The organism is Streptomyces sp. NPDC058051 (genome assembly GCF_042885475.1).
Classification (GTDB): Bacteria; Actinomycetota; Actinomycetes; order Streptomycetales; family Streptomycetaceae; genus Streptomyces.
Genome location: NZ_JBHVRW010000028.1, coordinates 1 through 107,645, shown reverse-complemented (window position 1 = coordinate 107,645; position 107,645 = coordinate 1). Strand labels below are relative to the sequence as shown.

Annotated in this window: 76 protein-coding genes and 8 pseudogenes; 47 read left to right on the top strand and 37 right to left on the bottom strand. The window is 71.0% G+C overall.

Translation table 11 applies throughout. From position 1 onward, the window contains the following. Positions 1 to 438 precede the first annotated feature (438 nt). The 10 genes from ACFVUT_RS31845 to ACFVUT_RS31800 form a co-directional block, all read right to left on the bottom strand. The gene (locus tag ACFVUT_RS31845; protein ID WP_389655500.1) at positions 439 to 651 is read right to left on the bottom strand and encodes a hypothetical protein; all 213 of its coding nucleotides are present in this window, start codon (positions 649 to 651) and stop codon (positions 439 to 441) included. A gap of 482 nt (positions 652 to 1,133) precedes the next feature. Next, positions 1,134 to 2,174 (bottom strand): ketopantoate reductase family protein, encoded by a 1,041-nt coding sequence (locus ACFVUT_RS31840; RefSeq protein WP_389655502.1) that lies wholly within the window; start codon positions 2,172 to 2,174, stop codon positions 1,134 to 1,136. Continuing rightward, a complete protein-coding gene (locus ACFVUT_RS31835; protein WP_389655504.1) occupies positions 2,175 to 2,999 on the bottom strand; it encodes an SDR family NAD(P)-dependent oxidoreductase in 825 nt (274 codons plus the stop codon). Continuing rightward, the gene (locus ACFVUT_RS31830; protein WP_389655506.1) at positions 2,996 to 3,925 is read right to left on the bottom strand and encodes a polysaccharide deacetylase; all 930 of its coding nucleotides are present in this window, start codon (positions 3,923 to 3,925) and stop codon (positions 2,996 to 2,998) included. The genes ACFVUT_RS31835 and ACFVUT_RS31830 overlap by 4 nt, the downstream gene beginning before the upstream one ends. Further along, complete coding sequence (locus ACFVUT_RS31825; protein ID WP_389655508.1) at positions 3,925 to 4,257, bottom strand: carboxymuconolactone decarboxylase family protein; 333 nt, start codon at positions 4,255 to 4,257, stop codon at positions 3,925 to 3,927. The genes ACFVUT_RS31830 and ACFVUT_RS31825 overlap by 1 nt, the downstream gene beginning before the upstream one ends. Before the next feature lie 47 nt (positions 4,258 to 4,304). Further along, a complete protein-coding gene (locus ACFVUT_RS31820; RefSeq protein ID WP_389655510.1) occupies positions 4,305 to 5,675 on the bottom strand; it encodes a M20/M25/M40 family metallo-hydrolase in 1,371 nt (456 codons plus the stop codon). Then, the gene (locus tag ACFVUT_RS31815) at positions 5,672 to 7,327 is read right to left on the bottom strand and encodes a dipeptide ABC transporter ATP-binding protein (RefSeq protein WP_389655512.1); all 1,656 of its coding nucleotides are present in this window, start codon (positions 7,325 to 7,327) and stop codon (positions 5,672 to 5,674) included. The genes ACFVUT_RS31820 and ACFVUT_RS31815 overlap by 4 nt, the downstream gene beginning before the upstream one ends. Further along, positions 7,324 to 8,229 carry an ABC transporter permease gene (locus ACFVUT_RS31810; protein ID WP_389655514.1) on the bottom strand — a complete coding sequence of 302 codons (906 nt, stop codon included), beginning with the start codon at positions 8,227 to 8,229 and terminating at the stop codon, positions 7,324 to 7,326. Before ACFVUT_RS31810 ends, ACFVUT_RS31815 begins: the two co-directional genes overlap by 4 nt. Beyond that, complete coding sequence (locus ACFVUT_RS31805) at positions 8,226 to 9,173, bottom strand: ABC transporter permease (protein ID WP_389655516.1); 948 nt, start codon at positions 9,171 to 9,173, stop codon at positions 8,226 to 8,228. The genes ACFVUT_RS31810 and ACFVUT_RS31805 overlap by 4 nt, the downstream gene beginning before the upstream one ends. 31 nt (positions 9,174 to 9,204) lie before the next feature. Further along, a complete protein-coding gene (locus ACFVUT_RS31800) occupies positions 9,205 to 10,863 on the bottom strand; it encodes an ABC transporter substrate-binding protein (protein WP_389655518.1) in 1,659 nt (552 codons plus the stop codon). A gap of 416 nt (positions 10,864 to 11,279) precedes the next feature. Between ACFVUT_RS31800 and ACFVUT_RS31795 the strand changes: the two genes are divergently transcribed. From ACFVUT_RS31795 to ACFVUT_RS31785, 3 genes are read left to right on the top strand one after another with little or no spacing between them, the layout of a single operon-like run. Continuing rightward, positions 11,280 to 12,080, top strand: coding sequence for a transcriptional regulator (locus ACFVUT_RS31795; protein WP_389655520.1), 801 nt, complete (start codon positions 11,280 to 11,282; stop codon positions 12,078 to 12,080). Further along, positions 12,077 to 13,237: a MalY/PatB family protein gene (locus tag ACFVUT_RS31790; protein WP_389655522.1), complete on the top strand. Its 1,161-nt coding sequence runs from the start codon at positions 12,077 to 12,079 to the stop codon at positions 13,235 to 13,237. The genes ACFVUT_RS31795 and ACFVUT_RS31790 overlap by 4 nt, the downstream gene beginning before the upstream one ends. After that, positions 13,234 to 15,462: a zinc-dependent metalloprotease gene (locus tag ACFVUT_RS31785; protein ID WP_389655524.1), complete on the top strand. Its 2,229-nt coding sequence runs from the start codon at positions 13,234 to 13,236 to the stop codon at positions 15,460 to 15,462. Before ACFVUT_RS31790 ends, ACFVUT_RS31785 begins: the two co-directional genes overlap by 4 nt. Before the next feature lie 691 nt (positions 15,463 to 16,153). Here ACFVUT_RS31785 and ACFVUT_RS31780 read toward each other — a convergent pair. Next, on the bottom strand, positions 16,154 to 16,447 hold the full coding sequence (locus ACFVUT_RS31780; protein WP_389655526.1) for a hypothetical protein: 294 nt from the start codon (positions 16,445 to 16,447) through the stop codon (positions 16,154 to 16,156). Positions 16,448 to 17,118: 671 nt separating this feature from the next. Beyond that, positions 17,119 to 17,439 (bottom strand): hypothetical protein, encoded by a 321-nt coding sequence (locus ACFVUT_RS31775; protein ID WP_389655528.1) that lies wholly within the window; start codon positions 17,437 to 17,439, stop codon positions 17,119 to 17,121. Between the two features lie 448 nt (positions 17,440 to 17,887). Between ACFVUT_RS31775 and ACFVUT_RS31770 the strand changes: the two genes are divergently transcribed. From ACFVUT_RS31770 to ACFVUT_RS31750, 5 genes and pseudogenes are all read left to right on the top strand, one after another. Further along, positions 17,888 to 18,187, top strand: coding sequence for a hypothetical protein (locus tag ACFVUT_RS31770; protein ID WP_389655530.1), 300 nt, complete (start codon positions 17,888 to 17,890; stop codon positions 18,185 to 18,187). Between the two features lie 146 nt (positions 18,188 to 18,333). After that, positions 18,334 to 18,636: pseudogene (locus ACFVUT_RS31765) on the top strand (recombinase family protein); the annotation flags it as partial. Next, complete coding sequence (locus tag ACFVUT_RS31760; RefSeq protein WP_389671089.1) at positions 18,635 to 18,988, top strand: helix-turn-helix domain-containing protein; 354 nt, start codon at positions 18,635 to 18,637, stop codon at positions 18,986 to 18,988. The pseudogene ACFVUT_RS31765 and the gene ACFVUT_RS31760, both read left to right, overlap by 2 nt. Before the next feature lie 117 nt (positions 18,989 to 19,105). Further along, a pseudogene (locus tag ACFVUT_RS31755) lies at positions 19,106 to 19,411 on the top strand (transposase); the annotation flags it as partial. Between the two features lie 169 nt (positions 19,412 to 19,580). Further along, the gene (locus ACFVUT_RS31750) at positions 19,581 to 20,834 is read left to right on the top strand and encodes a transposase (RefSeq protein ID WP_389655532.1); all 1,254 of its coding nucleotides are present in this window, start codon (positions 19,581 to 19,583) and stop codon (positions 20,832 to 20,834) included. A gap of 383 nt (positions 20,835 to 21,217) precedes the next feature. On the opposite strand, the gene ACFVUT_RS31745 is transcribed toward ACFVUT_RS31750, so the two are convergent. Both ACFVUT_RS31745 and ACFVUT_RS31740 read right to left on the bottom strand, forming a co-directional pair. Then, positions 21,218 to 22,210, bottom strand: a complete 993-nt coding sequence (locus ACFVUT_RS31745) for a GNAT family N-acetyltransferase (protein WP_389655534.1) — start codon at positions 22,208 to 22,210, stop codon at positions 21,218 to 21,220. A gap of 260 nt (positions 22,211 to 22,470) precedes the next feature. Beyond that, entirely contained in the window at positions 22,471 to 23,046 is a 576-nt protein-coding gene (locus ACFVUT_RS31740; protein ID WP_389655535.1) for a hypothetical protein, read from the bottom strand. A gap of 557 nt (positions 23,047 to 23,603) precedes the next feature. On the opposite strand from ACFVUT_RS31740, the gene ACFVUT_RS31735 reads away from it, so the two are divergent. The 3 genes from ACFVUT_RS31735 (at position 23,604) to ACFVUT_RS31725 (ending at position 24,885) form a co-directional block, all read left to right on the top strand. Continuing rightward, positions 23,604 to 23,879, top strand: a complete 276-nt coding sequence (locus ACFVUT_RS31735) for a hypothetical protein (protein WP_389655537.1) — start codon at positions 23,604 to 23,606, stop codon at positions 23,877 to 23,879. Then, positions 23,876 to 24,148 (top strand): hypothetical protein, encoded by a 273-nt coding sequence (locus ACFVUT_RS31730; RefSeq protein WP_389655539.1) that lies wholly within the window; start codon positions 23,876 to 23,878, stop codon positions 24,146 to 24,148. The genes ACFVUT_RS31735 and ACFVUT_RS31730 overlap by 4 nt, the downstream gene beginning before the upstream one ends. 119 nt (positions 24,149 to 24,267) lie before the next feature. Continuing rightward, a complete protein-coding gene (locus ACFVUT_RS31725) occupies positions 24,268 to 24,885 on the top strand; it encodes a hypothetical protein (RefSeq protein ID WP_389655541.1) in 618 nt (205 codons plus the stop codon). Between the two features lie 58 nt (positions 24,886 to 24,943). Here the strand turns inward: ACFVUT_RS31725 and ACFVUT_RS31720 are convergent, their stop codons facing one another. Both ACFVUT_RS31720 and ACFVUT_RS31715 read right to left on the bottom strand, forming a co-directional pair. Further along, positions 24,944 to 25,663, bottom strand: coding sequence for a hypothetical protein (locus ACFVUT_RS31720; protein WP_389655543.1), 720 nt, complete (start codon positions 25,661 to 25,663; stop codon positions 24,944 to 24,946). Between the two features lie 82 nt (positions 25,664 to 25,745). Continuing rightward, positions 25,746 to 26,063 carry an Imm51 family immunity protein gene (locus ACFVUT_RS31715; RefSeq protein WP_389655545.1) on the bottom strand — a complete coding sequence of 106 codons (318 nt, stop codon included), beginning with the start codon at positions 26,061 to 26,063 and terminating at the stop codon, positions 25,746 to 25,748. Between the two features lie 242 nt (positions 26,064 to 26,305). Here ACFVUT_RS31715 and ACFVUT_RS31710 point away from each other — a divergent pair, with 242 nt between their 5' ends. Further along, on the top strand, positions 26,306 to 26,773 hold the full coding sequence (locus ACFVUT_RS31710; protein ID WP_389655547.1) for a hypothetical protein: 468 nt from the start codon (positions 26,306 to 26,308) through the stop codon (positions 26,771 to 26,773). Positions 26,774 to 27,069: 296 nt separating this feature from the next. Here ACFVUT_RS31710 and ACFVUT_RS31705 read toward each other — a convergent pair whose 3' ends face one another. Both ACFVUT_RS31705 and ACFVUT_RS31700 read right to left on the bottom strand, forming a co-directional pair. After that, positions 27,070 to 27,360, bottom strand: a complete 291-nt coding sequence (locus ACFVUT_RS31705; RefSeq protein ID WP_389655549.1) for a hypothetical protein — start codon at positions 27,358 to 27,360, stop codon at positions 27,070 to 27,072. Positions 27,361 to 27,486: 126 nt separating this feature from the next. Further along, positions 27,487 to 27,807, bottom strand: coding sequence for a DUF6355 family natural product biosynthesis protein (locus ACFVUT_RS31700; RefSeq protein WP_389671092.1), 321 nt, complete (start codon positions 27,805 to 27,807; stop codon positions 27,487 to 27,489). A 486-nt stretch (positions 27,808 to 28,293) separates the two neighbouring features. Here ACFVUT_RS31700 and ACFVUT_RS31695 point away from each other — a divergent pair, with 486 nt between their 5' ends. Beyond that, positions 28,294 to 28,554, top strand: coding sequence for a hypothetical protein (locus ACFVUT_RS31695; protein WP_389655553.1), 261 nt, complete (start codon positions 28,294 to 28,296; stop codon positions 28,552 to 28,554). Between the two features lie 253 nt (positions 28,555 to 28,807). Here the strand turns inward: ACFVUT_RS31695 and ACFVUT_RS31690 are convergent, their stop codons facing one another. The 8 genes and pseudogenes from ACFVUT_RS31690 to ACFVUT_RS31655 form a co-directional block, all read right to left on the bottom strand. After that, positions 28,808 to 29,107, bottom strand: a complete 300-nt coding sequence (locus ACFVUT_RS31690; protein ID WP_389655555.1) for an integrase core domain-containing protein — start codon at positions 29,105 to 29,107, stop codon at positions 28,808 to 28,810. Positions 29,108 to 29,136: 29 nt separating this feature from the next. Further along, positions 29,137 to 29,658 (bottom strand): annotated as a pseudogene (locus tag ACFVUT_RS31685) (IS3 family transposase); the annotation flags it as partial. Positions 29,659 to 29,691: 33 nt separating this feature from the next. Beyond that, positions 29,692 to 29,907 (bottom strand): hypothetical protein, encoded by a 216-nt coding sequence (locus tag ACFVUT_RS31680; RefSeq protein WP_389671087.1) that lies wholly within the window; start codon positions 29,905 to 29,907, stop codon positions 29,692 to 29,694. 306 nt (positions 29,908 to 30,213) lie between these two features. Beyond that, positions 30,214 to 30,399, bottom strand: a complete 186-nt coding sequence (locus ACFVUT_RS31675; RefSeq protein WP_389655559.1) for an ATP-binding cassette domain-containing protein — start codon at positions 30,397 to 30,399, stop codon at positions 30,214 to 30,216. 169 nt (positions 30,400 to 30,568) lie between these two features. After that, positions 30,569 to 31,447 carry a hypothetical protein gene (locus ACFVUT_RS31670; protein WP_389655561.1) on the bottom strand — a complete coding sequence of 293 codons (879 nt, stop codon included), beginning with the start codon at positions 31,445 to 31,447 and terminating at the stop codon, positions 30,569 to 30,571. A 365-nt stretch (positions 31,448 to 31,812) separates the two neighbouring features. After that, positions 31,813 to 33,017, bottom strand: a pseudogene (locus ACFVUT_RS31665) (IS701 family transposase). Between the two features lie 177 nt (positions 33,018 to 33,194). Continuing rightward, positions 33,195 to 33,578 (bottom strand): DUF1707 domain-containing protein, encoded by a 384-nt coding sequence (locus ACFVUT_RS31660; RefSeq protein WP_389655563.1) that lies wholly within the window; start codon positions 33,576 to 33,578, stop codon positions 33,195 to 33,197. Then, on the bottom strand, positions 33,575 to 34,159 hold the full coding sequence (locus tag ACFVUT_RS31655) for an ArsR/SmtB family transcription factor (RefSeq protein ID WP_389655565.1): 585 nt from the start codon (positions 34,157 to 34,159) through the stop codon (positions 33,575 to 33,577). Before ACFVUT_RS31655 ends, ACFVUT_RS31660 begins: the two co-directional genes overlap by 4 nt. Positions 34,160 to 34,282: 123 nt before the next feature. Between ACFVUT_RS31655 and ACFVUT_RS31650 the strand changes: the two genes are divergently transcribed. Further along, a protein-coding gene (locus tag ACFVUT_RS31650) for an IS5 family transposase (protein ID WP_389655567.1) occupies positions 34,283 to 35,214 on the top strand; the annotation gives its coding sequence in 2 pieces (ribosomal slippage) (positions 34,283 to 34,630 and positions 34,633 to 35,214; 930 coding nt in all). 15 nt (positions 35,215 to 35,229) lie between these two features. Here the strand turns inward: ACFVUT_RS31650 and ACFVUT_RS31645 are convergent. Further along, positions 35,230 to 35,697: an NUDIX hydrolase gene (locus ACFVUT_RS31645; RefSeq protein ID WP_389655569.1), complete on the bottom strand. Its 468-nt coding sequence runs from the start codon at positions 35,695 to 35,697 to the stop codon at positions 35,230 to 35,232. A 122-nt stretch (positions 35,698 to 35,819) separates the two neighbouring features. Between ACFVUT_RS31645 and ACFVUT_RS31640 the strand changes: the two genes are divergently transcribed. Beyond that, on the top strand, positions 35,820 to 36,182 hold the full coding sequence (locus ACFVUT_RS31640) for a hypothetical protein (RefSeq protein ID WP_389655571.1): 363 nt from the start codon (positions 35,820 to 35,822) through the stop codon (positions 36,180 to 36,182). A 372-nt stretch (positions 36,183 to 36,554) separates the two neighbouring features. Here the strand turns inward: ACFVUT_RS31640 and ACFVUT_RS31635 are convergent, their stop codons facing one another. Next, positions 36,555 to 37,133: a TetR/AcrR family transcriptional regulator gene (locus tag ACFVUT_RS31635; protein ID WP_389655575.1), complete on the bottom strand. Its 579-nt coding sequence runs from the start codon at positions 37,131 to 37,133 to the stop codon at positions 36,555 to 36,557. A 43-nt stretch (positions 37,134 to 37,176) separates the two neighbouring features. On the opposite strand from ACFVUT_RS31635, the gene ACFVUT_RS31630 reads away from it, so the two are divergent. Then, a complete protein-coding gene (locus ACFVUT_RS31630; protein WP_389655577.1) occupies positions 37,177 to 37,671 on the top strand; it encodes a GNAT family N-acetyltransferase in 495 nt (164 codons plus the stop codon). Positions 37,672 to 38,193: 522 nt separating this feature from the next. Here the strand turns inward: ACFVUT_RS31630 and ACFVUT_RS31625 are convergent. After that, complete coding sequence (locus tag ACFVUT_RS31625) at positions 38,194 to 38,583, bottom strand: VOC family protein (protein WP_389655579.1); 390 nt, start codon at positions 38,581 to 38,583, stop codon at positions 38,194 to 38,196. Positions 38,584 to 38,671: 88 nt separating this feature from the next. On the opposite strand from ACFVUT_RS31625, the gene ACFVUT_RS31620 reads away from it, so the two are divergent. The 8 genes and pseudogenes from ACFVUT_RS31620 (at position 38,672) to ACFVUT_RS31585 (ending at position 45,465) form a co-directional block, all read left to right on the top strand. Beyond that, a complete protein-coding gene (locus tag ACFVUT_RS31620; protein WP_389655581.1) occupies positions 38,672 to 39,469 on the top strand; it encodes a TetR/AcrR family transcriptional regulator in 798 nt (265 codons plus the stop codon). Positions 39,470 to 39,846: 377 nt separating this feature from the next. Beyond that, the gene (locus ACFVUT_RS31615) at positions 39,847 to 40,251 is read left to right on the top strand and encodes a GntR family transcriptional regulator (RefSeq protein WP_389655583.1); all 405 of its coding nucleotides are present in this window, start codon (positions 39,847 to 39,849) and stop codon (positions 40,249 to 40,251) included. 24 nt (positions 40,252 to 40,275) lie between these two features. Continuing rightward, a pseudogene (locus ACFVUT_RS31610) lies at positions 40,276 to 40,989 on the top strand (ABC transporter ATP-binding protein); the annotation flags it as partial. Between the two features lie 470 nt (positions 40,990 to 41,459). Continuing rightward, entirely contained in the window at positions 41,460 to 41,816 is a 357-nt protein-coding gene (locus tag ACFVUT_RS31605) for a hypothetical protein (protein WP_389655585.1), read from the top strand. 330 nt (positions 41,817 to 42,146) lie between these two features. Beyond that, complete coding sequence (locus ACFVUT_RS31600; protein WP_389655587.1) at positions 42,147 to 42,314, top strand: hypothetical protein; 168 nt, start codon at positions 42,147 to 42,149, stop codon at positions 42,312 to 42,314. After that, positions 42,311 to 42,805, top strand: coding sequence for a hypothetical protein (locus tag ACFVUT_RS31595; protein ID WP_389655589.1), 495 nt, complete (start codon positions 42,311 to 42,313; stop codon positions 42,803 to 42,805). The genes ACFVUT_RS31600 and ACFVUT_RS31595 overlap by 4 nt, the downstream gene beginning before the upstream one ends. 4 nt (positions 42,806 to 42,809) lie before the next feature. Continuing rightward, a complete protein-coding gene (locus ACFVUT_RS31590; protein ID WP_389655591.1) occupies positions 42,810 to 43,115 on the top strand; it encodes a hypothetical protein in 306 nt (101 codons plus the stop codon). Between the two features lie 1,006 nt (positions 43,116 to 44,121). Next, the gene (locus ACFVUT_RS31585) at positions 44,122 to 45,465 is read left to right on the top strand and encodes a hypothetical protein (protein ID WP_389655593.1); all 1,344 of its coding nucleotides are present in this window, start codon (positions 44,122 to 44,124) and stop codon (positions 45,463 to 45,465) included. Positions 45,466 to 45,496: 31 nt separating this feature from the next. On the opposite strand, the pseudogene ACFVUT_RS31580 reads toward ACFVUT_RS31585, so the two are convergent. Further along, positions 45,497 to 45,779 (bottom strand): annotated as a pseudogene (locus ACFVUT_RS31580) (NAD(P)/FAD-dependent oxidoreductase); the annotation flags it as partial. Between the two features lie 345 nt (positions 45,780 to 46,124). Here ACFVUT_RS31580 and ACFVUT_RS31575 point away from each other — a divergent pair. Further along, a complete protein-coding gene (locus tag ACFVUT_RS31575) occupies positions 46,125 to 46,409 on the top strand; it encodes a hypothetical protein (RefSeq protein ID WP_389655595.1) in 285 nt (94 codons plus the stop codon). Between the two features lie 212 nt (positions 46,410 to 46,621). Here the strand turns inward: ACFVUT_RS31575 and ACFVUT_RS31570 are convergent, their stop codons facing one another. Both ACFVUT_RS31570 and ACFVUT_RS31565 read right to left on the bottom strand, forming a co-directional pair. Then, positions 46,622 to 46,966, bottom strand: a complete 345-nt coding sequence (locus ACFVUT_RS31570; protein WP_389655597.1) for a hypothetical protein — start codon at positions 46,964 to 46,966, stop codon at positions 46,622 to 46,624. Between the two features lie 87 nt (positions 46,967 to 47,053). Continuing rightward, positions 47,054 to 47,332, bottom strand: a complete 279-nt coding sequence (locus ACFVUT_RS31565) for a DUF6959 family protein (RefSeq protein ID WP_389655599.1) — start codon at positions 47,330 to 47,332, stop codon at positions 47,054 to 47,056. Positions 47,333 to 47,631: 299 nt separating this feature from the next. Between ACFVUT_RS31565 and ACFVUT_RS31560 the strand changes: the two genes are divergently transcribed. The 5 genes and pseudogenes from ACFVUT_RS31560 (at position 47,632) to ACFVUT_RS31540 (ending at position 55,400) form a co-directional block, all read left to right on the top strand. Next, positions 47,632 to 47,943: a CU044_2847 family protein gene (locus ACFVUT_RS31560; RefSeq protein ID WP_389655601.1), complete on the top strand. Its 312-nt coding sequence runs from the start codon at positions 47,632 to 47,634 to the stop codon at positions 47,941 to 47,943. Continuing rightward, positions 47,940 to 48,764, top strand: a complete 825-nt coding sequence (locus tag ACFVUT_RS31555) for a serine protease (RefSeq protein ID WP_389655603.1) — start codon at positions 47,940 to 47,942, stop codon at positions 48,762 to 48,764. Before ACFVUT_RS31560 ends, ACFVUT_RS31555 begins: the two co-directional genes overlap by 4 nt. Before the next feature lie 977 nt (positions 48,765 to 49,741). Next, entirely contained in the window at positions 49,742 to 52,762 is a 3,021-nt protein-coding gene (locus ACFVUT_RS31550) for a BTAD domain-containing putative transcriptional regulator (RefSeq protein WP_389655645.1), read from the top strand. 509 nt (positions 52,763 to 53,271) lie between these two features. Next, a pseudogene (locus ACFVUT_RS31545) lies at positions 53,272 to 54,102 on the top strand (IS701 family transposase); the annotation flags it as partial. A gap of 122 nt (positions 54,103 to 54,224) precedes the next feature. Further along, a complete protein-coding gene (locus ACFVUT_RS31540) occupies positions 54,225 to 55,400 on the top strand; it encodes a hypothetical protein (protein WP_389655605.1) in 1,176 nt (391 codons plus the stop codon). Positions 55,401 to 55,470: 70 nt separating this feature from the next. Here the strand turns inward: ACFVUT_RS31540 and ACFVUT_RS31535 are convergent, their stop codons facing one another. Both ACFVUT_RS31535 and ACFVUT_RS31530 read right to left on the bottom strand, forming a co-directional pair. Further along, positions 55,471 to 55,791, bottom strand: coding sequence for an SDR family NAD(P)-dependent oxidoreductase (locus ACFVUT_RS31535; RefSeq protein WP_389655607.1), 321 nt, complete (start codon positions 55,789 to 55,791; stop codon positions 55,471 to 55,473). Positions 55,792 to 55,803: 12 nt separating this feature from the next. Next, positions 55,804 to 56,103, bottom strand: coding sequence for an SDR family NAD(P)-dependent oxidoreductase (locus ACFVUT_RS31530; protein WP_389655609.1), 300 nt, complete (start codon positions 56,101 to 56,103; stop codon positions 55,804 to 55,806). Positions 56,104 to 56,119: 16 nt separating this feature from the next. Here ACFVUT_RS31530 and ACFVUT_RS31525 point away from each other — a divergent pair, with 16 nt between their 5' ends. Beyond that, positions 56,120 to 56,704 (top strand): DinB family protein, encoded by a 585-nt coding sequence (locus ACFVUT_RS31525; RefSeq protein ID WP_389655611.1) that lies wholly within the window; start codon positions 56,120 to 56,122, stop codon positions 56,702 to 56,704. A gap of 145 nt (positions 56,705 to 56,849) precedes the next feature. Continuing rightward, positions 56,850 to 57,165, top strand: a pseudogene (locus tag ACFVUT_RS31520) (ISAzo13 family transposase); the annotation flags it as partial. A 394-nt stretch (positions 57,166 to 57,559) separates the two neighbouring features. Here the strand turns inward: ACFVUT_RS31520 and ACFVUT_RS31515 are convergent. Further along, complete coding sequence (locus ACFVUT_RS31515; protein WP_266588930.1) at positions 57,560 to 57,748, bottom strand: hypothetical protein; 189 nt, start codon at positions 57,746 to 57,748, stop codon at positions 57,560 to 57,562. A gap of 188 nt (positions 57,749 to 57,936) precedes the next feature. Beyond that, on the bottom strand, positions 57,937 to 58,437 hold the full coding sequence (locus tag ACFVUT_RS31510) for a peptidylprolyl isomerase (RefSeq protein WP_389655613.1): 501 nt from the start codon (positions 58,435 to 58,437) through the stop codon (positions 57,937 to 57,939). A gap of 153 nt (positions 58,438 to 58,590) precedes the next feature. On the opposite strand from ACFVUT_RS31510, the gene ACFVUT_RS31505 reads away from it, so the two are divergent. The 5 genes from ACFVUT_RS31505 (at position 58,591) to ACFVUT_RS31485 (ending at position 66,240) form a co-directional block, all read left to right on the top strand. Further along, positions 58,591 to 58,965: a hypothetical protein gene (locus ACFVUT_RS31505; protein WP_389655615.1), complete on the top strand. Its 375-nt coding sequence runs from the start codon at positions 58,591 to 58,593 to the stop codon at positions 58,963 to 58,965. Positions 58,966 to 59,400: 435 nt separating this feature from the next. Beyond that, positions 59,401 to 60,216 carry a type VII secretion system-associated protein gene (locus ACFVUT_RS31500; protein WP_389655647.1) on the top strand — a complete coding sequence of 272 codons (816 nt, stop codon included), beginning with the start codon at positions 59,401 to 59,403 and terminating at the stop codon, positions 60,214 to 60,216. Further along, positions 60,213 to 61,535, top strand: coding sequence for a ricin-type beta-trefoil lectin domain protein (locus ACFVUT_RS31495; RefSeq protein ID WP_389655617.1), 1,323 nt, complete (start codon positions 60,213 to 60,215; stop codon positions 61,533 to 61,535). The genes ACFVUT_RS31500 and ACFVUT_RS31495 overlap by 4 nt, the downstream gene beginning before the upstream one ends. A 146-nt stretch (positions 61,536 to 61,681) precedes the next feature. Further along, the gene (locus tag ACFVUT_RS31490) at positions 61,682 to 64,999 is read left to right on the top strand and encodes a right-handed parallel beta-helix repeat-containing protein (RefSeq protein WP_389655619.1); all 3,318 of its coding nucleotides are present in this window, start codon (positions 61,682 to 61,684) and stop codon (positions 64,997 to 64,999) included. Next, a complete protein-coding gene (locus ACFVUT_RS31485; protein WP_389655621.1) occupies positions 64,996 to 66,240 on the top strand; it encodes a S8 family serine peptidase in 1,245 nt (414 codons plus the stop codon). Before ACFVUT_RS31490 ends, ACFVUT_RS31485 begins: the two co-directional genes overlap by 4 nt. 108 nt (positions 66,241 to 66,348) lie before the next feature. Here the strand turns inward: ACFVUT_RS31485 and eccCa are convergent, their stop codons facing one another. Continuing rightward, positions 66,349 to 70,353, bottom strand: a complete 4,005-nt coding sequence (gene eccCa, locus ACFVUT_RS31480) for a type VII secretion protein EccCa (RefSeq protein WP_389655623.1) — start codon at positions 70,351 to 70,353, stop codon at positions 66,349 to 66,351. Between the two features lie 452 nt (positions 70,354 to 70,805). Here eccCa and eccD point away from each other — a divergent pair, with 452 nt between their 5' ends. The 10 genes from eccD to ACFVUT_RS31430 all read left to right on the top strand — a co-directional run bounded on the left by eccD (position 70,806) and on the right by ACFVUT_RS31430 (position 107,302). Then, positions 70,806 to 72,212 (top strand): type VII secretion integral membrane protein EccD, encoded by a 1,407-nt coding sequence (gene eccD, locus ACFVUT_RS31475; protein ID WP_389655625.1) that lies wholly within the window; start codon positions 70,806 to 70,808, stop codon positions 72,210 to 72,212. A gap of 48 nt (positions 72,213 to 72,260) precedes the next feature. Beyond that, positions 72,261 to 73,877 carry a type VII secretion protein EccB gene (gene eccB, locus ACFVUT_RS31470; RefSeq protein ID WP_389655627.1) on the top strand — a complete coding sequence of 539 codons (1,617 nt, stop codon included), beginning with the start codon at positions 72,261 to 72,263 and terminating at the stop codon, positions 73,875 to 73,877. 450 nt (positions 73,878 to 74,327) lie between these two features. Beyond that, positions 74,328 to 74,663 (top strand): hypothetical protein, encoded by a 336-nt coding sequence (locus ACFVUT_RS31465; RefSeq protein WP_389655629.1) that lies wholly within the window; start codon positions 74,328 to 74,330, stop codon positions 74,661 to 74,663. 94 nt (positions 74,664 to 74,757) lie between these two features. Further along, positions 74,758 to 75,066 carry a WXG100 family type VII secretion target gene (locus ACFVUT_RS31460; RefSeq protein ID WP_389655631.1) on the top strand — a complete coding sequence of 103 codons (309 nt, stop codon included), beginning with the start codon at positions 74,758 to 74,760 and terminating at the stop codon, positions 75,064 to 75,066. A 160-nt stretch (positions 75,067 to 75,226) separates the two neighbouring features. Continuing rightward, complete coding sequence (locus ACFVUT_RS31455; protein ID WP_389655633.1) at positions 75,227 to 75,709, top strand: type VII secretion system-associated protein; 483 nt, start codon at positions 75,227 to 75,229, stop codon at positions 75,707 to 75,709. Between the two features lie 124 nt (positions 75,710 to 75,833). Next, positions 75,834 to 79,310: an AAWKG family protein gene (locus ACFVUT_RS31450; RefSeq protein ID WP_389655635.1), complete on the top strand. Its 3,477-nt coding sequence runs from the start codon at positions 75,834 to 75,836 to the stop codon at positions 79,308 to 79,310. 180 nt (positions 79,311 to 79,490) lie between these two features. After that, the gene (locus ACFVUT_RS31445) at positions 79,491 to 79,946 is read left to right on the top strand and encodes a YbaB/EbfC family nucleoid-associated protein (protein ID WP_389655649.1); all 456 of its coding nucleotides are present in this window, start codon (positions 79,491 to 79,493) and stop codon (positions 79,944 to 79,946) included. Positions 79,947 to 79,950: 4 nt separating this feature from the next. Beyond that, a complete protein-coding gene (locus ACFVUT_RS31440; protein ID WP_389655637.1) occupies positions 79,951 to 80,322 on the top strand; it encodes a hypothetical protein in 372 nt (123 codons plus the stop codon). Between the two features lie 102 nt (positions 80,323 to 80,424). Continuing rightward, entirely contained in the window at positions 80,425 to 106,719 is a 26,295-nt protein-coding gene (locus ACFVUT_RS31435) for a lonely Cys domain-containing protein (protein WP_389655639.1), read from the top strand. Then, complete coding sequence (locus tag ACFVUT_RS31430; protein ID WP_389655641.1) at positions 106,712 to 107,302, top strand: type VII secretion system-associated protein; 591 nt, start codon at positions 106,712 to 106,714, stop codon at positions 107,300 to 107,302. Before ACFVUT_RS31435 ends, ACFVUT_RS31430 begins: the two co-directional genes overlap by 8 nt. Positions 107,303 to 107,645 lie beyond the last annotated feature (343 nt).

Below are 107,645 nucleotides of genomic sequence, written 5' to 3'. Positions count from 1 at the left end.
ACGCCCCCGAACGAGACCCACACCGTGAGCCTGAAGTGGCCCGCGGGCGCGGGGGAGATCAAGGGCGCCTACACCGACGTTGAGGTCTACCCCACCCACACAACCAATTAGGGGCGGCGCCCGCGGCCAGTCCTGTCAAGACCTGTGGATCGATGGCTATGCGGGGGGTCTGGCTTTGGTGTCGTTGTGACCGCGCACAGAGCGCGCTGCCGAGGCAGCAGCGGGCGCTGTCGTATGGGCCTTCGTGAGTGAAGGCCGCGGAATTTCTCCAGGGTGCGTGGGGAACGTGACGAGGCCCTTCCCCCACAGGGTGGGAAGGGCCTCGTGAGTGAGCGCTGGGCAGGCCTTGCACCTGCATTTCCCCGCAGGAAGCGGGGTGTCTTTCCTTGGACCACCAACGCAACGTCAGTCGCCGTGAGTTGCGGAGAACTTCCAAGATCAACTATAGCGCATGCGACCGTCGGCCAGGTTCGAGAACGCCGACACGGCCTCCCAGCCCTCTTCGGGTTCCGGGTGGAACAGGTACGCGGCGAGCGGAGTGAGGCAGGCTTCCAGGACGGCGTCGAACAGTGCCTGCGGCAGGGGGGCCGGTGCGTCCTCTGCGGCGCGGGCGTAGGGGTCGGGATCCCAGCCTCGGACGACCCGCTCCACTTCGTGGGCGTCCGGCTGTGACGGAGCGCTTCAGTTGGCGAGTGAGCGCGCGAGTCGGCGACTGGAGTGCCGGCAGTCCGCGCATGCCACGCACGGATTCCGTGAACCCGCAGCAGCGGTCGGCGCACACATCACCGTCCGGACGGCACGGCACAGGACGCACGGGCTGTCCTTGGCCCGGAAAGGCACCGAAACAGCTGGGCGGAGGTGGGGCAGGGGTGGGGGACAGCGGGTGTTGCCTCGAATTTTGCTCCGTGGCCCGGATGCGTGCCACGAAGGGCGCCTGGAAGGTGGAATACCTGTCCGGGCGCCCTTTTGCTGTGGTCGGAGAAACCCCGGCTTCTTCTGCGAGTGCGACACCACAAGGTTCGAAGCGTGCAGTTCCGCCAGTGGTTCTCTCCGGGCACCCCCACGCAGCACACTCGTCCTCACGGCCTTCGCGCTGGACGTGTGTGTTCCCGCGCACCCTTCGACGTCGGCCGTTAAAGATCGGGCCGGGCGAGGAGTTCGCGTAGCTCCTGCAGGTTCTTCGCGGAGAACGAGCGCTTGCCGGCGGAGATTTCGCCCAGCATCGCCCCGACGCCGCGGCTCATGCGTGTGTCGACGCCGTGCGCAGTCGCCAGGCCGGCATAGCCGTCGTCGACGAGGCCGTGTTCGAGTGGGCGCTGTCGCACCGCGATGTCGCGAAAGCCACCGCTGCGGTCCTTCGGCTGCCCGGCGAGGTAGTGCACGAGCCGGTCCAGCGCCGCCTCCCGGACGGCCTCGGATGCTTCGGCCCGGAACGCGTAGGGCTCATAGGCGTCGAAGCTCTCCAGGACGATGCCGGCCCGCACCGCGACTTCCGTGCTCTCCCGCGCGACGGCGGCGGCAAGGTCGCGGTTGGTGTCCACGACCTCGGCCATCGGGAGGTCAACGACCGAGGTCAGGCCGAGGATGCCACCGAAGCCACGCTTCGCGAACCGGTAGCCGGTAACGTTCGACGACGCGGTGACGGGGCCGTAGGCGCGGAAGTCCGCCGCGACGTCCAGGGCATGCCGGTCCGGGGCCGATCCGTCGGGCATGCCGACGGCGAGCGCGCCGGAGCCGCCGAACGACACCACACCCGGCTCAAGGTAGTCGCTGAAGATGTTGACGAACGCGCTGATGACCCGGTCGGCACCGACCACCTCGGCGATGACCGGCTCGTTGACGCCGTTCTGGAGAGACACGACGCGGCCGTCGCCCGCCAGGCGCGGCGCGATCCACTCGGCAGCGTCGCGCGTGTGCTGCGACTTGGTGGCGATCACAGCGATGTCGATCGGGTCGGCGTCGGCTGGGTAGTCAGTCGTCGTGTACGCCGGCATCCGCACGGCGTCGTCGGTGCCGTCGACCGCGCGGATGCGCAGGCCGTCGGCGCGGATCGCCTCGATATGGACGGCGTCGGCGTCGACGAGGGTGACCTTGATGCCCTCGCGCGCCATGGCGTGGGCGACGGTGCCCCCGATCGCTCCGGCGCCGACGATCGTGTAGCTGCGGTCGGTCATTCAGATCTCCTCAAGGGCGTCGGTGGACTGGACCTGCCACGGGCTCGTGTCCGGGAAGTGCTGGGGCAGGCTCGCCGAGCCGACAGAGGTGCCGCCGTCGACCGGGAGCGTGGCACCGGTGATCCACCGGGCCTCCTCCCCGAGCAGGTAGAGCACCGCGTTGGCCACGTCCCCGGGCCGGGCGCCGCCCGGGAGGATGTCGGCCGAGGCCATGATGGTGGCGTACTCCGTGCTGATCGGGTTGACCTCGCTGTCGACGGAGAAGAACCCCGGTGCCACGGCGTTCACGCGGATCCCCGCGTGACCCAGTTCGATCGCGCAGGCCATCGTGACCATCGTCAGCGCCGCCTTGGACGTCGAGTAGTGCGCCGTGCCGGGACGTGCCCGCTTCGCGGCCCCCGAGGTGATGTTGACGACGGCGGGCGTGCGCCCGGCCGCGATGGCGTGCCGGGCGAGCTGCTGCGTCGCAAGCAGGGGCGCGACGACATTGACCGCCTGGACGTGGTTCCACCGCTCGACGTCGAGGGCGAGGAAGGGGATGGCCGGGTAGATGCCTGCGGCGTTGACGAGGCCGTCCACGGGGGCGAGCGCCCAGGCCTCGTCGACGAGGCCCGTGGCGAAGGCCGGATCGGCCAGGTCGCCGACGAGGGTGTGGGTGCGGACGCCGTGCTCCTCGGCGATGGTGCCGAGGACCTCTTCGACGGCGGTCGCCCGTACGTCGATGCCCGTCACGTCCCAGCCGGCGGCGCCGAGCCGCCGGGCGATGGCCGCTCCGAGGCCGTTGCCGGCGCCCGTGACAACGGCGTGCCGGGATTCCTGACTCATCGGATGTCGCCTTTCGTCGTGCCGAGGTCGGCGGCGGCGATCGCCGCGACCTGTTCGTGGGTCGCCCACCAGACCCCGCTGGTGCCGCGGATGTGTGCGAGGAGCTCCCGCAGGATCGAGAAGCGCGAACGGTGGCCGATGACCGAGGGATGCATGGTCAGTTGGAACAGCCCGCCCTCTTCGACAGCGCCGTCGAACTCGCGCTTCCAGATGTCCAGCACGCCGGCCGGTGGCGTGTACGGGCGCAGGCCCGCGTAGCGGGCCATTGCGAAGTACGGGGCGTCGTCGCGGATCCATTCGACGGGGATCTCGACCAGGCCCGTCGGGCTTCCGTCGGCCAGCAGCTCGTACGGTCCGTCGTCAGCCATGAGGGAGGAGTCATAGCGGAATCCGAGCTCGCGGAGCACGTGGAGGGTGCTCGGCGAGAAGTCCCAGGACGGCGTCCGGATTCCCACCGGCCGTCGGCCCGACAGCCGTTCGAGCGTGTCGAGGCTGCGTGCGGTCAGTTCCAGCTCGTTGTCGTGGGACAGCAGCGTGTTGCGTTCGTGGATCCAGCCGTGGACGCCCAGCTCGTGGCCCGCCGCCATGTACGCATCGACCTCGTCCGGGTGCAGCAGCGCCGACACCGCCGGCATGAAGAACGTCGCGGGGACCTCGTACTCGGCCAGCAGGCGCAGCAGGCGGGGAACGGCGACGCGGGCGCCGTACTCGCCGGCCGCCAGCGTGCCGGGCGTCTGGGCATTGTCCCGCAGGTACGGGGTCTCGTGGTCGCTGTCGAAGGAGATCGCCACGGCCACGCGGGCTCCGTCCGGCCAGCCGCCCCGCGCCAGCGGCCGCCCGGCCCGGACCTGTTCGACGATCGGGCGCCACACCGCTTCGGGCCACTGCCAGGGTTCGAGCGCGGACTCGCTGTCGGTGGCGGCCATCAGCGGTCCTGCGCCGTGGCGGCGGGCATCACGTGGCGCATCCCGTGGACCATCGCCCCTCCGGCTCGCAGGGCGGCGGCGACGTGCACGGTCTCCGCGAGCTGCTCGGGCGTGGCACCGGCCGCGACGGCCGCGGCGCTGTGCGCCTCCAGGCAGGCGTCGCACTGGGTCGTCAGCGCGACGCCGATGGCGATCAGTTCCTTGGTCAGCTTGTCGATGGCGGTGTCACCGTCGAGCACAGCCGCGTTGAACGCTCCGAAGCGGCGCCACATGGCGCCGGCGTGGGTGGCCAGCTGCGTGAAGTCGGGGGCGTGGGCGTGGGAGGTGGACATGGGACTCCTTCGGTCGGGGGAGGGGGCGTGGAGGTCGGTCGTGCTGGTCATACGGCGCCGAGCAGGCGCACGATGCGAACGTAGGTGGCCGCGCACAGCACGACCGATGCCGCGTCGACGCGCTCGTCGTCGCCGTGGAAGCGGCGGCGGAACTCGGCGTAGTCGAGCTCGCTGCTGAAGAGGCCGAAGCCGTAACAGGGCAGCCCGCGTGCCAAGTAGTGCCGGGCGTCATTGCCCCCGGGGGTCAGCAACGGCAGCGGCCGGGCTCCCGGGTAGGCCTCGGCGCTCGCGGCGGCGATGGCCCGGTAGAGCGGGTCGTCGGTCGCCGCGACGAGAGCGGGAGCCTCCGGTCCCGGCTCGACGGTGACGCCGGGCAGGCCCGCCAGCGCGAGGCCGATCTCCGCGTCCGCGTCGGCGCCCGTCTGGCCGGGCAGGAGACGGACGTCGACGTCGATCGCTCCGTCGCCAGGGATGACGTTCGACTTCGACCCCGAGATGACGACATTGGGCGAGATGGTCAGGTGGGTGAGGGCGTGCAGCACCCGGGCGTAGGCACCCGTCTCGGGCAGGGCGGCGTCCAGCGTGCCGGGATCGCTGAGCCGCGCCACCAGGTCAGGGGCCAGCCCGAGCGCCCCGAGCAGGTCGGGCCACCAGTCGTCCGTGGGAACGGCCGGCGGCACCTCGTGCGCGGCCAGCCGGCTGACGGCGTCGGCCGCGAGCACGGCGCCGCTGCGCACGCCGTACGGCATGGAGCCGTGCCCGGACTCGCCCCGGAGGCGAAGGCGCCGGCCCGCGGCGCCCTTCTGACCGATGGTGACGGTCACCCGGCGGGCGTCCGGTCCGCCGACAACGAGACCGCCGCCGGACTCGGTGATCGCGAGGTCGGCGAGGACGAGTTCGGGGCGGTGCCGCATCAGCCAGCCCATCCCGTACCGGCTGCCGGCCTCCTCGTCGGCCGTGGCCAGGAACAACAGGTCTCCCGCAGGCCGCTCGCCGGACTCCGCGACGATGCGGAACGCGACGGCCATCGACGCGGTGAGGCTGAGCATGTCGACCGCACCGCGTCCCCAGACGACACCGTCGATGAGTTCGCCGCCGAACGGGTCGCGGGTCCAGGCGGCGGAGTCGGCCGGCACCACGTCCAGGTGCCCGAGCAGGGCCAGAGAGGGCGCCGACGGGTCGGTGCCGGGCAGACGCAGCAGCAGGTTGCCCCGGCCGGGTGCCGGTTCGACGAGGTGGACATCGGCTCCGAGCGCTTTCAGGGCGCGCTCGCCGCCCAGATAGTCGAGCAGGATCTCGACGTTGCGGATCTCCTGGCCCGAGCCCTCGGTGCCGTCGTTGACGCAGGCTGCGCGGATCATCCGCTGGAGGAGGCCGACGGCGTCCTGGGCGGCCGCCGACGCGCGGCCCGCGGTCATGCGGCACCGCCCGGTACCGCGTCGAGCAGAGTCCGGGTGTAGTCGTGCTGTGGCCGCTCGAAGACGTCCTCGACCGTGCCGACCTCGACGACGTGCCCCTTGCGCATCACCGCGACCCGGTCCGAGATCGCGCGTACGACGGTGAGGTCGTGGCTGATGAACAGGTAGGACAGCCCGAGGGAGTCCTGCAACTCGGCCAGCAGGTCGAGCACCTGGGCCTGGACGGTGACGTCGAGTGCGGAGACCGGCTCGTCGCAGACGACGAGGTCGGGCCGCAGCGCGAGGGCGCGCGCGATGGCGACGCGCTGGCGCTGGCCGCCGGACAGCTCCGCGGCGCGCCGGCTCCCGTACGACGCCGGGAGCCCGACACGTTCGAGGAGTTCGCTCGAACGGGTCCGGCGCTCCTGGCGGTCCCCGATCCCGAAGGCCTTCATCGGCTCCTCGACGATCTGCGCGAGCGACAGGCGCGGGCTCAGTGACGCGTAGGGGTTCTGGTGCACGATCTGGAACCGGCGCCGCAGCTGGCGCAGTTCGGCAGGCTTGAGGCTGCCGGTGTCGACGCCGTCGAACTCGACGGTGCCGCCGGTCGGCTTCTCCAGGCACATGACCATGCGCGCGGTCGTCGTCTTCCCGGAGCCCGACTCACCGACGACGGAGAGGGTCTCGCCACGGTTGATCTCCAGGTCGACGCCACCGACAGCGGTGAAGAGCCGGCTGCGACCGGCGTCGTCGCGGGTCTGGAACTCCTTCACCAGCCCGCGTGCGACGACCAGGGGCGTCCCGCCGGCCTCCGCCGCGGGGCGCTGCCGTGCGGCTGCCCGGTGGGCACGCCGTGCGGGCAGCGAGTTCAGGAGCCGGCGGGTGTACTCCTCCCGGGGGTTTTCCAGCACCTGTGCGCCGGGGCCGCTCTCGACGACCCGTCCTTGGGACATCACCACCACCCGCTGGGCCCGTTCTGCCGCCACCCCGAGGTCGTGCGTGACGAGGACGACCGCCGTCCCCGCGTCGGCGATCAGCTCGTCGAGGCGGTCGAGAACCTGCTTCTGTACGGTGACGTCGAGGGCGCTGGTCGGCTCGTCGGCGATGATGAGGCGGGGCCGGCACGCCCACGCGATGCCGATCAGGACACGTTGGCGCATGCCGCCCGAGAACTCGTGCGGATACTGCCGGGCGCGCCGGGCGGGGTCGTCGACCCCGGCTTCGCCGAGGATCTCCACCGCGCGCTCCCAGGCCGTGCGACGGGTCCGCCGACCGTGGATGACGAGCGCCTCGGCGATCTGCTTGCCCACCCGTTGGGTCGGGTCGAGCGAGACCGTCGGGTCCTGTGGGACGAGCCCGATCAGTCCGCCGCGCAGCGACCGCATCGCGGTCTCGGGCAGCCGGTCGATGCGGCGGCCGTCGAACTCGATGCTGCCCCGGTCGATGCGGGCCCCGCCGGGGAGCAGCCCCATCACGGACAGCGCCGTCGTCGACTTGCCCGAGCCGGATTCCCCGACGATGGCGACCACCTCGCCGGCACCGACGTCGAAGCTGACATCGCGTACGGCACTGATCGCACCGTTGCGGTAGGAGACCGCCAGGTCGCGGACGGCGAGCAGGGGGCCGGCCGGCCCCGTCGCCCGGTCCTCGGCCGCGGTCGTGACCTTGCTCATCGGTTCCTCCTCGACGAGCCGGCCTCACGGGCGACCCGGTTGACGGACAGCACGATCACCACCACCAGGAGTCCGGGGATCGTCGTGAGCCACCATGCGGTGGCCAGGTAGTCGCGTCCCTCGGCGATCATCGATCCCCATTCGGGCGCGGGCGGCTGTGCGCCGTAGCCGAGGAAGCTGAGGGCCGCGATCGCCAGCAGGGCGGTGCCGAACTCGACGGTGGTGAGCGCGATGACGGGGCCGAGCGAGTTCGGCAGGACGTGCCGGCCGAGGATCCCCCACCAGCGCACCCCGCTGGCGCGGGCGGCGTCGACGTAGCCTGCGTTGCGGATGCGCAGCACCTCGCTGCGCATGGTCCGGGCGACCGAGGCCACGCCGGCGATGCCGACCGCGATCGCGACCTTGACCGTTCCCCCGCCGAGAGCGGTGATGACCGCCATCGACAGCAGGATTGCCGGGATCGCGAGCATGATGTCGCACACCCGCATCACGACATCGTCGACCCAGCCGCCGACAAAGCCGGCGAGGAGGCCCAGCAGCGTCCCGGCCACGAGTGCGAGTGCGACGGCGACGACGACACCGCTCACCGAGAGCCAGGCTCCGTCGACCATCCGGGCATAGATGTCGCGGCCGAACTGGTCGGTGCCGAAGAGGTGCTCGGCGGAGGGGGCGAGGAACCGGTCGGCGCCGTTGCCGACCAGGGGGTCGGCGTCGGTGAACCAGCCGGGGAAGACCGCCCAGAGGAGGACGAGGCCGAGCACCAGGCCGGAGAGGACGAGCCCTGCCTGCCGCACGGCGGCACGCAGGCGCCGCTTCGGGGCACGCCGGTCCTGCGGTGGTGACTGGCCGTCGGTCAGGGGGACGACCACGGCCGGGTCGGGAGCGGAGGTGTGGGTGGTCATGAGGCCGCCGTCGTCAGTCGGATCCGCGGATCGATGAGTGGGTAGAGCAGGTCCACCACGAGGCTGGAGAGGACGAACACCAGCGCCGTCACGAGCACGACGCCCTGCACCACCGGGATGTCCTTGTTGGAGACGGCGGTCGCCGCCGTGAGGCCGAGCCCGTTGCGGGCGAAGACCGTCTCCACGAGCACCGAGCCGCCGAAGAGACCTCCGACGAGGACGCCGGTCGCGGTGAGCGCCGGGATCGCGGCGTTGCGCAGCGCGTGGCCGAAGTGGATGCGCAGCCGTCCGGCGCCTTTGGCCCGCAGTACCTCGACGTAGGGCTCGGCCAGCGTGGTCTGCAGGCTTCTGGAGAGGACCTGGGCTATCACGGCGCCGATCGGGATGGCGAGGGTCACCGCCGGCAGGACAAGGCCCTCGACCCCCTCACCGCCGACCGCGGGGAGCAGGCCCATGCGGAACGAGACGAACTGCAGGAGCATCAGCCCGACCCAGAACGTCGGCATCGACACCGCGATCGGCGGCAGCATCAGCAGGAGTCCGCGCAACCGGTCCGACCGGGTGAAGTTGGCCGCGACCGCCAGCCCGACCCCGCCGATCAGGGCGAGGGCCAGGGCACTGGAGGCGAGTGTCAGGGTGGAGGGGAAGGCTGCGGACAGCATGTGCGAGATCGGCTGACCGTTGTTGAAGGAGTGGCCCAGGTCGCCCTGGACCAGGTGCAGCAGCTGGAGCCCGTACTGGGCGAGGACCGGCTTGTCGGTGCCGTACTCGGCCCGGAGAGCGTCCAGTTGCTCCGGAGTGGAGGAAGCGAGCGCCTCCGGGCCGAGCATCGCGGCGATCGGGTCACCGGGCACGATGTACAGGATGAAGAACGAGACCGTGAACGCGGCCCACATGACCAGCAACGCATGGAGCACGCGCCTGCCGAGATATCGGATCAACATCGGATTCCTCTTGCTGTGAGGACGAGACCGGTCAGCCCTTGAAGGCGGCGTCGTAGAGGACGAAGCGCGAGGCCGCGTCGTAGCGGACACCCGTCACGTCGTCGGAGACGGCTACAACCTGCGTGAGCTGACTGAGCGGGAAGATCCAGCCGTTGTCGAGGAGGATCTTCTGTGCCGCGCCGGCGGCTTCTGCGCGTGCCGCGGTGTCGGTGGTCGAGCGGATCTTGTCGAAGAGCGGTGCGAGCTGCTTCTGCACCGGGTCGTTCTTGTCGGTGAAGGTGAAGTTCGTGGCGTCGGCGGCGAACATCGCGCGCAGGATGTCGGGGTCGGGGCGCGACACCGAGGTGGAGATGAAGTCGTACTTGCCGGTGAGGTACTCCGAGGCGTACTGCGCGGCGTTCATCTCCTTGAGCACCAGGTCGATGCCGACCTTGCGCAGCTGCTGCTGGAGGTACTCGACGACGTTGGTCTGGTAGAAGTACGCGACCGTCAGGCGCAGCTTCTTGCCGCCCTTGGTCCGGATTCCGTCGGAGCCCTTGGTCCAGCCGGCGCCGTCGAGGATCTTCCCCGCCTGATCGGGGTCGTAGGCCAGCACGGACGAATCGTCCTTCCAGCCGGGGGTCGTCTCACCGAGCGGGCTGGACGCGACACCGTAGGACGGTGTGAGAACGGTCTTGGCGATGTCCTCACGGTCGATGGACATCTGCAGGGCCTTGCGGACCTGGGCGTCGTCGAGGATCGGCGAGGATCCGCTGAGGTTCGGCGAGATGCCGACGACGATGCCAGGATTGACACGTGTCATCAGATGGAAGCCGTTGCCGTCGAACGCTGCCTCGTCCTGGGACTGGATCGTGGTGGCCATGTCGACCTGGTGCGAGCGCAGGGTGCCCGCGCGGACACTCGGCTCGGTCGAGACCTGGTAGGTGACACTGGCGAGCTTGGCGGCCCCGGTGTGCTCGGCGAGCCCGGAGGGCCAGGCGTAGTCGTCGCGGCGCTCGATCTTCACCGACTGGTTCGCCCGGTAGGAGGCCAGCGTGAAAGGTCCGGAGCCGACGAGGCCGGTGCCGACGCAGCGGTCCTTGGCCGACGTTGCGAGCGCCTTGGCCGAGAGGATGCCGAGCGTCGGCGTGGAGGCGGCCATCAGGAACTGTGCATTGGACGCATCGAAGTCGACCACCACCGTGGCAGCGTCGGGCGTCTTGATGTCCTTGAGGCCGCCCAGGTAGGAGCTGCCGTACACGGACTTCGCGCCCAGGTCGACGACTCCTTGAAGGGACGCCTTGACGGCGGCCGCGTCGAGCTTGGTGCCGTCCGAGAACGTCGCGCCGTCACGCAGGCGGAAGGTGAAGCTCGTCGCGTCGTCATTGACCTCCCAGCTCTTGGCGAGCCACGGCTTGAACTCGCCCGATTCGGGGTCCTGGTCGATGAGCGAGTCCACGAGCTGGCGCCCGATGACGTTGGAGGCGATGAGGGTGGCCTGGACGGGGTCCAGGCAGACCGGGTCGGCGTCGATCGCGACCTTGAGCTCTCCGTTGCTGCCGGCGGCGGTGGAGCCGCCGCCACCGTCGCAGGCGGCGAGCAGGGCCACCATGCTCACGGTGGCGGCGCCGGTGACGAGTGCGCGGACGGGGCGGTGGTGCCAGGAGGCCGCCGGGCGGCGGCCGGACGCTGGACGAGGGATGAGGTTCACCGCGGAGTTCCTCTCGAAAGGCTCGGACTCGAGCAGGAGTTGGACGGCGACCGCAGCGGCGCCGATACGCAACAGGGCGTTGAAGGAACAAGCCTCAACGGCTCGTTGACATCGAGAACGTAAGCTCCACGATTCTTGGGGTCAAGGTCCCGCCCTGGAAGGTTTACGCCGCTGTAACTCAACTGAATGTTGATTTCAATGGTGTTAAATAGCCCCGCATCTCTTTCAATTCAACATCCCATTGAATAATGTGAGGCTCGCCGCAAGGCCGTGACCGATGTGCTTCGAGCCGTCGGCGCGAGGGATGCGACTACGCCGCTTCAGCGGTGCGCCGGTGTGCCAGTCTGACGTTCGATCGCCTGGCTGGACCCACCGGTCCTGGCGAGCCCCCGCCCTCACACCACGAAAGCATTCCGATGACTGAGGACCCATCACTTCCGCAGCAGCAGCAGCAGCACCGCCGGCGCCGTACCGTGCCCCCGCGGGCAACGGTGGACGGCGAGCGTCTGATTGCCGTCTTCGCCGGGCTCGTCGAGCCCCTCGGACGAGCTCTCCCCGCCTCCAGCGAGGTCGTGCTGCACGACCTCAGCAAGCTGCCCGACTCCATCGTTGCCGTGCAGGGCGACGTCACCGGCCGCAGGCTCGGGGATCCCGCCACGGACCTGCTGCTCGAGCGGGTCGCCGACGGCGACCTCGACCATCAGCTCGGTTACGAGACGCGCCTGCCGGACGGCCGCCGGATGCAGTCGTCAACCATGATCATCCGCGATGTGTCGGGCCACCCGGTGGCGGCGCTGTGCATCAACACCGACATCTCCGCCTGGCTCGAGGTGCGCCGGATCGCCGACGCGATGATCTCCAGTCCCGTCGAGGAACCCAGCGTCCGGGTGCCGGTGCGGAGCACTCGGACCGACGGACCGCCGAGCGCCGAGTCCTTCCCCCACGACGTCGACGAACTGGCCGCCCACCTGGTCCGCGCCGCCCTGTCGGATGCCGGCATCGAGGTCGACCGGATGAAGAAGGAGCACAAGCTCCGCTTCGTCGAGACGCTCCAGTCCAAGGGCTTCTTCATGCTGCGCGACGCCATCGAGATGACCGCCTCGGCGCTCAACGTCAGCCGGTTCACCATCTACAACTACCTCAACGAGATCGACGCCCGCGCCAACGCTGTTGCGGACCCGCCCACAACCGAGAAGGCGAGCGACAAGCACCGATGATCGACATAGCCTCCCTGGACACCCTGACCCCCGACCACCTGCACGGCATGGGCGGACTGAAGTGGTCCACCCACCCCGAGGCCCTGCCCGCATGGGTGGCCGAGATGGACTTCGGCTGCGCACCCCCGATCGTCCAGGCCCTGCACGAGGCGGTGGACTCCCTCAACTTCGGCTACCTGCCACCGGCGGTGAGCTCCTCCCTGTCGTCCTCGTGCGCGACCTGGCTGCAACGATGTTTCGGCTGGGACGTCCCCGCCGACCAGGTACGTCCGGTCGCCGACGTCCTGACGGCGTTCCAGCTGACCATCAAGCACTTCACCGCGCCCGGCAGCGCGGTGGTGGTGCCGACTCCCTCCTACACACCGTTCCTCACCCTTCCGCCCGAGCTCGGGCGCCGTGTCATCGAGGTGCCGCTGCGTCCGGTCGACGGCCGATGGATCCTCGACCCCGACGATCTCGACAAGGCGCTGGCCGACGGCGCCGGGCTCGTGGTGGTCTGCGATCCCCACAACCCCACCGGCACGGTCTGCACCGCGCAGGAACACCTCGCCGTCGCCGAGGTCGTGGAGCGCCACGGCGCCCGCGTGTTCAGCGACGCCATCCACGCTCCGATCATCTACCCGGGCCACAGTCATGTGCCGTACGCGTCGGTGAGCGAGGTGGCGGCAGCCCACACGGTGTCGGCCGTCTCGGCGGCCAAGGGATGGAATCTGGCCGGACTCAAGGCCGCCCAGGTCGTGTTCAGCAATCCCGCCGACGCCGAGAGCTGGCACGAGTTCGGCCTGCATGCGGAGGTCGGCGCCAGCACCTTCGGCATGATCGCCAGCACGGCGGCGTACTCGGCGGGCGGACGCTGGCTGGAGTCCGTCGTGGACTACCTCGACACAACCAGGCACCACATCGTCTCCCGTCTCGGCGAGGAGCTGCCGCAGGCACGTGTCACCGCGCCGGAGGGCACCTACTTCACCTGGCTCGACCTGCGGGCCGCCGGGCTCGGCGCCGAGGCCGCCGCCGTCCTGCGGGACCGTGCGGGCGTCACGGTCACCGACGGCAACCTCGCCGGTGACGGCAACGCGGGCTTCGTGCGCTTCAACTTCGCGACGCCACGCCCCATCGTCGACACGATGCTCGACAGGATCGTGGCGGTGCTCGCGTGAGCGGCGCCGCCCTGGGCCTCGACATCGTCGACGGCCGGGCCTGGCTCACGCTTCCAGCGGGCGGGTGCTCGGTCCTTGCCCTCACGATGCTCACCGCCGGACTGGGGTCCAGCCGGATCAACCTCGACCGCGGCCAGCCGGGTTCCGTCCGGCGCTGGGATTTCGAACGGGTCGGCGCCGATGTCTGGGTCCTGGAGCACAACGATCACCACGGCTCTGCCGACGGCCGCGCCGACGGCTCGGCCTCCTTCGCCCGTTCGTCCCTGGGCGTGTTCTCCGCCGAGGACGGTCCGGGCGAACTGACCCGGATCGACCTCACCGACCTCGCCCGCACGGACCTGGTGGGGGTGGCGTACTGGGCTCGCTTCGCGGGAGCCGGCGAGCCGACGGTCGATCCGCGCCGGTCCCGGGTCGACCCCGCGGGCTGCGCGGTCCACCCGCGCGGGATCGAGGTCGACGCGCTGCTGACCTTCACGGGCCTTGCCGGTGACGAGGTGGACCGGATCGCGCCCGACCCGCGGGCGGTGACACTGCGGCAGCGCCTGTCGCTGATGCCACTGCCGGATCCGGCAGCGCCTCAACTCGACTTCGACCCCCGCTCCGGCGGCTACGGCAAGGTACGCCTCGACACCGACCGCGACCCCGCCCGCTCTCCGGTACACGCGGTGCACCCCCGGTTCGCGCTGACGCCCGTCGCCGGGGCGGAGGGGGCGGCCACGGCAGGGGAGAAGACGACGGCGGCCGACCCGATCGTCTTCTCCGTCGACCCCGACATCCCGGAGCCGTACCTGTCGGCGATCCTCGAAGGCGGCGGCTGGTGGGCCGACGGCTTCGCCGCGGCGGGCTGGCGCGACGCGTACCGCGTCGAGACCCGGTCCCGCGACACCGACCCGGGAGCGATCGGCACGAACGCCGTCTGGTGGGTGCACCGCGCGGGCCGGGGCTGGTCGATGGGCGCCGCGCTGTGCGACCCGCGCACCGGCGAGATCGTCAAAGGCAACGTCCGGCTCGGGTCGCAGCGCGTCCAGCAACTGACCGCCCTGGGTGAGGCATTGCTCTCGCCCCATGGCCGCCCGGACGAACGCGAACGGCTGGCGTCGATCCAGCGGATGGTGCTGGCCCGGATGCGGCTGCTGGCGGCGCACGAGATCGGCCACGCGCTGGGGTTCATGCACAACTACGCTTCGCACCTGCACGAGCAGCCCTCTGTCATGGACTACCCCTTTCCCCGCCTCGACATCGCCGAGGACGGCACCATCAGCCTTGACAACGCGTATCCCGCCGGCCTGGGGCCCTGGGACGTGTTCACGGTGCGCTACGCCTACAGCCGGCTCAACGACGAGGAGCGCCGGGAGTTGATCGCGGCCGAGCGGACCGCAGGCCGGCGCTATCTGACCGACGAGGACGGCCACGCGCCTCAGAGCTGTGCGCCGCACGCGGTGCCGTGGACCGAGGGCTCGTCGCCCCTGGCCGACCTCGACCGCATCCTCCAGGTGCGTGAGGCGGCCCTCGACGCCTTCGGGCCCGGCTGCCTGCCCCCCGAGCGCCCGGTGGGCGAGCGCGAGAGCCGGTTCGCGATGCTGCACCTCCTGCACCGCTACCACGCGGAGACAGTGGGCAGGCTGGTGGGCGGTGTCAGCTACGAGTACGGCCGCTCCGGCGACGACAATCCGCCTGCCGTGACACCTCCCGGCACCGACCAGTGGGCGGCTCTCGAAGCGGTCGCGGCCCTCGCGGCGCCGTCGGTCGTCGTTCCCCACCCGGGCGCCGCGCAGGTGCTGCTGCCGCCCCCGATCCGCACGACGCGCGGCAGTGACGCGTTCACGGGGGCGACCGGTCCGCCGTTCGACGCGTTCGCCGCGGTCGCGGCCGCCGTGGCCGTGCCCACGCGGATACTCCTCGAACCCGCGCGCCTGAACCGTCTCACCCAGCAAGGTCTGCACGACACCACGGCGCCGACGGTCGGTGACGTGGTCGGCGCGCTGCTGCGGCACGTCACGAAAGACGGTTCCGGGACGGTGACGACGGTCGCGGTCGACGCCCTCGCCCGCACAGCGCTTGAGACGCTGCACGGCGGGGGACTGCACGCACCGGCACGCACGGCGCTCGGAGAGGCACTCATCACCGGAGACGACTGGCCGTCCTGGATCGAACCCGCGATCACCGATCCGGCACAGATCCCCTCAGGGCCCAAGCCGGTACTGCCCCCTGGCACGCCCTTGTAACAGCGGCCGGACGACCTCCGGCTTTCCGGACGACGCTCTCGGCCGACCGGTCGTCCGACGGTCGGGCGCATCCTGAGCCCTCGGGACCTGGTGGGAGCACAACTGGCCCTGCTACTGACGCCTTTCGAGGGGAGCGTGACACCAGTCTCACGCCGGCGGAGTGTGAGCGTGACGCTGGTTCCGGACGGTTGCGGCCAGGGTCAGTGGTTCCTCGGGGTGGGCGCGGTGAGGAACGCGGCCCGCGTCGGCGGCTTCGGGCTCGGTGGTGGCGAGGCGGGCCGCGAACGCCAGGAGCCGTGTCGGCGAGCAGCTGCTCGATGCGCTCCCACTCCGCGAGCTCCGCGCGGCCGCGGTCGTGGTCGGCCAGGTGTTCGTGCCGCGAGTCCTGGCGCATGTCGAACCGGGCGTCCTTGAGGGCCGCCGCGACGGCGTCCGTGCCCTTGGCGCGGCGGCGCACCACGCGCCTGCCAATGGAACTGTGCCGAGGCACGGTAGCTGACACTGCCGGTTGCGCCGACCTGCGATCTTCCATGAATGAGGCACCGCAGTTGTCACGGGCGAAGCAAGGCACTTGGCACCACTCCTCCGGAAGCATGGCAGTTGTCATCCCTTCACCGAGGTGGAGCGCTGCGCTCTCTGGTGACAACGCGCCCGTCCTTGTGACCTTCGGACGGACCGCCGCAGCCGGAGGTCAGCCCGCGTACACGAACATCAGACACAGAGCCGCGAAGGGCACGACGGACCCGCCGAGCAGCGCCAGCACCGCCGGGACCGCCGCCGTCAGTCGCTTCTCACCCTTGCGCCGGCCCGAGCGGAACACCACGCGGGCCAGGATGAGCGGCAGCGCCACGAGGGCGAGGAAGATCACCGGCACCAAGAACCGACTGAACGCGGTGGTGCCGGCGTCGGTGACCAGATGCCAGGCAGTCGTACCGAAGACCACTGCCGGGCCGACCAGCAGGCAGAACGAGAGGCCCAATGCCACGGCGACGGTCACTCCTTCCGTCAGCCGCTCGGCCCACGCATGCTCCCGGCGCACTTCCGCTGTCCCTCTGTCCCCCATGCCCATTGCCCCCAGTTGCCGCAGTCCGGTGTCGCCAGCCCTTCGGCCGGACTGCTCAGTCCGTGGCCGGCAGAAAACGATAGCGTCAGGACCCAGGGCTGCGGCCACGATGATCTGTGGGCCTACCGGCCCGTCAGGTCCTCCGCTCCTCTGTACGACTGGGTACCGCTCGGTCAGCGACCCCTTCAGCCTCCGCGGCCGGTCTCGCACCCGCTGGACAACGCGGGCTGTCCCGCCAAGCGCCACACCGCCACGCGATTCATGCAACGTCACTGGCTACACAGTCCGGGCTCTTGCCGCAGCACAGGCCGACGCCTCGCTCGAAGTCGCCGTCTCAGTGACAACAAGCGTGCCTTTGTGTCAACTATCGCGCTTCGGCTCACGAACATGTGTGACTGGGCCGAAGCACGGTAGGTGTCACCTGCGGCGTCAACTGACCTGCGGCTTCTACCAGGCGAAGCACGATGGTCGTCACCGGGAAGGCACGCCGTCTGTCACCAGCAGCGCGCAAGCACAGACGCCCAACAGCCCCGACGGATGGCAGCTGTGTCAGAACCCGTGTGTCGGGCCGTGGCGGGCGTCGCTTCAACCGGTCACAGACCGGCGACGTCCCGGGCCCCTTCCAGCACGGAGCCGAGCGCGTCCACTGCGGCGCCGTGCCGCCTCGCGCGCGCCGCCCGGTCCGCCGGTACCAGCCGCGCGGCAGCCTGCACGGCATAGGCGTCCGGGTCGCCGAAAGCAGTCCGCGGGTGCTCTCCCGTATCCGCGCAGTGTGTCGTGACTTCCTTGACCGCCTGGAGCACCACTGCCCGGTCCACGCCCGGCTGCATGGCCAGCCGTACCTGGAAACGAGCCATCCACTTCTCGCGGTCCTTCTCCCTCGCCGCGTCCGTTGTCCGGTCCTTCTTCGCCACGTGCCCTCCCCGGTGATCGGCAGTCGTCCGTCAAGGAGTCGGACGCCTGGGTATCGAAATGGGTTGCACAAGCAAGAAGCCGATGAGTCCCAGGTGACCACGTGAGTCACGCTGGTCCTACCGTCCCGGTTGTCACAGAACGTCACAGGTCACGGGTTCTGGCACAGCTTCCGGCCCCGCCCTGCCCGGAAGTCCTGGTGACAGACCTCCTGCCTCAGTGACAGCTATCGTGCTTCGGCTCAACAACATGGTCTATAGCGGGCCCGGGATTCGGCCGTGTCAGAGCTGGAAATCTATGGACTGGACGTGCGTGAAATCCGCGCGCGGGCCATCGGCGTGGGTGCCCCATTTCGTGAAATACGACTCGGTGATGGCCTCCGCGACGATCGGATGCAGATCCTCCTCCGTCGCGCCGGCCTCCTGGAGATCCAGGATCTTACCGGCGACGGTGACCCGGCTGTCGAAGCAGTGGACCGACGACCACACTGTCTTCCAGGCCCGCGACCTGTCGGATTCCGACGACGTCTACGTGTGGGCCGACGGCGTCCACCCCAGGGTCCTCCTCGGCAGGGCCCACTCCTGCGTCCTGGTCCTGATGGGTGTGCGCCCCGACGGCCGCAAGGAGCTCATCGCGCTGGCCGAGGGGCTGCGTGAATCGACCGTGATCGCCTACGGCAGGGGCGGGGAGATTGCCTCCAACCGGCGCGACGAGCAGGAGATGTTCGTCCTGTGCCTGCGCATCCTGTGATCGGCCCTGGTCCACGTGAAGACCCTGATGCTCCAGGACGTCCTGGACGAGCCAGAGTGGGCGGTCCTGCTCATCCCGCCGGCCGGCGCGGCCTGACCTTGCTCTTCTGGTCCCACGTGCGCCCGTACGGCGAGGTGAACCTCGACATGGGCGCCCGCCTGAACCTCACCACGGCCACCGTTCCAGGTCCTCGTACCCCGAACGGGACGGACGACCGGAATGCGACCAGGGAGAATCCGGCTGGTCAGTCCGGGTGCATCCGCATCTTTGCCGACAAGAAGTCCGGCAAGAACGCCGAACGCGAGGAGCTGGGGAAGGCTCTTGACTACCTCCGCGAGGGCGACACTCTCGTCGTCCCGTCGCTGGACCGGCTCGGACGTTCCGTCCAGGACCTCATCGCCATCGCGTCCGGCCTGCGCAAGCGCGGTATCGGCTTCACCTCACTGCATGAGTCGCTCGACACCACCACGCCCGGCGAGCGCCTGGTCTTTCACGTCTTCGCGGCTCTGGTGGGAGTTCATCCGAGAACTCATCGTCCAGGACACGAACGAGGGCCTGGACGCCGCCCGCGCCCGCAGTGCCCGCCTCGGCCGCCCGCCGGCGATGACCGAGGAGCAGGTACGTCACGCCCGCGACCTGCTCGCCCGCCCGGAGAACACCGTTACCTCGATCGCGAAGCTCCTGGGCGTCTCCAGGAACACGATCTACAACTACGCGCCCGAGCTGAAGGGCGGTGGCCTTGCACTCGCCGAGGCGACCAATACGCCGGAGCTGCCCCGACCTGCCAGGTCCGAAGACTGATCACCGCTGTTTGCGGCTGGTGACGATCCTGCTGGTTGATTCCGTGCCGTCCGGTGTGACGGCTCGTTGGCCAGGGTGACGACCGTTTTGCCGTTCCGGTTGCGGGTGGGGCGCTGGATGTCGATGCAGTCGCGGCCTTGTCCGCAGGTGCCGGAGCTGACCGCGCAGGTGGCTCGCACGGTCGCAGCCCGTGGGCCGTATCCGCTGGCGATGCGGGTCCGCGATGAGCTGGGTGAGCTGTTCCCGGACACCGAGTTCGCCGAGGCGTTCGCAGAACGGGGGCGGTCGGGCTGGTCGCCGGGCCAGCTCGCCCTGGTGACGGTGCTGCAGTTCGTAGAGAATCTCACCGACCGCGCGGCGCCGCATCGCGTCCGCTACGGCATGGACTTCAAGTACGCGCTGGGCCTGGAGCTGGACGATCCCGGGTTCGACGCCTCGGTCCTGTCGGAGTTCCGCGCCCGTCCGGTGGAGCACAACCTGGAGGAGAAGGCACTCGAACTCCTGCTGTCCTCGCTGAGGGACCGGGGCCTGGTGAAGGCCGGTGGCAAGCAGCGCACCGACTCCACCCGGGTCTTGGCCGCAGTCCGGGACCTTGAACCGGCTGGAACTCGCCGGGGAGACGCTGCGGGCCGCGCTGGAGGCTCTGGCCTGTGCCGCCCCGGACTGGCCGGCCGATGCGGTGCCGGTTCGGGAGTGGGCCGAACGGTACGGGCCGCGAACCGACTCGTGGCACCCGCCCGCCTCGAAGACCAAGCGCGCGGAGATGGCCCTGGTCTACGGCCGGGACGGATTCGCACTCCTGGAGGCGGTCCGCTCGCCGGCCGCGCCGGTGTGGCTGCGCGATCTGCCGGCGTTACGGGTTCTGCGCACGGTGTGGATGCAGAACTACCACCGCACCGTCACCGAGGCGGGGACGGAGGTGAAGCGGCGGGAGAGCGAGGATCTCCCGCCCGGGAGGCTCCGCCTCGCCTCTCCCTATGACACCGGCGCACGCTACGGCCTCAAGCAAGGCCCCTGGTGGACCGGGTACAAGGTCCACATCAGCGAGACCTGCGACGATCCGGTACCTGACCCGTACGACGGCGAACCCGCGCCCCGGATCATCACCAACATCGCCACCACCGATGCCACGGTCACCGCCGCGGAGATGCCCGAACCGATCCACCAGGTGCTCGCCGCCCGTGACCTGCTGTCGGCCGAACACTTCCTCGACTCCGGCTACCCGTCGGCCGAACTCATCGTCGCGGTGAAACGCAACTTCGGCGTCGTCCTGGTTACCCCGGTGCTGCTGAACAGCTCGCCCCAGGCCCGCGCCGGTGCCGGATTCGATCGGACGGCCTTCACCATCGACTGGGACAAGCGCCAGGCCGTCTGCCCGCGCGGGAGCACCAGCACCTGGTGGAGCCCCGCCAGCCGGCGCGGGACGCCGGCCATCGTCGTCAAGTTCGACAAGCAGACCTGCCATGCCTGCCCCGTCCGTGACCAGTGCACCCGCTCCAGGACCGGAGGCCGCTCGCTCTCCCTCCAGCCTCGCGAACAGCAAGAAGCCCTCGATCAGGCCCGCGCCGAACAGAGCAGCGAGCAGTGGCGCACCAAGTACGGCACCCGCGCCGGCATCGAAGGCACCATCCACCAGGCGGTCGCGGTCACCGGCATGAGACGCGCCCGCTACCGCGGCCTGCCCAAGACACACCTCGAACACGCCTTCTCCGCGGTCACGCTGAACCTGCTCCGTCTCGACGCCTGGTGGAACGGCCACCCGCTTGACCGCACCCGGACCGGGCACCTCGCCCGCCTCGGCCTCTCCCTCGCCGCGCAACCCGGAATTGAGGGTCAGCCGAGGTAATTCCGGAAGGAATAGTAGGGCGATCTTGAGCGATCGAATCGCCCTGCGCATACGGCTATCAGCGGGTTTCGCCGGTGTCGCAGAGGTTGCGCATGGTGGGGTCGTTATTTCGGCGCTGCCTGGTCATCCTGGCGACGGTGTGCTCGGCCATCCGATCGTGGTTGTCAGGGGTCCGGTAGGAACGGAACAGAGAACCGGTGCTGCTGTCAAAACTTCTGACAGTGGTTGACCTTGGTCAGCCGGTAACCCCGAGAGCGTCGACGCGGTTCTCGTACTCGCGGCGGGCCTTGCGCTGTGCCGGGATCGCCGAGGTGCCGTCGAGGGGCTGGCAGTGCGTGGGGAGCTGTCGGTGGATGGCGGGTGCGGCGGTGACGCGGAGGGCATCAGTCGAGGCGGCGCTGGACGCCGACCTCGGAGTCGACGCGGCGGAAGCCGAAGCGGCGGTTGACGGCCAGCATGGCGGTGTTGGTGTCGGCGACCCAGGTGTGGACGCGGGCGCTGCCGGGGAACGCCTCCACCAGCCGGGCCAGGTTGGCGGCCTTGAGTGCCGCGCCGAGGCCGTGGCCCCGGTGCGCGCGCAGCACCAGGGTGTCGTCCTGCAGCACCTGCCCGTCCTGGTCGGCCATCACAAGGATCAGCGTGTAGCCCGCGTACTCGTCACCTGGCCCCCTGGCCATGGTCACGACGGGGGTGAATCCCTGCTTCACGTGTCGGCCCTCCGCCGCACGGACCCGGGCCGCGTCCCACACCGGGGGCTCCACGTCGAGAGTGCCGGTCGGCACGTCGCGGCCCATCGCGGTCCGCTGGGCGGCGTAGGCGTCCAGGTGCTCCTGCGGGCAGGGGCCGACCCAGCCGGTCAAGGAGTAGCCGTCCCGGATCGGCGCGGTGCCATCCGTCGGCAGCGGCAGCACGTAGTGGTCCTCGCCGTGCTCGACGCTGAAGCCGTGCCGCTCGGCGAAGCGCAACCCCGGCGCGCTGTCGGGGCCGGCTCCGTCGGGGACCGGGACCTCGCCGAGCAGAGTGGTGCGGCCCTCGGCCCGCGCCGCGTCCACGGCGTGCTTGAACAGCAGGGCGCCGACGCCGCGGCGTCGATGGCCTGGCGGGACGTCGATCTCGACCTCGGCGACGTGCCGGTTCTCCGCCAGCGGGAACTCCAGCAGCAGGGCCCCTACGACGGCCCCGCCCTCGTAGGCGGCGACCGCCCGGACCCTGCGCGGCGCGGCCTCGCTCCGGTCGCGCAGCCGGGGAGCCAGGCTGCCGAGGGAGTCGACAAGGGGATCGGTGCGCCCGGCCACGGCCCCCTCCCGGAAGCACGCGTACCAGCCGCGCAGCGCTGCCTCGTCGTGCGGATCGACGGCGTGGACGGTTGTGGTCACGAGGGCTCCCCAGGATCAACGGCAATGGAACTGCCGCCACGTATCCCACGCCGCATCGCCCGCCAGCAACGGGTTTTGTCGCGCCCCTCGGCCCGTCACGGGATAACCTGGCGAGCGGCGTGTCACCACTCACCCGCACTCCCACGGCCCAGATCACACGCCGTCAAAACTTTTGACAGCAAAGCTGGTTCTCTGCTCCGTTCCTACCTTCCTGTTCACGATCCGCCACGCCTCGACCTCCTCCCTGTTGTCCAGGGAGATCACGGGCCGTTCCCGCTCCACTCCGGCGCCGACGCGATCATCTGGGCCGTCACCGCCGGATCGGCGAGCGCGCGATAGAGCTTCCCTGCGGCGGCCACCACCCGCTCCTGCGGGTCGGTGCTGTTCTCGTCCCCCTTGACCCACATGCCGAGCCCCGGGGTCTTGATCCACTCGTCGTCCTTGAAGACGTACGCGTTCTCCCCCTCCGGTCCCGTCCTTGAGCCGGACAGCGCGGGCTCGTCCCCGAAGACGAACTGCGAGGTCCCCGACTCGTGCCCCGACTGCACGGACTCCGTACCCGATCCGTGCGCCTTCAACGCGGCCACCAGACACTTCGACAGGGCCGAACCGGCGAAGGTCGCGTCGCCCTCGAGCTGGAGCCCGCCGCACTCGGCCGGGGTGGTGAACGCCGGGGACGACGCCTTCGGGCTGCCGCTCTTGTGCGGGGGCCGGCCGGACGACGATTCTGTCCGCGTCGGCTCGGTCGACCCGTCCGACGAGGAGCATCCGGTCAGGGGGCCGACAGCGAGGAGAGTTCCTATGCACACATACCGACGCAGGCGTCTGGGTCTCATCACGTTGTCCGAACTCCATTGGTCACGGATGGCCTGCTGCGGCTGCAGGCCATCTTGGGCTCTCGCAGGTGAATCCGCTGCCGCGCGCGCCGGTGGCAAAGGTGTTCGCCACGGACCGCGGACGCGGGTCCGCGTATCCTGACGACCGGGGTGCCCGCTCCCTCCTGCTTGCCGGACCGTCAGCCGTGCGGGCAGGCACGGGTGGCCGCACCTCGGACATCGAGGTCGCTGGCTGCCCAGTTTTGGGGACCAACTGGGACAGCGGCGACCGCTCGATGAGACATCGCGGCGAACGCCGCTTAGGACAGGTCTATCCCGTGACTCTTCAGCCTGACCCCACAGGCCGGACAACGATGCGCTGGACTCTCCCGCCCTACGCACCCGGTCACGACGGCGCAGAGCGATCAGCAGACACCACCGACAACTCAGGGTGACCAAGCCGAAGACCGCCGGAGGATACGTGACACCTCAACATGTGAGCGCACCAGTCCCGAGGCCGGCTTTCCGATCGGGGATTTGCGTAGGACACTCTGAGAAGCAGAGCGAAGGAGAGATCTGTGACGGCTCAGCCAGAGCACCCCGCGGTCCCCAGGATCACCGGTATCCCGCGCACCATCAATGCGATTGGTGACGCGTTGACCGGTTCCGAGCGCGCCCGCTTCTACACCGAGGTCCTGGCCGCAGAAGAGAGCGCCGTACCGGCCGTGATGCATCGGTGGTGGAAGACCGCGATGCTCCACCGCGCCCCCGCTGCCGACCGGAGCCGGGCCAATGCCACAGCCGGCCGCGCTCTCGTCTCCGTCGACGATCTGCTCGTGGACGGAGTTCAGTGAGCTGGACCGTCTGGACCGAGGAGATCCCGGCGCGGACCGTGCTCGACATGCCGGTCGATCTCCGCAGGAAGACCGTCAACTTTCTTCGGGCCCTGGCGATCGAGGTCGGTGGCGCGGTCGATCTGGGCAGACGGCCGCCCGGCGACGCGATGGACGACTTCGACGTCCGCTACTCCCTCGAAGTCCCGGGCGAGCCGGTCATCATTGAGTACATGGTCATGCGTGACGCCAAGGAGATCCGCGTCCCCATCCTGGTCTGGTTCCACTGACGAGAGTGTGAGGGACAGGCCCCGGTTCGCGTGACGGGGCGTTATGCGGCGCGTTCCGGCAGAACGACTGGGTGCCGCCAGCACCGCGGAAGCCGACGGCTGTCAGTACGCTCGCCGCCATGGGACTGGACATAACCGTGCTGATCGCCGACTGGTCATGGCTGGGCGAGGTGCACCCCCGGGAGCGGCTGGAACGGCTGCGGAACACCTGGTATGCCGATGAGACAGGACTGTGGGACTGGGACGAGCCCGCCGTGGAAGGCGAATGGGGGCGGCCGGGCGGACCCGACGGCGCGTACTTCGACATCTACGAGTTCCGCGACACCTGCGGCTCGTTCAAGGCGCACTTCTGGGCAGGGCACCGCTGGGAACGGATCCGCGACCATGCCGACCCGGAGGTCAGGACCGGGCTGGACACCTTGCTGTCCGGGCTGATCTGGAACGGACCGGACGGTGAGGTCTCGCACACGGACCCGGGATTCTTCACCGACGACCCCGCACTCTTCTACGGCGTGCTGCTTGCGCGGTCGCCTGACAGCGTGCGGGAGCTGGCCGCGACCTGGGAACAGGTACGGCCCCGACTCGGCGAGTTGCGCGGGGCGTTCAACGAGCACGCAGCCGTATCCGGTGCGCGGGTCGGGCACTTCGACGAGTTCACCGACCTGCTGGAGGACTGGGGGCGCGTCTTGACCGAGGCCACCCGGCGGGACTGGGGCGTCGTGGGGCTGAGCGAGTAGCGCAGGACTGGGCACCACGTACGAACTGTCAGCCCCACCGGGGAACTGTGCCAGAACCTCACATGAGAGGGCGATTGGAAGACGCGTACTCATCCGCGATGTCGAAGACGCTGGCACAGCGTGGGCATTCCGCCTGGCCGAAGAGATAGGTGATTCCGTCGGCGAGCACAACTTCCCCATCACGGACGGCGGTCTCGTGCATCCAACGACCGATGCCGGAGAGCCCCTCGGGGGACGCCGGCCTCAGGTCGCGTCGGTCCACGTCGCCCAGGTTCCAGTCCCGGATCGCTGAATAGCGTCCGTAACCGCCGATGGCGATCGTCACCTCCACAGCACAGTGAGGGCAGGCGACCTGGTAAAAGTCGTCCGAGAAGTCCCCCAGGACCGCACTCCAGTGGTAGTGCCCTTCGACCGCGATCAAGTCGCGGAAGGTCGCGAGGTAGTCGTCCGGCCGCGACCGCAGGTGCCGATCCAGCAGCTCACGGAACTCCGCGATCGCTTCGGCACAGCCCGCCAGCAGGTCGTCGCAGCCGTGGCCCCCTGCCGCGCACCGGACGATTGTCCCAGCCAGCCCGCGCGCCTGCGCGTTCCGCGACGCTGGACACACCAGGCGCGGCAGTGCGGCGAAACTGGCTGGGAACACCAAGTCGCACTCGAGGACCAGCCGGTAACCCAGTTCATTCCACGCCTCTGCGTCGTCCTCGCGCTCGGCCCGGGCCAGGAGCTCGGGGACGCGATCGACGTCCCCGTAGCAGTCGTACATCTGTGCCCAGTTCACCACCTGAGCATGTAACCGCCCTGAGGCTGCCGGGGACGACTCCGCATCCATGAACGCCGTTGCACGACCCATCGGACAGCCCCTAGTCGTCGAACTCGAAGCCCGACGCCTCCGCACGGGCAATGATGTCGCGGACTGCCTCAGGGCTCGCGATGACGGATTCAACGACCGTCTTGAGTCGCGCGAGGGCGCTCGGACTCCCGACTGCGCAGAACATGCCAGCTTCGCTGTCGAAGTCGAGGCACTCGGCAATGTCCGGCCAGGCGAACCGCACGAGACCTTCCCAGAAGTACCCGTTCGGCTCGTGCCCGGTGGCAGCTACTGCGGCATCGGCGGCCAGGCCACCGGCATTCAGCGTCAGCGAGTGCGCGCCGTCGACGTCATGCAGGTTGATAGTCACGGCGCGATCCTCTCACCGCCCGGTGCACGGGCTGCCCGATCCCTCGAACCGCTTGTCCGGGTCCATACCCCTCCCGGTTGGTGGACCTTTCCGGTCACAGCACCAGCACCACCGGACCTGCCCGACGATCTGGCGCGACGAGCCCGGGAACTCACCTTAGGAGGCACCACCTGCTGATGGCGGTGTTCGGTCCGGCCGAACTCACCCAGCAGCTCACCGACCGGCGCGAACTGTAACGGACCGTGGACATCTCCACGTCGAACATGGAGGCATCCTTCCCCGAGGTCGGGCTGCTGCCGGATGACCGCGCGGCCGTGCGGTGGATCGCCGACCGGTTGTACGAAGCCATCGCCTATCTGGAACTTGACCGGGAACGGCTGCGGGACCTCCTGACGGGTGCCCCTGCTGTCGCCCGGCGGCCACCGCTGGCAAATCCGATTCGGCGGGGCTTGCAGCGGACTTGCCGTGGCGACGGTTGCCTGGTCGGCGACCACCTTGTGGAGTGTCCACACCGACGGCCGCCCAGCCCCTACAACGGTGACGTTGTTGGTGACCGCCGTGTCGTTCGGCCTCGGCTGGTCGGCAATGGCGCGTGCCGCGGGCGCCTACCGCCGCAGAGACGCACAACAGCCCTCCCGGACAACAAGCCTGAGCGACAATCCCCTCCTCTCGACTCCGTAGTCTCAGCTCGAACACTGGTCGCAAGGTAACCAGGTAACAAGCCGGGTGCCTCGCCAGTGACAGCTCGGCTGCTTCGACCAGACCCGGGTGCGCCACGGCGTGGACGGTGCGATCGAGTACGTGCTGGGGATTGCCGCAGACGAGGACGCGGCCCACCCCCGCACCAAGGACGAAGCCGTCGGCTGTCTGCTGACCAAGCACTGCCCGCCCCATACCGACCCGGTGTACCAAGGCGTCCTGGAGCCGCTGTTCCGGCTGAGGGAGGAAGTCCCCTTCGGTATCAGTCGGATCAATCGCGTAGGGCTCGGCCCGCCGCGGCTCAGCCCTACGGCGGCGTCACGCCGGGCAGCTGCCCGGCGAAGTCCCACCACTGCTGGATGGTCCACACGGCGACGCTGGAACGGTCAGTGGACATCCGCAGCCACACCTCTTCGCCGCCGGGCATGAGGGCCACCTCCAGGTGCGGCTGCTCCCACGTCCCCACTGGGTACATCCACTCGATGCCGTCGGGCCAGGTCCGCATTGCCGCCGTGCGCACGCTCAGTGCTGCGGCGAAGGCGTCCAGGGCGGCCTGGGGTATCCGCACCTCCGCCGGCTCACGTTCGATCCTCGCCACCTGGGGCCCCTCCTGCGGCGAGACGCGACAGCTCCCCGCGCGCCACAGCCTGCCAGACCCAGCGGCTGCCGCAAGTGTCAACCGACAATGGATCCGGATCGTTCGCCACCGAAGTTGGAGCAAGGCTCAGTGGGGTGTGTGCCCGGTGCGATCTCCGCTCCGGCAGCCGGCGCCGCCGATGTAGTACGCGTTGAGATAGTTCGGACCTGCGCCCGGTAGCTGCGTGCGGCCGGGGCTGACGCAGAGGTGGTAGTCATTCGTGCTACCGCCCCCTCTGACGTCGACGTGCACCCGCACTGTCGTCGTGCCGCAGTGGTTGTATGCGGCGAACTGGGACTCGCGGACGCTGTACCGGAAGAAGCCGCACGGGGCGAGGGAACTCGCACCCGCCTGACGCACTTCCGGACCGCGCTCAAGCTCGGCGTGAGCCGGACCCGGGAACGCCATCATGGCCAGCGCGGCACCTGACGCTGCCGCCAAGACGGCTCGAACAGGACGGGGGGAGAGCTTCACGAACACTCCTTGGGGGTGAGTCATGACGATTGACGACCAGATGATCGGCTCTGCCTGACACCACGACACCTCTTGCGTGTCGCACGGGCACCGCAATCGTAACGCCGTGTGCGCACTCCATAACTATATGTCACTGGATCGAGTGATGGAGGTTCCGCATCACGACTCGACGCCGATCCCTAGGGATCATTTCATGACTAAAAGTATCCGAGACGTGTCTCACCGGAGTGAGGGGCGTGCCCCTCACTGGGCCCTATCGGCGTCCTCAACAGAGCGACTCACGAAACACCATCCTTCTGTGGCGACGTCATTTCTCGGGTTCTGGCTCACTTTCCGTGGAGGGCTGACTGAGTGTGATGTCAGTGGTGTGTGGTGGGATGGCCGAACTCGGCTGCCGTGACCTGCTGGGAGCCTGCCCTGATGCCCGTGTACTCGTCTCTGTCCCACGGTCTGGCCGAGGCATTGGTCGATGTCCTGTGGTTCATCGAGGGCAGTGAAGACGAGCAGATGGATCCGGACGACGCCGTCAAGGTCCTGGAGGGTGTCCCCCTCCTGCAGATCGCCGTTCCCCTGGTTCGCTCCTTCGACCGCCGCGAATGTGCGCGGCAGGAGCCGGCCTCGCTGCTGTTCCAACGACGAATCCGCAGCGAAGACCGCGCATTCACCGATGCACCCCCCTGACGCCACAGGCCCGGGCCGGCCTCCGCGAGAGCGCCACCGTCATCGCCGACGCAGTCGGCAGCTCCGGCATCTGGGTCGCCCACCAGTCCTGCTGACCCCGGCCAGGTGAGTCTCAGAGGCCGGCCCCGGGTGGCACACCGGAAGCGCCGCTCCGCTCGCAGGCGAGCAGCCGGTCTGTGGCCTCATCCTCCAAAGAAGTACCTTCTGGTGAACTGAGCTGTTCCGAGTTTCGTAGCGGCTGGTTTGTGTGGTTTCAGGCGGCGTTCGTGGTCGCCTGGGATCGGTAGTGCTGGCCCTCGAATTCCTCGGGCGGGAAGTAGTCGAGGGCTGACTGCGGGCGCTTGGTGTTGTACCAGCCGGCCCACTGGATGACGACGCGTTCTACCTGGTCAGCGTCTCGCCAGGCTCCTTGGTGCTCGATCAGCTCGGCCTTGAAGGAGCCGTTGAGGGCCTCGGCCACGGCATAGTCGTAGCTGTCCGCGACGGAGCCGACGGAGCCGACGGACGCGGTCGCACCGGCCTCCGGCAACCGCTCGCCGTAGCGGATGGACACGTAGTGCGAGCCGCGGTCGCTGTGATGGATCAGGCCCGAGCCCTCTTGATTCCACGCCGCCAGAGCACCATCTCCAGGGCGCCCAGGGGGAGATCGGTGCGCATGTGGGTGGCGAGCTGCCACCCGACGATCATTCGTGAGTACACGTCCAGGACGAAGGCGACGTAGACCCAGCCCGACCAGGTGCAGATAAAGGTGAGGTCAGCGACCCACAGCTGGTTGGGACGGTGGGCGGTGAAGTGCCCCTTGACCAGGTCCGGCGGCCTGGGAGCGGACGGCTCGGGAAGGGTGGTGCGGCGTCGCTGTTCGCGGATCACACCTTCCAGGCCGTCCTCGCGCATCAGTCGCTCAATGGTGCATCGGGCCGCGGTAATGCCCTCGCGCCGCAGCTGGCGGTGGATCCGCCGGGCTCCGTAGGTCCCGCCCGAGACCGCATGGATACGGCGTATCTGTCCAATGAGCCGTTCATCGCGCGGGTGCCGGGCGGACGTGGGCCGCCTGCGGCGGGCGTTGAATGCCGAGACCGACAGGTCCAGTTCCCGGCATACGGGCTCGACCCCCGAAGTCGTCGCGGAGGTGGTTGATCACCGCGTCAGCCCCGTGCGGGGCTGGTCGAGCTCCTTCGCGAAGAACACCGAAGCGGCTTTCAGGATCTCGTTCGCCTGCCGGAACTCGGCTATTTCCTTGCGAACCTGGGTGAGCTCGGTTCGCTCGTTGGTGGTCAGCAGATCGGGCCGGCTGCCCTGGTCGGCCTCGGCCTGACGAACCCAGTTCCGCAGGGGCCTCCTTGTGGATCCCAACGTCTCGGGCCACATGAGCGACCGGACGCCCCGAGGCCTGGATCTCACGGATCGCTCGCTCACGCAGGGAGGGATACTGCTGGGTGGAAGGCCCTGGCTGCTGTCCTCAACTCAGGACTGACTTTTCATTCCCGTTGCTGTGAAGGCCCTGGCCGGCGGCCGCGACACCCCGGAGAGGTGAAGGAGCGGCTGGCGGCCGCGGCGCAGTCTCATGTGCCGGTCGCCGAGGCGTTGTCCACATGGATCTCGACGAGTTGGCTCGGCGCGGATCCCGGAAGCGCTGACACCTCTGCCCGGGGAAGGCCGTCAGGCGCCCCCGCATACGGGACGGCCGGGCGGCGCAGCAGGTCCGTGGCCACCTGCGAGGCCGCTCACCCCGCGCCCGCCAATCCTGAGGCCACCGCTGTCGGCATGCTCCGGACCCGTCGCGATCCGCAGGGTGGTGGACTTCCCGCAGCCGCTCGACCCGCGGAGTACCAGCGAACTCACCATTCGTCACCGTGAGGCAGACGCCGGTCAGCGCCCGACGCCGAACCCTGCGCGGCGGGCCTGATCAGCCCTCCCCTGTGCTGCCATTCCGGACAGCGATCCGTCATCAGCAGCACAGTGGCGTGCTGCCCACACCGGATGGCAGCACGCCGGTTCCTGATGCTCCGCGGGGTCAGTCGGTCCGGGTGTAGTGCTGCAGGTAGAGGAAGATCGACTTCCAGCCCGACCCCACGTTGACGATGTGCAACTGCCCGCCCGATGGACCGAAGTCCCAGGCGGCGATGCCCTGAACCTCGTCTCCGGACTCGACGTCCTGATGGAATTCGTAGGCAACCTGCCCGGAGTCGGCGTCGATCGAGTAGACCGACTTGGCCGTGTCGTCCACGGAGGCGTAGAGCTTGCCCTGCCACATCGCGGCGCCCTGGATCCTGCTCAGGGGCTGCGAGAGCGTCACGGTCCTCACCACAGGAAGCGTCGAGCCGGCCGGCAGGTTCAGCAGATCGTTCAGGCTGTAGGCGACCAGTTTGTTCGTACCCTGCGCGGCATCCTGATCCCAGGGCGAGGTGTACACCAGTCCTGACGCGGCGTCCACCGCGACCCACGGCACCCCGCCCGGCATCTGCGCAAGGGACAGTTGCACATAGCGACCCGTGTAGCCGAGGTCCCCCGCGCTGTACAGCGCCAGCAGTGGATGCTGGTAGCCGCCGTCACCGTCCTCGATCGGCGCGATCACGTAGCCGCCGTAGTACTCCAGGTCCCCGATGTGATCGCTGCCGAACGTCCCGCGCAGCGCCGAGGGGATCGGGGCCGCGGATGACGCGACCTCCGAGTCGCCTGCGACGGTGGCCTTCACCATTCCGCCGGGCCCGGCGTAGTAGAAGTACGTCCCGTCCGTCGCCACGCCCTGCCCGCGCTCCAGCGCGTTGAACCCTGTCCACCGCTGATAATCCGCCGTCCGCGTCCAGCCCGCGGCCATGGCGGGAGACGCCGCACTGCCGATCAGCGTCGCAACCGCGAGCGTCGCAACCGCCGAGATTCTGCCCAGCTTCATCTGATCCAGCCTCCCTGTGTTCCGTGATATAGAGCGCTCTCTTTGTGGGCGAGTGGATTACAGCAGTGGCGGATGACCACCGTCAATGAGCCCCTTCCAACCTGGCTATGGGATCAAGCCGTTGCGGTGAAGGGCAACGCAACCTCAGGTGGATGGGTTGTCGACTAACAGCAACCTTCTCTGGCTAATACTCCAGCCGGACTTTGGTGTATGCCCTGGTCAACGGCTTGGGTGCGGGGATTGTAGAGGGGTGGTATCGAGTGCGGGGCGGGTTCGCCCGGCCTGTCCCGTAAAGGAGTGACCGCGCCGTGTGTAGTGACAGCGGCGGGCCCGGGCCTGGTGTCGGCGGCGCCATCTCGACCACTTCATTGTGTAGTTGTCCTGTTGAGTAGGACGCGGGTGGGTAGTTGCCAGTAGACGGCGGATCTCGGCCGGGGTGAGGTCCACGAGGTCGGGCGTGTCGTGATCAGCTCCCCCTTTTGCCGTTCCTGGGCGGCTGTGACGGCCAAGAACGCGTGGGCGAGCATGGCGAGGGTGATGTGCTGGTACCAGCCGACGTAGCGGCGGACTTCGTACTGGTCCAGGCCGCATTCGTTCTTCGCGCTCTGGAAGCACTCCTCGATCTTCCAGCGGCATCCGGCGATCCGCACGAGATCGGCGACGGTGGCGTCCAAGGGGGCGGATGCGAGGAAGTGGGCGAGCTCGTCGGGCTTGGTGGTACTGCGGCGGGCGAGCATCCAGCGTTGCCGGGTCGGCTCGTCGCCGTCGAACTCCCGGACCGCCGGCAGGCGGGCGGCAGCCCAGTCGTAAAGCCGCAGTCCTTTGGCGCCGTCACCGCAGGAGAGCCGCTGCCATGCCTCCTCCGGGGCCTGGCCGATGAGGTACTCGATGCGGGGGCCGTGGACCTGCTGGGACTTCGGCACGGCCACGACGGAGGACAGGCCGGCATCTTCAAGGAAACGTCGGAATCGAGAGTCCTGCCCGTAAGCGGCATCCGCCGAGACCCAGGCGACGGGCAGTGGCGAGGCAAGGGCCCGCAGGACCATGGTGCGGGCCAGTTCGTTCTTGGTCGCGAATCGGCGGTGCTGGGGGATGCGGGCGGCGCGGCAGCGTTCGGGATACTCGGTCCAGGCCTTGAGCAGGTAGAGCTCGCGGTCGACCAGCGCGTGACCGCGGTGGTGGCGTAGGCGGCGAAGACACCGATCTGGCAGTTCTCGGTGCGGCCGGCGGTGTCGGAGTACTGCCGTTGCACCCCGGCTGAGGTGATGCCCTCCTTGACGAAGCCGGTGTCATCGATGATCAGGATGCCGTCGTCGACGCCGAGGTGTTCAGCGACGCAACCCTGAGGGTCGTCGCGTATCTCGTCGGCCTCCCAGCGGCTCTTCGTCAGGACGTGCTGCAGCCCGTCAGCGGTGGAGTGCCCGGCGAATTCGGCCAGCTGCCAGGGGTTATTGCGCCCCACGGGTCCGAGCGGACCCCGCACGTAGTCCCGCATCCGGCGTCTGGGCTCGACGCGGGGATAGCGGTGCCCGATCCGCAAGAAGAGTTCTTCCAGCCCTTTTCCCCACACGGAGGCAGGTGCGTCACCAAGCACATGCAATGACTGTCCCACCGCTGTCGCTCCACACGGCGCGGTCACTCCTTCGCGGGACAGGCCGGGCGAACCCGCCCCGCACTCGATACCACCCCTCTACAACCCCGCACCCAAGCTGTTGACCAGGGCACACACCGAAGTCGGGCTGGAATACTAGTCCGCAGTCTCGTCTTTCGGGTCAGGTGTCGGAGCCAGGTCCTGTGCTCGTGGACGCCTTCGGTGTGCTGTGTGTTGGGACATGAGCCAGTAGACGAGCGCCGCAGGGGGTGCGACGCATAACAGGATGATCAGCAGGCGCGAGTCGATCACATGAGTGTGCGACACAGGTGATTCCGCTTCGCCCGGCAGATCTTTCACGAGGGCATCGAGTTGCTCGCGGGTGCGTGCTTGGTAGGCCGCGGCCACGCGTTCTTCGAGCTCGGACAGTGTCAGTCGGCCGACTGCGTAGTGGTGTTTCAACTGCACCTCGATCCGGTCACGTTCGGCGTCCGAGGCTCGGATCACTGCGTTGGCCGTGTGCTCCTCGTTGTCATTCATGACGACCTCTCAGGTGTGGGCGGAGCGGCATTTGAGGGTGGGCGGTCTTGCAGGTCGACGAGCGCGATGACCACCCGCGTCCAGACCCCTGGGGCATCGCGGTCCCCGAACCGGGTGGCGAGTCGTTCGATGTGGCCGCGCAGCTCGGCGAGCGCCTCATCGGTCAGCCGCAGCGCACCGCGGTGCACATCGACCTCCCGGAGGCCGCCCGCCTGCTTGGACCGCCAAGCGGCACTGATATCGGCCCGAGTGGCGTCCAGCATCGAGCCGAGAAACCCAACCATCTCTTCCGGGCTCGCGGTATCCCCGGGAGGTTCGGTGACCGCAGGGGCATAGACCCGCTCGACCTTGCCACGGGCCAGCGGCCGGTATTCGGCGATCTCGATCAACCCGGCCCGTTCAAGCTGACCCAGATGGTAGTAGAGGCGATCAACCGGGATGTCGGCGTGATCGGCGAGTTCCCGTGCGGACCGAGGCATCTCCCACAACGCCTCCAGCAGCCGGATCCGCAGGGGATCAGCGAGCGCCTTGTGCACACCATGCCATCGCTGGGACGGCGCATCGGAACCGTGTCTGCTCATCGCTCGACGTCCTCCATCCAATAGATTTCAATTGATTGGAAAATTCTACAATCAAGCGAGCGGACTAGGCACTGTTTCTCGGATCTCCGGATGTGGGTGGGGTGTTGGGGGCAGGCTGGTTTCATGGGCCGTGGGGATCTGACGAATGCGGAGTGGGATCGGCTGGAGTCGTTCTTGCCTCCTGGTGGTGGGCGTGGCGGACGGTGGAGTGATCACCGTCGGGTGATCAACGGGGTTCTCTACAGGGTGCGGACGGGTGTGCAGTGGCGGGATCTGCCGGAGCGGTTCGGGCCGTGGGAAACGGTCTATAAACGGCATCGTCGCTGGTCAGCTGATGGAACCTGGAAGATGCTGCTGTCTCGCATCCAGGCAGCCGAGGATGCCGCGGGCGGGATCGACGGGGACGTGTCGGTGGACTCGACAGTGGTGCGGGCCCACCAGCACGCCGCCGGAGCGAGGGAAGCGCCCCCGGCCGCCGTTCCTCAAAGGGGGGCCGCCCGAGGGACGAACCAGGTCGATCCGGTGCTTCGGAAACTGGCCGTCCGGCTGGAGGAGGTGGTCAGATCGGCGAATGTCTGGGACGTTCCCGAGGAGGTTTCACCACCAGGATCCACCTCGCCGCCGAAGGACGATGCCGCCCCCTCGCGTTCGTCCTGACACCCGGACATTACGGTGACGGCCCCCAACTCGAGCGCGTGTTGGTGCTGGTCTCCGTGCCCCGCACCGGAGTCGGCCGACCCCGCACCAAGCCCGACCGCGTCCTGGCAGGCAAGGCCTACACGTCCCGGAGGAACCGCCGATACCTGCGTCGACGCGGAATCCGGCACACCATCCCCGAACGTCTCGACCAGCAGAGACACCGGCAAAACCGAGGTTCTCGAGGCGGCCGGCCCACCGGGTTCGACAGCGGCCACTACAAGAAACGCAACACCGTCGAACGCGCCATCAATCGGCTCAAAGGCTTCCGCGCGGTCGCCACCCGCTATGAGAAACGCGCCTACATCTACCTCGGCACCGTCACCCTCGCAGCCCTCGCCATCTGGCTCCGAACATGATCCGAGAAACGGTGCCTAGTGCTGGATCAGGCCGTCGACCGGGACAGGATCGACGTGACCAGTTGCCGGAAGGGCCTGGGCCAGGGAGAGGCCGATGTCGACCAGCGATGACCGGCGCAGGCCGGCGACGTCGGAGATCTTGGTCCAGACTGACTCGGCGATTTCGCCGTCCGGCTCAGGCCGGAGCTGGCCACCAGTGATACGGACCCGGTAGAAGACGCCGACATTCTGGTGTTCGACTCCCGCACGAGCTTCGGCCCCAGGGATCACTCGTGAGTCCACTCCGATCAGGCGATCCACCACCGCAGTGCAGCCTGTCTCCTCGGCGACCTCCCGGATCACCGCATCGAACGGATCTTCGCCGTGCTCTACCCGGCCGCCCGGAAGAGTCCAGTTACTTTCGCCCGCTGGTGGCACGTGACGGGCGAGCAGCACCCGTCCGTCCTCGATGCACACGGCATACGCCGCCAACCGAAAACTCATCCCTGCACCTCCCGCCCGGACCCTATCCAACGTCCAAGATCCGCGCATCGCTCCGCGAGTGGAGCCAGATCAACTTCGTACGCCTGGAGCCACTTCTGTTCCGTTCGGTGGAGCCCAAAGAAGTGCTCACAAACAACCAGTGCCCTGAGCTCAGGCACACCCACGACCTGGTCCTCCGGTTCGCCGCCGTACTCGACAACCGTGACGCCACATCGTTGCCAAGGTGGCTGAACGACCTCGCAGACAGCGGACTGGCCCCTCTTGCCGGCCTCGCCGGAGCCCTGCGAGAAGACCGGCATGCCGTCGCCCAGGGCATTGCCATCCCTTACAACTCCGCGGTCAACGAAGGCCGCATCACCGATGTCAAGCTGCAGAAACGCCTGATGGCCGGCCGCGCCAGCGTCCCACTTCTCCGTCACCGCGTCGTCCTGATCGCCCACCTCCGCCGCCGCTACGCGGGTCGGCCGACCATGTCACCGGGATGATCTTCGGCTACGAAAATCTTGCCAGAGCCAGAAGAGTCCGTACGCCGACACCAGAGACCGCACCCGAACTCACGCCAGAGGGGGCGGGGCACCCTTCAGCGCCCGTCACGCGAGGCCACTGGCTCACCGCAGGTTCGCCGAGATCAGCCCGAATCAGGGGTTGTCCCACGTCTTGGCGGTGGCTTTTCGCCGAGAACTACCGGCCTCCGTTCGGTAGCTGCCGAGCGTGCTCCCCTTCTTCACCCCGGCTCGCCCGCCTGTCCGGCGGCCCGGCCGCTTCATGGCGCGCGGCTGTTCGGGCGAGGACGGAGATCCGCTGTGCCGCAGGGCCCACCGGCCCGTCGGCCCACCGGCCCGTCGTGTCGTACCGCGTCATTCCAGCAGGTCGATCTGGAGGTCAAGCGCCGCGGTGGTGCGCGCGGTGTCATCGGTGGCGAGCAGGTCCAGCAGCGCACCGCGCAGGACGGCGAGGACCAGGGTGCGCTGCGCGAGCGCGGCCTCGGTGTTGCGGTCGGCGGGGGGCTGGCTGCGGGCGAGCAGCGTCAGCCAGTCCTCGACCGTGCTGCGAGCGAAGTCGGCCCACGGCCCGTCAGGGTCGATCAGCGAACGGCTGTAGCTCTCCACCCACAGCCTCAGCAGGGCGCGGTGGGCGTCATCGGAGAGCCACCGCCACAGCGCACGGGCTACCGACCCCATCCCGGCCTGCTCCTGCGGCAGGCTGCCGACCTGCCGGACGGCCTCCAGCTCATCCGCCCTCGCCCGTGCCAGCAGAGCGCGGATCAGCCCGTCCTTGCTGCCGAACAGGTAGAGCAGTACACGGGGACTGGAGTGGATCTCCTCGGCGAGCGGGCGCAGGGACAGCTCACCCAGGCCGCTGCGCAGCGCATAGGCATAGGCGGCTTCCAGAAGCTCCTGCCGGCGGGGGGAGGGGTTTGCCTCGGATCGGGTCACCGACCTAGTCTACTGAAACAGTCGTTTCAGTGAAGGTGAGATCATGACGTCAGAGCGCAAGGTGGTCATCCGGCCGCTGACCCGGCCCGGCGACCTGGGCTGGGTCGCCATGAAGCACGGCGAGCTCTACGCCGCGGAGCTCGGCTTCGGCACCGACTTCGAGGCGTTCGTCGCCCGGGTCGTTGCCGACTACCACGACGGGCAGGACGGCGGGCCGCAGGCGGCCTGGATCGCCGAGGTTGACGGAATGCGGGCAGGCTCAGTGTTCTGTGTCCGCACCGACGAGCGCACCGCCAAGCTGCGGCTGCTGATCGTCGATCCGGCAGCCCGCGGCCTGAGCCTGGGCAGCCGCCTGGTCAACGAGGCCCTGCGCTTCGCCACGGACGCCGGCTACGAGGCGATGACACTGTGGACCATCGACAAGCTCGGCCCGGCCCGGCACATCTACGAAAAGCTCGGATTCGAACTCGTCGCCCGTGAGCCGCACACCGACTACGGCAGCGGCCTGGTCGACGAGACCTGGCAACGTCACCTGTAGCACGCTCAGGGCAAACCGGTGCAATCTCACATGAGCGACCTTCGCGGTTTCCTGCTCTATGTCGAGTCGACGGTCGTCGCTGCGATCGACTGGGTCCGGCCGCGGCCCCTGATCGGGCTCAGGCAGACCCTGGGCCCTCCACGTGGCGTACCGTCTGCCCCGGAACGCGCGCGCCACGAGCCGCCGCACCTGCAGGCTCACCGCCGATCAGTTCGCCGCCCTTGCGGAGCTGGGTGGTGGAGTGGGCGTGAAACCAGCCGCTTCCGGTCATTGAACCGGCTGGTCAACGAAGTGCACTGAGACCCCGGGCGCCGCCGTGATGGGGTACCGGTAAGAACCGTGTCACCGATCCTGCTGGCTTATCCCATACCCAGCGGTGCTGGCGGCTCGTTGGGCAGGACAGCAGCGGCCGTCCTGGCGTTCCTGGTCGCGGGTGGGGTGTGGAATGTCGATGCAGCCGAGGCGGGCGCCCCTGTGACCCTGACTGGGCGTCATCGCTTTGGGGTGGCGCCGCAGGTTGTCTCAGCGGCTGGTGGGTGCGTTCCAGTCGACCAGTTGGACGATGACGCCATTGGGATCGCGGACCTGAAAGGCGCGCTCCCCCCACTCCTCGTCAGTCAGCGGCATGGTGATCGCGACGCCCTCAGAGCGCAGGCGCGCCAGCTCGCCTTCGAGGTCCTCGACGACGAAGGCGAGGATCAGACCTGCGGTGTGCTCGTCGCGCTGGTCTGCCGGGAGGGAATCCAGCCCCCGCCGCAAAAAGATGACGTTCATGCCGACGTCGTCGCGCGTCAGGGACGCGAAGCCGTCGGCGGCCATCTCCTCGCGGAACCCGAAGTGCTCGACGAGGAAGGCGCTGGATGCGGGGACATCGTCGACGTTGAGCGACACGGCACTAGAGGTGATCTTCATGAAAACTCCTTCGAGATCGCACTGAGCACATTCTCTATACGCAGTATAATGTACACCGTACAGAGTTAGATTACGAGAGGATGACCCCGTGCCAACGGAACGAACCAGCTCGGGCGACCCGGCCCGCACCCTGCAACTGCTGTGGCGCGGCTCCTCCTCTGACCGTCGCCGAGGACCGCGACGGGGGCTGAGCATCGACGCGGTGGTCGAGGCCGCCACCGCCATCGCCGACGCTGAAGGCCTGGACGCGGTGACCATGCGCCGAGTGGCCAAGGAACTCGGCGTGGTGCCGATGACGCTGTACACCTACGTCCCCGGCAAGGCCGAGCTCCTCGACCTCATGCTCGACGCCGCCTACGCCCGCATGCCCCGCACCGGCACCACCGGACAGCCCTGGCGCCAACGCGTCACCGCTATCGCCGAGGAGAACAAGGCCCTCTTCGAATGCCACCCATGGGCCGCGGCCGTCTCCACCGTCAGGCCTCCGCTGGGGCCGGGGCAGATGGCAAAGTACGAGCACGAACTGTCTGGGTTCGACGGCCTCGGCCTCAGCGACGTCGAGATGGATGACTGCCTGACCCACCTACTCACCTTCGTGCAGGCATGCGCCCGCGCCGTCGCTGACGCCCGCGCCGCACAGCACGACAGCGCCCTGAACGACCAACAATGGTGGGAGCTGAACGCCCCGCTCCTCGCCCGGGTCCTCGACGAGAACGCCTACCCCACTGCCGTCCGCGTCGGCGCAGCAGCAGGCGCCGCCCACAGCAGTGCCTACGACCCCGCCCACGCCTACTCCTTCGGCCTGCAACGCGTCCTCGACGCCTTCGCCGCCCTGATCGGCCGAAGCGGAGACATCGACTTCACCGCACCGGCACCACGCCATTAATCCGTGAGCCGGAGCACCTGTCGCCGATGCTCCGGGCGGGGAATTCGGTGAGGAGGTCTGGATCTTCTCCGAGCACAGGGCGGTGCAAACAGCCTCATCAGTCCAGCGAGTTGAGTACGAGTCCGCGGGCCCATCGCCCAGAATCAGGGGGGCACACCCGCGGGTTCGCGTTGAAGGACCTTCAGTTTCCCTGAACCCGCGGGGATCATGGGGTACCGGTAAGAACCGTGTCACCAGCCGCAAACGGCGGTGCGATGCCTGGTGGGCGTGGTCCGCGCTGAGTTTCAACGGGTGCCGTGGGCGCGTTCGAGTACCCGGTACACCGTCGCCCGGGCAGCACCCTGTCCTACTGTCGTAAGACAGCAGAGAAGGCATTGATGATCGAGTTCGTGCTCGACGGCCGCTCGCGGGTGGCCACTTACATGCAGCTGGTCCTGCAAGTCAACCAGGCCCTGCGGGTCGGCCTGGCGGAGCCCGGCGACCAGCCGCCCAAGGTGCGGCAGGTGGCGCAGGCGCTGGCCATCAACCCGAACACGGTGCTGAAGGCGTACCGGGAACTGGAGATGGAGGGTCTGGCCGAAGGTCGCCCAGGGGTGGGCACCTTCCTGGTGCGCACCCTGGCCGGCCCGTCCCTGGCCCACCACGCCGATCTGCGCGCGGACTTGGAGATCTGGCTGCACAAGGCCCAGGCCGCGGGCCTGGCCCGCGAAGACACCGCCGCCCTGATTGACACCACTGTGCGCGCCACGCTCGACCGCCCGACATCCGAAGAGAGCTCATGAACAGCCTGGGCCCAGGACACCCCGCTCTACCCGTACTTCACCGCCACTGACCTGATCACCATGGGCGGCAAGCTCAACCGCCGCTGGGACGCGGCCCTCGCCCGCGATCGGCTCGCCCAGCTGAAGATCCCCACCGACCGGCCGGCCGGGGAGCTGTCCGCCGGCCAGCGCGCCCAGGTCGCCCTGGCCCTGGCCAAGCGCCCCCGTCTGCTCCTGCTCGACGAGCCGGTCGCCGCCCTGGACCCCCTCGCCCGCCACGAGTTCATGCAGGCCCTGATGGGCGCGGTCGCCGTCAGCGGCACCACCGTGCTGCTCTCCTCCCATATCCTCGCCGACCTGGAACGGGTCTGCGACCACCTGATCCTGCTGCAGAGCTCCCACGTTCAGCTCGCCGACGGGGTCGACGGCCTGCTCGCCGAGCACCGCACCCTGGTCGGTCCGCGTATCCCGGAAGGCGCGATCCCGGGCGTGGCCGCCGTCATCCGGGCCAGCCACACCGACCGCCAGTCCACCCTGCTGGTATGCACCGACGGGCACGCGATCGACCCTGCCCGGGACGTACGCGACGTCACGCTCGAAGAGCTGGTCCTGGCCTACCTCAACGCCGCCGCCGTCCCTCCTGTCCGGGCAGGCCGATCCGGCCTGCCCGATGGCCGAAGTGGTCGTGGGACAGCCCGGACCGGGAAAGACAGCATTCGCGGTACACGCCGCACACCGCCTCGCACCGCACTTCCCTGACGGTCAGTTCGCCCTCGACCTGCGTGGGATGGATCCCGAACCGATCGCCACGCGCGACGCACTCGCCGCACTGTTGCGTGCGACGGGCATCAGCGACGCCGTGATCCCGGCCGGGACGGACGAACGTTCCGGCCTGTGGAGGTCCGTGGTCCGTGACCGGCGCATCCTGGTGCTGCTGGACAACGCGGCCGACGAGTCCCAGGTACGTCCCCTGCTGCCCGGCTCCGGCCCGGCCCTGACCATCATCACCAGTCGGCACGCTCTGGCCGGCCTGGAATCGGTTCACCGGACCGAACTCGGGCTGCTGCGGCGGGAGGAAGCGGTCGAGCTGCTCACACGTATCATCGCGGCTGCGCGAGTCGGCTCGACGCCTTGCCGCGCTGGACTCCCCTCAGGCCCGCCTCGCCGAACTGACGGTACTCAACGCCCTCGGCGGCCATCTGCGCCAGTCCGGACAGCCGACCGAAGCAGTGGAGATCCACCGCCGCAGCGCACGGATCTGCCGCGGCGGGATCCCGGGACAGCCGGACGAATTGATCGGGCTCTACCACGCAGCCGTCCAGCAGCAGATCGGCAATGACCTGGCGGCCCTGGGGCGTTTCGCCGAGGCCGAGACGCCGCTCCGGCAGGCCCTGGCTCACTTCGAGTCCGTGCAGATGCCGGCCTGGAGCGAACCGGTCCGGCTGGATCTGGGCCATGTGCTCGAAACGATCGGCCACCCGCAGGCCCGCGCAACGCTCCTGGCGGCCCGCGGCGGACTCACCACCCTCAAACACCCACGCGTGCATGAAGCTGCCGCCGCGCTCGATCGGCTCGCTCCTGTCTGACCTCGGTGTTCAACTTCGGCCGTTCACTTGACCCGCAGAACTTGCTTCATTCCCCGGGACAGCAGGGGACCGTTCCTTCACACTTCGAGGTGTCGAACAACGTCGCGTGAAGGAACGGCCGCGGGCAGGCGAATCCCTTCGCTGAACATGGTGGAAGCGACTTCGTGTCGCACACTGAGCGCCTTGGTTGGCCGGCGAGCGTTCTGCGTGGCCAGTCTGGGCGTTCGCGGCCGACGCGTGCTTGGCGTGGCGTAATCGCGGTATCCGAGCCGTCGTCTCGGATACCGACGGGATATCCGGTGTGATCACCCTCGCCGCTACAGTGCCGCCATGACGACCGCACCTCACCGCAGGTTCTCGGCCCGCATCAACCGAGCCGAAGCCGAGCTTGACGGACCGTTCGAGGGCGTGCCCGCACAGAGCCCCGATGCCCCGAAGCTCGCGCTCCGGGCAGATGCCTGGGCAGCGCACGTCGGCGGTGTGCAGGCAGCACGTTGAGCGAAGAACCCGTCTTCATCCGGAGCAAGTTGGGAACCAGCCGGTACGTCTACAACCACCGCAACCCGGTTGGTCTCGCACTCATCATCCTCACGCTGCTTGTCGCGCTCGGCGTGCTGTTCGGTATGCGGGCCGAGTCGACGTGGAGTGAGGGCGAACTCCGCGACGCCGTCCGCAAGGGTGTCCAAGATCTGGGCGGCAAACGGCACTACACAAGCCTGGAGGGCAACCACGGCTTTCTGATCGCGGAGGCGATCCGGGAGAGCGGCATCGGGCCAGGGCACGGTGTCGACACGCGTGAAGAGGAGGGCGGAGGTTACATGGTCAGCACCGTGGACACCGAGACGGAGTACTGCGTCCGCATCACGCTGACCCTGGACGAGCAGCCGCCCGTAGTCTTCCCGGGGGCCGAGGACCTGCCGCCCCCCGACCCGGGGGTGCTCGCGTTCTACCTCTCCCACGCGACCTTCAGCAAGGGCTCTTGCCACTGACCTGGTGATCCTTCTGAAGCCCCTGCTGCGGGCGATGGCGCGGGCGCCGGCCGTGTGGGCGATCTGGATGGCCGCGAGACCGACGCTGCTGGAGGCGGCGGAGATCAGGACGGTGTCGCCGGAGCGGACACCCGCGAGGTCGACCAGGCCGCCGTACCAGGCGATCCAGGGCCAACCGGGCCGGCCCGGCCCGACCCCGGGCGTCCTGATGGGCGCACTCACGCCCGACTTCCGCTACATCCCGAACGACCCGAATCGGCCGTCGCCCCTGCCCACGCTGCCGTCGGCCCCGACGTTCCCCGGCAGGTAGAGCACGAAAGCGGACGGCGGGCGTTGAGGCATCTTGGCGCCTCAACGCCCCGCGGCGCCCTGATCCCAGGACTCATTGGTCCGCCGTCTCAGAAGCCGTTCGCGACACCAGCACACCCCAGGGGCTCGATCTTTCTGCAGAGCTCAAGGACTTGCGGGTGGCACAAGAGGTCGACCCTGGGGCGGGCTCGCGCCGTGACGCTCAACGCTCGGGCGGGCCTCGCAGGTTTCGCGGTGGTCACGGAGACCCCGGGCCGTGCCGCTCTTGACATAGGCATCAAACGGCCAGGGGAAACGGAGGTATCGGCCCGGGGTCCGCGTCACCCCGCGAAATTCGCCGGTGACAGTGCCGCTCTTTGAGGAGGCCTCGCGGGCCAGGGGGACTCAAGACATCCGTCACCGGGTCCAGGAGCGGTTTTTGATCAGTAGTTGGTGGTCTGGCCTGCGCTGATCAGTTTGTGGTGCGTCTGCGGGCGGGGGATCCCAGTGTGCAAGTAGCTGCAGTGATTGTGGGCGCTGTACTGGAGCGGGGGTCTGGTCTGCGGGTTTGTCAGTCAGCTGGTTGGGTGATCAGGTCGTGTCATCTGCGCTGCGCACGGTTCAGGTTCAGTGGTCGTTGGTATGCCGCGGCGCGTGGACGAGCCGGCTGCTTGAACTGGACCTCGACGCCCAGACGCTGCCTCTGTCGAGCCCTGGGTTCGCTGGCATCACCCCGCCGACGCTGCTGCCTCCCGCCCCTGCTCCCGGGGCGCTTTCCCGCCGGCCGTCGGGCCGCACGGGAAGCCGCCACCGCCTGGATCACCGTTCTACCCGTCACCCGTCACCCGTCACCCGTCGCCCGTCGCCCGTCGCCCGTCACCCGGCTGACCGTCCTGCGCGTCCACCGGTCAGCATCGTCGTACAACCCCCAACCCCTCTTGATCGTCAAGGAGATGTGGCCCGGCGTGGGCCGCTGACCGGCGACCACGTCGGCCGCGTGACCCGACCGCCTCTCACCTGGAGATGTCATGAGAGCTGACTCCGTCCGCCGCGCACTGCGGCTCGGAGCCTGTACGACGCTCGCCGCCGGACTCGTCACCTTGGGGCTCACCACCGCTCCCGCGTTCGCTGAGACCGAGCCGGAGACCGACCAACTCTGGATCACCGCCCCGTACGAGCCGACCCTGCCGCTCGGCATCGACGGCGGGACACCGCTGACCCGCACGCTCGATGTCAGGCTCAACCACGACAACGACCACTTCACGGTGACCGACGGCCGGCTCACCGTGGACGCCTCCGGCATCGCCGGGGTCGCCGAGATCACCTGGCCGGACAACTGCACGCCGAGCGGCGCGATCGCGGTATGCGACGTGCCCGAGGTGCCGGTGACCGGGACCACCGGCGGTGAGGTGCACCTCAAGGTCCGCGCGGTCGACGGGGCGGCCGTCGGGGCGCGGGGCCGCATAACCTTCGAGGCGACGGCCACCGGCGGCCCGGACGGTACGCTCATCGCCCCCCGGGACAGCTTCGACACCACGGTCACGGTCGCGTCGGGACCCGACCTCGGGGTCACGGCCGGCGGCGACATCGAGCACGCCCGGCCGGGCAGCAGGCAGACGCTCCCGTTCTCGCTCACCAACCACGGCAACGAGACCGCGCACGGCTTCACCATCAGAGTGATGGCCTCGTACGGGGTGCGGTACCTCAACCGGTACGACGCCTGCGTCTATACGACGTCGAGCGGGGACGAGTACGCCCCGATGTCGTACGCGACCTGCACCTTCGACCAGGATCTGGCCCCGGGAGCCTCCTTCGAACTTCCAGAGCCGCTGCGGGTCGCGCTCACCCGGCACGCGCTCCAGGAGCGGGTGGACATCTGGGCACAGCCGGTCGGCGCGACTGACCTGGGGGGCTACGACGACTATGTGGCGCTGCAGATCGGCGCTGACAACACCGCCGACTTCTCGGTGACCGGCGCGGCGGTCACGGGCGCCGCGGGCGAGACGGTCACCGCGTCGCTCACCTTCAGGAACAACGGGCCCGGCTGGCTGGGCAACCTGGGCTCCGGGGATCCGGTCGCCGCAGTCCGGCTGATCGTTCCGCCCGGCACCACAGTCACGGGCGTGCCGGAGGGCTGCGGCCCGCGAACCCTCTCCGGCGGCTACTACCCGAACCGCACGGGCGCCCCGCGCTATGACTGCACGCTGCCGTACTGGGTGCTGGAGAACACGGAGCGCTCCTTCGCCTTCAAACTCCGGATCGACACGGTGGTGCCCGGAGCGACAGGTGAGGTCGGCATCCATCCCCCGTTCGGCGAGTTCCGCCACGACCCGGACCCGACGAACAACACGGCCGTCCTCACCGTGAACTAGCATCCACCAGCGCCCCGAAGGCACCTTTGCCTCAGCGTGCCGCGCGGGCTTTCTCCGCGCGGCACGCCACCGCCTTCGCGATCTTCGCGGCCTCGATGGCCAGTTCGCAGAACATCCCGCTGATCGGGTTGGTGAAGCCGGTGAAGTACAGGCCGGGTGCGTTGCGGGCAGCGGGCGCCGTGGAGCACCGGCCTACCGCGGGCGTCCAGAACGTCGAGGTGGCCGACGAGCCCCTCCAGGGCGCGGACATACCCGGTCGCGGCGATCACGGCGTCGGGCTCGATCCGGCTGCCGTCGGCCAGGACGGCCTTGCCGCCCGGGCAACAACTTGCCACCGCACGCCCTCGCGACTACGACACCGCCGCGGCCACGCTCATCCTGCACGACCGCGCCCGCTCCACCGACTACCCCGTACCGCCCTGGGCGGGCGTTTTTCTGCGGGCCGAGGCCTGCTTCGCCCGGCATGTATCCGGCGAGGATCAGGAACTGCCCGCCGCGCCGGGAAAGCGTGCGCACCTGCTGCGCGTGGCGAAGACGGCCAGGTCGCGCCCGCCACAGCCGGCCGCGGTCCGCCGCCAAGGCGCGGTCGTTCTTCGCCATCCCGTGGGTGGGCATGCGGAGGCCGTACAACGCGCATCCGATGATGGACTACGGACGCGATGAGCCTGACCACATCGGTGGCGACGCTGGGAGTGGGCGCCGTCCATGTGCGGCGGAGCACAGCCCGCACAGCTCTCGCGGTGTACCTGGTGTTCGCCGTGCCGCATCTGGCGATCCATATCCAGTTGCTGCACCATCTCGCCCCCGGCGAACGCGTACCGCTGCCGGCCGCGCTCACCGCGGCCGCCGCGATCCCGCTGGTGCTCCTTGCGCTTACCAATGGGCTCGCCGGCGTGGCGCCGTGGGAGCCGGTGCCCTCGATGCCGAACGCCTGCCGCCGCTGAACCGTGACGCCGTCCGGCGCTTCCCCGACGTGATCGGTGCCGGCCGGCGGGCTATCCGCGTACGGGCAGACCGTAGGACGCCGCCAAGCGGCCGAGCGCCGCATCGAGCGCCGCCCGCTGTGACGGAGTGAGGCCGGCGGCGAGGTGCGCGTCGAGGGTGAGTGCCTCGCCCGTGTATTCCGCAAGGAGGTCGCGCCCCTTGTCGGTGAGGCTCAGAATCTGGCGGCGTCGGTCGGCCGGGTCGCGGAGCCGCTCGATGGCCCCATGGCATCCAGGCGATCGGCGAGGGAGACCACAAGGCTCGGGGCCACCCGCATCAGCCTGGCGATCTCGAGCTGCGAGGCGGCCTGCCCCGAGTCGAGCACCGCCAGCAGACCGACACCGCCACCGGCGCGCGAGCCGTGAACGCGTGCGACTGGTTGCTGACACTGGGGACATGCTCCTGGCGGCCCGCAGCCATTCGCATCGATCAGCAAGCCGTCATCCGCGACCACGGCCTGCCGCACGACGAGGTTCAGCCCCGGGAAGAGGGCGTCTTCGAGTGGCTCCATCTTCATGACAGCGTGATCCCCTGGCGGAACGATCCTGCAATCTCTCCGGCCTTCAGCGCATCTCGCCAGGTGCGACGTGCTGCATCCGGGCGATCAGGGGGCCTGATAGAAGGGGATGGGGACGTCGTGTGCCTTCAGGGCCGCCGTGTAGCGAGCCAGCAGCCCGTCGAGGTGGGAGAGGAGGAAGGCTGCCACCTCCCGGGCTTCACCGACATCGCCGTGGTCGCAGGCTTCTACGAATTCGGCGACGTCGGCGCGGATGATCGAAAGGGAATCTCCCTGGACCAGCACGCCCGGGAAATTACGCTGGGGCAGACGGACTACCGCGTCGTTACCAGGGTCGGTGAACAGCTCTACCTCGATACACTCCATCCGGCCATCCAACCGCTGAACTGCACGCATCCAAAGGCGTAGCCATCACGGAAGCGCGGTCAGAACCCCGTAGACGGCCAAAGTCCTCTTGCTGCTTGGCCACCTGAGCGAATCCGGACAGCTCCCGCATTCCGGGTGGCGATCGGAGGAGCGTTGCTCCCGTCCGCCATATTGGCCACGGCCGTGTGGAGGTTCACCACCCAGCCCCAACCCCACCCGCACGAACCGGTCTTGGCTAAGCTGTAGCGGGGATCACACACCACCGCCGAGGGTTCGCGGGAGACGGGGGATACCGGTTCATGGTCGAGGTTAGAGTCGAGACAGTCGCGCTCGATGCCGCGGGAAGCCGCCAGATAGCCAGCAGGACCCGGGCCACCGCGGCGCTGGGCGAGCGGTCCGCCGAGCTGGAAGAGGCCATTGTCCAGGCCTCGTCCATCGCTCAGCAGTCACTGGCCCAGGTGCCGCAGCGGGACGGCTGGCGGGTGGCAAGCATGGAGGTCACCTTCGGTCTGACCCTCGCCGCCGAGGCCGGCGTCATCCTCTCCAAGGCCTCCGCGGAGGCATCGTTCGAGGTCACCCTCACCGTGGAGCGAGCCCCGGGGACACCGTGACCAGCGCGGGCTACTGGGTCGAGCTCTTCCAGGCCCAGCAGCGGCTCGGCGGCGGCTTCCTGCTGACCCGCAGGTATGTGCTCACCGCGCTGCACTGTCTGCGCGGCCTGACCTCGCTCGACGAGCACGTCGACATCGTCCTGCCCGACGGCACCAGGATCCCGGGGCAGGTCTGCCGCCGCGACAAGGACGCCGACCTGGCGCTGATCATGATCTCCGCCGCGTACGAGGTGGGGCTCCCGATCCCCAGGGCCGGCGTCGCACACAGTGGGGACGACTGGCACGGCCCTTACCGGCCGGCCGCCGCCGAGGTGCATCTCAGGGGCCGGGTCGACGTGGGGACGGCCGCGTACCTCTGCGAAGGAGGTGCCGTCATCCAGGCGCTTCAGCTGACAACCCAACAACTCCTGGGCGATTACTCGGGATACTCGGGTGGACCGGTGGTGCGGGGCATCCCCGACGACCATGAGCCGGTGGTTGTGGGCATCCTCTTGGAGCAGGCACCGGACCGGGCAGCCGAGAGCCGGGCAGCGAACGTGCTCTTTGCCGCGACGATCGCGGAAGCCATGAGCCGCTTCGACCAGTTCGATGTCGCGCATCTCATCGATGTGGTCAGGCCCCCTGCCACCAAGGAGAAGCACGAATCGTCGGTCGCCGCGGCGGCCACCGACGCGGAGTCGTGGTTCGACCGGATCGACGAGTGGTCGAAGCGGAGCGTCCTCGACGCGTCTCAGATCGCCGAGCTGAAGTTCATGGCAGCGAAGGCTGCCATCGAGCACCAACTGGGTGGCAGCCGAGGCCCGGACGGGGGCGGGGCGTGACCGATTCCTGGCAGCAGGCCATCACCTGCGCCGAGCACGCCCTGCGCGGAGACGCCGCGGCCCGGCTGAGAGTGCCTGCCGCCATCGGGGTACTGCGGAGCGGACCGCTTCCGGTCACGCGTGCGACGCTCGGCAGAGACCTTGCGTACCTCACCACGCTGCTCGACACGCTCGGCCTGCGCGAGCACTGCCGTGAGCTGCTGGAAAACCTGGTGCCGCGGCTCTTGCCGGCGCCCGAGTCGCTGACGCTGCCCAGCTCAGTCCGCAACGAACTTGCGGTGACCCTGACAGATCGCGGCCATATGTCCGCTGCCGCCATGCTGTTGTCGGCTGGCGTCGTCTTCGGTGCCGAGGTTGGCACGGACCTGGATGCCGCCCGGACGCTGGCCAACCTCGCGGCGGTCAAGCTGCGTCTCGGCGATCGTGCCGGCGCGGCCACGGCCGCCGAACAGGCCCGCTTGCGGACAGCGCCCGACGGTCCGCTCGAAGAGCACCTGGACATAAGGCTGTTGACGGAGGCAGTGCTGGTCGATGCCACCCGTCAGGACAGCCGGAGCGCCGATGCGGACCGGCTGCTCGATGCCCTCGCCGACACCGCTCGGGGTCTCGTACGCCTGCTGGGCGGCGACCATCCGAAGTCGCTGTCGGCACTGGTCACCCTGGCCTCGGCGGAGTTCGATTCGGCGCAGGCCGCGGCGGACCGCGGGCGGATGGAGCGGGCCGCCGATGTGCTCGCCATCGCGGCGCAGAAGGCGTCGGCGACGCTGGGGCCACAGCATCCGCTGTCGCGCTCCGCTGTCATGAGCCTCGCGACCACGGAGTTCGAGGCGGCGCGTACCTCCGGTGACGATCGGCGGCTCGACGACGCGAAGGCACTGATCAGAGGCGTGGCGCGGCATGCGGAGCCCACCCAGTGGCCGGTGGCACAGCGCACCGACGCGCAGCGAGCCGACGGTGAACGGAGCCCCGCAACTCGGATGCCCAAGCCGCTACCGGCACCCGTCACGGGCGCCGGTCGGACACCCGTGCACGATCATCCGCGCATCCCCGAGCACAGGCAGCACGAGCCCGGTGCGGGCACGGATGCGGCATCGCTACGCTTCGTCGTGCTGGGGCCCGTAGGAGTCTGGCGCGACGGGGAAGCCCTGCCGGCCGGATCGCCTCAGCAGCGTGCCCTGCTGATCGCGCTGCTGCTGCGCGACGGCCGCACCGCGACCGCAGCCGAGCTGATCGACGCGATCTGGGGCGACGAGCCGCCCTACCAGGCCCTCGCCGCGGTACGTACCTACGCCTCCCGGCTGCGCAAAGTCCTCGGTCCCGGCGTCCTCGTCAGCGAATCCGGCGGCTACGCCTTGGCCATCCGGCCTGGCACACTCGATCTGCACGAGGCGACGCGACTCGCCGACGAAGCCGAAGAGGCCCGCGGCCGGGGTGATCTCGCCCGATCCAGGGTGCTCATCAACAGCGCCCTGGACCTGTGGACGGGGGAGTCGCTCGTGTGGGTTCCCGGGCCGTACGCGGGCCACCAGCAGAGCCGCCTGGAGGAGTGGCGCCTTCAGCTCTTCGAAACCCGGCTGGACATGGACCTGCAGAGCGGTTGCCACGCGGAGGCCGTGTCCGAACTGACCGCGCTCACCGCCGAGCACCCGCTGCGCGAGCGGCTGCGCGAGCTGCTGATGCTCGCGCTCTACCGCAGCGACCGCCAGGCCGAGGCGCTCGCCGTGTACGCCGACACCCGCCGTCTGCTCGCCGACGAGCTGGGCGTCGACCCGCGCCCTGAGCTCAGCGAGCTCCAGCAGCGGATCCTCCAGGACGACGCGGAACTCGCCGCACCCTCCACGACCACGGGCGAACCGCCCCCACCCGTCTTCACTCGCCCGTCCCAACTCCCGGCGACTGTGCCCGACTTCACGGGACGCGCGTCACTCGTGAGGGAACTGGAAGGGGTTCTGCTGCGCGCAGGGCGCGGCGGGATGAGCGTCGCCGCCGTGAGCGGGATGGGCGGTGTGGGCAAGACGACCTTGGCCGTGCACGTCGCCCACGCGGCACGCGCCCACTTCCCCGACGGCCAGCTGTACGTCGACCTCCAGGGCGCGGGGGCACGGGCCGCCGAGCCCGAGACGGTCCTCGGGGCCTTCCTGCGGGCCCTGGGCCAGCCCGACTCCGCCATCCCCGACACCCTTGAAGAGCGGGCGGCCCTCTACCGCTCCACACTCGACGGCCGGCGTGTCCTGGTCCTGCTGGACAACGCCCGCGATGCGGCCCAGATCCGCCACCTGCTGCTGCCCACCACGGCGGGGTGCGTGGCGTTGGTCACCAGCCGTGGCCGCATGACCGGTCTGGCCGGCGCACACCTGCTCGACCTGGATGTGCTGTCTCCAGAGGAAGCTACGCGGCTCTTCACCAGAATCGTCGGCAACGAGCGGGTCGCCGCCGAGCGGCAAGCCGCCCTGGATGTGGTCGCGGCCTGCGGGTTCCTGCCGCTCGCGATCCGTATCGCCGCATCCCGGCTGGCTGCCCGCCGCACCTGGACCGTCTCCACGCTGGCCGCGAAACTCGCCGACAAGCTCCGTCGCCTCGACGAACTCCAGGCCGGCGACCTTGCCGTGAAGGCCACCTTCGAGCTCGGCTACGGCCAGCTGGAGCCCACCCAGGCGCGCGCCTTCCGCCTGCTGGGTCTGGCGGACGGACCTGATCTCGCGCTGACGGCCGCCGCCGCACTCCTGGACCTTCCGCTCCAGGAGACCGAGGAACTCCTGGAGACCCTGGTGGACGCGTCCCTGCTGGAGTCAGCCGCACCGAGCAGATACCGCTACGGCGACCTCCTCCGGCTCTACGCGCGCGCCTGCGCCGAGCGCGACGAACACCCCGCCGCGGAGCGGGGGGCGGCGCTCTCCCGACTGCTGGACTTCTACCTGGCGACCGCAGCGAGGGCGTACGCGATCGACCGCCCCGGCGACCGGTTCGTCGACCATCTGCGGCCCACCGTCCACCCGGGACTGACCTTCGACAACCGCGACGTGGCCCAGGACTGGCTGTACTTCGAGGCCGACTGCCTACTGGCCTGCGCCAGACAGTCGACCGGCGCGGACTCTCTGGGCCGGGCCGTCGATCTGCTCTGGACGGCGCGGGACCTCGCCGAGTCGGGATCCAACTCCACGCAGTACGAGGACACCGCCACGGCGCTGCGCGCCGCCGCCGCCGCCTGCGGTGACATCGGGGCGGAGCGGCGCGCCCTGGCAGCACTGAGCAATGCCCACCTCTCCACGGGCCGGCTCGCCGAGGCGGACCTGGAGGCGAGCAGCGCCCACTTCATGGCCGCGGAAGCCGACGACGACCTGGTCCTGTGCTGGGCCGCGGCGACCCGCGGCGTCATCGCCACGTACCAGAATCGCCCGGCGGACGCCGAGGCCCATCTGCTGGAGGCCATCGAGCTGTTCCGCGCGGACCGCGACGGCCCTGGCGAGGCGGCGGCGCTGTGCCACCTCTCCCGGGTGCATCTGCTCCTGGGCCGTACGGCGAGCGCCATCGAACTTGCCGAACGCGGTGCCGACATCTACGAGACGATGGGGTACACGCTGCAGAGTGCCAACGCCCGCTACGCGCTCGGCATCGCGCTCAGCCAGTCGGGGCGGCACTCCGAGGCGCTGGCCGAGCTCTCCGACGCCCTGGCAATCTTCCGGGAGGACCGGCAGCGGCTGTGGGAGGGGTCGACCCACTTCCGTATCGCCGAAGCCCATCTCGCGTCCGGCCGTCCGGCGCAGGCCGTGCAGCACACGAATGAGGCGCTCGCGCTCGGGGCCATCGGCGGAGACTGGACGCGCGGCAATGTCTTGACGGTACTGGGCAGGGCGCTGGACGCGCTCGGCCAGACCACCCGCGCCCTGGTCTGCTGGCAGGAGGCGCTGGCACACTTCGAGCGCCTGCGGGCCCCGGAGGCCGAAGCGGTCCGGGGCCAGCTGGAGGCGGCTCGCATGAGGGCCTGGCGAGGTGCGTAACAGTCTTGCTCAGCCGCTATCGAGCCCCGGTGTGAGTTGGGGTGCTGAAGGTCGAGCGAGGACCGTCACCGGGGTGCTTTCGGGCGGGGTGGTAGGTGGTCTGGCCTGGTGTTGTGTCAATTTCGGTGGGAGCGCTGGATGTTTTTGCATATGGCTCCCGCGGGCGGCGATCGGAGGAGCGTTGCTTCCGCCCGTCACCCTGGCCACGGCCGCGCGGAAGTCGCACTGAGGTCTTGGTCAGCTACCCCGCACAGCTTGGCCAAGTAGCGTGAAAACTCTGGCCCCCAAGCCTGGAATGTGGCCGTCTACGGGGTTCTGACCGTCCTTCCGCCGCCGGATGCGCGGCGCTACCCGCGATTGCCCTCGCAGCTCAGCCGGTAGCGCGGCGGCTGCCGGGCGTGGACCAGGCCGTCACTCTGGCGTAGTCATCACGGATGAGCGGCCACAACCAACTAGTACTGCAGTTGCGTTTGATGTGACGGGTTGTCGGCCTGGTCGTTGCTCCTGTCATGGGTGGGGACCTCGAAGCTGGTCACGTGTGGCGGTGGGTGGCGGGGCTGGAGGAGGTGCATGAGCGGTTGGTGCATCGTTTCCAGCGCTCTGAGCCCCGTGATTCGGCGTTGGCCTATATGCGTGGGCTGGTGACGTCACTGGAGCGGAAGAACGCGTGGACGGTCGCGGAGCGGGCGGGGCATGACCGCTTGCAGCGATTACTCAATATGTGCGACTGGGATGTGGAATAAGTCCGGGACGATGTGCGGGAGTTCGTTTTTGGGCGCCTCGGCGACCGGCAGGCCGTTCTGATCGTGGACGACACAGGGTTTTTGAAGAAGGGCGTTCGCTCGGCCGGGGTCCAGCGCCAGTACACCGGTACGGCGGGCCGGGTCGACAACAGTCAGGTCGGCACATTTCTGGCCTGTGCCACCAAGATCGGTCACACGCTGATCGACCGTGAGCTGTACCTGCCCGCGTCCTGGACCGACGGTGAGCGCTGCCGCGCCGCAGCAATCCCCGGTGAGGTCGTCTTCGCCACGGAGATCGACTGTGCCAAGGCGATGATCGGGTGGGCGCTCGCAGCCCGGGTGCCGTTCGCGTGGCTGACCGCCGGTGAGGCGTACGGGCAGGTCAGGAGCTTGCGCTACTGGCTTGAACAGCGCGGGGTGTTCCACGTGCCGGCAACCCGCCGCACCGACACCGTCGTCACCTCCTCACGCATGGACCATCCCGTGGACGAACTGGTCGCCGGCTTGCCCCGACAGGTGGGGAAGCGCCGTTCACGCGGGCGGGGCGCCCACGGCGAGCGCGTCTACGACTGGGCCCGGGCGCCGATCCGCCCATGGCTCCACCAAGCCCTCATCGACGCCGGCCTGACCGACACCACCGGCGCCCCATTCCGCACGACTTCTGCCGGCTGCTCATCACCGATGCCATCCTCAACGAGCTGCCGCCACACATCGCCCAGGTGATCGCTGGCGACCAGGACATCAACGTGGCTCTCGGCTACAAGGCCGTCTACCCCGAAGAGGCAATCCGGGCGCACATGGCCTTCCTCGCCTGCCGCCGGTCCCTACGCGCCAGCGAGGAATACCGCGTCCCCACCGACGAAGAATGGCAGGAGTTCCTCGGTCACTTCGAGCGTCGCAAAATCTCCATCGGCGCATGCGGACGCGCGTTCGGCACCCCTGCACACGAACACGCCTGCGTCCGCTGCCCGATGCTCTGGCCCGACCCCGCCCAGCGCGGCCGACTCGTCGAGATCCGTGGCAACCTCCTCGCCCGCATCGCCGAGGTCGAATGCGAAGGATGGCTCGGTGAGACTGAAGGACTCAAGGTCAGTCTCGCAGGCGCCAGAGACAAGATCGCCCAGATCGGCAATGCAGCGGCCGGCCGGGTGGTGGAGCTCGGAATGTCCGACTTCAAGCAGAATGCTGGCCGCCACAGCAACCAGGAGGGGCAACCCTGGGTCAACACTTCACGTTGCTTCGCGAAGCTCCATCTGGGTCTCATGACAGCGAACCGCCTCGCCTCATCCCCATGGGAACCTGTCGCTGCAGCATCGCGGGCACCAGCACGGCGCTCTGTCCTGGAGGGAGCGACCGCCGCGGGAAGCGGATCGCTTCAAGCGCGTCCGCATCACGTCACAACTTCATCACCGCCGCAGGCCCAGCGCCCCACCTGCCGCACCATGTTCCTACTCGTGTCATACCAGGGGGGAACCATGCACATCCGCACTACCACCGCGGCCGTCGTCGCCATACTTGCCGTCACCGTTGTTGGCTGCAGCAGCGACAAGGGCAGCGAGAGTAAGGCCGACACCACCAAGAGCACCGTGGCCGAGGCGTCGAGTGCCGCGGACGACAGCGGCGCCGCCAAGAACGCCGGCATACCGCCCGAGCCCACCGGCGCCGAGCGCGACGCCGTCCTCGCGGCCATCCACGACGTCAACGGCAACCTCACCCATGACGAGGACAAGGCCATCAACGCGGCCCGCAACCAGTGCTCGTCCCTCGACGGCGGCGCGACGAACCCCGACCACAGTGCTGCGCAGCGGTTCTCCTACGACGGCGTCACGCTGACCGATGACGACGGAAGCCACATCAACATCGGGCTGCGCAAGACGCTCTGCCCCGAGTCCTGATCAGCCACCAACTCTGGCCCGGCCGCGACCGTCCGGGCCCGGAGCGCACGCGGGCGGGGGAAGCGTCCGCTCAGTAGGTCGCCCGGCCGCGGCTGACCTCGTAGACGACGCCCGTCGAGAAGCTCACCGCGTCGGAAGCGAGCCAGGCGACGAACTCGGCCACCTCCTCGGGCCGTCCGACGCGCTTCATCGGGATGAGGCCGGTGAGGTGTGCGAGCGCCTCGGGCGCGGTGGCCGCGTTCATGGGCGTCACGATGACGGCCGACGCGATCGCGTTCACGAGCACCCCCGTCGTCGCAAGTTCCTTGCCCGCCGACTTGGTGAGCGCGATGACGGCTGCCTTCGACGCCGAGTAGACCGACAGGCTCGGGATTCCGTCCTTGCCCGCCATGCTCGCAAGGTTTCACGACGTGGCCCCGTGCCCACGCTCGACCATGCCCGGGACGAGCGTGCGCACGGGTGCGACGACACCGAACACGCCGGCGCCCAGCACCCGGCGCCAGTCCGCCGCGGTCGTCTCGATCAGTGGTACGCACGGCCCGACGATCCCCGCGGAGCTGACGAGGATGCCGACGGGATCCAGCCCCGCGGCGCGTGCGGCGCGGGCGCGCTCGTCGGTGACGTCGATCCTCAGGTCCGGCTCGCCGGTGACGTCCACGGTGACGATGTGGACGCCGGATCTTGAGACTACGAGCAGCCCCATGGCAGGCTCATGCCGCATGATCGATGAGTTCGCGAAAGACAACCTGCACAAGAGACTGCGGCGGGACCGCGAGGTGCTGCTCTGGAAACTCGACGGCTTGTCCGAATACGACGCCCGTCGGCCTTTGACAGCGACCGGGACCAACCTCCTCGGCCTGGTCAAACACGTGGCCACCGTCGAGGCCAGGTACTTCGGCGAGGTCTTCGATCGCCCTTTCCCGGAACCGCTGTGCCGGTGGCAGGACTCCGACAGCAGCGACCAGTGGGTGGCCGTGGACGAGACCCGCGATCAGATCATCGGGTTCTACCGGCGCACGTGGGAGCACTCGGACGCGACGATCAACGAACTTGCCCTCGACGCCCCCGGCCACGTGCCGTGGTGGCCGGAGTCTTGTCCCAACACGAATCTGTTCGCCATCATGGTCCATGTCCTCGGCGAGTCCATCCGGCATGCCGGGCACGCCGATATTCTGCGCGAGGGTCTCGACGGCCGGACCGGGGTGCGTGCCGAACACGAGATGCAGATCGACGAGGAAGCCCGTGCAGCCTACTGCGCGAAGATCGAGCAGGCCGCCAGATCGACCGCACCCATCAAGGCTTAGGGCCCGTAAAGAATCAACACGTTGCTTCACGCGGTTCGGTGCTCGTTGGTGTGGTAGGCGCATATCTGGCGATGCCCGTGGCCAACTTGCGGTGAAGTTCAAGGTGTTGTTCCCACACCTGGACGAACGGCAGCGCCGTCTGCTGATGGGGGCTGAGGCCAGGATCCTGGGACACGGCGGAATCCGGGCGGTTGCTCAGGCCGCCGAGGTCAGCGAGACCACCGTCCGCAAAGGCCTGGACGAGTTGGAGGCGGGGGCGGAACCGCTGGGCCGGGTTCGCCGTCCCGGTGGCGGGCGTAAGCGGGTGACCGAGGTAGATCCCGGACTGCGGCCCGCGCTGGTGGCTCTGGTCGAGCCGGATATGCGCGGGGATCCGATGTCACCGCTGCGATGGACGACGAAGTCCACCCGCAGACTCGCCGACGAGGCTCACCAGGCAGGGCCACCGCGTCTCGGCGGATGGCGCCGTTGTGCCACTCCTTGACCGCGTCGAGCGGCCAGTCCTTGACGGGGTGACCTGGATGTCCGCGAACCGGTGGCGGAGTGCGTTGGCTTCGGGCGGTCGCCAGGCTTTGGCCTTCAAGGGTTCCGGCGGGGCGCGCGGGAGGGCGACTTGGAACAGGCGCTTGTCATGGGTGAGCGCGTCCTCGAAGGTGAGTGCCAGTCGGTCCCTTCGCTCATCATGACGAACCGCGAGCTGGCAGCCGAGATGAGGAGTTTCCACCCGTCACGTGCTTCCGGGCCGACTCGGACCCAGCGTGCCCGACGGGTCGGCACGGTCCCTGCGGCTCTCCCGGCTACGCTCGCGCGGGAGCGCCCCGCAGAGCGTGGCTGCGGGGCGCCTGGTGGGGTGGTTCAGTCGACCATCTGCCCGTCGTACATACCGCCCCTGCAGGTGTTGTTCGCCCAATTGACTGTTCCGCCGCCCTGTTCGCACTCACCCGGGGTGAGGCTGGCGGCGGTGGCGGTGGCGGCGCCTGTGAGGCCGAGTCCGGCGAGGGCGGCCGTGGCGATGACGGCGGCAAGGATTCGTCGAATGCGCATTTGGTTCACCTTTCACGGATTGCCTCGGTTAGGACACAACTCAGCTTATTGTCCATCCATGTGGGCGACACGTCATGGTGGGCCGTTCGGGTGACATTGCTGTCGGGTGCAGGGTCGGTGACGTAGCCCGACCGACGCGAAACCGCCCCTGTCCAGGATCGGGCAGGTGCGGTCGGATGGCGGGCGGATCAGTCGATGCGCTTGGCGGACTTGATGAAGACCGGGTCGGCAGGGACGTCCCGCATACCCTTCTTGACGGTGGTGGGGCTGTTCACGATCTGGTCCACGACCTCCATGCCCTTGGTGACCTTGCCGAAGACGGCATAGCCGCGGTCCCGGCCGGGGTTGAGAAAGTCATTGTCGGCCACGCTGATGAAGAACTGGGAGGTAGCCGAGTTCGGGTCGGAGGTGCGGGCCATGGCCAGGGTGCCGCGGGTGTTGAGCAGGTCGTTGCCGGCCTCGTTCGTGATCGGGTCGCGGGTGGGCTTCTGGACCATCTGCTCGGTGAAGCCGCCGCCCTGGGCCATGAAGCCGGGGATGACGCGGTGGAAGATCGTGTTGTTGTAGAACCCCGCATCGACGTATTCGAGGAAGTTCTTCACCGAGATCGGGGCCTTCTGGACGTTCAGCTCGATCTCGACCTGTCCGAAGCTGGTGTCCAGCAGAACATGCGGCGTCTCGTCGCTCATGATGTCTCCGCTCAGGTCTGACAGTCAGTTTGATCGTCCTGGGGAACACTGGGTGACCCAGCCGTCACGTTGAGGAGATCGGCTTCGAGGGCGGCGATGCGCTTCTCGGCGAAGCGGAGTTTGGAGCGCGCGCCCCAATTCTTGCAGGGTGCGGTGTTCGCGGGTGAGCTGCTGGACGCGGTGCTTGAGAGCGGCGTTCTCGGTGGTGAGGGCCTGGACGGACTCGCCTGGGGTTATCTGGTCGAAGTCACGGATCTGGCCCGGCTCGCCGATCCGCCGGCGCTGGGTCAGGAATTCCCTCTGGGTGCGGCTGAGTTCGGCCCCGGCGTTGAGTGCGCGTTCGCGCCAGGTCGCCTCGACCTGGTCGTGCTGTTGCTGGGCTCGGCGGTCGTGGCGGCTGCGGCTGTCGGTGACGGCGTTCTGGACGAGCGCGCGTGCGTCGGTGTTCTCGTAGAGGCACGTGGCTCCACCGCGGCTGCCATCGCAGCCCGCCGCACCCGGGCCGTGTTCCAGACACGGCCGAAGTAGTCCTGAGGCCGGTGGAGGTCGAGGGCGAGCGCGTCCTCCAGGAGCCCGAGGGCGGCCAAAGCCTTCTCCAGGCCGTCGATGGCCCGGGCGGTGGGCCCGAACGCCTCGTGGAGGGAGTCGGCAGTGGCCGGGTCGGGGGCGCGTTCGGCGAGCATGCGCCACTGCTCGCGGTTGAGGTGCCGGTAGACGAGGAGCTGCGCCCGCTCCCTCGCGCGGAAACGACACGGCGCTTTGTCCTCCAGTGCCCTACTCCTCCTGGAACGTTCTTCGTTCGGGCGGCTGACGGGCGCGCGGGAGCCCCAATACGGGCCGGTGGACGGCGCCCACGGATGGGGCTGATGTGGCATCCTGTTGGCTCGGTTTGATCAATGTCGGCGTGCGCTCATATCGTTCGGCACTCAAGGATTCGTACGGAACCCAAGAGTTCAGGTGGAGATGCGGCCCGGAGAACGGCAAGAGGACGGGCAGGGCGCTCTGCCCGCCGTTCCTGATGCCCCGGCCCCGGCAGCCGACCGCCGGTCACCCGGGATCGCCACGGACGACGCCGCCGACCTCCCCGAGATACCCGAGGCCGTGAGGGCCGCTGCCCGCCAGGCCCCTGGGCACTGGATCGGGGTGGTGGACCCGGAGTGGTCCGAGGAACGTACGCCGCCGGAGTGGGTGGTGCTGGGCGAGTGGCAGTCGGACGAGCAGGGGGGCGTGGGGGAGTACCGCGCGAACCCCGCGTACCGTCCCTCGGCGCGGATGCTCGGCTGGCCGGAGCCCACCGATCCGGTGGACGCGGCGGCGCAGCGGGCCGCCACCGGGTACGGCTCGGTGGAGGCGGCGCTGACGGCGCTCGCGGCGGCGGACATCACCGTGGTGCGCGGTCCGGACGGCGGGCCGCTCATGGCCGCCGGACGGGACGGGGCGCCCGTGGTGCTGTTGTTCACCTCACCGGTACACGCGTTCATGTCCGAGGCACTTCACCATGACACCCTGTCGGCAGCGGAACTGGCCCGTTCCTTGAGCGTTCCCGGCACCCTGCTGATGGTCAACGCCGGGGCCGCGGCCCCTCTGCTCGTCCCGGCGGACAGTCTGGCCGGCCCCGTCCGCGGGGCGGATCACGACGAGAGGGCTACCGCGCGGGAGGGGCCCGAAAACCCCTCCGGTGCGGCGGACCGCACCGGAGTTCCGGCCGCGGACCCCTCTGCGGACCGGGCCGGCATCCCCTTTGAACCCTGGCCCCACACCACAGGGAGAACCCCGTGACGCGTTCGGCTCAGCAACCACCCGCCTCTCCGCGGGCTCGCGTGGAATCCGGTTCCGAGAGCGAGGAGACGGCCGCGGCTCCCCTCGCCGAGGCCGAGGTCACCGCCGCGGCCGGATCCACCAGCAAGCCCGGGAACGGCTCCGATACCGGGTCCGAGCTCCAGCCCAAGTCCGAGTCCACGTCCGAACCGGACCGGGCGATGACCGGGGCCGAAGCCGGAGCGAAGACCGGAGCGAAGGCGGCCGGCGAGGCCGGGAAGACGCCCGGGTCCGGTGCGGCGCAGGCGACGCCGGAGCCCGCCGAGGGGGAGAAGACGCCCAAGTCGGTTGCGGAAGCCGGTGAGGCCGCGAAGGCCGGAGCGGCGGCGACCGCCGGGTCCGATCCGGAGACCGGGACCGGGGCCTCCTCGGGGAGCCGGTCCGAGGCCGAGGCCGATCCCGGTGCCGTGGCCGCCGCTCAGAGCCGGCTGCCCGCGCTCGTACGGACCATGACGGCGACCGCGATCGGCAAGCCCCGGCAGACCGGGCCGGTGGGACGACCGGGCAAGGCCGTGCTGGCCGGGGCCGCGGTCGCGGGAGCGCTGCTCGTGTCCGTGCCGTTCCTGGTGCTCGCGACGGACGACGACAAGGAACCCGAGCAGCCTGCGGTGGCCTCTGGAACCGTGCTCACCGGGAACGGTCAGGAGGCGCCGGGCGAGTTCGCGGTGACGCCGACCGAGTCCGATGCCTCGCGCGATGCCACGAAGGGCCCCGTCACGTCCGAGAAGCCCGCGAAGTCCGTGCAGCTGGCGCCGGACTCCGCTGCGGCTCCGGACACGGCCGCGGAGGCGGGGAAGAAGGCCGAGGCCGACAAGCAGGCCGCGACGAAGAAGCAGACCACCGAGAAGGCCGAGAGCGCCAAGAACAAGACGGCCGCCGCTCCGGCCGTCACCCTCAGCGCCCCCGTCTCCTTCCGCAGTCATCTCTCGGGCCGTTGCATCGACGTACCGGGCCACGACTTCAGCGACGGCAAGGCGCTGCACATGTGGGACTGCAACAACGCCGCCGCCCAGAAATGGCAGTTCGCGTCCGACGGCACCATCCGCATCCAGGGCCTGTGCTTGGACGTGGCCAACGCCAACTTCAGCGACGGCACCGTCATCCAGATCGCCCGGTGCAACGGCAACAACGCCCAGAAGTTCGCCCTGAACGGCGCGCACGACCTGGTCAACACCGTCGTCGGCATGTGCGTCGACATCGCGGGTGCCAACCCGGAGAACCGGGCAGCGCTGCAACTGTTGAAATGCTCGGGCAACCCCGCCCAGAAGTGGAGTACCTGACCGCGGCCCTCGACGCCCGGAGCGGTGCTCCAGAACCCGCACGCTTCGGGGGACCAGGCATGATGGCACCGTCGGCTCCCCGACACCCGGCCCCCGCCCCGCGGGGGCGTTCGCTGAAGACGTTGCCGTAGCAAGGAGGTTGGTGCGTGTCGCGCCAGGTACTGTCGGTCGGCCCCGACAGCAAGGACCGCTACCGGACGATCGGCGAGGCACTCGCCGCTGCCCGAACCGGTGCGCTCATCAGCGTCCGGCCCGGAACGTACGCGGAGAACCTCGTGATCCACACGCGGGTCACCCTCACCGCCGCCGAGGGGCGGGGCACCGTGGAGATCCGGCCGCGTACGGGCAGCGTGGTCGCGCTGCGCGCCGACGCCGTGATGCTCTCCGAGCTGACCCTGCGCGGCGGCGACGCCGAGCTGCCGACCGTGGACGTGCGGCGCGGTCAGGCCGCGTTCGACGGCTGCGAGGTGGTCGGCGCCGCGTGGACGGCGATGCTGGCCGGGGGCACGGGTTCCCTCGCGCTGCGCGACTGCCGGGTGAGCAACCCGCAGGGCGCCGGCATCGTGGTCACCTCGGCCGCGCCCACCACCGTGGAGTCCTGCACGTTCGAGCACCTGGGCACCAGCGGCCTGGTCCTCGCCGAGCAGGGCAACGCACGCATCCGTGACTGCACGGTGCGCGGCGCCCGCGGCAACGGCCTGCTCGCCAACGGCGAGACCCGGGGCAGCGTCGAGGACTGCGACATCTCCTCGACCGACAAGCCCTCCATCGCCCTGGAGGAGAACTGCGCCGTCACCGTGGTCCGCACCGTGGTGCACGACACCAGCACCGGAGTGCACCTGAGCAGCGCGGGCCGTACGACACTGGAGGACGTCCGTGTCACCGGCGCCTCCGGGAACGGGATCACGCTGGCGGGGGGCACCGACCCGGTGCTGCGCCGCTGCCGTGTCTCGCGCACCCGCGGCCACGGCGTGCTGGTGACCGACCGGGCGCGCGGCACCTTCGAGGACTGCTGGGTGGACGGCGCGCAGGGCGCGGCCGTACGGGTCGCCGGGGCCGCCTCCCCGGCACTCACCGGACTGACGGTCCGTGACTGCGAGGGCGCCGGGCTGCTCCTGGAGGAGAACTCGGCGCCGGAACTGGACCGCCTGGAGGTGATCGGCGGCTCGCCCGCCGTCGCGGTGCTCGGCGGCGCCAACCCGCTGCTGCGCCGGGCCCGGCTGGTGGAGCCCGCAGGCGATGGCATCGCGGCCTCCCGGGACGCCCGGGGCCGCGCCGAGGACTGCGAGATCGTCAGGCCCAAGGGCGCGGGCGTGCGCGTGGCCTCCGGCAGCACCCTCTACCTGGCCGGCGGCGAGGTCTCCGACACCGCCACCAGCGGTCTGGTCGTGGAGGACGGGGGCAACGTCACCGTCCGCGACTTCCGCGTCGAGATATCCGCCGAGGAGGGTGTGGTGGTCGCCGCGGGCGGCGAGCTGACCGCCAACCGCACCGCGGTGCACGCCGCCCAGGGGCACGGCTTCCTGCTCCGTGAGGGCGCGCTCGTCTCGCTCAGCGGCTGCGAGGCCACCGGCGGCGCGCAGGACGGCTTCCGGGTGGAGTCCACCGCACCGGTCTCCCTCGTCAACTGCCTCGCCCGGGAGAACGAGGGCGGCGGCCTGGTGCAGACCGCGCCCGGCGAACGGCTCGCCGTGGACGGCCTGAACAGCGTCGGCAACGGCAAGCGCGACGCCTGGGGGACCGGCAGCGCCACGAACACCGACCCGGCCGGTTCGGGCGCCGCGGACGCGCCCCCGCCGGACCGCGCGGACGGCCCGCTCGGCGCCCTCAACGCGCTGATCGGCCTGGAGAACGTCAAGCAGCAGGTGGGCACCCTGGTCAACCTGACCCAGCTCGCCCAGCGCCGTGAACAACTAGGCATGCCCGCACCGCCGATGAGCAGACACCTGGTCTTCGCAGGCCCGCCCGGCACCGGCAAGACCACCGTCGCCCGCCTCTACGGGGCGATCCTGGCCGAGCTGGGTTCGCTGCGCAGCGGGCACCTGGTGGAGGTCTCACGGGCCGACCTGGTCGCGCAGATCGTCGGCGGCACCGCGATCAAGACCACCGAGACCTTCCAGCGGGCACTCGGCGGTGTCCTGTTCATCGACGAGGCGTACACCCTCACCTCGGACAGCGGCAACGGCGGCGCCGACTTCGGCCGCGAGGCGGTCGACACCCTGCTGAAGCTGATGGAGGACCACCGCGACGACGTGGTGGTGGTCGCGGCCGGCTACTCCCGGGAGATGGACTCCTTCCTGGGCTCCAACCCGGGCCTGGCCTCCCGCTTCTCGCGGACCGTCGAGTTCGAGAACTACTCGGTGCCCGATCTCGTCGCGATCATGGAGAGCATGTGCGCCCAGCACCAGTACGAGCTGGGCGAGGGCACCGCGGAGGCGCTCGTCGTCCACTTCGGGGCGATGCCCAGGGACGCCGGCTTCGGCAACGGCCGTGCCGCACGCGGGGTGTTCGAGGAGATGGTGGACCGGCAGGCGGTCCGGCTCTCCACGCAGCAGCAGGTCGGCGAGAGTGATCTGCGGCTGCTGCTGCCGGAGGACGTCTCCGTCACCGCCGCGGCGCAGGCGGGCGAGTCCACCGCACCGGACGACGACCCGCTGACCCGCCTGGGCGACATGATCGGCCTGGCCGAGGTGAAGCGCGAGGTCGCGGACCTGGTCAACCTCATCACCACGGCCCGCCACCGGGCAGCCGCAGGGCTGCCGGTGCCCTCGCTCAGCAACCACCTGGTCTTCACCGGCCCGCCCGGCACCGGCAAGACGACCGTCGCCCGTCTCTACGGCGAGGTCCTGACCCAGCTCGGCATCCTCGACCGGGGCCAGCTGGTCGAGGCGGCCCGCGCCGACCTGGTCGGCCGCTACATCGGGCACACCGCCCAGCTCACCCGCGAGGTCTTCGAACGGGCCCGCGGCGGTGTGCTGTTCATCGACGAGGCGTACACCCTCACCCCGCGCGGCAGCGGCGCCGACTTCGGCCAGGAAGCGGTGGACACCCTGCTGAAGCTGATGGAGGACCACCGCGACGAGGTGGTCGTCATCGTCGCCGGCTACACCGACGAGATGGAGCGCTTCCTCGCGTCCAACCCGGGCCTGGCCTCCCGCTTCCCGCGCCGGATCGCGTTCGCCGACTACTCCTCCGAGGAACTGGTCACGATCGTCCGCGCCCAGGCCGCGAACATGGGCTACGAGTGCGGACCCGGCACGGGCCCGCTGCTCAAGGAGTACTTCGACTCGCTGCCCCGGGACCGCTCCTTCGGCAACGCACGCCTGGCCCGCCAGGTCGTCGAGTCGATGGTCACCCGCCAGGCGGGACGGCTCAGTTCGCTGGCCGCGCCCACCCTGGACGACCTGCGGATCCTGCGCCCCGAGGACGTCACGGCCGTGACGCCGAAGGTGGCTCCCCGATGAGGCCGCCCGCCCGCGGGGCCGCCCGCCTGCTGTCCGGTGCCGGTCTCGCCGCCGCCCTGCTGCTGCCCACGGCCGTACAGGCCCAGGCGGCGCCCCCTTCACGCGTACCGGCTGCCGACGGGGAGAAGGGCCAGGAACTGCCCGCGATGCCCTCCGCGCTCGATCCGAAGGCCGATCAGGCGAACTGCACCCCGGCTTCCCGGGAGAAGGCGAAGAAGCAGGACTGGTCACGCCAGCGCCTCGACCTGAACCGGCTGCACGGACACAGCACCGGTGAGGGCATGACCGTCGCGCTGATCGACACGGGGGTCGCCAAGGACGCCGAGGGGCTCGACGGCCGGGTCTCGGCGGCGGGTGCGGCCGGTGACGACTGCGTCGGACACGGCACCTTCCTGGCCGGGCTGATCGCCGGGACGGGCGGGGACGACACGCACCTGGCCGGAGTCGCCCCGAACGCGAAGATCCTGGCCCTGCGCGGCACCGACCAGCGCGGACAGGCGAGCCCCGCCCTGGTGACCGAGGCGCTGCGCGAGGCGACCGCAGCCCGGGCCGACGTGATCGCGGTCGCGGTCGCCCTGCCACGCCGGGACGCGGCGCTGACCCGTGCGGTCGCCGACGCCCGCCGCGCGGGCGCGGTGGTGGTGGCTGCGGCCACCCCCGACCCGCCCCGCAGCGGCACCGACGAGATCCCGTCCCGCACCTACTGGCCCGCCGGTGAGCCCGGCGTCCTCTCGGTCGCCGACATGCTGCCCGCCGGTGTCCGCCCGGACGGCGCCCTGCCCACCGACGGCATCGACATGGTCGCCCCCGGCGCCGGGGTCGTCTCCGGCGGCCCGCGCGGCGACGGCCACTACCTCGGCGGCGGCACCTCCGTGGCCACCGCCTACGCCGCCGGGGCCGTCGCGGTGGTCCGCTCCGCCTACCCGGGGGAGGCGCCCGAGGACGTCATCCACCGTCTGACCGCCACCGCCTACCCCGCCGACATCCCGCAGCTCGACCCCTACGCGGCTGTCACCACGGTCCTCGGCGCCGCCGCCTCCTCGACCGGAGCCGGGCGCGCCACGGACCCCGTGACCGTGCGCGACACCGCCGCTGCCGACCGCGCCACCAGCCGCGCGACCCTCCTCGTCCTGCTGGGCTCCGCCGCCGTCCTCACCGTCCTCTGGGCGGGGTTCGCCGTCTCCCGGGGCCGCGCCCGCGGATGGCGCCCGGCGGGCGCGGGCGGCACGGATACGGAGTGAGGCGCGGGCACGGGGCCGACGCCCCGCGTACGTAGGCCGAAGCCGGAAGCACGAGACCCTCCCGCAGTGTTCTGCGGGAGGGTGTTCTCGTTCGCCGTGCTGCCGGTCCTACTTCCCCTGGCCCTCCTCGACCAGCGCCGTCTGCATCAGTCGCGGCGTGCGGCGGGCGATGTGCAGGGCCCGGCCGGGCGGGAGGTTGAGGGGCTTCGCGTTGCCGAAGAGCCGGCCTTCCGTGGGCGGGCAGGAGAGCAGGACGGCCGGGTTGTTGGCCTCGTCGAGGCGGCGGATCAGGGCGTCGCTGAGGCCGCGCCCCGCACCCATCGCGCTGCGGGCGACGATCACGTGCAGGCCCATCTCGAAGCCGAGGGTCAGACTCTCGAAGAGCGGCTCGAAGGGGCTCTGGAAGGAGTTCCCGGAGACCATGTCGTAGTCGTCGACCAGGATGAAGAGCCGCGGACCGGTCCACCAGTCGCACCGGCGCATCCGGCCGGGGGCGATGTCGGCGCCCGGGACGCGGGTCTTCAGCGCGCGGGCGGCGCCGTCGATGGTCTCCTTGAGGTTGTCCAGTGAGATCACGTGCCCGATGCGGTACTCCTCCGGGACCGCGTCCACCAGGGTGCGCCGGTAGTCCACCGCGATGATCTTCGCCTCGTGCGGGGCGTAGCGGGCGGCGATGCCCTTGGTGACGAGGCGCAGCAGGTTGGTCTTGCCGCTCTCGGTGTCGCCGACCGCGATGAGGTGCGGCGTACGGCTGAAGTCGTGCCAGACCGGTTCCAGGGAGTCCTGGTCGATGCCGAGCGGGAGGCGCATGCCGCCGCCCTCGGTGGCCTCGGGCGCGGGGAGTTCGGCGAGCGGGAGCCGGTGCGGCAGCATCCTGACCTCCGGGGCGGGTGCGCCGGACCAGTGCCGGGAGACTTCGGCGACGAGGTGCGCGACACCTTCGCCGAGGTCGTCGAGGGAGCCGCTGCCGTCCAGCCGGGGCAGGCCGGCGAGGAAGTGCATCTTGCTGTCGGCGGTGATGCCCCGGCCGCCGCTGCGCGGCACCGAACGGGCCTTGCGGGTGTCGATCTCGGAGTCCATCGGGTCACCCATCCGCAGTTCGAGACGGGTGGCGGCCTGGTCACGGACCTGGGCGGACAGTTCCACCCAGCGGGTGGTGGTGATGATCAGGTGGATGCCGTAGTTGAGCCCGCGGGCGGCGAGTTCGTTGAACTTCGGGATCAGGTCGTCGTAGTCCTGGCGGACCGTGGACCATCCGTCGACCACCATGAACACGTCTCCGAAGGGCTCGTCGGGGAACTCCCCGGCGGCCCTGCGGCGGCGGTAGGACTGCATGGAGTCCAGGGTGTGGTCCACGAAGAACTGCTCACGGCGGGCGAGCAGCGTCATCACCTCGGCGACGGCCCGGTTCACCCGCTCCGGGTTGAGCCGTGCCGCGACCCCTCCGACGTGCGGGAGGGCTGCGAGCTGCGAGAGGCCGCCACCGCCGAAGTCCAGGCAGTAGAACTGGATCTCGGCGGGTGTGTGGGTGAGGGCGAGAGCCGTGATCAGGGTGCGGGTGAGGGTGGACTTGCCGCTCTGCGAACCGCCCGCGACGGCCACGTGGCCGCCGGCTCCCGAGAGGTCCACGACCAGCGGGTCACGGCGCTGGTCGAAGGGCTTGTCCACGAGCCCGACCGGCACCCGCAGTTTGCCGTTGCCGGACCAGCCGGCGGCGCTGAGACCGCGCTCGGGATCGGGGGCGATGCCCGACAGCAGGGCGTCCAGCGGGGAAGGCTCCCGCAGCGGCGGCAGCCACACCTGGTGGGCGGCGAGACCGGAGCCGCGCAGCCGGTCCAGGGCCACGTCGAGCAGGGCCTCCTCGTCGCCGGTCTCCTCGGTCTCCGGCTCCGGCCCGGGGGCGGCTTCCAGGGTGCGCGGCACCACCCAGCCGCTGGTCCACGGCGCCACCTGGCTGGCCACCCGGGCCTGCGCCACCGCGCCGGTGCGGCGCCGGTACGTCCCGGAGGAGTAGGCGGCGCGGAACCGGGTCAGCGCCTCCACACCGGACTTCAGGTAGCCGCTGCCGGGCTGGGCCGGCAGCTCGTAGGCGTCCGGTACGCCGAGCACGCCGCGGCTCTCCATGGCGGAGAAGGTCCGCAGGCCGATGCGGTACGACAGATGGCTCTCCAGCTGGTGCATGCGGCCCTCGTCCAGGCGCTGCGAGGCGAGCAGCAGGTGCACCCCGAGGGAGCGGCCCAGACGGCCGATCATCACGAACAAGTCCATGAACTCACGGTGTGCGGAGAGCAGTTCGCTGAACTCGTCGACCACTACGAACAGGCTCGGCAGCGGGGCGAGGTCCGTCCCGGCGGCGCGGGCCCGCTCGTACTCCAGGGCGGAGGTGTAGTTGCCCGCGGAGCGCAGCAGTTCCTGCCGGCGGATGAGTTCACCGTGCAGCGCGTCCTGCATGCGCTCCACCAGGGCGACCTCGTTGGCGAGGTTGGTGATGACGGCGGAGGTGTGCGGGAGTTCCTCCAGGCCGAGGAAGGTGGCGCCGCCCTTGAAGTCGACCAGGATGAAGTTGAGGGTCTCCGAGGAGTTGGTCAGGGCCAGCCCGAGCACGAGGGTGCGCAGCAGCTCGCTCTTGCCGGAACCGGTGGCCCCGATGAGCATGCCGTGCGGGCCCATGCCGCCCTGTGCGGACTCCTTGATGTCGAGCTCCACCGGGCGGCCGTCCACGCCGACCGCGATCGGCACCCGCAGCCGCGCGGAGCCGCTGTGCTTCTTGAAGAGGGTGTGCGGGTCGTGCCGGTGCAGGTCGGGGATGCCGAGCAGGGTGGTCAGCTCGACGTCGGTGTCCATCGGCTGAGCGATGTCGGCGCCCAGGCTCATGCGGCGCGAGGAGATCAGCCGGGCCAGGGACTCCGCTCCGAGCGGGCCGAGCCGGTCCGGCCGGCCGAGCGGCACCGAGCGCTCCTTGCGGCTGCGGTCGGTGCGCACCAGGTTCACCTGGCCGGGCCCGACGGTCAGCCGCAGCGTGTTGCGGCCGGGCCGCCAGCGCAGCGCCCCGGAGATGTCCAGGGCCAGCGCGTTGCGGTAGCCGTGGCCCTCCCAGCGGTGGCCCTCGGGGACGGTGACGCCGTCCAGGACGACGACCGTGTAGGGCTCGTCGCGGCCGGGGCGGGCATCAGCGTCGAAGTCGGGGCGCTCGGCGAACTCGACGCCGAGCAGGTCGTCCAGCTCGTTGAGGTCGGCGGTGATCCGGCGGACGTGGCCGGCGCCGTCCTCCTCGTGCGGGTCCAGCGCGTGCGGCAGCCACTTGACCCATTCCCAGTCGGCCCGCCGCTCGTCGCTGACGCAGAGGGCGATCCACAGCTCCTCGGGCGCGTGGAACACCGCGAGCTGCCCGAGTACGGCGCGCACCAGGGCCCGTACCGTGTCGCCGGCGGGGTCGGCGGCCCGGCCGCTCTCCGCCTGCGGCGCCGTGGCCGGCCCGGCGGACTCCTCGGGCTCCTCGTCGGGGCGCAGCAGGATCCGGGCCGAGGAGCGCAGGTAGAGGCCCAGGGGCTGCTCGGGGATGGTGGAGTAGGCGCGGATGAAGCGGCGCAGCGCGTGCGCGCAGAGGGGTTCCAGGTCCTCCACCGGGCGGGTGGAGACCGGGTCGAGGGTGAGCGCGAGCTGCTGTTCACCCACCGCGAGACGGACCTCACCGAAGTCCTCGTCGGCCGGACGCCTCTCCCACAGCCGTGAGGTGCGGGCCAGCGAGCGGAGCGACCGGGGCTCCGGGTGGCGCCAGGCGAGCGCCCGCTGCTGCTCCGCGATGGTCGTCCGGACCCGCTTGCGCATCTGTGCCAGGTAGCGCAGGTAGTCCCGGCGCTCGCCCCTCAGACGCTGCTTGCGCTCGCTGGAGCGCCGCATCAGCTGCCCCAGCAGCATGGCACCGGCGGAGAGGGCCATGACACCCATCGCCAGATACATGAAGACGCCGTTGCCACCACCGGGACGCAGGAACATCAGCATCATGGACACCGACATCAGCGCCATCGGCAAATAAGTCCATATCGCCGATGTGTCCGGCAGGCTCTCCGCGAGGACCGGCGGCTCCTGGAGCGTCAATTGCCCCTCGGGCATCTCCGGTCCACGTCGACGGGCCGGCCGACGAAACAGCACCACACTCAAGGAACAGAACCTCCGGTTTTACGGCTTTCCGGCCCGTACCGAATACCGGTGCACCCGGTAGTGGGAAAGACCGCACCGCGCTGATTCTCCCGTGCCCCGCGTGAGGCGGTGAACGCCGGGTGAATGTTTCGGGCGGACAGTGGGGGAGGAGCAACTCCCTTGATGGCCAATTGCATACCGGATAGTGAGTCCGGTCCGCAATACGACCCGGTGGTCGTAGGCAGTAGTCTGCATTCACGGAACGCGAACTGTCCACGCGGGAGCGGTCGTCGCCGGGCGAGCCGACGTAATTTCCTTGCCCGGCACGCGTTCCCCGCCGTGCGGACCTTCCGTACTGTTCGCACATCCCCCTCGGGGGAGCCCTCCTGCTGTCAAAGCCCCCATGGAAGCCGAGAGTTCAGCTGATGACCGACAGTGCGGTGGCCGAATCGTGCCGCCTGACCGTACGCGCGCCGAGCGTCACCGTTGATCTGGCCGTGCCCGCCGACGTCCCGGTCGCCGATCTGCTGCCCACCCTGCTGCGATACGTCGGCGAGGAGGCCGAGGAGGCCGGGCTGGACCACGCCGGCTGGGTGCTCCAGCGGCTCGGTGACGCCCCGCTCGACGAGGAGACCACCCTGGCGCACGCCGGGCTCTCCGACGGCGACGTGCTCTATCTGCGCCCGCACACCGAGGCGCTGCCCGAGGCGCGGCTCGACGACCTGGTCGACGGGATAGCCGACACCGCCGCCCGGCGGCTGCGGACCTGGCACCCCGGCGCGGCCCGTGGCCTGCTGGTGGGCACCGCAGTGGCGACCGTGGCGGCCGCCCTCCTGATGGTGTTCTGGCCGGGGGCAACCGGCTCCGGCGCCTCCCGCGCCCTCTGCGCGGCCGTGGCCGGAATGCTGCTGCTGGCGGGCGCGGGCTCCGCCAGCCGCGCGGTCGGCGACCGCCTCTCCGCGACCGCGCTCGGCCTGCTGGTCGCCCCCTGCCTGGCACTCGCCGGCTGGGTGCTGCCCGGCGGCGACGTGACCGGCCCCGACGCCACCCAGGTCGTCGGCGCCCGGCTGCTCGCGGCCGGCGCCGCAGGCGCGGGCGGCGCGGTCATCGCGCTCGCCGCCACCGCGGTCGGCGCCCCGGCTCTGCTGGCCACCGCCGTTGTCTCGGTGGCCGCCGCGATCGCCGGGGCCCTGATGGGATACACCGGCCTGGACGCACCGGCCGCGGTGGCGCTGGTCGCGGCGGTGGTCGCGCTCGCCGCCGGCACGGTGGCACCGTTCGCGTTCAAGCTGGCCGGGATGCGGATGCCGGCGCTGCCCTCCTCCGCCGGCCAGCTCCAGGAGGGAATCGACCCGTACGCGGGCGACGAGGTCGCCGAGCGCACCGAACTGGCCGGGCGCTGGGTCACCGCGCTCTTCGCCGCCACCGGCGTCATCGAGGCCGCCGCCCTGGCCGTCCTCGCCGAACACCCCGACCTGCCCGAGGTGCTGACCACACTCGTGCTGAGCCTCCTGCTGCTCCTGCACTCCCGCGGACTGGTGCACATCGGGCAGCGGCTGACCCTGGCGGTGCCCGGAATCTGGGGGCTGCTGCTGCTCGCCCGCGCCTGGGCGGTGGACAGCGACGCGGACGGGCGCGTCGTGGTCTTCGCGGTGCTGCTCGCCGCGGCGGCCGGATTCGTGACCGCCTCCTGGACGGTGCCCGGCCGCCGGGTGCTGCCGTACTGGGGCCGTGCGGCCGAACTGGCCCACACCCTCTTCGCCGTCGCGCTGCTGCCGCTCAGCGTGTGGGTGGCAGGCCTCTTCGGATGGCTGCGCGGCCTGTTCGGCTGAGTACACCCGCACGCCGGGACATGGGGAACGAGTTGTTGAGGAGAGGCAGTGCAGTCCAAGCGCGACCAGGTACAGGCCCACAGTTTCATGATGGGCAGGCTCAGCTCGGGGCTGCTGACGGCCGACCCGGACGCCCCGGAGAGCCCCCTCGGGCGCACCAGCCGGGCAGTGGTCTTCGGCATCCTGGCGACCGTTCTGATCGGTGCCGGCACCACCGTCTTCGGGCTGCTGCGGCCGGGCGGGAACGACGGCTGGCGTAACGGTGAGCACCTGGTGGTCAACCGCGACACCGGCGCCCGCTACCTCTGGACCGGCACCGACGGCCTGCTGCACCCGGTGCTCAACTACGCCTCGGCCCGGCTGATCGGCGGCTCCGACCTGGCGACCGCGGACGTGGCCACCGCCTCGCTCCAGGATGTCCCCGTGGGGGCCCCGGCCGGGATACCCGGCGCACCGGATTCGGTGCCCGGACCCGGCCGGCTCGACGGCGGCGCCTGGCACATGTGCGTCACCGGTCCGGACGGGGCGCTGCCCAGCACGTCCGGCGTCGTGGCGGTCACCGGCGTGGACGAGCCGGGGGCCACCACCGTGGTCGCCGGGGCGCCGCTGGACTCCCGGAGCATCGGCGGGGACCGCGGGGTGCTGGTACGAGGACCGGGCGACACGGAGTACCTGGTGTGGCAGGGCAGCAGGCTGCCACTGGACCGTGCCTCCGACGCCCGCAACGCCCTCGGTTACGGCTCCGAGCGGCCGATGCCGGTGTCGGCGGCCTTCCTCGACGCACTGGCCCCCGGCCCCGCCCTGAAACCGCCCGCGGTTCCGGGACGCGGGGAGGAGGGCCCGGTCCTCGGTGGCGAACCCAGCCGGATCGGCCAGGTCTTCGACGTCAGCGTGCCCGGCGGCGGCAGCACCTACCACCTGCTGCAGAAGGACGGGCTGATGCCGCTGACCGGGCTCGGGGCCGCCCTGGTGCTGGGCGACCCGGCCACCCAGAAGGACGCCTACCAGGGGCGGTCGCCCGAGGCGCGCGCCGTCGGCGCGGACGCACTGCGCACGCACCGGGCCAAGGATGCCGGTACCGCCGGATCCGCAGAGCTGCCGGACAACCCGCCCGCCCCGCAGTCCGCACCGCGCGGCACCGCGCTCTGCGCCCAGGTGGACGGTGACAGTGGCGGCACCCGGATCAGGTCGGTACTGGTCCCGCTGACCGGGCTCGCCCCGGTCGTGCTCTCGGAGGGCACCGCCCAGCCGCTGAGCCCGGCCTGCGTCCGGACGGACGCCACGGTGGTACGGCCGGGGCACGGCGCCCTGGTCCGCGCCCTGCACGCGAGCGGCGCGGCGCACGCCGGAACGACGTACCTGGTCGCGGAGAACGGTGTGAAGTACCGGGTTCCGGCCAAGGACGCACTGGTGGCGCTCGGGTACGCCGCAGGGGACATCGGCTCGGTCCCGGCACCCCTGCTCGCCGCCCTCCCGACCGGCGCGGACCTCGACCCGGCCGCCGCCTCCGGCGCCGCGAAGCCGAAGGTCACGGCCCCACAGTGCGGTGCCGAAGCGCCCGAGGACAACGACGGGGCGGACAGGGCGAACAAGGTCAACAAGGCGGACGCGGCGGGCATGAAGGGCGCAGTGGACACAGGGGACGCAGCGGGCACAGTGGGCTGATCGACCCAAAGACCGCATACGGCGTCGAAGAATTGGAAAAGGGTGGCGCACGGATAACGCGGGGCCTCAGGGCCTGTATTTCGTGGCCGGGTGCGACGGAAACTCAAATTAAGCTCAGATATTCGTGCACCCGCTGCCTGCGGAATCCGGCGGACGCGCTCACATCGCCGGAGACAGGCCGCCCGGTTGACCGTTCGGTCCTGCGTCCGCGCCCGATTCCCGGCCGTCTCGCGCGGCCCTGCGGAGGGATGGCGTAGCGCTGCCGCCGGCGGTTCGGGCAGGCGCGTTCATCCCGCGGAAACATGGGGACAACTCCGCTGCCATGCAAGGATTCCGTTCACCTGACCTATGCTCAAATCTTTCTCAGCCGCGTTGCGCGGAACGCTGGGTTCTCTTTAGCCTCAGTGGGCAACGGTGCAACAAGACTGGCCTGAACGAAGGGAGCGCGACATGGCGGACACTGCCGCGAGGAAAGCGGATTATGCCAAGGGCTTGGGGGGCGTCTCCTCTCTGGAGTCGGCCCGGAGCGCGGTCGAGAGGATCCAGAACAACGTCGCTGAGATCGCGGCACGTTCGGGCGTCGGCGGCGACGAGGGCCAGGCCCTGCTGAAGCTCTTCCGCAGCTGGAACGGCGAGGCGCAGAAGGTCGTCGTCCAGATCAGCAAGATGGTCGACGCGCTCCAGGAGAACGTGACCTCGGCAGACCGCCTGGCGAAGGAGAACCAGGACCTGACCGAGGTGCTCAACAGCAAGACCAGCCAAGGCGTCTTCGAAGCGCTGCGCTGATCCACCCCCCACCCACGGGTCCGGCTCCTCCGGTGGAGGCCGGAACCCGTGAGTTCGCCGGGCTTCCGTGCCCGGCCACCCGAGAGGAGACGTCATGGCCGACGGCATCATCGATGTGCAGTACTCCACGGTCCGGCACGCGATCGAGGAGCTGAAGGACCAGACCCAGCAGATCATCACGGCTCTCAACAACCTGGAGGACGAGCTGAAGCCGCTCGTGGCCTCCTGGGAGGGTGATGACCAGCAGATGTACCGCGGGGTCCAGGCGGAGTGGGACCAGGCCACCAAGAACATGGCGCTGCTCCTCGGCGACAGCGGCGAGCTGGTGCAGAGCATCCACGACAACCACTCCCGTGACGAGCGCAGGAGCGCCGACAACTGGGGCAGTGTGCGGGCCCGTTAGGCCCCCTGCCGGGGCCTGGTCCGTTCGTCCGGAGTGCGGGCCCCGGCGTCCGCGCGCCCACCCGGCGCGCACGCCCGCCGCCCGGGCCGCCGTTCGCTCGGCAAAGGCCCGGCCGGCCCGCCGCAACCCCGTCCGGCACCGAACCGCAGGAGGACGTCCCATGGCCGGTGAGAAGGCCGACGTCAAGCATTTCGACCTCAAGCAGATGGAGAACTTCCGGGACAACGAGGTGCAGCCGGCCTACAAGGCCGCGAGGAAGTACCGCGAGGACGGCAACGGGTCCGACATCCGGCCGCTCGGTGCGCTCATCGACGGGCACACCACCGAGGACAACCTCGACCAGGACAAGCAACTCCTGCGCATCGGCAAGATGGCCACCGACAAACTGGTCTCGGGGCCGACGCTGCTGAAGGACATCCGCACCGCCGCCACCGCCATCGACAAACTGCTCGGTGACCAGATGCAGCTCTTCAAGGAGATGAAGGAAGCGCTCACCGACACCATCGACGAGGCGAACAAGACCAAGAACAAGAACCTCGACGCGATCGACGCGGAGACGCTGCTGCAGACCTTCGAAGACGTCGACACGCTCACCAGCGGATCGTCGGGCACCGGTGGGAAGACGGACGAAGAGAGCACCTGAGCCAGGTGTTCGGGCCGGGCCGCTGACCGGGCCGTCCTGCGCGTACGAGTGAGAGACACCCTGCCGCACACGCGCAGGAAGGCGCCGAGCGCCGATACGACGACCGATGAGAGAGGGCGCCCCGGTGGCCGAAGAGTCCGAGTTCGACAAGTCCACCACGAGCATCAACGACCTCACCGGCGACGCCAACCCGTCGGTCGACAAGTGGGCCAGGCTGGTCACCCACATCACCGGATATCCCGTGCCGGACCGCAGCACGATCTTCGACACGCTCAAGTCGGACCACGGCGGCAAGCTCTTCCGGATGGACATCCAGCAGCCCGACCTCACCATGGTGGCCAAGGACTCCGGCTTCCTGGTGAACAAGGGCGAGGACTACGACATCTACTTCTTCGACCGCGACAAGACGATGAAGATCATGCAGGCCCGCATCGTCTTCGAGGGTCGTGTGAAGGCCGGTGACGAAGTCCTCTTCGCGGACATCGAATCCGACAACGTCAACGACGCGAAGGTCCGCGGAGGCAACGAGTTCACGGACTACAACAAGGACAAGATGAGCACCATCCCGCTCGCCCAGTACATGAACGGGCCGCGGGAGGCGCTTCTCAAGCTGCTGGCGGGCAACACGAAGGACGCCCGGTTCAGTGACCTGGGCGTGCACGAGGACAACGTCGTGGACCTGGATTCCTTCGACGAGACCGGGCGCTCCTTCGACTACGCGGCCAAGTTCTTCAGGGAGCACGCAGAGCTGCTGAAGGACTGGGAGGACCGTTTCGGCCGGGACGACGCGAGCTGGAAGGGTGAGGCGGCGGACGTCTTCCGCAGCCTGCTGACCAAGGTCCGTGAGAACTACGACAACTACGTCGAGACCTTCGACGCCACGGCCGGCGACGACGGCGAGCGCGGCACCGGGAACACGGTGTACTCGCGCGCCCTGTCGCTGGGCCGCACCTACCTGGAGAACGCGGCCAGGGACCTGCTGCAGGCGTGGCTCGACTGGGCCAAGTCCGACTACTACGACCCGCACGAGGTGCTGCGCTACGTCCTGGACGAGCTCGCCGTCTGGGTGAACAAGCACAACGTGGACATGACGGAGATCATGTCGAGCAGCGGGGAGGGTTACTCCTACATCTACCACAGCCCCAAGGAGGGCTTCAGCCAGGTGCCCACGGACCTGGGCTACGGCGATCTCACCGACAAGGCGAACTGGGCGAAGGTCGGCGACAGGGCTGTCAAGCTCTGGACCCAGGGCGTCGAGCAGTACCTGGGCACGGCGGCCGCGAAGGTGCAGTCGGCCCTGAACAACCACTTCATCGACCTGGGCCACGACTTCGCCGACAACGTGCCCGAGCCGAAGTCGACCAGCACGGCCTCTGCGGACTACAAGGACAAGAAGCTCAAGGACGCCCAGGACGAGGCGGACGCCCAGGCCGCGAAGGACAAGGCCGAGGCGGACAAGCTGCGGGACGAGGCGAACGCGCAGCGCGCGGAGGACAAAGCGCTCGCGGAGAAGCTGCGGGCCGAGGCGGACGCGCAGCGCGCGGAGGACAAGGCGTACGCGGAGAAGCTGCGGGCCGAGGCGAACGCGCAGCGCGCGGAGGACAAGGCCGAGGCGGACAAGCTGCGGGCCGAGCAGAAGGCGGCCGCGGACGAGGCCAAGCGCCAGGCCGACGAGCAGGCGAAAGCGCTGGGGAACAGCCTCAACGGCCTCAACGGCCCCGGCAACGGCCCCGGTGGCGGCAACGAGCTCAACCTCAGCGGTCTCGACGACCTGCTGGGCGGCAACGGAAACGGAAACGGCAACGGGAACGGCAACGGGAACCAGCCGGTCACCGAGAGCCTCGGCAGCCTCGGCGACCTGAACGGCGGCAGCTCCGGCGGCCTGGGCGACGTGAACAAGGCCGTCACCCAGGGCCTCGGCGGTCTGGGTGACATCAACAGCACCGGTGGCGACAACGGTGTCCAGCAGGGTTCCGGGGCCGTCCCGCCTCCGACGATCCAGAGCCTGGGCAGCCCCGGCTCGCTCAACAACCCGGGCGGCACCAACAAGGCCACCAACGACGCCAACGAGGCCATCACCCGGAGCCTCGGCAGTCTCGGTGGTCTGAACAACGTCACAGGCGGCTCCATCGACACCCCCACCGGGGGCAGCACGCAACTCGGCGACGGCAAGCTCACCACGGACTTCCCGGACGGCAGCTCCAGTACCTTCGACCCGGACAGCGGGCTGGTCACGACCACGCACCCGGACGGCAGCGTCACCACGCGGAACCTGGCCGACGGGACCGGCGTGACCAACCCGGACGGGTCGATCACCTCACTCGGTGACGACGGCAAGCTGACCACCACCTTCCCGGACGGCAGCAAGCAGGTCGTCGACCCCACGACCGGCCTGGCCACCTCCACCGATCCCGACGGCACCACCACGACGCGGAACCTCGGCAGCCTCGGCAACCTGAACGGGCCGAGCAGCTCCGGCGGTACGGCGGATCCGGGCAGCCTCGGCGACATCAACACCGACCTGACCACCGAGTCGATCGGCGACCTGGGTGGCCTGGGTGACCTCGGGAACCTGAACGGCGGCTCGTCCGGCCTGGAGACTCCGACCGGCGGCCACACCTCGCTCGTGAACGACGACTTCAGCACCACGTACCCGGACGGGAGCAAGGGCGTCTTCGACCCGGACACCGGGACGCTCACCATGACCCGGCCCGACGGCTCCAGCGTGACCACCGACCTCACCCACGGGGCGACGGTGACCAACCCGGACGGCTCGACCACCGTGCTGGACAACGGCCAGCCGACCACGACGTTCCCGGACGGCAGCAAGCAGGTCATCGACCCGGACACCGGCATCGCGACCGTCACTGACCCGCAGGGCAGGACGGAGACGGTGAACCTGCACGACCTGAACACGCCCAGCCGGTCTGGCAGTTCTCACAGCCTCGGCAGTCTCGGCGACCTCGGCGACCTGAACGGGTCGGGCGGCCTGGGAGACCTCGGCAGCCTCAACGGGTCCGGCGGCCTCGGGGATTCCGGGGGGCTCGGCACGTCCGGTGGCGGCACCACCAGGGAGGTGCCGTTCTCCGAACTGGGTGTCAGCGGAGGAAGCACCAGCGCACTCGGCGGCGGTCTCTCCGGAACCGGCTCCCTCTCCCCGGATGGCCTCGGCGCGGTCGAGCCGCTCTCGGACGGCCCGGCGAGCAGCGCGGGCTCACCCCTCACCGCCGCCACGGCCCAGGCCGGTACGCCAGGCGCCCCGGGCACGCCGGGCAGCCCCGGTATGCCGATGGGCGGCGGTATGGGCGGCATGGGTGCCGGCGGTGAGAAGGGCAACGGCGAGCGGGTGCGCACCGTGCTGGTCGACGCGGCGGAGGAGAGCGAGCGCCGCAAGCGCCGCCGGCGCAGCCCCTGGAACCGACAGGAGGACAGCGACACCTTCTTGGCCCCGGCCCGCAGGGTGGCGACCACCGGTGGCGACACCCCCGAGGAGGAGACGGAACAGCGTCAGAGGACCACCAGTTCCGCCGACTACCTGGAGGAGGATGCGGACGTGTGGGGCACCGAGGAGGGCGGCACCCCGTCCGTGATCGGGCGGTGACGGCCGTTCAGGTCCGCGGCACCCACGGCGGAGAGACCGATCCCACCCGGCCCCCGCTTTCACATCAGTCCCTTCACCAGGCAAGATCGGTGGAGCAGACGACGGGCAGGCGGCCGGGGCGGACACCCGGCCAGGATGTCCGGACACCCGGAGAGACCGACGCAGGAGAGGGGAGTGAGCGTGACGGAACCGCTGGAGAAGCGCCTTGAGAAGGCCATGGCCGAACTGCAGGCCGCCCAGGAGACGATCGCGCGCACCGAGCGTGAGCTGCGTACGGCCTCGTTCGCCGCGCTCTCGTCGGACCGTGCGGTCCGCGCCACGGCGGGATCGCAGGGTGAGCTGTCGGGGATCGAGTTCCTGGAGAACAAGTACCGCGACATGTCGCCGCAGGAACTGGCCGCCAGTGTCCTGGAGGCGGCGGGCGCGGCGCGTCTGAAGATGAACCGGCACGTGATGAAGGCCATGGCGCCCTTCGCCGAGCCCAGCAGCAACGTGCCGGAGCTGAAGGGCTTCGAGCTGGACTGGGAGCGCATCTTCGGCCCCGAGGTGCTGCAGGGCGACGACGAGGACACGGCACGCGGCGGCAAGGCCACCCCCGCCTGGCGGGACGCGCTCGGCGAAGAGGGAGGGGACTGACCCGATGGGAGAGCGGTACTACGCGGACCCGCAGCGCATCGAGGCCCTGGCGTCGCAGCTGGAGGAGATCGCCACCCTGACCAGGAGCATGACCGAGGAGTTCCTCGACGGGCTGGCCCCCACGGTGAACTGGCCCGGCTCCGAAGGTGACTTCGCGGAGAAGGCCAAGCCGCAGGAACAGAAGGAACGGCAGACCACCAAGGACACCATGCTGTCCATCCGCGAAGCGCTGCTGGGCATCACCGACGCCACGGTCGGCCAGGTCCGGATGATGCAGGACACCCGCGACCAGAACATCGAGGAAGTCGAGAAGAACACCAGCCGCATCGACACCGACGGCATCGACGGCGGCACGGGCGGGCATGGGCGCCGCTGACCTCGGCAGCGCAGGCCGCTCCCGCGCCATGCCGGGAGCGGCCGCTCCGTCCTGCCCGAACGGGTTCCTGACCCGCGCGCACGGCTTTTCGGGCGGCGCCGGATGAGTATTCACGTATCGCCCGAGGTCAACGCCATGATCTTCATCCTCACAGGGGAGAAGCTCATGGACGCCGACGAGGACCTCGCCTTCGAAAGCCGGCTGCCCTACTCCGGCCTGGGCCGCAAGCTCAACAGGCTGTCGTCGCTGATCGACAAGTCGATCCACGACATCGGCGAGTCCATGCCGGACGACCTCTCCAAGTCGTACGCCCAGGCGATGGGCATGCTCATCGACGACGGCGGCAAGAACTACCTGAAGGAATTCGCCGGGCAGCTCGACCAGATCGCCGAGGGCCGCCGCAAGACCTCCATGGACATCATGGAGTCCAAGTGGCAGGTGATCGCCGAGATCATCCGGCTGCTCATCGAGATCGCCCTCTACCTGGCGATGTCATTCTTCACCGGTGGCGCCTCGGCCAGCCAGATCATGATGGCCAAGCTGCGCAGCCGGTTCTTCATCCTCACCACGCTCAGCCACCTGCTCCAGCGGTTGCACCTGGCACCCTCGCTGACCGAGGCGTTCGCCGAGGCGTTCACCACCTTCGCGGTGCGGCTCGCGATGATGAACTTCGCCCCGAACGGCCGCCGCCCGGACGGCTTCGACTGGAACGACATCCTCAAGTCCGCGGCGTTCGGCGCCGCGGCGGGCTTCTTCACCAGCGTCTTCGACCACTTCGCGAAGAACATCGTCAACGGCTACGGCAACAACTTCCTCAAGAACGGCCCGGACCTCGACTTCAAGAAGGGCCCCGACCTGCACAACACCCCGGGCCCCGACCTGAAGAACAACGGCCCGAGCCCCAAGCCGGACCCCGTCCCCAGCCCGAAGCCCGACGGCCTCCCGCACGACCGCCCCAACCCCAAGCCGTACGGGAACGGTCCTGATCCGTACGGGACCGGGCCCAAGCCCTCGACGAGTCCGGGGGTCACCCCCAAACCGCCGGTGACCTTCCGGAACGATCCGCTCTCCTTCCAGAACAACCTCAACCTGTGGCGCAACAACACGATCCTGCGCGACAACGCCGACCGCCCGGGCGCCCTGACCGGGTATTACACGCTCAAGCTGACGACCGACTTCCTGGCCTCCGGCTCCGGTGAGGCGGCCGGGGAGATCCTGATCAAGGGCGCGTTCGACGGCGACTGGTCCACCAGCTGGACCACCTTCGTCGGCGCGGGCATCAGCAACCAGGTCGAGGGCACGCTCACGGGCGCCGCAGTGAACAGCGGCGCCGAACTGCGCCACGTCATCGACAAGATGGGTAACCCGCCCACCGTCTCCGGCGGCATCAGCGACTCCGGCGGTTCCCCGCGCTCGGCCGACGCCAACGGTTCCGACAGCACGGACGGCTCCTCGCGCAGGGACACCACGGGCGGCGGCGGGCCCGCTACGGGCTCGTCCTCACCCACCGGCGGACAGGGCGGCTTCACCAGTGAGACGCCCCCGCCCTACGTCGCGGAGAGCTCTCCGTACACCGGCCAGGCCCCACCGCCGTACACCACTGTGGACCCGCCGGCGTACTCCCCGGGCTCGCTGCCCGTGACCGCCGCCGAGAACGAACTGTGGCAGCAGGTCCACACCGGCTCCGCCGAGGTGCGCGAGCAGGCTCTGAACGACCTCGCCACCCTGCGCGGCGCCCAGCCTCCGGGCAGTACGGAGATCGGCGTCCGCGACAGTCTGCGGGGCGACCTGTCCCAGCTGCCCGAGGTACGGGTCGTTCCCACCGGGGGCAGCCCTGCCGCCCAGATCGACGTCGACGAGGTCCGCCGCGCTCTCGACGGCTTCGGCACCCCGGTCACCGTGGACCCCCCGCCCGCCGTATTCCTGGGCCCGGGTGCCGGTACCCCGGCTCCGGCGCCGGCCGACGCGGCCGGAGGCCCCGCCCGAGAGGACTCGCCGGGATCCGCACCCGCACCCGAAGCCACCCCGGAAAGCACGGCCGTTGACGTGCCTGAGGGCGTGGGTGGTGCGTTGCCGGGTGACTCGGGTGTGGTGTCGCCCGAGGGTCCGGGTGGTACGTCGCCGGAGGGCTCGCCTGTCGTGGCGCCGGAGAATCCCGGGGGCAACGTCCAGAGCCCGCCGCACGCACCGGCCGAGTCGGCCGGGCAGGACGGCGCGGCTGCGGCGCCGGTCCAGAGTGGTGGCTCTCCCGTCCCCACGGTCGGCCCCACGACCGCCGCACCCGGCGCGGGCAGCGCCGGCCGGCCGGGTGGCGTCCCGCCCGCCGGAGGCGCCCAGGCACCCTCCGCCACACCGCCCCAGGGCACCCGGACCCCGGACGGCACCGTGCCGGGGGACGGCTCGCGGACAGCCAGGGACGAGTCCGCGCAGACCGCTCCCTCCCCGGAGGCCACCGGACCGACCGGGGCCGAGGCCACGCCGGACTCAGGAGACGGCATCACTGCCCCCGACGGTGCCGTCACCGCGGCTTTGGACACGGTCACGACCACGGGCGCCGACACGGTCAGCACCACGGGCACCGACACCGTCAACGCCCCGGATACCGACGTCAACACCGTCACCGCCCCTGACGCCGACTCCGCCACCACTCCGCCGAAGGTGAGCACCGTCGGCTCGTTCACCGACATGGGCGACACGGGCGACACGGGTGACACGGGCGACACGGGCGACACGGGCCACACCGGTCGCACAGGCGACACGCGCGGTCCCGGCGGTACCGCAGACGTGAAGTCCGGTGCCATCAGTACCGGGAACCCCGAGTCCACCCAGGTGCCGCCACTGACGATCGTGGTGTCGGAGGTGCCGCCCCCCGGGCAGGGATCGCCGGAAGCGGCCGCGTTGCTGGACGGGGCCGGGACCGACCGGGCCGTCGTGCTCGGGCCCCCGGTGTCCCCGGGCGGGGCGGGGCGTCCGATGCGCGCCGCCGTCGAGCTGACCCGTGAGGGGCCTGGTGCCCCGGTCCGGGTCCGGCCGCTCGCCGGCCCCACGGCCGACGGCACCACGACGGACACCGCGTTCCCCGGTGCCGACGTGCTGCTGCCGCTCGCCGACGCCCTCGGCCCGGTGCCTCGTCCCGCCACACAGAGCGGCGTGTCGACCGAAGGGGTTCCGTCCGTCACCTCGCCGGCGACTGGCCCGACCGGGCGTCCGGACACGCCGGGCCTCGTACCCGGCGATACCGCCGGCCCGGACCCCACGACCGCCACCGCGCCCGCCCCGGCCAAGCTCGCCACCCTGTCCCGTCCCTGGACCGAGACGGCCACCGACCTGCACCTGGAGTCCGGACAGGGCGAGACCAACGGCCCGGGAACCGGTGGACAGGGGGCCGGCACCGGCGGCGGGCGAGGACCGGGCAGCGGTGGCACGCCGCCGCCCCTGCTCACCACCACACAGGACAACCCCTCCGCGACGCCGCCGCCCGCACTCCCGCCGGGCGGCCACATCGTCGTGCGCCCGGCGGACAGCGGCGCCGTCCCGGGCAACAGCAACGGCCCGACACGGTCCTCGGGGCAGCCCACCGTGACCACCCTGGACGGCCGTACCGTGCCCGTGGCGCAGCTCCGGCGCTGGATGCCGGACGCCGCCGTGAAGCCACTCCCGGGCCGGGCCGTGCAGACCCTGACCGTCTCGCAGAGCCGGTCCGAGGACGGCACCGCCCGCGCCGAGGGGCGCCGGGGGCTGCTGGGCGAGGACACCTTCCGCGGCGTACGCACCACCTCGGAAGCCCCGGCGCAGGGAACCTCGTCGGTCCCGCCCGTCCCCCGTACGGTGTTCACCGGCCCGCCGGCCCCACTGCCCGGTTCGGGCACCGAGCTCGGTGCCGACTACTTCGCGGGGCACGGCACCTCCCGTACGGTCACCCTCGGGACCGAGGACGCGGGCCTGCCCACCGCCGAGGTCAGCGGTGTGCAACTCGGCGAGGTCCTCAACTCCTGGGCACAGGACGGTCATCAGGACCGGCCGCTGGTGCTGTTCTCCTGCGAGACGGGCCGGCAGCCGAAGGTGGCGGGGCTGCCGGTGGCCCAGCACGTGGCGAACCGGACCGGCCGCCCCGTCTACGCGCCGACCACCGAGGTGGGCACGGCGAAGGACGGCGAGGGCAACGTCCGCGCGGTACTCGCCGACGGCCCCGACGGACCGGGGCGGTGGCGGCAGTTCACCCCGGAGCCCAGCGGTGCCGCCCTGGACGGTCTGGCGCGCGACGCGGGTCTGCACGCGGGCCCCGGTCCGGCCGACGCCTTCGCTCTGACGCGTACCCTCCAGCAGGTCCGCACGCTGCGCGACGTACTCGGCCCGGACGCCGAACAGCGGCCGGAGAACCGGGAGCTGCTGGGCGGGCTCGCCTTCGTGGACGGTCTGCGCTGGCACAGTCCGGACGCCGCGGCCCGCTACGGTGACGGCCGTATGACCCCGGACCTGCTGCGCCGGATGGCCATGGATCACCGGGGTACCACCACCGGTGATCCGGCCGCCGAACCCACGGCCGAGCAGTACGGCGACTTCCTGCGTGACGCGGCCGGGCTGCGTGCCACCGCCGGACCCGCCACCACGCTCGACGCCCTGCTGCCCCCGCCGCCGCCCGCGCTCCCGCCGACCGCCCTGGTCTCCCAGGAGGACGTACGCGGTCTCTCCTACGCGCCCGTCGCGCACGTCACCTGGTCCCTCTCCAGCGCCCCGCTGCCCGTGTCCGAACTGGCCCTGAGCCCCGAGGACGCCGCTGAACTCGCCCGCCGCAGGCCCGATCTGGCACCCCCGCCGAGCCGTTCGGAGAGCCTCGCCCAGGACCTGACCGTGTTCAGCAAGGCCGCGACGACGCCGGGCCCCGTGGACACCGTGCACGCGGACGGCCTGGCCTTCCGGAGGCTGGACACCCCCGGCGGCGGGGACTGCCTCTTCCGGTCACTGCTCGACAGCGCGCGCAGCCGGGACATACCTCCGGCGTGGGCCGCACGGAACGTCGCCGGTCTGCGCGGCCTGCTGCGCGACCGGATCACCGGCTCCGAGCTGGGCGACACGGTGGCCCTGGCGATCCCGGACCCCGTGTTCGCCGTGGTGGACGACCTCCGGATGCGCGCCGTCGCCGGGGTACGGGATCCGGCCGAGCTGAACCGGATCACCCAGCTCTGGAACCGGATCGCGCGTGACGTAGTCAGCGACGGCGACACCGGTCAGTGGCAGCGGATCCTCCGGGAGAGCGACTACCCGCACCTGGCCGAGGTGGCGCCCACCCCGGCCGACGCGAGGCGCCTCGGCACCACCGAGCTCGTCGCCTCGGCCGCCGAGCGCCCCGCGCTGTGGGCATCGCCCTTCGCCGACCTGCTTCCGGAGGCACTGGCGCACACCCTCGACCTCGACCTGCGGCTCGTCCAGCCGGGGAACACCCGCGTGACCACCCTCAACCCGGGCGGCCAAAGCGGCGCCCTGCACCTGGCCTACAACGGCACCGACCACTACGACGCCCTGGTCCCGGCCTCGGCCCCGCTCACCCCCGACCCGACGCCGACCACCACACAGGACCTGACGACCACCACACAGGACCTGAAGAGCACCACACAGGACCTGACGACCACCACGCAGGACCCGGCCACGCAGGACCCGTACGGGCCCGATCCCTTCGGGGAGCGGCTGCGCGGCATGGGCGGCATCACCGACCTCGACACCCCCGACAGCGAGGTGCCCGACCGGGGCGACCCGGTGCCGCTGGAGACCCAGCTCGACCGGCACCGCCCGGCGCGACTGCTGACCGGCCCGGACGCCCGGCCGCCCGGCCCCGTGCCGCACACCGTCACCTTCGACGACGGCAGCAGGCTGCCCACGGTCCTGATCAGCCCGGACGCCGAACCGGGCGACGGCACCCCCGGCACCCGGACGGACGGGACCGCGCGGAGTGGCCCGACCGGACTCTTCACCGGCCTGGGCAAGACCACCCTGCGCTCGCCCGAGCAGGTGGCCGAGCAGATCCTGGGAGGACTCCCGGCGAAGCTGCGCTCCCAGTTCGACGAGGCGGACCTGCTGCGCCTGCTGACCGAGCAGCCCGGCGCCTTCACCGCCCCGCGCGGTGCGCGCTTCGTCGGCCGCGAGAAGTCCGGTGTCGGCCATGAGATGACCGTCGAGGCCATCCCGTACCACCGCTGGGAACGCTTCTCCAACGTGGACGGGGGTACCGTCCGGCTGGACACCATGCGGCGCGGCCAGGCCGGCACGGGCGGCGGACGCAGCGTCGGCTTCGGGCGGCGGATCGCGGGCGGCCTGAGCATGGGCCCGCCGCTCAACTGGCTGCTGAAGATCGGCTTCTCGCTGGGCTGGACCCGCAGGACCGACTACACCCAGGGCACCCAGGCGTACAACCAGTCCGAGTGGCGCAACTCGGACGGCTCGCACCTGCACCTGGACGACGTCTACTACCGGGTGAGGGTGGAGCGCGTCACCGAGGCGCCGCCGGCCACCGGCCGGCCCGCCCCGGCGCCGTCGAAGCCGAGCTGGCAGCGGTCCCAGGTGCACAGCGCGGACTTCGCGATGCGCGACGGACTCAGCTGGCGGCTCCCGGACGAGCTCACCGTGCCCTACAAGGGCCCTCAGCGGGCACCGAAGACGCTCACCTTCCCGGACGGGGTCGAGCCGCGGATCACCGACACCACGGGCCTTCACCTGACGGACTCACCGGAGGACACCGCCCTCGCGATCTCCGGTGCCCGGCCCGGGAGTTCGGCGCACCGAACCGTGGTCTCCTACGTCCGGCCGGGGCGGCTGCTCCCGCTCTTCGGCCGCCTCTCCGGGCCGGTCACCGGGCCGGAGCTGACCCGCGGCAGCGGACAGCACCCGCTGGGACACCTGATCGTGGAGCGGTCGGTGCCCACCCGGGCCACCCTGGTCACCGAGTCGGTCACGACGGAGCTGCGCGACCTCACCCAGACCACGTACCAGAACGAACGCGGCCACCTGCGGGACACCCGCCTGGGCTTCCAGGTCACCGCCGGGCCGAACTACACCCTCGCCGGCCTGGAGACCGACGTACGGCTCCAGGGCGGCCCGCTGGTCCGGGCGGACATCTCCACCGGGCGCGGCCATCACGTCGGTGCCGACGCCGCCCGGAAGACCACCGGCCGCGTCCGCAACCACCCGGTCGCGCTCTACCGGGTGGAGCGCACCCTGATGGTGCGCAAGCCCGGTGAACCGCCCTCGGCGGCCCGCCCGGTCCGGGTGGTCAGCCTGGACTGGATGTCCACCCAGGACGCGCGCCGCCTCGCGGGCTGGGACAGCCGTACGCCCGGCAGCACGGGCCCCGACCCGGACGCCGAGCCGCCGGTGCCGTGGTACCTCACCCGGGAGGACCCGGTCCACCTGAGCGGACAGGTCCGGGCCGAGGGCTTCGTCCCCAGCCGCCCGCAGCCCCAGGTCCAGCCGCCCCTGCCCCCGGGGGAGACCCGGGGGCAGGACCAGACCCAGGTCCAGCCGCAGGTCCAGCCCCCGGCCCCGGCCCCCCAGGACCCCATGCGGGCCTTCGCCGACACCGTCCTGGACACGCTGCACCACTCGTACCCGTCGCTGTTCGTCCCGCCGTTCATGCTGCGGCACCCGCGGCTGGCCAAGTTCTGGTACGGCGACGGGCGGATGCGGACCGCGCTGCACAACGACCGCCAGGTGCGCGAGGCGCTGAACCGGCCCAGCCTGGCGCAGAGCCTGGACGACCTGACCACCACCGGAGTGCCGGTGACCCTCACCGAGGACGGCAAGGTACGGCGCGGCCACCACACGCTCATCCTCAGGGCGCGCCTCACCGACCGGCGGTTCGAGACCACCATGAGTGAGCGCTCACTGCGCAACGCGGTGATCGGCACCGAGGTGTCCGGCCAGGGCCAGCAGGCGTCCGTCACCCTCTCCGGCGGGGTCGAGCTGGGCATCTCGCCGCGCGACCACGACAAGCTGCCCGGGGTCGGACTGCCGCAGCAGGCCGGCAGCGTGTCGGTCGGGGCGCGGCACGCCAGGACCGACCGTACGGCCACCAGGAGCACGGTCGCGGTCACGCACGACCACCTGATGTTCCAGACCGGCGCCGACCTGTACAGCTACCAGGTGGAGCTGGGCGCCACGTTCGAGGGCCACCGCCGCCCGCGCGGCTGGGTCCGTCTCGTCTCGGCCGGTGTGCTGGGCTCCGGCATCTTCGTCAGCAAGGTCGAGGAACGGCCCCTGTTCACCCAGGGCAACGAGACCGTGGGCCGGGTGGAGCTGGCCGTGCCCGCCGCGCACGGCTCGGAGCACCACGCCCCGGCCGACCCGCCGCCCGCGGCCCCGGCGCCCGCCCCACCGCAGCGCCTCTCGTCCACCGAGGCGGACCAGCTCCTCGACGGCATCCGCCCCCTGCCGAGGACGGACTCCGCCGACCAGCTGCTGACCACGAAGCTGCTGAGCTCCCCGCACGTGGTGCTCAGCGCCGAGGGCGGCCCGCAGCGCCAACAGCTCATGCAGGACACCGCCGACCACGCGTCGGGCACCTCCTGGCACGTCAGCGCGCCCGGCGCCCCGGTGCGCACCGCACTGCGCCGGGCGATGGCGAACCTCAGCGTGGCCGGGCAACTCGGCCAGTACCTGGGCCCGTTCGGCTCCCGCATCAGCGGGCTCAACGGCGCGGGCCCGTTCCGTACGCACTACCTCAAGGCGGCGGTCCGCGGGCAGCTGAGCAACTTCCGGGTCATGAGCGACCCGAAGCCCGCCAGCCTTGAGGCCACCGTCGGCAACGAGCACCGCGTCAACGGCAGCGCGAGCACCGTCTCGCGCACCACCCTCGGCCTCCAGGGCGGCGACACGCCGGTGCAGCAGGCTCCCGGCCAGACGGCGGTGGTCGGTTCGTACACCACCGCCATGCAGTACGCCTGGGGCAAGGGCCGCGGTCTCTCGCAGACCCTCACCCAGGGACGCAACACCACCCTCTCCTTCGCCGGGCGGATGTACCTGGTGGTCGCCGACACCGCGGAGACCGTCGCCGTACGGGACCGCTGGACGGCCGCGATGGGAGCGGTGGGCACCCGCGCGGGTGCCCGTATCAGCGCTCTCGCCGGACGGCTCTCCGAGGGCCTGGGCAACAGCCTCGCCCCGCGCCGGGCCGCCGCCGCGCTCCAGCGCATCCGCGACGCGGTGATGTTCCACCTTCCGATGCAGGACGTCATCGAGGCCGGGCTCGCCCCGGACGGCATGGGCACCACCACCCCGCGCAACCTCGGCGGCGGCTACCGCGTGCCCCCCTACCTGCGCGACCGCCACTTCCCCACCCACCCCAGCGGCCGGCTCGACGCCGGCCCGGCGGCACGGCAGCTGATGGGGCAGCTGGAGAAGGCAGGAGTGCCCTCGCACGACCGGGAGCAGGTGCTCCAGCGGCTCTCGCCGGACTTCCTCGCCGCCCACCTGCACGAGCTGACGACCGACGGAATGGCGCTGCCGGTCCGCTACCGCGCCTGGTCCAGCCCGCTGCACCTGCCCGTCGGAGGCAGCCCCGGGCAGGTCGTGTTCAAGCTGACACCGGTCACCACCACCGTGGAGCGGCTGCGCACCGGCTACGAGCTGGAGGACTACCGCACCACCGCCCGCGACACCGCCGACGGCACGTCCCTGGACCGCGGCGCCGACGTGACGCTCAGCGGCGGCCAGCGCGCCGCGGACAGCGGCCTCCTCGTCGCCAACCCCTCGCTCCAGGGCGTCGCGGCCAAGCAGCGCTCCAGCACCCGGACCCAGACCGCCGGTACGACCGCGATGCCGAACATCGCCACCACCCAGGCGCACGCCGAGATCGTCACCAGCTACACCCTGACCGTCACCATGACGGCCGCGACCGGTGACCTGCTCGCCCCGCGCGCCGTCGGCGTACCCGTGGGCAGCCTCAACGAGATCCTCCCGGCCAGCCTGCTCACCCCGGACGGGCCCGGGGCCGACGGAGCGCTCACCGAGCGGGACGTACCGGCACCCGAGCGCGCCGTACGGCTGCTGACCGCAGGCCAGGCCCGGCCCGACGGCGTCGCCGCCTGGCGCACCTCCGCCGCCGGGGATCCGACCGCAGCCCCGGATCCGGACGTCCTGCCCTTCGACGACCGGATCGGCTCCGGCATCCTCGCCGTGGACATCCGCGGCGCGGCCAACGTGGAGGACGCCCTGACCCTCGCCACCGCCCGTGCCGACGGCCTCGGCGACGGGGACCTCGGCAAACGGCTCACCGGCAGGGTCCTCGACGGACGCGTGCGCACGGCCCGGCTCACCCCGCTCACCGGCCTCGGCACCGCGCCGGCCCAGGCCCAGCAGGAGGCCACCACGCAGGGCGGTCTCACCTCCGGCTTCCGCGAGGCCCTTGGCGCGGACGGCGTACAGCTGCCCACCCGGGCATCCGCCCACCTCTTCGGCCAGTCCCACACCGCCGACTCCCGCCTCTACGCGAAGATGCACCGCAGCGGGGCCCGCCTGCTCGCCGTGGAGAACAAGCCGCGCATGGAGGCCATGCAGCGGGCGAAGACCTCCGACGCGCTGGAGGCCGGCATCACCGACAACGTCGAGGGTGCGGTGGGCACCGCGCCGCTGGCGGGCAACAGCAACGCGGGCGTCACCAACCCGGGTGCCACCCTCCCGGTCGGCGGCACGAACGACGGCACCACGCTCAAGGGCACCGTCGACACCACCCTCGGTACCCACACCAAGGTCGTCACCGACCGCAGCATGCTCTTCGCGGTGCCGGTGAGCTGGCTCTCGGTGTCCGAGGTGCACCACCGGTTCACCGACAGCCGCCCCCTGTACGCGCTCGGCAAGGCCGAGCGCGGGCCGCGCGCCGCCGAGGCCGAGACCACCGCGCTGGTCTGGCTGCGCGAGGACATCGCCCGGGACTACGGCCTCCTGGACGAATCCACGTTCACCGCCGAGGTCCTGGCGGCCTGGGACGGCCAGGCCAAGGCGGCGGGTGACCTCGCGACAGCCGAGAAGGGCTACTACGACGCCAGGGCGCGGGCCAGGGAGACGTGGCTCGGCCTGAGCGCGGACGAACAGACCGCGCTCGGCGCCGACGAGGCCCACCGGCCGACCACCCTGCCCGAGTCCCTGACCCAGTCCCCGGCCGTCGCGGCCTGGCAGGCCGCGCGGGACGAGGTGAACCGCTGGCAGCAGCGCACCGACACCGCCGCCGCGGACCACCACCGGCTGCACCTGGCGGCCTCCCGCCTCACCGCCCACCACCAGGGTTCCGTCTCGGTCCCGGTGAAGGACCTTCCGCAGGAGTACACCGAACCGAAATGGCGCTCCGAGGCGCCCGAGCCGTACGTCGTCACCGACGCCACCGGCTCCACCCTGCGCACCCTCACCTCGCCCGACGGCACCACGGTGCGCGAGGTGCACGAAGTGCCGCACGACGGCGCCTCGTTCTTCCACGCGCTGCTCGCCGCCGCCCAGGACCGGGGCCGCCTCGCGCACCTGCTCGGCAGCGACCTCGCCGACCGGTTCGCGGCGGACCCCGGCGGCCCGGAGGTCACCGCCGAGGCCATCGGCGCCGCTCGCGACCGTCTGGCCTGGGCGCTGGGACAGGACGGCAACGAGGACCTGCTCGACGCCCTCGCCCTGGACGCCGCCGACACCTTCACCCAGGACGAACTCGACTCCGCCGGAGTCGTGCTGACGCCTTCTCAGAAGGCCGAGTTCGACACCTTCGGGCGCCTCCCGCAGACCGTCTGGCCGACCCCCGGACAGCGGGTGGCGCTGGCCACCACCGCCCTGTCCCGCCCGTTCGCGAGCGAGCCGACGCAGGACGGCGCCAACGCCTCGGACGGCCGGACGCCTCCGCCCGAGCGGCTGGCGGGCGACCACGGTGGCGCCGACCTGCTGCCGGCACTGGCCGCCCGGGTCCTGGGCACCCCGCTCACCGTCGTCACCGGCGAGGGCCGTGACCAGCTGTTCCTCCCGCACGGCACCGACCCGGCCGCCGTCGACCCGGCCGCCGACCCCGTCCTCTTCGCCACCGGGGGCTTCTTCCACGCCGCCCTCCCGCCTGGATCCCCGGCCCCGGTCACCGCATCCCTGCCGGCGCCGGCGGCCACCGGGACCACGGACACGGACAGCACCCAGCCCGCGAAGCCGCCCGCGCACCGCACCCACGACCGCGCGCCGTGGCTGCCGCCCGCCGACATCAGCGGCCCGCGCTACCGGCTCGCTCGCGACGGCGTCCTCACCGCACCCGACGGCGCCACCTACACCCAGGGCGCCCCGTCCGGCCGGGGCAACGGCTTCTTCGGCGCGCTCTCCACCGCCCTGCACCAGGCGGCGGAGCAGTCCGGCGCGGAGCGCCACGAGGCGGGACGGCTGCGGAGCCGCGCAGGCGCACCGCCCGCCCAGCTGATGCGCCTGAACGGCCTCCCCGGCACCCCCGCCGAGCGGGACTCCCTCTTCACGCCGCCGCCCCTTCAGGTCCGCCCCGGCGCGCCCGCGCCGAGCCCGGAAGCCGTCGAGGGCCATCTGCGGCGCCACCTCGCCGAAGCCCCGTGGGGCCCGGGGGCCGACCAGGCCGTCGCCGAGTGGGCGGCCGCCGCCACCGGCACCACCGTCACCCTGATCGAGGAGAACGGCACCGCCCACACCTACCCCGGCCCCTCCGCCGACAGCCCGGTGCTCCGGCTCCGCCGCCGTGGCGGCGACTTCGTGCCCCTGCTCCCGCGCAGCCCGGCACCGGAGCCCGCAGCGCTCGACACGTCCAAGGCACCTGGGACGACTGAGACCTCGGGGACGCGGGAGACGCGGGCCACGCCCCCCGGCACCACCCCGCCCGCCCCGCCGGTGTCGGAGCAGGACCCGGCTGCCGTCCCGCTGCCCCCGTCGCCGGGCCCCACGGACGGCAGCGACACCCCGGGGCTCCCGGGGCTCCTGGGCGAGGAGGAGGCGTACGAGCTGAGTACGCTGTCCGGCGCCAGGGACGAGGCGCTCGCACAGTTCCGGTTCACCGACACCCCCGAACCCGACGCGGACGCCCTGGCGCGGTTCCGGTTCACCGACGACACCAGCGATTCCGACAGCGAGGACGACGCCACCGCCCACGAGAGGTGGCCCGGCCTCCTCTTCGGACCGGCGGCCCTGCACGACCACTCGCCCGAGATGCTCGTCGGCACGGCGCTCTCGCTGCGGGAACTCGCCCAGGCGCACGCGGAGTCGTCGTCCGAGAACACCAGCGCCGTCGACGCCCTGCACGGTCTGACCCGGAGGGTACTGAACCTCGGCCCGGCCGACGCGGTCAACGAGCGGCACGTCGTGCTCCTCGGTTCGCTGGCCCTCAGCGCGTCCCCGAGAGATCTGGCGGACGAGGCATCCCTGACCTCGTACCTGACGCGCCATGACGCCGCCCTCCACCCGGCGACGCGACTGGTCTCGGAGGAAGGCGTCTGGCGGAACTGGACCGGCACCGGGGACCAGGTGCCGCCCCTCGGCTCGTACGCGGTGGAGGGCACGGACGGAGTGCTGAGCACCTGGCCCGCGCCCTGGCAGGCCCCGTACGTGGTCCTCGCGCAGGGCGACGCGGAATCGGTCCAGCTGAACACGCCCCGCGGCCCGGTGACCCTCGACGACCCCGGAGAACTCGCCCGGCTCATCGCCCGCGACCCGGCGCGCCCCGCGGGCGCCGATGTCGTCCTGGCCGTCCCGCACGGCGACATCGCGTCCCTGGCACAGCACGTCGCCGACCTGACCGGCGCCCGGGTCTGGTACTCGGAGCACAGCCCCCGCCCCTCCACGGACTGGCGCACCGGCACCGACCACCTCACCCTGGGGCCCGTCGCCGACGGCCTGGGCACGGTGTGGGACTCCGCGCGGCCGGATTCGGACGCCGACAGCGACGCCGACGTCTCGGACATCGTCGGCCTGTACGAGGGCGGCTCCGACCATGCCGGGGACGCCCACCCACGCCGTGCCGACCCGCTGACCACGACGAACTACGGAGTCGTGGACAACAGCGACACAGGGGTGTTCTTCCGCAGGCCCGGCGGGATGCGCCCGGCCTGGCAGGCCCCCCGGGCACTCGTGGGCGCGGAGGACGCCCCCGAAATGATCCTGCACGTGCAGGACTACCACGAGACGCTCGTCACCGAGCGGCCCGTCCTGCGGATCTCCTCGGACCGTACGCTCGCGGTCGAGAACGGCATGTACGGGCAGCAGGTCTTCGCGACCGAGGAGGCCGTCGCCCGCGCGTCGGCCAAGCTGGCGCGCGCGGGCGCCGCGGTGCGGCTGCGGACCGGCCAGGACCTGAGCGTCATCCTGCCCACCGCCGAGGGGGGCAGCAGGCAGCTGTTCCACGTGACCCCCGTCTTCCTGACCCGCTCCGGCCAGTCGACGGAGGAGGTCTGCAGGGACTTCGCCGACATGCTGGCCGACGCCTCCCGCACCTCGCACATGGTCTTCCGCACCCTCGGGGGCGGTCCGGCCGTCACCGCGCCGGTCAACGCCTCCGACGGAGTGGAGGTCACCGGCACCCACCACCTCGCCGACGCCCTGAGCGGCGTCGCCGACGGCGACACCCGGCCGGACGCCACGGATCCGGCGTGGGCGGCCTCCTTCGTCCGCCGGGACGACCGGCCGGCCGGCGGCGACGGCGGCCCCCTGCCGGGCCGCTCCTACGGCAGTGCGCTCAGCCTCGCCGACCAGGTCGACCCGCGGCGTGACGCCCTGTCGGACGCCGCCGGCCGGATCGGGGTCAACGAGCACGCGTGGGCCGACATCGGCGAGGGCTACGTCGTCCAGTCCGTCGCCGCGGCGGGTGAGCAGGGCCAGCCGAGCCTGGAGCACAACTACGCCAAACCGCAGTCCGGGCGCAACGGGGGGCACTTCGGCTACCACTTCGTCACCGTGGTCCTGGCCAGCGAGGACGGCAGCCACCAGATCTCCCTGGAGAACCACGCGCGGGCCAGCGTACGCAACCACCGGCACCGCAGGACGGTCGAGGCGAACCTCGGCAACCAGGACCTGGAAGCCCTGCGCGAGAGCGCCTCCCTGCTGCGTCAGGAGATCGAGCGCCGGCAGGAGGCCGGTACCGACGAGCACCTCACCGAGCTCCGAGGCCACCTCGACCTGGCCCTGGCCCTGGCGAGGGCGATGCAGGCCCGGATCGACGCGCAGGCCGCACCGGCCGGTTCGCCGGAACGAGCCGCGGCGGAGCGGACACTGGAGGGCGCGACCCGCGCCGCCGCGCTCCGGATCGGACAGGTCGAAGCGGTCATCCCGGGCAAGCACCAGTGGTACATGCGGATGTACTCCCGGCGTCCGGGCGAGTCCGTCCACGACACCAACGCCGCTCTGCTCGGGGAAGGACCTTCGGCCGAGGCCAATCCGCTGACCGCCGTCGTGCTCCGCGGGCAACAGGCACTGCCGGTGGCCGTCACCTTCGGCAAGGGCGTCCAGCAGACGCCCGAGAGCGCGAAGTTCCCCGTCCGGCACCTGGCCAAGGTGGTGGCCAGGACGGGCCTGTGGAACGCCGCCAACGGACTGCCGCTGCCGGACGTCGAGGTCGCCGGCCTGCGCGGCGGCCGCTCCCTGGGCCGGGACATCGCCAAGGTGCGTGCCGAGGCCGTCGCGGCCTCGTTCCGGCAGGAACTCGCGGACGCGCTCGCCGCGCTCCAGGACGGCACACCACAACCGCACTTCATCGCCGACCAGTTCACGGTGAACCCAGTCTCGGTGCGTGACCGCAGTGCTTCCGCCGGCGACGCGGGCACCGGCACCGTCAACATCACGGTCGAGGACCACCGCGGCGGCCCGCGCCAGGTCACCACCCGGGGCCCGCTCGGCGGCTCCCTGCCGGGAGGCCTGCCGGGCGGCTCGCGCGACGACGGTCTCGACCCGGTGGCGGAGCAGTGGCCGATCGGCCGCCCGGTCACCGTGATGCGGCCCCGCTTCGGCGGCGTCGACCCGGACTTCGTCGTGCCCGTCACCGAGGTACCCGTCACCGGCCTGCCCCTGACCCCCGGCACGGGGGACATCGGCACACCGGACGCCGGGACCGGGGACATCGGCACGCCCGCCCCTGGGAACTCCGGGACCGCTGACCCCGGGACGCCGCACCCGGGGATCCCCGGCACGGGTAAGGGCAAGGCCCCGGAGGCCACCGCCCCGGCCCCCACGACCTCGGACGACGCACCGGTCACGGCCGGTCCGCCGCCGAACCGGTGGTTCACCTACACACGTCCCGCCGACTCCCGCTCGGAGCCGTTCCGGTACGAGGTCGCCGACACCGGGCACATCAGGCTCCCCGACGGCGAGGTGATCCCGCCGGACGGGTGGACGCGGTTCGGCCACGACTTCGTCCACGGCACGACGGGCGTGATCCTGCGGGGCGACAGCGGCTGGATCGGCCGCGTGGCCAACATGGACACCCTCTCGCTCGTGATGGCGGACCTGGACCAGCAGTCCGCCCCCCACCGGGTCGTGGCGGACTCCTCGTTCCTGTACCTGGTGCCGTCGGACGACGGCGGCGCGGCCCTCCGCATCCCGCTGCGGGAGACGCCCGGCGCGGGCCTCCCCGGTTCCGACGTGCCCCGCTCCGATGTCCCGGGGCCGGACGTTCCACGCAATGATGTGCCCGGTTCCGACGTCCCCGCAGCCCCGTCCACCACCACCCCGGAGCCCTCCCCTGCCACGGCGACGGGGCCCGCACCGGCCTCCCGGGCGCCCCGCGCCCGCCTCGACGACCGGCCGCGCATCGTTGTGCGCTCGGCGTTCGACGTGCGGCGCTTCACCCACGGCGGCGAGACCGTCACCGACCTGACCGTGCGGCTCGCCTTCCGCCACGGCGACGGCCGGGCCGACACCGACGCCGTCGCGGCACGGGTGCTCGACGGCGTGGAGGAGTTCTACAACCGGCCGGGGCACAAGCTGCCCGACGGCGACCGGCTCCACGTCACCGTCGAGGTGGTCCGCCCCGGCGACGACCCCCACCTGACGGTCGAACTCGTCGGCCGGGACCAGCGGATGAACCAGCGGGCGTGGTGGGCCGACGCCGACCCGGTGGAGTTCGCGCACGAGCTGGCACACCAGCTGTTCCTGCGGGACGAGACACGCGACGCGAGCAACCCCCGCCGGCTCGACGCGCCGGGCAGCCTCCTCGGCCCGTTCCGCGAGCAGGCCGCCGACGGCCTCACGCAGAGCGGCCTGCGCCCCCGCCACCTCCAGCTGTGGGCTGCCGTGGCCGGGAGGATCACGCCGCACACCCCACCGGACGGGACGAGCTGGGCCGACGCGAGGAAGGGCGCCACGGCGGAACTCCGACAGCCCGCGTGGGTCGACCCCGTGTCCCTCCCCGCCCCTTCCCCGCAGACCGGTCCCGACGGCGCCGTGCCGCCCCCACTGCCCCCCGGAGAAGCCCTGCCCACGCTGGCGGAGGCGTCCGAAGAGTCGGACTCCGACGATGAGGCCGGGCAACCGGTCTGGGCCGACCCCGGCTGGCTGAACACCCTGTTCGGCTCCCTGACCGGTGCCGTTCCGCGTGACCGGCTGAGGGAGACCTCCCGGGCGCTGTACGGCCTCGTCCTCGCGGAGTCGGGCCCGCACCCGGCGACGGCCGAGCTGCGCAACGGCCTGATCCGCGTCGCCCGGCAGGTCCTGCACATGGAGAGCGGGGCGGCGCCGCGCGCCGCGGACATCCTGCTGCTCGGCTCGCTGGCACTCGACGCCTCATCGGACGACCTCGCGAGTACCGACGACCTCGCCCTGTACTTCATCGACCGGCAGATCGAGACCGGCCGGGGCGCCCTGGACGAGGCCACGCTGCTGCGCGACGACGAAGGCAACGCCGTCGGGCGCGACTTCACCGGGCCGGGGCGGCCGGCCCCCGAGACGGACTCGTACGCCGTGCGGGGCCGCGGCCGGGTCATCCGGCGGCACGCGCCGTGGCAGAACCCGTACCTGGTGGTGGCCGACGGAACCGGCCACGGCGTCGAACTCGCCATACCGGGACGGACCTTCCGGGTGGACACCGCCGAGGAGCTGGCAAGGATCGTCTCGTACGACTCCCGGCGTCCCCGCGGCGCGGACATCGTCCTGGCGCTCCCCCCGGAGTACGCCGCGGCCGTGGCACCCCTCGTCGCCTCGACGACGGGCCGCCGCGTCTGGTACCCCGAGGCGCCGGTCGGTGTGGTGACGCACCCGACCGCCGGAACCCGCCACCTCACGCTGGACCTGGACAACGCCGACACCGGCGCGAGCTGGACCTCCGCCGACCCGCCGGAGGACGGGGGCCTGCCCGGGGCGCGCGACCTCAGCAGCGGCAGCGACACCGACAGCGTGTCCGACGACGACCTGTCCAGCACCGACGGGGACGCGGAGTTCGACCGCCTGGCCGACCAGGCGGTCCTCGAACGGCAGATCGAGGCCTTGCGCCCGCGGCCGCTGACGACGCGTGACTACGGCGTCATCGACCGGCGCGGCACCGGAGTCCTGTTCAACCCGCCGCTCCCGCGGACCGTCGGTGAGGTCGGGGCCGGCTCCGACTCCCTGGTCATGCCGCGCCAGGACCACGCGGACGTCCTCATGGCCGACCGGCCGCCGCTGCACATCTCCGAGGACCGGACCCTGGCGATGCACGCGGCAGGCGAAGGCGGGACCGGCCGGGGCCAGCAGGCGTACGCCACCCGCGCGGCGATCGAGCGATCCTCGGCGCGGCTGGCCGCGGCCGGAGCGGGTGTGCGGCTGAAGGCCGACGAGTCGGTGGGGGTGCTGCTGCCCGGGGAGGACGGTTCGTACGGTGAGCCGCTGTTCCGGGTGGAGCCGGACTTCCTGACGGCCTCAGGTGGTTCGGAGCACGCCTTCACCCGGGACTTCGCCCAGATGGTGGCCGGAGCGACGGCCGCGCCCCTGTCCCACATCGCCTTCCGGAGCCCCTCCGGCGCCGTCGCCACGGCCCCGGTGAACGGGCTCCACGGCCGCGAGGTCACCGGCACCCACCACCTGGCCCAGGCCCTGGCGGAGGCAGCCGGGAGCACGGACCCCGCCACCGACATCTCCCCGCGCTGGGCCGCCCGCCGGACGGCCCTGGACAACCGCTTCACCGGCGGTGTGGTGGGCGCCCCCACACCGGGGGAGCACTACGGCCGTGCCCTGAGCTACGAGCCGCAGGACAACCCGCAACGCGCCCGGCTGGCCGCGGCCGCGCGGCGCATCGGTGTCAACGAGTACGCCTGGGCGGGGGTCGGGGAGGGATACCTGATCCAGTCGGTCAGCACCACGAACGACAGCGGCGCGCAACTGTTCACGCACAACCACGCCAAGCCGGGCGACCGGGTGGGCCCGCACGCCCCGTACCACTTCGCGCAGGTGGTGCTGGGCAGCGAGGACGGCACCCACCAGATCACGCTGGAGAACGAGACCCACTCCCGCGGCGAGATCCCCGCCGAGGTCCTCGACGACGTCATCGACGAGAACCTCGACCGCTACGGCGACGACGAACTCACCCGGCTGGCAGCCGACATGGGGCAGCACGCGGCCGAGGCGCGGCGGACCGGAGCGGATGCGGCGGAGATCGCCCGACTGGAGGGCTTCGCGCGGGTGGCCAGGGCCCTCGCCGAGGTCCACCAGGCCGAGCAACTGCCCTGGTACTTCGACGAGGACCGCCCCGAGCACGCGCTGGCGCTGCGCGAGGTGGACGGGGCACGCTCCCGCGCCAGGGATCTGATCCGGGCCGTCGCACCGGTGATCGAGAGCAAGGACCTGTGGTTCTTCCGGTCCTACAGCAGGCGGCCCGGGGAGTCGGCGCACGAGGTCAACGCGGCCCTGCTGTCGGAGGGTTCGCCCGCGGTGGCCAACCCGCTGACCACGGTCGTGCTGCACGGCCACGCGCCGCGGCGGCACCAGGGGACGGTCCACTTCGAGGAGAAGCAGCACGACATCCCCGCCGACGCGGACGACACGATCGACGCATGGGCCCAGACGCTGGCCCGTGCCGGACTGTGGAACCGGGCCCACGGCCTGCCGATGCCCGCGGTCACCGTCACAGGGCACGGCAACCGCTCGCAGGCCAGCGGCCAGGCCCGCGCCGACGCCGTCACCGCGTCACTGGCGGCCAGGCTGGCCCAGGCCCTGACCACTTTCCAGGCCGGAGCGAGCGGTCCGCGCGTCGGCGTACGGGACTTCGGCCTCACCAAGTCCGCGAAACGGGTACGCAGTGCCACCGACCCGGCGCAGGGACGTGTGGTGACGATCGGGATCGACGACCGCCGTGCCGTCCCGCCCGCGGTGTCGGGCCGCACCACACCGGCCGGTGGACCGGCCCGCTCGGAAGAGTCCGTCACGCGGCCGACCACCACCGGTCCGGAGACCACCACCGGGCCCGTGACCGCCGAGCCGGAGACGGTCACCGGGCCCGCGACCGCCGCTGGTTCCTCCACGACTGCCGGGCAGACGGATGCCCGGCCCACGACGGCCGGGTCACCGGGCACCACCGACCGTGCCCCGTCCCGGCCGCCGGGCCGTTCCCCGCAGCCGAGCCCGGAGCGCAGGAACAGCGAGGCGCCGCCGTGGGTCCTGGCGCGTATCCGCTACGCCGAGGAGTCCGTCGGCTTCGACCGGCGGCTGGGCGAGTACCTGGCCGAACACGAGGCGGTGACCGAGGAGTTCAGGAAGATGGCGAGTGCCGCGTGGGCGGCGGCCCGCCGGCAGTACCCGCGTGCGCTGGCGACGTTCGGCGACGTCAACAAGGCCAAGGCGGGGGTCGTCGGCACGTCCCGCGAGGCGCTCCAGCGCGTGGTGAGGAGCGGGAACCTGCGGGAGCTCGTGGGCCTGCTGTACGAGGGGATCTCCAGCGATCTCGTTCCCGAGATGCTCGGCGGCGCGGAGGAGATGCACGCGGAGATCACCGCGGAGCGCCCGAGCCGGCGGCAGCGGGAGGTCTACGCCGAGTTCATGCGGAAGGCCATGGAGGTCCAGGCGTCGGACATGTCCCTCGCGGAGAAGGAGGCCGCGGTCGCCGAGCTGCAGCGCTCGGTGGTCACCCCGGCGGACCCGGACACCGCGCGTCCGCCGTTGAGCGCGGCCGAACGCCGGATCGCCGTCAGCGAGGCCGGGCTGAGCTGGATGCCGGCGTCGGCGGTCTACGACCTCTCGATGGACACCGGCTTCCAGGGCGCTTCCGAGGACTCGGGCGGCCTGGTGGCGACCGGTACCGCGGGGTCCACGTACCGCTTCATGCTGCAGGCGGCCCGGATGCGGGAACAGTGGGGCGTCGACCTGGACCTCGGCCTGATCCGGGCCGGGATGCTGGCCATCTCGCTGACGGTGGGCCACCACACCGTCCACGAGGTGATGCGCGGCGCCCAGCTGGCGCTGAACGACACACCCGGCCACGACCCGGCCCTGGACTACACGGACAACTGGGGCCGTTACTGGAACATCCACCCCCTCACCGAGCAGGAGCTGCGGGAGAACGTCGCGCGGGACGGGCTCTTCCCCGACGAGCACGCTCAGGCCCTGCTCGACGAACTGGACGCGAAGTCCGCTACCGGTACGCGTGAGGACGGCGCCGTAACCCGTGCCGCGCTCCCGCACCGCCCGGCCCGCACCCGCCCGGCCACCGGGGCGAACCCCCCGATGCCGCAGTCGGTGAACCCGGTCCGGGATCCCGCGGTTCGCCGGAACCCCGACGCCACGCCCCGGACCGTTCCGTCCGGCGAGCAGGCACACCGTCCGGCCGGTCCGGCCCCCTCCGCCACCGCAGGTCTCACGGAGCTCGCCGCCGCCTGGGACGTGCACGCACGCGGGCTGGCGGCGCTGGCCGAGGCCGCCACCGAAGCCGCGACGCTGGAGCGGGTCGGCGGTGACGGCACCGCCGTGGCGGAAGCCTGGTCCGGGGTCGACGAGGCACGCCGACGGCTGGAGGACACCGAGGCGCGCCTGCTGACCCTGGGGGCCATCCCCGACGCGCTGGGCGCGGCGAGGGACGCCGGTGGAACGGCCGCTCCGGGTGACCGTCCCCGCGCGGGTGAAGGCGCCCCGGTCGTCCCCCGGGACGACGGCGGACGCCGCTGGATCGCCGGGCAGTTGACCGAGGGCGACCTGCCGGCCGCCCCGCCGGCGCACGACGCGGGCGGGACCGTCGGGCTGGACGAGCTGGGCGCCGTGGGCATCACACCGTCCCAGGGGCAGCGGACCGAGATGATGGTGCGCGGCGACGGCCGGCTGCCCGTGGACGAGCTGTCTCCGCTGGACCTGGTCCGTGTACGGATGGCGCGGCCCGACGCGTGGACGGCCGCGATGGACACAGCCGCCGCGAACGTGTCACGGCGGCTGTGGGCGGGCGCGTACGCAGACTTCGCGGGCACGGCACCCGAGGGCACGGCGGAGGCCGACACCACCCGTGCCTGGGCCGCCGCCGTCTCGCTGGTGCTCCCCGCCGAGCCGCACCCGGTGCTCGCCGACTCCCGGTACGCCGGTGACGACTTCCGCGACGCGGTGCGCCGGGTCGCCGGTCACCTGCTGGGCGACGGGGCCGGGACCGTCCCGGAATCCGCCGCGGAACTGGCCGACAGCCTCCGCTCCGGCCTGGGCCTGCGGCAGCGCTGGGCCGCGCCCGTCCCGGAGGCGACGGCCCGGGACAGGACGCTGCCGTCGGCGCAGTCGGGGACCGGTGCGGACATGCCCGGCTTCGACCTGCCGGCCATGGACGACATGGACCTGTCGGTCCTGGACGATTTCGACCCGTCGGTCCTGGACGGCATGGACCTCGGCACCTTCGACTTCGACATGTCGGGACTGGGCTTCCCCGACCCGCCGGGACCGGACCTTCCCGACCTGGACATGACCAATCTGGACATGACCGACCTGGACATGACCGACCTGGACATGACCGATCCGGCCCCGATCGCCCCGGACCTGACGGCTCTGGCCACGGGCAGCGGACAGCCGGTGTTCGTCGCACCGGCGGCCGCCTCGTCGGCCGGGCCGCTCGCCGCGCTGCCCCGGCTGAGCCTCGTGACGTTCGGAAGCGAACGGACGAGCCCCTCGGCCGACGCGGCGGAGAGCCTCGAACGCCTGGCCTTCCAGGTGGCGAAGGCCGGTCTGCGCAACCGGCGCACCCGGGTGCCGCTACCGAAGACCGACATCGCCGGCTACGGCGCCGACGCGCGCCGGGGCGGCACCGCGCGGGAGAGGGCCGAGGCAGTCCGGGAGGTGGGCGACCTGCGTGCGCGGGCCGCGCACGAGCTGTTCGTCCAGAAGCTGGGCCACGCGCTCCGCGTCCTCCAGGAGAACCTGCCTGCGGGTCACACGCGGCTGACCGCGCAGGACTTCAGGATCACCTCTCGCGGCCGTACGAACGTACCCGGCCAGGGCGCCACCGTGGGGGCGTCCGAGCAGGTGAGCCGCGCGGACCTGGGCCGTCAGGCGACGATCGCCGTCACGTCGCCGGGGCACGCGGCGGCGGTGGAGGCCCTCGACGCGCTGCGCTGGAAGGACAGGGAGCTGCGCACCGGAGGGTTCGACGTGGACGCCGTGGCCCGCCGGATCCTCCACCTGAAACCGTTCGTGCTCGTCGACCCGGAGATGCGCAGGGACTTCTACCGGATGGTCGAGCGGGCCATCGCAGCCGGTCGGGCGTCCGGCGCGGCGACGCTCACGGCGTTCCACCTGGAGGAGCAGGGCGTGCTCGCTCCCGACCGCGCCCAGCACGTCTCCCTGAACGGAACGCGGCTGCCGGGCCTGACCTGGACCGGCCCGGACGTGGCCGAACTGAGCAGCCTCGTCGTCGAGGACCTCAGGCCCGACCAGGCCGGCGGTTTCGTCCCCACGGGAGCCCTGGACCTCTCCCCCTGGCCGTGGGAGGCGACCCCGTACCTCGTCCTGGCCGAGGGACGCCACGACATGGTGACGGCGCGGCTGCCCGACAGGACGACGCAGGATCTCGACGCCGACGACTTCGCCGAACTGGTCGCCGCCGACCTGGCACGGGAGGGGCTGCCGGTCACGGCCCCGATCGTGCTGGCGGTCCCGTTCGCCGGCGACCGGTACCTGGAACTGCCGAGGAAGCTCGCGGAGCGCACCGGCCACACCGTCTGGGTGCACAGCGGCCTGGCGCGGCGTCACCCCGACCCGGCCGGGCAGAGCACCGTCGCCGTGATCCGGCGGGACGGGCTGCCGCACGGCTCCTGGGTTCCGGTCCGGCCCGGCCTGGCCCCCGACCCCGAGGACGGAGCCCCGCACTGGCACCGCGACGTGGTGACCCAGGCCATCGTCAGCACACTGACGGGGCAGCAGATCGGCCGCAGTCTGCACGAGCCCGGCGAGCTCGCCCCTTCGCGCGAGGACAACTTCAGCCACCTCGACCGGATGACGGTCTACGTCCACTACAACCCCGCCACGGGCACGTACTCCCCCCGCCTCCCGCTGGAGGACCCGGGTCCGAAGGAGAAGGCGTACCACCTGGCGGGCCACGGGATGCCGGGCCGCCTGACCCTGCCGATGGCCGACGGGACGTCGAGGACGGTCGGCCGCCGCGGGGCGGGGGAGTGGCTGCGGCGGCGCAAGAGCCTGTCGAGCCTGCCCCAGGACCACTGGATCGACCTGGTGGTGTGCAGCGCCTCGACCCTCCGGGACCGGGCCACCGAGGACCTCTCGCAGCTCGGCGCCTCCTTCGCCGTACCCTTCGCCGCCGATCCGCTCGCGGACGACGCGATCTCCCTGGGACAGCACCTGGCGAACGTGACGGGGCGCACGGTGCGGCTGTCCTACTCCCTGCAGGGGGCACACCGGCTCGACGGCGAGTACGTGCGCGTGCTCTTCAACGACGCGCGCGGACAACGGACGTGGTGGGAGACCAGCCGTCCCGAGCCCGGGGAGGCCGAGCTGGACCGGCTCGCCCTGGCGGCCGGGTTCGAGGGCGATCCGTCACCCGGCAGGCGGGCGGAGACGCTGCGCCTGGTCCGCGCCCTGCGGATGCTCTTCGGGCACGACGTGGAGGACGCCGACGACTTCGCGACCCTGATCCGCGGGGCCGGTGCGCTCGACAACATGTGGCACGTCGATCCGGACCTCGGCCGGACCGGCCCGTTCTCCACGGAACTGCTGCGCCGGGTCGTCGCCGCGCACCCGGAGGCCGCGTCCGGGGTGAGCCGGCAGGTCACCCGGAACGTGCTGGCCGCCGCGGCGCTGGCCTGGCAGTCGGGTCCGGCCCTGCCCGTGAGCGGGTTCGTGGACCTGCCGGTGCTTCACGCGGCCGCCGGGTGGCTCCAGGACACGGCGGCGGTGGACAAGGCCGCCGTCGCCGCGCTGGAGCTCTCCGACGCCGGTGAGGTGGGCGCTGCCGAGCGGGCGCGGATGTTCTGGGCGCGAGTCAGGGCCGAGGAGACGATGCACGCGGCCGGGGCGGACGCGGACACGCTCACCGCGAGGGCCCTGCACCTCGACCCCGCCGTCGAGGTGAACGACGCGCTGCGCGACGACGCGCTGACCCGGCTCACCGAGGGCTTCGCCGTGGGCCGGGACATGGCCGACCCTGACGTGGCCGGGGCGTACGACCTGCGGGAGCGCGGTGCCTTCGGCGAGCCCATGCTGCCGTCCGGCACGGGATCCGCGAGCAGCGGCGGCCGCGACTGGAAGGACGAGACCGTCCTCCTGCCCGACCTGGGGCGGTTTGGGGCACCGGACGGGACCTTCGACGCGCCGTGGGCCGGGAAGGACGCGTCGGGCACGGACAGGCCCGTCCCCTACCTGGTGCGGGCGTCCGTGGACTTCGAGGACAGCGACCACCTCGACGTGAGCATCGGCGGCACGTCGTACCGGGTTCCCGCAGCGGAGTTCGCCGAACTGCTCGCCTCCGACGCCTCGTTGCGGGAACTGACCCTGAAGACCCCCGTCCTGCTGGTCCTCGAAGGGCTCGGCGGACCCGCGCCCGGAGTGGCGGACGTGATCGCCCAGCGGCTCGGCCGGAGCGTGTGGTGGAGCCCGTTCCCGGTGGAGATCTCCGCGCCGGACGGCGCGGGCTCCTCGATGCCCACGCTGACCGACTCCCTGGCCACCATGACCAGTCCGACGGCCGCCGACTGGCGCGAAGCACGCCCCGTCGACCCGGCCGGGGCCCCCGAGGGCCCGCGCCCGGTCGAACCGCCGCTCGCCGCCGCGCCGGGGCCCGGCACCGCGGACGCGGGGGGCGACGAGCGGAACACCGGCGCGGACCCGGACCGTGACGCCGTGGCTCCGGCCGGACGAGCCCTGCCCTCCTCGACGGACGGCCGGTTCGACAGGCGCTTCGCGGGGACGCCGGACGACTCCCCGGTGGCCGTCTCCACCGACCGGCACGCGGTGTGGGGTTACGGCCAGGACGACCCGGACAACCCCAGCAAGCGAGGAAACGATGAGTGAGACCGGTGCGGAGACCCCCGTCGCGCCCCTGGACCCCGTCCCGCCCGAGGAGTTCGTCGAGGCCGCCAGGCTGGCACCCGACCACTGGCTCTACCTGGCCGATCCCGGGTGGCGGGGAGAAGGGCCGCCGCCGTCGTGGGCCGTGGTCGGCCAGTGGCGGTCGGACTCCGGGGGCCGGATCGTCGAGTGGGAGGACAACGAGGACCACCGTCCGTCGCCCGAGGCGCTGGGGTGGCCCGAGCCCGTCGACGACGTGGACCGCGCCGTCCAGCTCGCCACCACCGGGTACGGACCGGCGGAGGACGTCACCACCGCCCTGGCCGGGGCCGAGGTCGCGGTGCTGGTCACGGCGGACGGCGAGCCGGTGAGCGCGTCCGCCCCCGACGGCACGCCGGTGGTCCTGGTCTACACCTCCCCCCAGTACCTCCGGGCCGCCGGGCGGCTGGGGTTCGAACGGCTGCCGGTCGTGGACCTCCTCGGCCGGATCCCCCCGGGCCACGGCCTGTACCTCAACAGCTCCGCCCCGGCCGGCATGGTGCTGGCCACCGACGGGCTCGCGGAAGCGCTGCACGCGCCGTTGTGAACGGCCGTCCGGAGACGGGGACGGCGGCGGCCCGCTCCCGGAGGGAAGCGGGCCGCCGCCGCGCGGACGGGCGCCGCTCACGCCGTGCTCACCCCGTGCCGCTCACCCCCTGCCGCCTCCGCCTCCCGCAGCCGGGAGCGCACCCGCCCCCACCCCGGTGTCCGCCGAGGAGAGCGGGACCGGCGTGAACATCGGGGGCTCCTCGTCCACGGTCAGGCCGGTCGGGCCGTACAGCCAGCCCACGAACGCTTAGGGCTCGCAGAGAATCAACATGCGGGTTTGATGTTGTCCGGGGGCTCGGTGCCGTAGGCGTCGAGGTAGGCGGCTACGTCGGTAGGGGTGG

Excerpts from the sequence above, each read along its gene's own strand:
- ACFVUT_RS31585 (WP_389655593.1), top strand. The coding sequence starts at position 44,122 with ATGAGAGCTGACTCCGTCCGCCGCGCACTGCGGCTCGGAGCCTGTACG.
- ACFVUT_RS31465 (WP_389655629.1), top strand. The coding sequence starts at position 74,328 with ATGGCGGACACTGCCGCGAGGAAAGCGGATTATGCCAAGGGCTTGGGG.
- ACFVUT_RS31460 (WP_389655631.1), top strand. The coding sequence starts at position 74,758 with ATGGCCGACGGCATCATCGATGTGCAGTACTCCACGGTCCGGCACGCG.
- ACFVUT_RS31600 (WP_389655587.1), top strand. The coding sequence starts at position 42,147 with ATGACGACCGCACCTCACCGCAGGTTCTCGGCCCGCATCAACCGAGCC.
- ACFVUT_RS31645 (WP_389655569.1), bottom strand. The coding sequence starts at position 35,697 with ATGAGTTTTCGGTTGGCGGCGTATGCCGTGTGCATCGAGGACGGACGG.
- ACFVUT_RS31615 (WP_389655583.1), top strand. The coding sequence starts at position 39,847 with ATGATCGAGTTCGTGCTCGACGGCCGCTCGCGGGTGGCCACTTACATG.
- ACFVUT_RS31825 (WP_389655508.1), bottom strand. The coding sequence starts at position 4,257 with ATGTCCACCTCCCACGCCCACGCCCCCGACTTCACGCAGCTGGCCACC.
- eccCa (WP_389655623.1), bottom strand. The coding sequence starts at position 70,353 with ATGCCCGAGGGGCAATTGACGCTCCAGGAGCCGCCGGTCCTCGCGGAG.
- ACFVUT_RS31760 (WP_389671089.1), top strand. The coding sequence starts at position 18,635 with ATGAGTCGCTCGACACCACCACGCCCGGCGAGCGCCTGGTCTTTCACG.
- ACFVUT_RS31515 (WP_266588930.1), bottom strand. The coding sequence starts at position 57,748 with ATGCGCATTCGACGAATCCTTGCCGCCGTCATCGCCACGGCCGCCCTC.
- ACFVUT_RS31815 (WP_389655512.1), bottom strand. The coding sequence starts at position 7,327 with ATGAGCAAGGTCACGACCGCGGCCGAGGACCGGGCGACGGGGCCGGCC.
- ACFVUT_RS31795 (WP_389655520.1), top strand. The coding sequence starts at position 11,280 with ATGACTGAGGACCCATCACTTCCGCAGCAGCAGCAGCAGCACCGCCGG.
- ACFVUT_RS31655 (WP_389655565.1), bottom strand. The coding sequence starts at position 34,159 with ATGAGCAGACACGGTTCCGATGCGCCGTCCCAGCGATGGCATGGTGTG.
- ACFVUT_RS31835 (WP_389655504.1), bottom strand. The coding sequence starts at position 2,999 with ATGAGTCAGGAATCCCGGCACGCCGTTGTCACGGGCGCCGGCAACGGC.
- ACFVUT_RS31790 (WP_389655522.1), top strand. The coding sequence starts at position 12,077 with ATGATCGACATAGCCTCCCTGGACACCCTGACCCCCGACCACCTGCAC.
- ACFVUT_RS31695 (WP_389655553.1), top strand. The coding sequence starts at position 28,294 with ATGCCCGTGTACTCGTCTCTGTCCCACGGTCTGGCCGAGGCATTGGTC.
- ACFVUT_RS31565 (WP_389655599.1), bottom strand. The coding sequence starts at position 47,332 with ATGGAGTGTATCGAGGTAGAGCTGTTCACCGACCCTGGTAACGACGCG.
- ACFVUT_RS31560 (WP_389655601.1), top strand. The coding sequence starts at position 47,632 with ATGGTCGAGGTTAGAGTCGAGACAGTCGCGCTCGATGCCGCGGGAAGC.
- ACFVUT_RS31740 (WP_389655535.1), bottom strand. The coding sequence starts at position 23,046 with ATGAGACCCAGACGCCTGCGTCGGTATGTGTGCATAGGAACTCTCCTC.
- ACFVUT_RS31805 (WP_389655516.1), bottom strand. The coding sequence starts at position 9,173 with ATGTTGATCCGATATCTCGGCAGGCGCGTGCTCCATGCGTTGCTGGTC.
- ACFVUT_RS31455 (WP_389655633.1), top strand. The coding sequence starts at position 75,227 with ATGGCCGGTGAGAAGGCCGACGTCAAGCATTTCGACCTCAAGCAGATG.
- ACFVUT_RS31625 (WP_389655579.1), bottom strand. The coding sequence starts at position 38,583 with ATGAAGATCACCTCTAGTGCCGTGTCGCTCAACGTCGACGATGTCCCC.
- eccD (WP_389655625.1), top strand. The coding sequence starts at position 70,806 with ATGACCGACAGTGCGGTGGCCGAATCGTGCCGCCTGACCGTACGCGCG.
- ACFVUT_RS31440 (WP_389655637.1), top strand. The coding sequence starts at position 79,951 with ATGGGAGAGCGGTACTACGCGGACCCGCAGCGCATCGAGGCCCTGGCG.
- ACFVUT_RS31660 (WP_389655563.1), bottom strand. The coding sequence starts at position 33,578 with ATGAATGACAACGAGGAGCACACGGCCAACGCAGTGATCCGAGCCTCG.
- ACFVUT_RS31570 (WP_389655597.1), bottom strand. The coding sequence starts at position 46,966 with ATGAAGATGGAGCCACTCGAAGACGCCCTCTTCCCGGGGCTGAACCTC.
- ACFVUT_RS31535 (WP_389655607.1), bottom strand. The coding sequence starts at position 55,791 with ATGGCGGGCAAGGACGGAATCCCGAGCCTGTCGGTCTACTCGGCGTCG.
- ACFVUT_RS31485 (WP_389655621.1), top strand. The coding sequence starts at position 64,996 with ATGAGGCCGCCCGCCCGCGGGGCCGCCCGCCTGCTGTCCGGTGCCGGT.
- ACFVUT_RS31550 (WP_389655645.1), top strand. The coding sequence starts at position 49,742 with ATGCCCAAGCCGCTACCGGCACCCGTCACGGGCGCCGGTCGGACACCC.
- ACFVUT_RS31725 (WP_389655541.1), top strand. The coding sequence starts at position 24,268 with ATGGGACTGGACATAACCGTGCTGATCGCCGACTGGTCATGGCTGGGC.
- ACFVUT_RS31675 (WP_389655559.1), bottom strand. The coding sequence starts at position 30,399 with ATGGTGAGTTCGCTGGTACTCCGCGGGTCGAGCGGCTGCGGGAAGTCC.
- ACFVUT_RS31810 (WP_389655514.1), bottom strand. The coding sequence starts at position 8,229 with ATGACCACCCACACCTCCGCTCCCGACCCGGCCGTGGTCGTCCCCCTG.
- ACFVUT_RS31700 (WP_389671092.1), bottom strand. The coding sequence starts at position 27,807 with ATGGCGTTCCCGGGTCCGGCTCACGCCGAGCTTGAGCGCGGTCCGGAA.
- ACFVUT_RS31530 (WP_389655609.1), bottom strand. The coding sequence starts at position 56,103 with ATGGGGCTGCTCGTAGTCTCAAGATCCGGCGTCCACATCGTCACCGTG.
- ACFVUT_RS31510 (WP_389655613.1), bottom strand. The coding sequence starts at position 58,437 with ATGAGCGACGAGACGCCGCATGTTCTGCTGGACACCAGCTTCGGACAG.
- ACFVUT_RS31820 (WP_389655510.1), bottom strand. The coding sequence starts at position 5,675 with ATGACCGCGGGCCGCGCGTCGGCGGCCGCCCAGGACGCCGTCGGCCTC.
- ACFVUT_RS31575 (WP_389655595.1), top strand. The coding sequence starts at position 46,125 with ATGAGCCTGACCACATCGGTGGCGACGCTGGGAGTGGGCGCCGTCCAT.
- ACFVUT_RS31500 (WP_389655647.1), top strand. The coding sequence starts at position 59,401 with ATGCGGCCCGGAGAACGGCAAGAGGACGGGCAGGGCGCTCTGCCCGCC.
- ACFVUT_RS31840 (WP_389655502.1), bottom strand. The coding sequence starts at position 2,174 with ATGACCGACCGCAGCTACACGATCGTCGGCGCCGGAGCGATCGGGGGC.
- ACFVUT_RS31430 (WP_389655641.1), top strand. The coding sequence starts at position 106,712 with ATGAGTGAGACCGGTGCGGAGACCCCCGTCGCGCCCCTGGACCCCGTC.
- ACFVUT_RS31435 (WP_389655639.1), top strand. The coding sequence starts at position 80,425 with ATGAGTATTCACGTATCGCCCGAGGTCAACGCCATGATCTTCATCCTC.
- ACFVUT_RS31525 (WP_389655611.1), top strand. The coding sequence starts at position 56,120 with ATGATCGATGAGTTCGCGAAAGACAACCTGCACAAGAGACTGCGGCGG.
- ACFVUT_RS31670 (WP_389655561.1), bottom strand. The coding sequence starts at position 31,447 with ATGAAGCTGGGCAGAATCTCGGCGGTTGCGACGCTCGCGGTTGCGACG.
- ACFVUT_RS31830 (WP_389655506.1), bottom strand. The coding sequence starts at position 3,925 with ATGGCCGCCACCGACAGCGAGTCCGCGCTCGAACCCTGGCAGTGGCCC.
- ACFVUT_RS31630 (WP_389655577.1), top strand. The coding sequence starts at position 37,177 with ATGACGTCAGAGCGCAAGGTGGTCATCCGGCCGCTGACCCGGCCCGGC.